Annotated in this window: 100 protein-coding genes, 5 pseudogenes and 2 riboswitches; of the genes and pseudogenes, 50 read left to right on the top strand and 55 right to left on the bottom strand. The window is 63.5% G+C overall.

Features of this window, described 5'->3' with window-relative positions:
• Positions 1 to 160: 160 nt before the first annotated feature.
• Entirely contained in the window at positions 161 to 511 is a 351-nt protein-coding gene (locus tag LFT44_RS21265; protein ID WP_236803080.1) for a helix-turn-helix domain-containing protein, read from the bottom strand.
• A gap of 4 nt (positions 512 to 515) precedes the next feature.
• Positions 516 to 1,607, bottom strand: coding sequence for a tyrosine-type recombinase/integrase (locus LFT44_RS21270; protein WP_236803081.1), 1,092 nt, complete (start codon positions 1,605 to 1,607; stop codon positions 516 to 518).
• A 194-nt stretch (positions 1,608 to 1,801) separates the two neighbouring features.
• Between LFT44_RS21270 and LFT44_RS21275 the strand changes: the two genes are divergently transcribed.
• The 5 genes from LFT44_RS21275 to LFT44_RS21295 all read left to right on the top strand — a co-directional run bounded on the left by LFT44_RS21275 (position 1,802) and on the right by LFT44_RS21295 (position 6,875).
• Complete coding sequence (locus LFT44_RS21275; protein WP_236803082.1) at positions 1,802 to 3,574, top strand: type IV secretory system conjugative DNA transfer family protein; 1,773 nt, start codon at positions 1,802 to 1,804, stop codon at positions 3,572 to 3,574.
• On the top strand, positions 3,567 to 3,989 hold the full coding sequence (locus LFT44_RS21280) for a DUF4913 domain-containing protein (protein ID WP_236803083.1): 423 nt from the start codon (positions 3,567 to 3,569) through the stop codon (positions 3,987 to 3,989). Before LFT44_RS21275 ends, LFT44_RS21280 begins: the two co-directional genes overlap by 8 nt.
• Positions 3,990 to 4,320: 331 nt before the next feature.
• Positions 4,321 to 5,208 (top strand): sce7726 family protein, encoded by an 888-nt coding sequence (locus tag LFT44_RS21285; protein WP_236803084.1) that lies wholly within the window; start codon positions 4,321 to 4,323, stop codon positions 5,206 to 5,208.
• 7 nt (positions 5,209 to 5,215) lie between these two features.
• Positions 5,216 to 5,686: a sce7725 family protein gene (locus LFT44_RS21290; RefSeq protein ID WP_236803085.1), complete on the top strand. Its 471-nt coding sequence runs from the start codon at positions 5,216 to 5,218 to the stop codon at positions 5,684 to 5,686.
• A 26-nt stretch (positions 5,687 to 5,712) separates the two neighbouring features.
• Positions 5,713 to 6,875 (top strand): IS3 family transposase gene (locus tag LFT44_RS21295; RefSeq protein ID WP_236800145.1). Its coding sequence is split into 2 segments (ribosomal slippage): positions 5,713 to 5,991 and positions 5,994 to 6,875, totalling 1,161 coding nucleotides; the frame shifts between segments, so codons are not numbered across the junction.
• A 225-nt stretch (positions 6,876 to 7,100) separates the two neighbouring features.
• Here the strand turns inward: LFT44_RS21295 and LFT44_RS21300 are convergent.
• A pseudogene (locus tag LFT44_RS21300) lies at positions 7,101 to 7,319 on the bottom strand (response regulator); the annotation flags it as partial.
• Between the two features lie 156 nt (positions 7,320 to 7,475).
• Between LFT44_RS21300 and istA (LFT44_RS21305) the strand changes: the two are divergent.
• The 4 genes from istA (LFT44_RS21305) to LFT44_RS21320 all read left to right on the top strand — a co-directional run bounded on the left by istA (LFT44_RS21305) (position 7,476) and on the right by LFT44_RS21320 (position 10,939).
• A complete protein-coding gene (istA, locus tag LFT44_RS21305; protein WP_236803009.1) occupies positions 7,476 to 9,152 on the top strand; it encodes an IS21 family transposase in 1,677 nt (558 codons plus the stop codon).
• The gene (gene istB, locus LFT44_RS21310; protein ID WP_236803010.1) at positions 9,149 to 10,051 is read left to right on the top strand and encodes an IS21-like element helper ATPase IstB; all 903 of its coding nucleotides are present in this window, start codon (positions 9,149 to 9,151) and stop codon (positions 10,049 to 10,051) included. Before istA (LFT44_RS21305) ends, istB (LFT44_RS21310) begins: the two co-directional genes overlap by 4 nt.
• Positions 10,052 to 10,114: 63 nt before the next feature.
• On the top strand, positions 10,115 to 10,522 hold the full coding sequence (gene mscL, locus LFT44_RS21315; protein ID WP_090584173.1) for a large conductance mechanosensitive channel protein MscL: 408 nt from the start codon (positions 10,115 to 10,117) through the stop codon (positions 10,520 to 10,522).
• 195 nt (positions 10,523 to 10,717) lie between these two features.
• Positions 10,718 to 10,939 (top strand): hypothetical protein, encoded by a 222-nt coding sequence (locus LFT44_RS21320; protein WP_056741113.1) that lies wholly within the window; start codon positions 10,718 to 10,720, stop codon positions 10,937 to 10,939.
• Between the two features lie 712 nt (positions 10,940 to 11,651).
• Here LFT44_RS21320 and LFT44_RS21325 read toward each other — a convergent pair.
• From LFT44_RS21325 to LFT44_RS21380, 12 genes and pseudogenes are all read right to left on the bottom strand, one after another.
• Positions 11,652 to 12,152 carry a tetratricopeptide repeat protein gene (locus LFT44_RS21325; protein WP_236803087.1) on the bottom strand — a complete coding sequence of 167 codons (501 nt, stop codon included), beginning with the start codon at positions 12,150 to 12,152 and terminating at the stop codon, positions 11,652 to 11,654.
• A gap of 110 nt (positions 12,153 to 12,262) precedes the next feature.
• Positions 12,263 to 12,958: a potassium channel family protein gene (locus LFT44_RS21330; RefSeq protein ID WP_236803088.1), complete on the bottom strand. Its 696-nt coding sequence runs from the start codon at positions 12,956 to 12,958 to the stop codon at positions 12,263 to 12,265.
• Positions 12,951 to 14,381, bottom strand: coding sequence for a TrkH family potassium uptake protein (locus LFT44_RS21335; protein ID WP_236803089.1), 1,431 nt, complete (start codon positions 14,379 to 14,381; stop codon positions 12,951 to 12,953). The genes LFT44_RS21330 and LFT44_RS21335 overlap by 8 nt, the downstream gene beginning before the upstream one ends.
• Positions 14,382 to 14,413: 32 nt before the next feature.
• Positions 14,414 to 14,572, bottom strand: coding sequence for a hypothetical protein (locus LFT44_RS21340; protein ID WP_236803090.1), 159 nt, complete (start codon positions 14,570 to 14,572; stop codon positions 14,414 to 14,416).
• Positions 14,573 to 14,799: 227 nt separating this feature from the next.
• On the bottom strand, positions 14,800 to 15,123 hold the full coding sequence (locus tag LFT44_RS21345) for a histone-like nucleoid-structuring protein Lsr2 (protein WP_236803091.1): 324 nt from the start codon (positions 15,121 to 15,123) through the stop codon (positions 14,800 to 14,802).
• A gap of 102 nt (positions 15,124 to 15,225) precedes the next feature.
• Positions 15,226 to 16,241 (bottom strand): annotated as a pseudogene (locus tag LFT44_RS21350) (magnesium and cobalt transport protein CorA).
• Between the two features lie 348 nt (positions 16,242 to 16,589).
• Positions 16,590 to 16,763: a hypothetical protein gene (locus LFT44_RS21355; RefSeq protein WP_236803092.1), complete on the bottom strand. Its 174-nt coding sequence runs from the start codon at positions 16,761 to 16,763 to the stop codon at positions 16,590 to 16,592.
• A gap of 432 nt (positions 16,764 to 17,195) precedes the next feature.
• Positions 17,196 to 17,672 carry an Hsp20/alpha crystallin family protein gene (locus LFT44_RS21360; RefSeq protein ID WP_236803093.1) on the bottom strand — a complete coding sequence of 159 codons (477 nt, stop codon included), beginning with the start codon at positions 17,670 to 17,672 and terminating at the stop codon, positions 17,196 to 17,198.
• Positions 17,673 to 17,791: 119 nt separating this feature from the next.
• Positions 17,792 to 18,061, bottom strand: a complete 270-nt coding sequence (locus LFT44_RS21365) for a hypothetical protein (protein ID WP_236803094.1) — start codon at positions 18,059 to 18,061, stop codon at positions 17,792 to 17,794.
• A gap of 44 nt (positions 18,062 to 18,105) precedes the next feature.
• On the bottom strand, positions 18,106 to 18,714 hold the full coding sequence (locus LFT44_RS21370) for an NADPH-dependent FMN reductase (protein ID WP_236803095.1): 609 nt from the start codon (positions 18,712 to 18,714) through the stop codon (positions 18,106 to 18,108).
• A gap of 306 nt (positions 18,715 to 19,020) precedes the next feature.
• Positions 19,021 to 19,446 carry an Hsp20/alpha crystallin family protein gene (locus LFT44_RS21375; protein WP_236803096.1) on the bottom strand — a complete coding sequence of 142 codons (426 nt, stop codon included), beginning with the start codon at positions 19,444 to 19,446 and terminating at the stop codon, positions 19,021 to 19,023.
• A gap of 945 nt (positions 19,447 to 20,391) precedes the next feature.
• Positions 20,392 to 20,682, bottom strand: coding sequence for a hypothetical protein (locus LFT44_RS21380; protein WP_236803097.1), 291 nt, complete (start codon positions 20,680 to 20,682; stop codon positions 20,392 to 20,394).
• Positions 20,683 to 21,223: 541 nt separating this feature from the next.
• Between LFT44_RS21380 and glgX the strand changes: the two genes are divergently transcribed.
• The 5 genes from glgX to LFT44_RS21405 all read left to right on the top strand — a co-directional run bounded on the left by glgX (position 21,224) and on the right by LFT44_RS21405 (position 28,457).
• Positions 21,224 to 23,437, top strand: a complete 2,214-nt coding sequence (gene glgX / locus LFT44_RS21385) for a glycogen debranching protein GlgX (protein WP_236803098.1) — start codon at positions 21,224 to 21,226, stop codon at positions 23,435 to 23,437.
• Positions 23,438 to 24,108: 671 nt separating this feature from the next.
• Positions 24,109 to 24,912 (top strand): hypothetical protein, encoded by an 804-nt coding sequence (locus LFT44_RS21390; RefSeq protein WP_236803099.1) that lies wholly within the window; start codon positions 24,109 to 24,111, stop codon positions 24,910 to 24,912.
• A gap of 235 nt (positions 24,913 to 25,147) precedes the next feature.
• Positions 25,148 to 25,447 carry a DUF4193 domain-containing protein gene (locus LFT44_RS21395; RefSeq protein WP_236803100.1) on the top strand — a complete coding sequence of 100 codons (300 nt, stop codon included), beginning with the start codon at positions 25,148 to 25,150 and terminating at the stop codon, positions 25,445 to 25,447.
• Between the two features lie 71 nt (positions 25,448 to 25,518).
• Positions 25,519 to 27,495: an ATP-dependent zinc metalloprotease FtsH gene (ftsH, locus tag LFT44_RS21400; RefSeq protein ID WP_236803101.1), complete on the top strand. Its 1,977-nt coding sequence runs from the start codon at positions 25,519 to 25,521 to the stop codon at positions 27,493 to 27,495.
• Between the two features lie 335 nt (positions 27,496 to 27,830).
• Complete coding sequence (locus tag LFT44_RS21405) at positions 27,831 to 28,457, top strand: mechanosensitive ion channel family protein (RefSeq protein WP_236803102.1); 627 nt, start codon at positions 27,831 to 27,833, stop codon at positions 28,455 to 28,457.
• Positions 28,458 to 28,667: 210 nt separating this feature from the next.
• Here LFT44_RS21405 and LFT44_RS21410 read toward each other — a convergent pair whose 3' ends face one another.
• A complete protein-coding gene (locus LFT44_RS21410) occupies positions 28,668 to 28,901 on the bottom strand; it encodes a hypothetical protein (RefSeq protein ID WP_236803103.1) in 234 nt (77 codons plus the stop codon).
• A 1,156-nt stretch (positions 28,902 to 30,057) separates the two neighbouring features.
• Here LFT44_RS21410 and LFT44_RS21415 point away from each other — a divergent pair.
• Both LFT44_RS21415 and LFT44_RS21420 read left to right on the top strand, forming a co-directional pair.
• Positions 30,058 to 30,479: pseudogene (locus LFT44_RS21415) on the top strand (Hsp20/alpha crystallin family protein).
• A 96-nt stretch (positions 30,480 to 30,575) separates the two neighbouring features.
• Positions 30,576 to 31,064: a general stress protein gene (locus tag LFT44_RS21420; protein WP_236803104.1), complete on the top strand. Its 489-nt coding sequence runs from the start codon at positions 30,576 to 30,578 to the stop codon at positions 31,062 to 31,064.
• A 306-nt stretch (positions 31,065 to 31,370) separates the two neighbouring features.
• Here LFT44_RS21420 and LFT44_RS21425 read toward each other — a convergent pair whose 3' ends face one another.
• From LFT44_RS21425 to dnaK, 7 genes are all read right to left on the bottom strand, one after another.
• Positions 31,371 to 32,462, bottom strand: coding sequence for a hypothetical protein (locus LFT44_RS21425; RefSeq protein ID WP_236803105.1), 1,092 nt, complete (start codon positions 32,460 to 32,462; stop codon positions 31,371 to 31,373).
• 509 nt (positions 32,463 to 32,971) lie between these two features.
• A complete protein-coding gene (locus LFT44_RS21430; protein WP_336885650.1) occupies positions 32,972 to 33,823 on the bottom strand; it encodes a S1C family serine protease in 852 nt (283 codons plus the stop codon).
• Between the two features lie 551 nt (positions 33,824 to 34,374).
• The gene (gene clpB, locus LFT44_RS21435; protein ID WP_236803107.1) at positions 34,375 to 37,011 is read right to left on the bottom strand and encodes an ATP-dependent chaperone ClpB; all 2,637 of its coding nucleotides are present in this window, start codon (positions 37,009 to 37,011) and stop codon (positions 34,375 to 34,377) included.
• Positions 37,008 to 37,322 carry a chaperone modulator CbpM gene (locus tag LFT44_RS21440; protein WP_236803108.1) on the bottom strand — a complete coding sequence of 105 codons (315 nt, stop codon included), beginning with the start codon at positions 37,320 to 37,322 and terminating at the stop codon, positions 37,008 to 37,010. Before LFT44_RS21440 ends, clpB begins: the two co-directional genes overlap by 4 nt.
• Positions 37,319 to 38,242 carry a DnaJ C-terminal domain-containing protein gene (locus tag LFT44_RS21445; protein ID WP_236803109.1) on the bottom strand — a complete coding sequence of 308 codons (924 nt, stop codon included), beginning with the start codon at positions 38,240 to 38,242 and terminating at the stop codon, positions 37,319 to 37,321. Before LFT44_RS21445 ends, LFT44_RS21440 begins: the two co-directional genes overlap by 4 nt.
• Positions 38,235 to 38,774, bottom strand: coding sequence for a nucleotide exchange factor GrpE (locus tag LFT44_RS21450; protein WP_272910892.1), 540 nt, complete (start codon positions 38,772 to 38,774; stop codon positions 38,235 to 38,237). Before LFT44_RS21450 ends, LFT44_RS21445 begins: the two co-directional genes overlap by 8 nt.
• 8 nt (positions 38,775 to 38,782) lie before the next feature.
• Entirely contained in the window at positions 38,783 to 40,669 is a 1,887-nt protein-coding gene (gene dnaK, locus LFT44_RS21455) for a molecular chaperone DnaK (RefSeq protein ID WP_236803111.1), read from the bottom strand.
• A 315-nt stretch (positions 40,670 to 40,984) separates the two neighbouring features.
• On the opposite strand from dnaK, the gene LFT44_RS21460 reads away from it, so the two are divergent.
• Positions 40,985 to 42,661: a PucR family transcriptional regulator gene (locus tag LFT44_RS21460; protein WP_236803112.1), complete on the top strand. Its 1,677-nt coding sequence runs from the start codon at positions 40,985 to 40,987 to the stop codon at positions 42,659 to 42,661.
• A gap of 236 nt (positions 42,662 to 42,897) precedes the next feature.
• On the opposite strand, the gene LFT44_RS21465 is transcribed toward LFT44_RS21460, so the two are convergent.
• Together LFT44_RS21465 and LFT44_RS22050 are read right to left on the bottom strand one after the other, a co-directional pair.
• Positions 42,898 to 43,170: a hypothetical protein gene (locus LFT44_RS21465; protein ID WP_236803113.1), complete on the bottom strand. Its 273-nt coding sequence runs from the start codon at positions 43,168 to 43,170 to the stop codon at positions 42,898 to 42,900.
• Between the two features lie 1,007 nt (positions 43,171 to 44,177).
• Positions 44,178 to 44,291, bottom strand: coding sequence for a DUF2905 family protein (locus LFT44_RS22050; RefSeq protein ID WP_272910893.1), 114 nt, complete (start codon positions 44,289 to 44,291; stop codon positions 44,178 to 44,180).
• A gap of 211 nt (positions 44,292 to 44,502) precedes the next feature.
• Here LFT44_RS22050 and istA (LFT44_RS21470) point away from each other — a divergent pair, with 211 nt between their 5' ends.
• Positions 44,503 to 46,056, top strand: coding sequence for an IS21 family transposase (gene istA / locus LFT44_RS21470; protein WP_236801303.1), 1,554 nt, complete (start codon positions 44,503 to 44,505; stop codon positions 46,054 to 46,056).
• On the top strand, positions 46,053 to 46,841 hold the full coding sequence (gene istB, locus LFT44_RS21475; protein ID WP_236801304.1) for an IS21-like element helper ATPase IstB: 789 nt from the start codon (positions 46,053 to 46,055) through the stop codon (positions 46,839 to 46,841). Before istA (LFT44_RS21470) ends, istB (LFT44_RS21475) begins: the two co-directional genes overlap by 4 nt.
• Positions 46,842 to 47,480: 639 nt before the next feature.
• Here the strand turns inward: istB (LFT44_RS21475) and ftsH (LFT44_RS21480) are convergent.
• From ftsH (LFT44_RS21480) to LFT44_RS21490, 3 genes are all read right to left on the bottom strand, one after another.
• Complete coding sequence (gene ftsH / locus LFT44_RS21480) at positions 47,481 to 49,478, bottom strand: ATP-dependent zinc metalloprotease FtsH (protein ID WP_442863790.1); 1,998 nt, start codon at positions 49,476 to 49,478, stop codon at positions 47,481 to 47,483.
• 64 nt (positions 49,479 to 49,542) lie between these two features.
• Complete coding sequence (locus LFT44_RS21485) at positions 49,543 to 49,842, bottom strand: DUF4193 domain-containing protein (protein WP_066431719.1); 300 nt, start codon at positions 49,840 to 49,842, stop codon at positions 49,543 to 49,545.
• A 135-nt stretch (positions 49,843 to 49,977) separates the two neighbouring features.
• Positions 49,978 to 50,472: an Hsp20/alpha crystallin family protein gene (locus LFT44_RS21490; RefSeq protein ID WP_082699141.1), complete on the bottom strand. Its 495-nt coding sequence runs from the start codon at positions 50,470 to 50,472 to the stop codon at positions 49,978 to 49,980.
• A gap of 313 nt (positions 50,473 to 50,785) precedes the next feature.
• On the opposite strand from LFT44_RS21490, the gene LFT44_RS21495 reads away from it, so the two are divergent.
• The 12 genes and pseudogenes from LFT44_RS21495 to LFT44_RS21550 all read left to right on the top strand — a co-directional run bounded on the left by LFT44_RS21495 (position 50,786) and on the right by LFT44_RS21550 (position 60,470).
• Positions 50,786 to 51,211 (top strand): Hsp20/alpha crystallin family protein, encoded by a 426-nt coding sequence (locus LFT44_RS21495; protein ID WP_236803115.1) that lies wholly within the window; start codon positions 50,786 to 50,788, stop codon positions 51,209 to 51,211.
• Positions 51,212 to 51,421: 210 nt separating this feature from the next.
• Positions 51,422 to 51,742: a hypothetical protein gene (locus LFT44_RS21500; protein WP_157360897.1), complete on the top strand. Its 321-nt coding sequence runs from the start codon at positions 51,422 to 51,424 to the stop codon at positions 51,740 to 51,742.
• Between the two features lie 41 nt (positions 51,743 to 51,783).
• The gene (locus LFT44_RS21505; protein ID WP_066431710.1) at positions 51,784 to 52,062 is read left to right on the top strand and encodes a hypothetical protein; all 279 of its coding nucleotides are present in this window, start codon (positions 51,784 to 51,786) and stop codon (positions 52,060 to 52,062) included.
• A gap of 165 nt (positions 52,063 to 52,227) precedes the next feature.
• Positions 52,228 to 52,772: pseudogene (locus LFT44_RS21510) on the top strand (YceI family protein).
• Between the two features lie 417 nt (positions 52,773 to 53,189).
• Positions 53,190 to 54,866 carry an IS21 family transposase gene (istA, locus tag LFT44_RS21515; protein ID WP_236803116.1) on the top strand — a complete coding sequence of 559 codons (1,677 nt, stop codon included), beginning with the start codon at positions 53,190 to 53,192 and terminating at the stop codon, positions 54,864 to 54,866.
• Complete coding sequence (gene istB, locus LFT44_RS21520) at positions 54,863 to 55,681, top strand: IS21-like element helper ATPase IstB (protein ID WP_015062048.1); 819 nt, start codon at positions 54,863 to 54,865, stop codon at positions 55,679 to 55,681. The genes istA (LFT44_RS21515) and istB (LFT44_RS21520) overlap by 4 nt, the downstream gene beginning before the upstream one ends.
• A 922-nt stretch (positions 55,682 to 56,603) precedes the next feature.
• Positions 56,604 to 56,744 (top strand): annotated as a pseudogene (locus LFT44_RS22055) (hypothetical protein); the annotation flags it as partial.
• 185 nt (positions 56,745 to 56,929) lie between these two features.
• Positions 56,930 to 57,358, top strand: a complete 429-nt coding sequence (locus LFT44_RS21530; RefSeq protein ID WP_174180878.1) for a DUF4913 domain-containing protein — start codon at positions 56,930 to 56,932, stop codon at positions 57,356 to 57,358.
• Between the two features lie 260 nt (positions 57,359 to 57,618).
• The gene (locus LFT44_RS21535) at positions 57,619 to 57,879 is read left to right on the top strand and encodes a ribbon-helix-helix domain-containing protein (RefSeq protein WP_174180906.1); all 261 of its coding nucleotides are present in this window, start codon (positions 57,619 to 57,621) and stop codon (positions 57,877 to 57,879) included.
• A complete protein-coding gene (locus tag LFT44_RS21540; protein ID WP_236803117.1) occupies positions 57,879 to 58,118 on the top strand; it encodes a toxin in 240 nt (79 codons plus the stop codon). The genes LFT44_RS21535 and LFT44_RS21540 overlap by 1 nt, the downstream gene beginning before the upstream one ends.
• 116 nt (positions 58,119 to 58,234) lie before the next feature.
• Positions 58,235 to 59,476 (top strand): UPF0158 family protein, encoded by a 1,242-nt coding sequence (locus tag LFT44_RS21545; RefSeq protein ID WP_236803118.1) that lies wholly within the window; start codon positions 58,235 to 58,237, stop codon positions 59,474 to 59,476.
• A 172-nt stretch (positions 59,477 to 59,648) separates the two neighbouring features.
• Entirely contained in the window at positions 59,649 to 60,470 is an 822-nt protein-coding gene (locus LFT44_RS21550) for a hypothetical protein (protein ID WP_236803119.1), read from the top strand.
• A gap of 623 nt (positions 60,471 to 61,093) precedes the next feature.
• On the opposite strand, the gene LFT44_RS21555 is transcribed toward LFT44_RS21550, so the two are convergent.
• The 5 genes from LFT44_RS21555 to LFT44_RS21575 form a co-directional block, all read right to left on the bottom strand.
• Entirely contained in the window at positions 61,094 to 61,432 is a 339-nt protein-coding gene (locus tag LFT44_RS21555; RefSeq protein ID WP_236803120.1) for a YnfA family protein, read from the bottom strand.
• 33 nt (positions 61,433 to 61,465) lie between these two features.
• Positions 61,466 to 61,996 (bottom strand): DinB family protein, encoded by a 531-nt coding sequence (locus LFT44_RS21560; protein WP_236803121.1) that lies wholly within the window; start codon positions 61,994 to 61,996, stop codon positions 61,466 to 61,468.
• Positions 61,993 to 62,511 (bottom strand): GNAT family N-acetyltransferase, encoded by a 519-nt coding sequence (locus LFT44_RS21565; protein ID WP_236803122.1) that lies wholly within the window; start codon positions 62,509 to 62,511, stop codon positions 61,993 to 61,995. The genes LFT44_RS21560 and LFT44_RS21565 overlap by 4 nt, the downstream gene beginning before the upstream one ends.
• 35 nt (positions 62,512 to 62,546) lie before the next feature.
• Positions 62,547 to 62,894, bottom strand: coding sequence for an ArsR/SmtB family transcription factor (locus LFT44_RS21570; RefSeq protein ID WP_236803123.1), 348 nt, complete (start codon positions 62,892 to 62,894; stop codon positions 62,547 to 62,549).
• Positions 62,895 to 62,966: 72 nt separating this feature from the next.
• A complete protein-coding gene (locus LFT44_RS21575; protein ID WP_236803124.1) occupies positions 62,967 to 63,707 on the bottom strand; it encodes an aquaporin in 741 nt (246 codons plus the stop codon).
• Between the two features lie 45 nt (positions 63,708 to 63,752).
• Between LFT44_RS21575 and LFT44_RS21580 the strand changes: the two genes are divergently transcribed.
• The 5 genes from LFT44_RS21580 (at position 63,753) to LFT44_RS21600 (ending at position 68,033) form a co-directional block, all read left to right on the top strand.
• Complete coding sequence (locus tag LFT44_RS21580; protein WP_236803125.1) at positions 63,753 to 64,427, top strand: metalloregulator ArsR/SmtB family transcription factor; 675 nt, start codon at positions 63,753 to 63,755, stop codon at positions 64,425 to 64,427.
• 143 nt (positions 64,428 to 64,570) lie between these two features.
• Positions 64,571 to 64,993, top strand: coding sequence for an arsenate reductase ArsC (locus LFT44_RS21585; protein WP_236803126.1), 423 nt, complete (start codon positions 64,571 to 64,573; stop codon positions 64,991 to 64,993).
• A 27-nt stretch (positions 64,994 to 65,020) separates the two neighbouring features.
• Positions 65,021 to 65,998, top strand: coding sequence for a thioredoxin-disulfide reductase (trxB, locus tag LFT44_RS21590; protein ID WP_236803127.1), 978 nt, complete (start codon positions 65,021 to 65,023; stop codon positions 65,996 to 65,998).
• 170 nt (positions 65,999 to 66,168) lie between these two features.
• Entirely contained in the window at positions 66,169 to 67,563 is a 1,395-nt protein-coding gene (locus LFT44_RS21595; RefSeq protein ID WP_236803128.1) for an NAD(P)-binding domain-containing protein, read from the top strand.
• Between the two features lie 50 nt (positions 67,564 to 67,613).
• The gene (locus tag LFT44_RS21600) at positions 67,614 to 68,033 is read left to right on the top strand and encodes an arsenate-mycothiol transferase ArsC (protein WP_236803129.1); all 420 of its coding nucleotides are present in this window, start codon (positions 67,614 to 67,616) and stop codon (positions 68,031 to 68,033) included.
• Between the two features lie 259 nt (positions 68,034 to 68,292).
• Here LFT44_RS21600 and LFT44_RS21605 read toward each other — a convergent pair whose 3' ends face one another.
• From LFT44_RS21605 to LFT44_RS21620, 4 genes are all read right to left on the bottom strand, one after another.
• Positions 68,293 to 70,824, bottom strand: a complete 2,532-nt coding sequence (locus LFT44_RS21605) for a heavy metal translocating P-type ATPase (protein ID WP_236803130.1) — start codon at positions 70,822 to 70,824, stop codon at positions 68,293 to 68,295.
• A gap of 64 nt (positions 70,825 to 70,888) precedes the next feature.
• Positions 70,889 to 71,221: a TFIIB-type zinc ribbon-containing protein gene (locus tag LFT44_RS21610; RefSeq protein ID WP_236803131.1), complete on the bottom strand. Its 333-nt coding sequence runs from the start codon at positions 71,219 to 71,221 to the stop codon at positions 70,889 to 70,891.
• Positions 71,218 to 71,661, bottom strand: coding sequence for an ArsR/SmtB family transcription factor (locus LFT44_RS21615; RefSeq protein ID WP_236803132.1), 444 nt, complete (start codon positions 71,659 to 71,661; stop codon positions 71,218 to 71,220). The genes LFT44_RS21610 and LFT44_RS21615 overlap by 4 nt, the downstream gene beginning before the upstream one ends.
• A 266-nt stretch (positions 71,662 to 71,927) precedes the next feature.
• Complete coding sequence (locus LFT44_RS21620; protein WP_236803133.1) at positions 71,928 to 72,647, bottom strand: ZIP family metal transporter; 720 nt, start codon at positions 72,645 to 72,647, stop codon at positions 71,928 to 71,930.
• Between the two features lie 254 nt (positions 72,648 to 72,901).
• On the opposite strand from LFT44_RS21620, the gene LFT44_RS21625 reads away from it, so the two are divergent.
• From LFT44_RS21625 to LFT44_RS21655, 7 genes are all read left to right on the top strand, one after another.
• The gene (locus LFT44_RS21625) at positions 72,902 to 73,303 is read left to right on the top strand and encodes an ArsR/SmtB family transcription factor (RefSeq protein ID WP_236803134.1); all 402 of its coding nucleotides are present in this window, start codon (positions 72,902 to 72,904) and stop codon (positions 73,301 to 73,303) included.
• A complete protein-coding gene (locus LFT44_RS21630) occupies positions 73,300 to 75,255 on the top strand; it encodes a heavy metal translocating P-type ATPase (protein WP_236803135.1) in 1,956 nt (651 codons plus the stop codon). The genes LFT44_RS21625 and LFT44_RS21630 overlap by 4 nt, the downstream gene beginning before the upstream one ends.
• Complete coding sequence (gene lspA / locus LFT44_RS21635) at positions 75,252 to 75,779, top strand: signal peptidase II (protein ID WP_272910894.1); 528 nt, start codon at positions 75,252 to 75,254, stop codon at positions 75,777 to 75,779. The genes LFT44_RS21630 and lspA overlap by 4 nt, the downstream gene beginning before the upstream one ends.
• 340 nt (positions 75,780 to 76,119) lie before the next feature.
• A riboswitch (cyclic di-AMP (ydaO/yuaA leader) is annotated at positions 76,120 to 76,317 on the top strand.
• Positions 76,318 to 76,320: 3 nt separating this feature from the next.
• Positions 76,321 to 77,100 (top strand): NlpC/P60 family protein, encoded by a 780-nt coding sequence (locus LFT44_RS21640; RefSeq protein ID WP_236803136.1) that lies wholly within the window; start codon positions 76,321 to 76,323, stop codon positions 77,098 to 77,100.
• A 393-nt stretch (positions 77,101 to 77,493) separates the two neighbouring features.
• Positions 77,494 to 77,733, top strand: coding sequence for a DUF3188 domain-containing protein (locus LFT44_RS21645; protein WP_236803137.1), 240 nt, complete (start codon positions 77,494 to 77,496; stop codon positions 77,731 to 77,733).
• Positions 77,734 to 77,866: 133 nt separating this feature from the next.
• Complete coding sequence (locus tag LFT44_RS21650) at positions 77,867 to 78,040, top strand: hypothetical protein (RefSeq protein ID WP_236803172.1); 174 nt, start codon at positions 77,867 to 77,869, stop codon at positions 78,038 to 78,040.
• 571 nt (positions 78,041 to 78,611) lie between these two features.
• The gene (locus LFT44_RS21655) at positions 78,612 to 78,989 is read left to right on the top strand and encodes a hypothetical protein (protein WP_236803138.1); all 378 of its coding nucleotides are present in this window, start codon (positions 78,612 to 78,614) and stop codon (positions 78,987 to 78,989) included.
• Between the two features lie 58 nt (positions 78,990 to 79,047).
• On the opposite strand, the gene LFT44_RS21660 is transcribed toward LFT44_RS21655, so the two are convergent.
• From LFT44_RS21660 to LFT44_RS21680, 5 genes are all read right to left on the bottom strand, one after another.
• The gene (locus tag LFT44_RS21660) at positions 79,048 to 79,662 is read right to left on the bottom strand and encodes a copper resistance CopC family protein (RefSeq protein ID WP_236803139.1); all 615 of its coding nucleotides are present in this window, start codon (positions 79,660 to 79,662) and stop codon (positions 79,048 to 79,050) included.
• 102 nt (positions 79,663 to 79,764) lie between these two features.
• Positions 79,765 to 80,379 (bottom strand): hypothetical protein, encoded by a 615-nt coding sequence (locus LFT44_RS21665; RefSeq protein ID WP_236803140.1) that lies wholly within the window; start codon positions 80,377 to 80,379, stop codon positions 79,765 to 79,767.
• A 59-nt stretch (positions 80,380 to 80,438) separates the two neighbouring features.
• Entirely contained in the window at positions 80,439 to 81,131 is a 693-nt protein-coding gene (locus LFT44_RS21670) for a DsbA family protein (protein ID WP_236803141.1), read from the bottom strand.
• Positions 81,131 to 82,048 carry a cation diffusion facilitator family transporter gene (locus tag LFT44_RS21675; RefSeq protein ID WP_236803142.1) on the bottom strand — a complete coding sequence of 306 codons (918 nt, stop codon included), beginning with the start codon at positions 82,046 to 82,048 and terminating at the stop codon, positions 81,131 to 81,133. Before LFT44_RS21675 ends, LFT44_RS21670 begins: the two co-directional genes overlap by 1 nt.
• Positions 82,049 to 82,333: 285 nt before the next feature.
• Positions 82,334 to 84,424 (bottom strand): cytochrome c oxidase assembly protein, encoded by a 2,091-nt coding sequence (locus LFT44_RS21680; protein ID WP_236803143.1) that lies wholly within the window; start codon positions 84,422 to 84,424, stop codon positions 82,334 to 82,336.
• Positions 84,425 to 84,614: 190 nt separating this feature from the next.
• Between LFT44_RS21680 and LFT44_RS21685 the strand changes: the two genes are divergently transcribed.
• Entirely contained in the window at positions 84,615 to 85,031 is a 417-nt protein-coding gene (locus tag LFT44_RS21685) for an ArsR/SmtB family transcription factor (protein WP_272910895.1), read from the top strand.
• 39 nt (positions 85,032 to 85,070) lie between these two features.
• Complete coding sequence (locus LFT44_RS21690) at positions 85,071 to 86,045, top strand: cytochrome c oxidase assembly protein (protein WP_236803144.1); 975 nt, start codon at positions 85,071 to 85,073, stop codon at positions 86,043 to 86,045.
• Between the two features lie 42 nt (positions 86,046 to 86,087).
• Here the strand turns inward: LFT44_RS21690 and LFT44_RS21695 are convergent, their stop codons facing one another.
• Positions 86,088 to 86,708: a TlpA family protein disulfide reductase gene (locus LFT44_RS21695; protein ID WP_236803145.1), complete on the bottom strand. Its 621-nt coding sequence runs from the start codon at positions 86,706 to 86,708 to the stop codon at positions 86,088 to 86,090.
• 160 nt (positions 86,709 to 86,868) lie between these two features.
• A riboswitch (cyclic di-AMP (ydaO/yuaA leader) is annotated at positions 86,869 to 87,043 on the top strand.
• Positions 87,044 to 87,080: 37 nt separating this feature from the next.
• Between LFT44_RS21695 and LFT44_RS21700 the strand changes: the two genes are divergently transcribed.
• Genes LFT44_RS21700 through LFT44_RS21710 form a run of 3 tightly spaced genes read left to right on the top strand, consistent with a single transcriptional unit; the run spans position 87,081 to position 89,211 of the window.
• Positions 87,081 to 87,848 carry a M23 family metallopeptidase gene (locus LFT44_RS21700; RefSeq protein WP_236803146.1) on the top strand — a complete coding sequence of 256 codons (768 nt, stop codon included), beginning with the start codon at positions 87,081 to 87,083 and terminating at the stop codon, positions 87,846 to 87,848.
• Positions 87,845 to 88,525 carry a DUF305 domain-containing protein gene (locus LFT44_RS21705; protein ID WP_236803147.1) on the top strand — a complete coding sequence of 227 codons (681 nt, stop codon included), beginning with the start codon at positions 87,845 to 87,847 and terminating at the stop codon, positions 88,523 to 88,525. Before LFT44_RS21700 ends, LFT44_RS21705 begins: the two co-directional genes overlap by 4 nt.
• A gap of 50 nt (positions 88,526 to 88,575) precedes the next feature.
• Positions 88,576 to 89,211 carry a DUF3105 domain-containing protein gene (locus LFT44_RS21710; RefSeq protein ID WP_236803148.1) on the top strand — a complete coding sequence of 212 codons (636 nt, stop codon included), beginning with the start codon at positions 88,576 to 88,578 and terminating at the stop codon, positions 89,209 to 89,211.
• A 54-nt stretch (positions 89,212 to 89,265) separates the two neighbouring features.
• Here LFT44_RS21710 and LFT44_RS21715 read toward each other — a convergent pair whose 3' ends face one another.
• From LFT44_RS21715 to LFT44_RS21740, 6 genes are all read right to left on the bottom strand, one after another.
• The gene (locus LFT44_RS21715) at positions 89,266 to 90,015 is read right to left on the bottom strand and encodes a cytochrome c biogenesis CcdA family protein (RefSeq protein ID WP_236803149.1); all 750 of its coding nucleotides are present in this window, start codon (positions 90,013 to 90,015) and stop codon (positions 89,266 to 89,268) included.
• Positions 90,016 to 90,504, bottom strand: a complete 489-nt coding sequence (locus LFT44_RS21720; RefSeq protein ID WP_236803150.1) for a signal peptidase II — start codon at positions 90,502 to 90,504, stop codon at positions 90,016 to 90,018.
• Positions 90,501 to 90,818, bottom strand: a complete 318-nt coding sequence (locus LFT44_RS21725) for a hypothetical protein (RefSeq protein WP_236803151.1) — start codon at positions 90,816 to 90,818, stop codon at positions 90,501 to 90,503. Before LFT44_RS21725 ends, LFT44_RS21720 begins: the two co-directional genes overlap by 4 nt.
• Positions 90,819 to 90,821: 3 nt before the next feature.
• A complete protein-coding gene (locus LFT44_RS21730) occupies positions 90,822 to 91,670 on the bottom strand; it encodes a cation diffusion facilitator family transporter (RefSeq protein WP_236803152.1) in 849 nt (282 codons plus the stop codon).
• Positions 91,667 to 91,993 carry an ArsR/SmtB family transcription factor gene (locus tag LFT44_RS21735; RefSeq protein ID WP_236803153.1) on the bottom strand — a complete coding sequence of 109 codons (327 nt, stop codon included), beginning with the start codon at positions 91,991 to 91,993 and terminating at the stop codon, positions 91,667 to 91,669. Before LFT44_RS21735 ends, LFT44_RS21730 begins: the two co-directional genes overlap by 4 nt.
• 78 nt (positions 91,994 to 92,071) lie before the next feature.
• The gene (locus LFT44_RS21740; protein WP_236803154.1) at positions 92,072 to 92,935 is read right to left on the bottom strand and encodes an SURF1 family cytochrome oxidase biogenesis protein; all 864 of its coding nucleotides are present in this window, start codon (positions 92,933 to 92,935) and stop codon (positions 92,072 to 92,074) included.
• A 386-nt stretch (positions 92,936 to 93,321) separates the two neighbouring features.
• On the opposite strand from LFT44_RS21740, the gene LFT44_RS21745 reads away from it, so the two are divergent.
• Positions 93,322 to 96,009 (top strand): AMP-binding protein, encoded by a 2,688-nt coding sequence (locus LFT44_RS21745; protein WP_236803155.1) that lies wholly within the window; start codon positions 93,322 to 93,324, stop codon positions 96,007 to 96,009.
• A gap of 221 nt (positions 96,010 to 96,230) precedes the next feature.
• Here the strand turns inward: LFT44_RS21745 and LFT44_RS21750 are convergent, their stop codons facing one another.
• From LFT44_RS21750 to LFT44_RS21760, 3 genes are all read right to left on the bottom strand, one after another.
• The gene (locus tag LFT44_RS21750; RefSeq protein ID WP_236803156.1) at positions 96,231 to 96,776 is read right to left on the bottom strand and encodes a hypothetical protein; all 546 of its coding nucleotides are present in this window, start codon (positions 96,774 to 96,776) and stop codon (positions 96,231 to 96,233) included.
• Positions 96,777 to 96,842: 66 nt separating this feature from the next.
• Positions 96,843 to 98,345 (bottom strand): alkaline phosphatase, encoded by a 1,503-nt coding sequence (locus LFT44_RS21755; RefSeq protein WP_236803157.1) that lies wholly within the window; start codon positions 98,343 to 98,345, stop codon positions 96,843 to 96,845.
• A gap of 477 nt (positions 98,346 to 98,822) precedes the next feature.
• Positions 98,823 to 99,032, bottom strand: coding sequence for a hypothetical protein (locus tag LFT44_RS21760; protein ID WP_236803158.1), 210 nt, complete (start codon positions 99,030 to 99,032; stop codon positions 98,823 to 98,825).
• A gap of 264 nt (positions 99,033 to 99,296) precedes the next feature.
• Here LFT44_RS21760 and LFT44_RS21765 point away from each other — a divergent pair, with 264 nt between their 5' ends.
• Complete coding sequence (locus LFT44_RS21765; protein WP_236803159.1) at positions 99,297 to 99,551, top strand: hypothetical protein; 255 nt, start codon at positions 99,297 to 99,299, stop codon at positions 99,549 to 99,551.
• Between the two features lie 51 nt (positions 99,552 to 99,602).
• On the opposite strand, the gene LFT44_RS21770 is transcribed toward LFT44_RS21765, so the two are convergent.
• From LFT44_RS21770 to LFT44_RS21780, 3 genes are all read right to left on the bottom strand, one after another.
• On the bottom strand, positions 99,603 to 100,730 hold the full coding sequence (locus LFT44_RS21770) for a Fis family transcriptional regulator (protein ID WP_336885651.1): 1,128 nt from the start codon (positions 100,728 to 100,730) through the stop codon (positions 99,603 to 99,605).
• Positions 100,731 to 101,082: 352 nt separating this feature from the next.
• Positions 101,083 to 101,436, bottom strand: coding sequence for a helix-turn-helix domain-containing protein (locus LFT44_RS21775; RefSeq protein WP_236803161.1), 354 nt, complete (start codon positions 101,434 to 101,436; stop codon positions 101,083 to 101,085).
• Positions 101,429 to 101,684: tyrosine-type recombinase/integrase (locus LFT44_RS21780; protein ID WP_236803162.1), on the bottom strand; the 256-nt coding region annotated here is incomplete at its 5' end. The genes LFT44_RS21775 and LFT44_RS21780, both read right to left, overlap by 8 nt.

A 101,684-nucleotide genomic window follows, 5' to 3' on the forward strand; every position in this document is an offset into this window, starting at 1 on the left:
GAGCACGAGGGCGGGATGAACGGGCCGCCCGGCAGGCAGTCATAGCAATAGTCCACCCGAGGGTGGGTCCACGCGACCCTGTTGGTCTGGCATCCAGAGCACATCGGTGGCGGCCGCAACGGCGCTGCCGGGCCCGGGGCAGGACTCACAACAGCCTTCCCTATAAGGGCGGCTCGGACCGTGGCTTGCCGAATCTTGGTGTGACGACCGGCGATGTCGCGCCATGGCCGGCGCCGTCGCCCTGGTCATCCCCGTTGGCAGTTCCTGCAACGCGGGGACGCCGTGCTGTGACCTTTTCCGGTTCGGGGCTCATGAGGTCCGTTGGGGCGCATTTCAGCACCGAGCAAAGCACGTCGAGCTCTTCGAGTTTCATCGTCGCGGGTGTTCCGGCCCACCACGAGGACATCTTCCCGGCGCTGATCTCCAGCCCGGCCTCGGCGAGCATCCGGCGCATCTGCGCTGATTTCCAGATTCCGCGTTCGGCGGCTCTGATCCGCAGGTTCCACTTCACGGCTTCATCCTTCCTTTTGTGTGGTCGTGAAGCGGGACTCGACCCGCTCGTTGGCGTTTATCCAGGCTTGCTCCACGTGTTCGCTGCGCACGTGGATGTAGCCCGAGGTAGTCGCGAGCCATTGATGCCCAAGCAGTTCCTGAAGTGCCTTGATGTCCATCCCGGCACCGTAGAGAGAGGAGGCACAGTAATGCCGCAGAACGTGTGGAGTCATTCGTCCCGACCATGCCGGCAACCACTGCTCGACCTGCAACCCGAGGCTGCGTCGCAGGGCGTTGCCACCAACCCGGCCACACCGTCCCAGCTCGTGGTCGAATCGCTCCGACGGGAGCAAAGGCGCATCGGGATCCGCCCAGTCCTCACCGTACTGGTGTCGGATGTCGCCCAGCCACCAGTCAATCAGCTCGGCCGCTCCGTTGATCGCCGGGACCAGGCGGGGCTTCGGACCACGGCCATGCGCTCCCTTTCCGAACCGGACATGGAGCTTGCCGAACCCACCCAGGTCCGGGCGCCAGTCACGGATATCGAGCATCACTGTCTCGTTGATTCTCAATCCCAGCCGACGCCACAACGAGGCAGCGAAGTAATCGCGCGCCGCCGGCAGATACTTGCGGGCCTGCGGGATCGAACGCCGCCAAGCAGTAAAGAACGCTTCGATCTCGGCGTCCGAGGGCGGAACTCTGACCTTGCCAAGCGATGCTCCGGATTGACGATTGAACTCGTCGATGGGCTGCTCAACCAACACCCCGGTCAGCCGGTGGACTCGACCCTGATAGCGGCTGATCATGAACTCGTAAAACAACGCCAGCGTCCCCGCCTTGCCGGCCCTGGTGCTCACACTACGACCCAGCCGCCTCTGCTCAGCCAGGAACCGGTCTGCGTCCTGACACGTGACCTCCCACAGCGGGCCCGTCACCGAGCGGGCGAACTCAATAATCGTCGCCCGGGTGCTGCGAATATGCGCATCGCTCAGACCAGCCGCTGCCATGGCCAGCGCATGCTGGTCGACGATCTCCTGCTCGAAGTCCTCGGCCTCCTGCGGGCTCCAGTACGCCGGATCCAGGCCGCCGCCACCGGGCAGCGCCACCAGAGCCATCAGCCACCAACTTCAGAAGGAGCGAGCATGCGTCGACATTACGCCCAAACCGTCACTCTCGTCGACGGTTCTTCGGTTCGAATCCTTGGTCACGCCGAAGCGACTCCACCTGCTCAAACGCGAATTCAAGCCCTAAGGCAGCCCAACGAACCTGAGCGAATAGAGATAATCCGGAGTGGGGACGGGGAGAACTGATGGGTGCACCAAGCAGCGGCAAGCGCTCCCGGATGGATGGCGAAACCATCCTGCTCTGGGTCTTCATCACCGTCGTGGTGCTCGGTGTCGGCTCGGTGGCCGGCGCCGTGCACTTGGGCTCGATATTGTCCGGTGATGGCCAGACACTGCCCGCCAACCCCTTTGAACTGGTCTTCGGCCTACTCTCGCAAAAGATCGCATGGCCTGCAGCCGCCACCTGGGTACTGATTGGCTTCGGCGTCCTCATCATCCTCGTGGCCGTTCTGGTGGTCCGTGTAGTGCTGCGCAAACGGTCCAAGCGTTCCCGCGTGGACGCCGCGGCCCAGCACATGGCCAAGGCTAAGGACCTGCGCGCCCTGAGCCTGCGCGGTGCCACGGCCACCGCCGAACGTCTTGGAGTGAAAGGCTCACCCGGCGTCCCGGTCGGCAAGACCGTCCTCGGCGGGCAGATGGTCTACGGATCCTGGGAAGACATGCACATCGACATCTGGGGACCCAGGACGGGCAAGACGACCTCCCGGGCGATCCCGGCAATCCTCGCCGCCCCGGGAGCAGCGTTGGTGACATCGAACAAGCGGGACATCGTTGATGGAACCCGCGACGTCCGGGCCGCCGAGGGCCCGGTCTGGGTCTTCGACCCGCAGTCCGTCGCACTCGAGGAACCTTCTTGGTGGTGGAACCCGCTGTCCTACGTCACTGATGAAGTGAAAGCGGCACGCCTGGCCGACCACTTCGCGGCCGGTTCCCGCGGCCCGGACGCCAAAACGGACGCTTACTTCGACCCCGCCGGCCAGGATCTCCTTGCCGGTCTCTTGCTCGCCGCGGCCCTCGACGGCCGCCCGATCACGCAGGTCCACACCTGGTTGACCCGTCCCGCTGACGACGAAGCGGTGGACATCCTTAAAGCCCACGGCTTCACCCAGACCTCCAACGCCGTCGGCGGCGTCATCAACGCACCCGAGAAACAGCGCGGCGGCGTGTACGGCACGGCGCTGCAGATGGCCTCCTGCCTCACAAACCGCCAAGTCGCCCGCTGGGTGACACCTCAAGGCGACGACGATCGTCGGCCCCAGTTCGATCCGGCAGCATTCGTCCGCTCCAAGGGCACGCTGTACAGCCTGTCCAAGGAAGGCAAAGGCACCGCCGGGCCACTGGTGACTGCGCTGACCGTGGCCACGGTCGAGGCCGCCGAAGAACTCGCCGTCCACTCGCCCGGTGGCCGGCTGGCCACACCCATGGTCGGTGTCCTGGACGAAGCAGCCAACGTCTGCCGGTGGCGTGAACTGCCGAACCTCTACAGCCACTACGGTTCCCGGGGCATCGTCCTGATGACCATCCTTCAGTCCTGGTCCCAAGGCGTGGAGGTGTGGGGCCGCGACGGGATGCGCAAGCTCTGGAGCGCCTCCAACATCAAGGTCTACGGCGGCGGTGTCGCCGAAGCCGAGTTCCTGAACGAGCTCGCACAGCTCGTAGGGGAGTACCGGTACTCCAACATGACCAGAAGCCGCTCTAAGCAGGGCACTTCCTACAGCCACGACGACGACCGCAAAGAACGCACCCTTGACGTGTCCGACCTGGCCGCCTTCCCTCGCGGCCGCGCCATCATGTTCGCCTCCGGTGCCCCTGCGGCGCTACTGGAGACAGTGCCGTGGATGAGCGGTCCGCAGGCCGATGCGGTACGGGCCTCCATCGCCGCACACGACCCCGCGAACAAGCCCACGGCCGCAACTGCCGGGAACCGGTGGATAGCCGCGGGTGCCTCTAATGAGTGAAGACCTGGGGGAGTGGGACGACGAGCTGGAGGACACAGCAGCAGCCACCGAGCCGGCCGAGGAGGACTCGGACGCCCCTGAGCTGTTCTACCCGAACGTCGCCGAATTCGTCAGCAACAAGCTGGCCACCAGCTACCGCCGGCAGCTCAACGTCCAAGGCGGTGTGACCTGGTGCCCGCAGTGGTGGAAGCACGCCGAAGCGATCAGCCGCCTCGAAGCGCTCTGGCGTGCCTGGGAGTTCCTGCGTCTGGACGGAACCACGGGCATGAGCGTGTGGTGGCGCGACCACGCAGACCACCACATGTCCGTACTGCTCTCAACAGACGGGCCGTTCAAGGGCTGCACCCCGGACGACGGCCACCGCGCCAAACTCGCCCCTCTGCCCTGCGAGGAGCCGCCCCCAGGACTGTTTTAACGGGTTCCGTTAGCCAACGCCCAAGGTGACCACGCGGCTGTCCATAGTTGGGGTCAATCCGGGTTATCCACGGCTGGAATCGGGAGCCACCGGGAAAGCTCCCTCAGCAGCAGTAGCGGTGGATAACCCATCAGGATTGTCCCCGGCTGTGGACAGCGAAGGCGCATCCATAGGAGTTGATCCAAAGTGCGAAAAGTCATGTTTCGGCAGCCACTCCAAAGATGGCGCAAGATCACCCTCCGCGCTGGGTGGGCAGGGAAACCGGGCAAGGATACGCGCGGTAGTCTGGACTGGATTCTCAGCGGTCGACCAAACAGCGGAAGGAGAAGAGGTGGACTACAACAAGAGTGAAGTCTCGGCCCTAAGCCGTCTCTTCTCGGCTACTGTGTTTCGGGATTTTGGGCGACACGGACGTTCCCTGCTCTTTTCACGGTTGGTGATGCAGTCCCAGATTGCTGTGGGTATGCCGATGCAGTCAACTGTCGGATCCGTGTTTGATGCGGCCTTCCGGGTCTTGAAGCAGTCAGGAATGCGTGACGAGTATGTGTACCGTAACGCCATCACGCAAAAGATTCTGCTTGGGCGACACTCACTGAACACTGCGACGATGCTCAGTGAAGTTCGCGCAGGACTTTGCAAGGCTGATGTTGTCGTCCTCAACGGGACAGCCACGGCATACGAGATCAAGTCCGAGCGGGACTCCCTCGCACGTCTGCAGAACCAGCTGAGAAACTACACCGGCGTTTTTGCCTCCGTCAACGTGGTCGTAAGTCCCTTACATGTTCGTGAGGTCCTAGCAGCAGTTCCCGAGGACATAGGCGTTCTATCACTTTCCCAGCGATTTACTTTGCAAACAGAGCAGGAGGCTCAGAATCGACCGGAGCGAACGTCTCCTCTCATGATTCTTGAGTTGCTCCGAGCGGATGAGGCTGTCTCGGTTCTAGATGCCTTGAATATCGAGTCACCGAAAGTGCCAAATACTCAATTACGATCTGAGCTGGGGAAAATTTTCGCATGCCTCGACCCGACAGTTGTGCATGATCAGATGGTAAAGACACTTCGCAGTAGCCGATCTCAGGCTGCCCTATCAGATTTCGTTGAATCGATCCCGTCGTCCCTCAAGGGCGTGTCGCTTGCCAAGAAAGTTGATGCAAGAGGCAGGATGCGCATCAAAGAAGCTATTGAAACGCCGCTAGTTGAGGCACTCTCTTGGAAATGAGTCATGCATGTACCACCCGTACTTTCGCGGCAAGCAGTTTGAGCTAATCGCTATCCGTGAGTCGGCAGATCTGATCGCCTCATCAAGCTTTATTCCGATCATCGAACCCGTTCGAGAGTCATTAGGTGGCCTTGAAAAGGCCCTCAGGTCGATAAGCGACGCGGGGGCGCAGGCCATTGTCGTCGTTAACCCTCGACATGGCGACCACAAGGAGAACGGCGAAAGTATTGCGGCTCTTCTTGATCGGGAGTATCGGGAGAACGACGCCATACAGGCAGGAATCCTCCTCACCAGCGAGACTTCTACAGAGGCAGCAATGGCTCATCTCGCTCTGCACCCCGCACAAGGGACGGCCCTCGTACATGCTGGGTACACTGAGCCGCGCGCTCTGGCAGATCAACTAGCAGAGCAACTTCCGGACAAGGTGGAGGCTGGGACTGCTGAAGGTTTGATTGACACTTTGCCTGTGAGGATTTGATCCTCGCGGGTGGAAGGATGTTCATCATGCCCAAAGCCTTTCCCGAAGAGTTCCGCCGCGATGTCGTCGCGGTTGCCCGCAAGGGCGAAGCACCCATCACCCAGATCGCCAAGGACTTCGGTGTCTCGCCCGCTGCCCTGCACCGCTGGATGAAGATCGCCGATAGAGAAGATGGCGTGAAGTCCGGGGCGGTGTCCGATGACGCCGCGAAGCTGCGGGAGGCCAACAAACGCATCCGGCTCCTGGAACAGGAAGCCGAAGTCATGCGCCGTGCCGTGGCCTATCTGTCCCGGGACATCAATCCAAAAAAATGATGTACCCGCTGGTCCGCGAGCTGGCTGCCAGGGACGCCCCGATCAGGGTTCCCGTGGCAGTGTCCTGCCGGGTACTGAATTTCTCCAGACAGGCCTACTACCAGTGGGCCGCCAATCCCGTCCCCGCCCGGGACTGGGAAGAAGCCCACTTGATCAACGCGGCCATCGACCACCACCGCGACGATCCTGCCTTCGGATACCGGTTCATCGCCGATGAGATCAACGCCGGTCCCGGCCCGGCCGCCAGCGAACGCCGGATCTGGCGGTTGTGCTCGGAGAACGGCATCCTCTCGGTGATCCACCGGCGGCGCCGCTCAGGGCTCAAGGCCGGCCCTCCGGTCCACGATGACCTCGTCGAACGGGACTTCAGCGCCACGGCACCGAACCGGAAATGGCTCACGGACATCACCGAGCACCACACCGGGGAGGGCAAGCTGTACCTGTGCGCGATCAAGGACCTTCACTCAAACCGGATCGTCGGATACTCGATGGACGGGCGGATGAAAGCGTCCCTGGCCGTCGCCGCCCTGGACCACGCCGTGGCCCTCAGGAAACCGGCGGGCACGGTGGTCCACTCGGACAGAGGGTCCCAGTTCAGATCCAGAAAGTTCGTCCTGGCCCTGAACACCTATGGGCTGAGCGGATCGATGGGCCGGGTCGGGGCCTGCGGTGACAACGCGGCGATGGAATCGTTCTTCTCCCTGCTTCAAAAGAACGTCCTGAACCGGAAACGATGGGAGACCCGGGCCGAGCTCCGGCTGGCCATCACGACCTGGATCGAGCGCAGCTACCACCGCAAACGCCGTCAACGCGCCCTCGGGCGGCTGACACCCATCGAGTTTGAGACAATAAAAAACGCGGCCTCAGCCGCGTAAGAAATTATCAACCACAGCTGTCAACTAAACCTTCAGCAGTCCCTAAGGAACCAACCAGGGTGAACGCCTCGCTCTGATCACCACTCGAACGGTGTGAACCAGGTTCAAGGGGTTACGCATCGTGGCTGGTCAGTGACACGAAGGGATACTTTGCCCCCGGATCGTGTTCAGCCGGTACGGGGATTTGAGTAAGGAGGGCGCGGCGTCAACGCCGTGGTTTCTTTATTACGTTGCGGCTTCCGGAGCCGGTGAACCTGCCTGAAGGCGGCTCAGACTGAGGGCAGTTTCCCTCAGCCGGCTTGGGCGGAAGGGTTTGGTGAGGTAGGCGGCGGCTCCGGCCGCCAGCCCTGAAAGGATGTCGTCTTCCCCTGCTCTGGCTGTGAGGAACAGTAGTGGTGCCGAACTCAGGGCCCGCAACGCTTGCGCGACGTCGTGTCCGTCGTTGTCCGGTAAGTGGCTGTGACAGGTTTATATGGCCCCGGCAGGACGGTTATTTCTGGCCCCACTTCATGACTCGCCGGGCACCTGTGGCGGTTATTTGTGGCCCCACCTTCAACGTTGGATTCATCACTGGATGGATGCGGCGGAAGGCTGGTCTGGATGGAGTCGAGAGTGGAGTTGTTCGCGCGGATTCGAAGGGACGCCCGGGTTGAGGGCCTGTCGGTTCGTGCGTTGGCGGTCCGGTACGGGGTTCACAGGCGAACGGTAAGGCAGGCGCTGGATTCGGCTGCCCCTCCGGAGCGTAAACAGAGGCAAGGCGTGTCCTGGAGGCTGGAGCCTTTTAAGGGCGCGATCGATGCGATGCTGATCGAGGACACGACGGCGCCGCGGAAGCAGCGCCATACTGCACGCAGGATTTTGGCCCGGCTCATTGAAGAGCACGGTGCGCAGGAGCTGTCGTATTCGACGGTGCGTGATTACGTAAGGGTCCGTCGGGCCCAGATTGATGTGGAGGCTGGCCGCCGGGTTGAGGTGTTCGTTCCTCAGGAACACGCTCCGGGTGCTGAGGCTGAGGTGGACTTCGGCGAGGTCTATGTCGTGCTGAACGGGGTGAAGACGAAGTGTCACCTGTTCATTTTCCGGTTATCGCATTCGGGCAGGGCCATCCATCGGATCTACCCGACCCAGGCCCAGGAGGCCTTCCTTGAAGGGCACATCGAGGCCTTCAAGGTTCTGGGCGGCATCCCGACTAAACACATCCGCTATGACAATCTCAGCAGTGCTGTCACCGCTGTGGTGTTCGGTCAGGGCCGGCAGCGCCGGGAGAACGACAGATGGGTGTTGTTCCGTTCGTTCTACGGCTTCGATCCCTTCTATTGCCAGCCTGGTATCGCCGGGGCCCACGAAAAGGGCGGGGTTGAGGGTGAGGTGGGCTGGTTCCGCCGCAACCGGCTTTCACCGATGCCGGTTGCTGACTCCCTGGACGAGCTCAACGACCGGATACGGGCGTGGGAGGCCCAGGACGAGGACAGGAGGATCAATGACAGGATCCGCACGATAGGCCAGGACTTCGAGATCGAACGGCCGTTCCTGGCCCCCTTGCCGCCTGAGGAATTCGATCCGGGTCTGGCGCTGAACCCGAGGGTCGACAGGTCCTCGATGGTCACCGTCCGGATGGTGAAGTATTCCGTCCCGGCCCGGTTCATCGGCCGGAGGGTCCGGGTGTCATTGCGGGCGTCCGAGGTCGTGGTGTTCGATGGCCGCACCGTGGTCGCCAGGCATCAGCGGCTCGCCGCCCGGTCCGGGCAGTCGGTCCAGCTGGACCACTATCTCGAGGTCCTCAAAACCAAGCCCGGCGCCCTTCCAGGCTCCACCGCTTTGGCCCGGGCGCGAGAGTCCGGGACGTTCAGCAGCGCGCACGAGGCATTCTGGGCCGCCTCCCGCCGGGTCAACGGCGACGCCGACGGGACCCGTGAACTCATCGACGTCCTGCTCCTCCACCGGTCCATGGACGCCTGCGACATCCACGCAGGCATCACCGCGGCCCTCGTAGTGGGCGCGGTCAGCGCCGACGTCGTCGCGGTCGAAGCCCGCAGACACGCCACGACATCTTGCCGGGGTGGGGCCAGTTCGGACCGTCATCCCGGTGTTCATGCTGAAGAGAAGGTGCAACGGGTTGTCAGTCTCACCCAGCGCCGCCTCATGGACCCCGTCGCCGTCATCGCCGGGCTGCCACCTGATAGCCGGCCCCTGCCATCGGTCCGCGCCTATGACGAGCTGCTGGCCAAACGTTCGGAACACCCCGCAGGAACCGCGTCAAAGGAGAACATCTCATGAGCCCCACCGCACCGGCGACCACCATCACCCCGGCCCTGCGCCGGCGGCGAGGCCTGACCGAACAGGCAGCGGTTGCCGCCGTGGACCAGGCCTGCCGCCGGCTGCGCCTGCCCACCATCCGGGCAGTCCTCGATGAAGCCCTCGCCGTCGCGGGGAAGGAACAACTCTCCTACCAAGGCTTCCTGGCCGAGCTGCTGCTGGCCGAGTGCGACGACAGGGACCGGCGCTCCTCGATCCGCCGTGTGAAAGCCGCAAACTTTCCCCGGGACAAGTGGCTCGGGGACTTTGACTTCGACGCGAACCCGAACATCAACCCCGCCACCATCCACACCCTGGCCACCGGGGAATGGATCCGCAAAGGACAACCCCTCTGCCTGATTGGGGACTCCGGGACCGGCAAATCCCACCTGCTCATCGGACTCGGCACCGCCGCCGCAGAGAAGGGCTACCGAGTAAAATACACCCTCGCCACCCGGCTCGTAAACGAACTTGTCGAAGCCGCCGACGAGAAGGTCCTGGCCAAGACCATCGCCCGGTACGGCCGGGTGGACCTGCTCTGCATCGACGAGCTTGGTTACATGGAACTGGACCGGCGGGGCGCCGAACTACTGTTCCAGGTCCTCACCGAACGCGAGGAAAAGAATTCCATCGCGATCGCCTCGAACGAGTCATTCTCCGGCTGGACCAAAACCTTCACCGACCCGCGCCTCTGTGCAGCCATCGTGGACCGCCTCACCTTCAAGGGCACCATCATCGAAACCGGCACCGACTCCTATCGCCTGGCCCATGGCATCGCGCGTAAAAGTTCGGAACAGGCGAACAACCCCGCTGCAGGAACCCAAGGTCCCCGCAGAGGTGAATCCGACCTCATGCCACGGGCGCCTGCAGGCACTGGATAACTCACCACGAAACTTTCCCCAAAAGTATCCGATACGGCGTCCGCGTGGGGTAGTTTGATCGCTATGTTGACCGGATTCAAGAATTTCATCATGAAGGGCAACGTCGTAGACCTTGCCGTCGCCGTCGTGATTGGTGCCGCCTTTGGTGCCGTAGTCACGGCCCTAGTCCAAAGCGTTCTCATGCCGTTCATCGCGGCCTTGGTCGGATCTCCGAACTTCGATAGCTTCGCCGTCGTGACCCTCAACGGAAACGACATTAAATTCGGTGTCCTGCTCACAGCAATTGTTAACTTCGTGCTCGTGGCGGCAGCCATTTACTTCGTCATCGTCGTGCCCATGAACCACATGATCGAGCGCCGCAACCGGCGCCTCGGCATCAACCCGGACGTCAAGGAAGAAGCGGCCGAAGACCCCCAGATTGCCCTGCTCACGGAAATCCGGGATTCCCTCCGGCAAGACCGCAGGGCCTAATCAAGTCGGCGGACCCAAACCCACCAAAATCCGCTTTCAGGGCTAAACCGCCGCCCAATCGCTTCGGCACGCTTACGTTCCGCAGAGCGATGCTCCGATAGCGTGTCTCTCAGCGGCGCAGGGATAAATCCCGGCGTTCGTGCAGCCGCAGGCTGGCTGTGCTTGTTTTCCGTCATCGATGAAAGGACATGAAAAGTGGCTGTTTCGATTGAATTGGGCAAGGCATTGGACAAGGGCTACGAGAACTCGACTCTGGACGAGGTCCTTTCGGCCCCGCCCTCGGCTCTTGCCGGACTGACCGAAAAGCACGACGAACTGCTTGCCGGTATGGGAATCAAAACCATCCGCGATCTGGGAAGCAATAAATACTTCGCTACGGCAGGGGTACTGGTCGCACTCTCCGGCAAGGTCGGGTAGTGGGTCTGGACTGTTAGCGCGTCTCACTGAAAAGGTCCGGCCCGGCGCACGCCAGGTCGGACCTTTTCCATTCCAGAATGGATTTCTCCCACTCAAGAGATCTGACATGCTAGCAACGACGGCGCCCCGACTCCATACCCCCGACCGGCATCTGCCGTTCCCACGGGCGATACAGGAACCCTTAGCCAACCGGTGCGAAAACCGTCCCGCGAGCCCGAGACCCACAACAACGTTCCGTGAACCTGGGGCCACTTTCAATCGCCCCTCTGGGGCCAAAAATACTTGACACAATCAGGTAAGCCCAAGTCGAGGGTGATCAGCGACAACGCGGGGCCCGCGGCAGCGCACGCGGCTATGCCCTCAGCCCCGCTCCCGGCAGTCAGCACTGCGAAGCCGGCGCCGGCCAGCACGGCTGTGATCAGTCCACGGATGTCGGGGTCATCCTCGATGACCAAGCAGACGCGCTCTTCTTCCACAAAGCCCCCTGGCTCCCTTTAGTTGTGGCAAGCTTACGGCCGGCAGGACAGCCGCCGCGGAAACAGTCGCCACATCTTCCATGAGTTCCCGGTCATGTGCGGCCTTGGAAGGAAGCTCCCCGCTTGGCATGGGAGGTGGAGAAAGCCCACCGATTGGGGGAACGGCGGGCTTTCAGTTGCTGACGCTACACGCCTCAAATTTAGTCAGCGACTGGATCATTCCGGCCAGGAAAGGGCTAGGTAGTGAGAGTGGACCATGCTGTCTTTGAGTGCACTTGTTGGGATCGTCGCATGGCTTGTCTGGATCTCTCCGCGAGCTGGTGCTCGCCGGAGACCCGGTAAAGATCTGACGCCCACTGAAATTCGGCCACAGCGTCCCGGTAGCGGGCTTCGTCAAAGAGCCGCCGCCCGATGTGGTGTCGTACGTTGGCTTCTTCCACCCTGGTGGAGGCCAGCTGCAGTGCTTCCTCCTGCAGCTGTGCGGCTTCGTACCAGCGGTACTGCCGCTGGAAGACCTGGGCGAGGACCAGCACCAAATCGCTCCGGTCCGGGAAACCAGGCAGCAGCCGGAAGCCTTCTCGGAGAGCCTCGCTCTCGCGGTTGAGCAGCGCCAGGAACCGGACACGATCCAAGGGCGGGCAGCCGTTTGCGAGGGCGTTCTCGAGCGCCGTGCGGTCAACTGCCACGTCGCGGAGCGTGGCAGGGTCAGTACGCCAGAACCCTGAACTATCGTTCACCGTTGCGTGCCCTCCGTAGAACTCGTCACGGAACCAGCAATTAACAGTACGACCTCGACGGTCGACCGTAATTCCTCATGCTCTCATGACGCCCCGGAGGAGGATCAGTGTCAGGGGAGGGTGCTGAATTTTTCGGCGTCGGTTTTGCTGCCTTGGACGATGATTTGGTCATCGTTGTAGAGGACGGTTTGGGCTGTGGTGTGGCCCCAGGTCCCGCCGAGGCGTTTGAACGCGACGATGGTGATGCCGTACTTGTCCCGAAGCCCGAGGATTCCCAGGGGCCTGTCCTGCGCCTCGGCCGGGGGAGTGGTGCGGACCATGACGAAGTCGTCTTCGAACTCGACGTAGTCAAGGATCCCGCCGCGGACCAGGTGCGCGACGCGTTTGCCCATGTCGTGTTCGGGCCTGATGACATGGTCCACGCCGAGCTGGCCGAGGATTTCGGCATGTGGTTCGGAGATGGCTTTGGCCCAGATCTGTGGGCCTTGGAATTTCAGGAGCCGGGAGGTGGTGAGGATGCTGGCCTCGATGTCGGTGCCGATGCCCACCACGGCGCGGTCGAACTCGTGGACGGAGAGTTGCCGGAGGACTTCTTCCTGGGTGGAATCGGCCCTCACGACGTGGGTGAGGCGGCCGTTGAAGGACTGGACGATGCTCTCGTCCGCGTCGATTCCCAACACCTCGGTTCCTTGGGCTTCCAGCTCCAGTGCCAGGGACCCGCCGAAGCGGCCCAGCCCGATCACGGCGACCGAATCTGCTTTGGCGAGCCGTTCGGGGGCGCGGGAGAAGATGATTTTTCTAGCCAATGAGGGGCCTTTCCTTGGGGTATTCGTAAAGAACCGGGCGGGTACGGACCGCGAGGGCCACGCCGAGGGTGACGGGGCCGAGCCGGCCGATGAACATCAGCAGGATCAGCACGATCTGTCCCGCTGGGGGCATGCCCGCGGTGATGCCGGTGGACAGGCCGACGGTCGCGAAAGCGGAGATGACTTCGAACAGGATCTTTTCCTGTCCGAAGTCTGTGATCAGCATCAGGAACATCGTGGAGCTCACGATCAGGGCCAGGGCGAGCAGGACGACCGTGATGGCCTGGCGGTGGACGGCGCGGGAGAGGCGTTTGCCGAAAATGTTTACGGCGGTGTCGCCGCGCAGTTCAGTAGTGAGTATGAAGAGCAGAACAGCGAACGTGGTGATTTTCAGGCCACCAGCGGTGCCTGCGGGCCCGCCGCCGATGAGCATGAGGATGTCCATCCCCAGCCAGGACACGGGGTGCATCTGGCCAATGTCGATACTGTTGAACCCGGCCGTGCGGGTAATGACCGATTGGAAGAACCCCGCCAGAACGCGCTCGGCCGGGTGAAGGGCTCCCAAGGTAGCGGGGTTGGCCCATTCAACGGCTGTCAGGAACACTGTTCCGCTGGTCAAGAGGAAGGCAGTGCCGGCCAGGACGAGTTTGGTGTTCATGCTCCAGTGCACAGGGGTACGGTAACGGCGGCGCAGCTCGAACAGCACGGGAAAGCCCAAGCCGCCGATGATGACCGCGAACGCGATCGGCAGGCAGATCCAGGGGTCCCCGGCGAAGCCGATGAGATTGTCCGAATACAGGGCGAAACCTGCGTTATTGAACGAGGACACGGAGTGGAAGAACCCATGCCAGAGAGCTTTCCCCAAGGGGTAGTCGTAGCCGGCCATGAAGCGGACGGTGAGGATCGCGGTGAGCAGGAGTTCCACTATTGCTGTAATCGTCAGGACGCCGAGCAGAACTCTTGTGATGTCGCCGAAACCGGTGCTTTTGGTTTCGGTCGCTGTCGTCATACGGGAGCGCAGCCCCAACCGGCGGGCCATCAGGACACCCAATAGCGTGCCGAAGGACATCACACCGAACCCACCTATCTGAATCAATGCCAGGATCACGACGTGCCCAAACCCGGACCAGAACACAAGTGTGTCAACGGTGATCAGCCCCGTCACGCACACCGACGAGGTCGCAGTGAACAATGCCTCCAGAATCCCCGCACCACCGGGGCCCTCTTTCGCCACCGGGAGCATCAGCAGACCAGTCCCGGCAGCCACTGCAGCCGCGAAGCCCAACACGATGACCTGCGCCGGATGCTTGGGGGAGAGGCCCTGCGCTGCATCGTTCGCTACCGACGACAAAGTTCGCAGTGTTACTGAAACGATCCCGGACAGAGCGGAAATTCTTCGCCTCACAGCGGGCACGAAACGCATAGCGGTCACGCTACCACCGGCCACAGGTCAGTTCAGGACAGGCATCCTTGAAAGCCGTACTCGGGGCTGCGCAGCATCGCCCCGATGCGGGCCCGGCTCATGCTGCCGAAGGGTTTGCCCAAATAGTCGTCAGCACCGGCAGCGAGGCCCACGAGAACGTCCTCCACAGACGCAAGTTTGGTGATTACCATCAGGTACGCATCGCTGAAAGTACACGGATCCGTCGTGCAGCTTCAATGCCATCGAAGCCGGGCAGATCGAGGTCGAAAAGGCGCCTTCTGTTCTCACCACGGCTGTGCGGGAATGGGGAAAGTGAAGGAGTTACCTGGACTGTCGTTGCCCACACTGCACGCCGGTACGTAACGGCTTGCTGAATAAAGGTAAGGACAAGCAGACACACAGCTGGCGGTACTGCAGGTTAGTGGGCCGCTTCATACTGGGCCAGAAGATCTGCTCCTACCCGGCCGCGGTTGTTGACGTTAATCCCTTGTTCCTGCGCCCACGCCCGGACCTGGGCTGTGGTGGGGCCGCTGGTCCGGGCTGGTGTTCGCTTGGCCGTGCCGCTGTTGCGCTGCTTCCTGCCGGCCATGATGTAGGGCTCCAGGATGGACCTTAGCTCAGCTGCGTGGATGGCGTTGAGGTCGATCTCGTACGTGGTGTCGTCGAGCTGGAAGCTCACGGTCTCCACAGCCTCTGTGCCGTCAAGGTCGTCTTCAAGGACTGTGATCAGTTTTGTAGCCATCCGAAGGAGACTACCAGCGCTAGAGCGGAGAGCAGGAAGAGGAGCTCCCACGTCGGGAATCGCCCGTGACAGAGTGCAGTTTTACTGGCGGCCAAGAGTGCCCTACAGCCACTTACGGTGCTTGAAGGACAGGTAAAGGACAATGCCCATCACCAGCATGAGTGCCAGTGCAAAGGGGTAGCCAAGGACCCAGTCTAATTCGGGCATGTAATTGAAGTTCATGCCGTAAACGGTGCCGACGAGGGTGGGGGCGAACAGGATCGCGGCCCAAGAGGAGATCTTTTTGACTTCCTCGTTCTGGGCGAGGCTGGACTCTGTGAGGTGGCGCATCTCTTCGTTTTGCCGCTGGCCCACCAGCGCTGCATTAACGGTCAGGGCATTCTGCAGTAGGGCCCGGAACCCGTCGACTCGTTCCACCAGTCGCAGGACGTGGTCGTGAACGTCCCGGAGTCGTCGCTGCAGCTCTAAGTCCAGGGCGTACTTGTCGATCCGCGGAGCAGGGCTTCGAGCATTCCGCGCAGCGGGTGGGTGGCCCGCTGGAATTCTATGACTTCACGGGACAGTTCATAGATGCGGCGGGTGACGTCGGGGTTTGAGCCGAACAGCTCGTCCTCAATCTCGTCTATGTCGTTCTCCAGGCCGGCCACGACGGGTTCGTACTGGTCCACGACTTCGTCCAGGATCGCGTACAACACTGCCTGAGGTCCCAGGGTCAGGAGCTCCGGATCAGTCTCGAGCCGCTGACGGACGCGCTTCAGGTCCGGAGACTCGGCATGGCGGATGGTCACGGCAAAGTCAGGGCCAATGAAGACGTGCAGTTCACCGAATTCGACCTTTTCAACCTCATCGAGGTACCTCGCTGGCCGCAGGACAGTGAAAAGGGTTTCACCATAGCGTTCCAGCTTGGACCGCTGGTGCCCGTGCAGGGCGTCCTCGACAGCAAGCTCATGAAGGCTGAACTCTGCGGCGACTGACTGAATTTCCGCTGGCTCCGGCCGGTACAAACCGATCCACGCCATACCGCGCCGTTCACGCATCACCTCATACGTCTCGTCCAGGTTCCGCGGGTTATCAGTCCTGTGTCCGTTGACGTAAACGGCGTTATCCACCATCGTCATGATTGAAGCCTTCCTCGGGGGAATCTGCGGGTGGTCCATTGCCGAACCGCTGGCAGCAGCCGACCACCGGTGAAAATACCCGTAACGCACAAAGTTGCCCGTTCACTGTACCGGGCGGGGGATGGCGCTGCCCCGATGATGAGCCGTTCCTCAGGCAGACGGTAGAGGCCGAGCCCGGCTGAGAGGGTGAGGGCTGAGGGCTGAGGCGACTGTGTGGGTGCCGATGCGGCCGCTGAACATAAGCAGCAGCAGCATGATGCCGGAAACGACTGCGGCAATGCCCAGCAGTGCAACTGTCCTCATCCTGCCATCGCGGCCCTGCTGCCCGGCGAGGTCAGAAGCTTCGAGTCACTTGTCTCCTCGCCGGATCAGCGTGCAGACGGGAAGGGTCAGAATCCAGACAATCCCGGCCAACGTCAGAAGGATGGTGAAGGCGGCGAGCTGCCCAATAAACATCAAAGCAGCCACTGCCAACGTTCCCGCGTATGTCAGCGCGAAGGAAAGCGTTGCAGGATCAAACATCAAAAGCCGTCTCCGGAAATAGTTGGGGAGGTAAGGAGGTGCCGGGAGGGGGAAACACATTCCCGGTCCCGGCAATTATCTCCTGGGACAAGCGGAGGCAGTCGCCGGTGGACTCGCGTAACGGCCGTACCGGCGCAGCTGCCTCCGTACCTCCGGCTAATGACGGTCCTTCAGGAGGTCCTGATCTTATGCGGTTGAACGTGCTCAGCCGCCGGGGCCAAGGGGTGGCTGCCCGGCCTAATAACAACTGCAAGCTAAGACGCTTCAGGCCCGTCCAGCGGCGAGCATCCCCTTTATCCTGATCGACGACAGGTTTGCGTCAGCCGTAAGGCTCAGCACGTGGCGCTCTCGACCCCTCGATCCGTCGGCGTGTATCTTTCCTCAGTCCGGCTGGTTGTGGTTGCACTGTTACCGACCGGCGGCGGGACGGCGTTAGGACTGGGACCCGCCTGTACCGGCTGGACCAGCAGCGGCACCGGTGCCAGTTCCGGCTGCTGCGTCTCCTCTGCTGACCAGTATTTTCCGGGACGCCGTCCCTGCGTTTTCCGGCAGCGGGATGCGGACCTCGAGGATCCCGTCATCGTAGGTCGCACGGATGTCACTCTCGTTGACGGGTCCTGGCAGGCCTACGGTGCGGGAGAAGGTGCCGTACCTGAACTCAGAGCGGTATCCGTCCTTGTCCTTGTGTTCGGACTTCTCCTCATTGCGTACGTTGATCCGCAGGTCGTTGCCGACAAGCTCAATGTCGACGTCGTTCTGAGGATCGATTCCCGGGACCTCGGCCCTGACCACCATGGACCCGGCGTCACGGTATTCCTCAACCCGAAGCCAGGAAGCCATGTCCCCTTCCAGGAACCGGCGAAAGGGTTCAGTGATGTCAGCGCCACCCCAGCGCATTATGTTGGCCATCGCGGCCACCTCCTTCTCTTCTGCCCGGTCCCACGGCAACCGTACAACCGGCGCCGGGACCCCATTTGACACCAGTATGCCCATGAAGCCCCTGATGATCAGGGCTTCCTGCGGACCTGCTAGAGTTCCGCGGCAGGTCCGTCCAAGCCGCGCGGACCCTCACGGAACATGTGCTCGAAAGCCATTTCATCGGCCGTCAGGACCAGCAGATCCAGGAGCTCGGCCTCACACAGCCCTGAGGCCTCGCTGACTTCCGCCAGGGACGAGGTCCCGCTGGCGAGCAAAGCCGAGGCCGATCCCCGCAACGCCGCATACGCGGCGTCCAGGGTAGCCTCCGCGGTCCCGATCACTGTTGCCAGAGACCGCAGCAGGTCAAGTTCTGCGCTCATTGCTGCTCCTCCCGCGCGTTCAGGAATTGCTGCCCGTCCTGGATCTACTCCCTGGCTCGGCCGGCGAGAGCGTAGGAACGACTTTCCTCGTCCTTGCCCGTGCGCAGGACCTTCAGCGCACCGGCCCACGCGATGACCTGGTCAAGCAGGGTCTGCAGGTTCTTCTCGGCACCCTCTGACGGCGTGAAGGTCCGGTAGTTTTCAAACTCAGTGGCCAGGGGCAGGGCGACCTGGGCGCGGACGTCCGCCAGGTGCAGCTCCCCGGCAATGGCCCGCAGGTGCTCTGCCGCGCGGGTACCGCCGGCGCTGCCGTAGCTGACGAAGCCGGCGGACTTGTTGTTCCATTCCCTGTATAGGTAGTCAAGGGCGTTCTTCAACGCCCCGGGAATCGAATGGTTGTACTCACCGGTGACAAAGATGTAGCCATCGAAAGCGGCGACCGCGTCGGACCAGGCCTTGGTGTGCCCATGGCTGTTCATCCCGGTGGAGGGCGGCAGCGGCTCATCCAGCAGCGGCAGATTGAAGTCGGCCACGTCCAGGACCTCGAACGCCGCGTCCCCGCGCTCCTGCGCCCGTGCCTGCACCCAATCGGCCACAGCCCTTCCCAGCCGCCCCGGTCGCGTGCTCCCCAGCACGATGGCTATACGAATCATGACGGAACTCCTTTCCGATGCCTCCTTGGTCCGCCAAATAAACAATCCCGACCCCGAAAATCTTCCAGCCTTCCATCACGATTTTCCAGGTATAACAGGGCAATCGCAGGGTATAAGGCGCGGCGTTGCCAGGTCTCGTTGACTTTATGGAAGTTCAGGATGGTGTCGAGTCGAACACGGACCACTGCTTAAGGGAAGGATGCCTGAGCCCTGATCCCGCCTGCACGCCGTTAGGCGCAGTGGCGCTTTTGATTGAACCCAACCGCCCACGAGGCAAGGCTACAGCTAAGGCATCCTTCCCGGCTGTTAGGCACTAATTTGCTGCTGTGCGCCTGCTCCGGACGTGACTTCAATCTTCCGCGGCTGGGCCTTCTCCGCCACCGGAATGCGGACCGTGAGGACGCCACTATCGTAAGCTGCCTTCACCTTGCCTGTATCGAGCGCTTCGCCCAGAATCAGCTGTCGGCTAAAGACACCGCGCGGGCGCTCAGCAGCGAGCAATTCGGCACCTTCACCAAGATTGTCCTTTCGCTCGGCCCGGATGGTCAGAACGTTTTGCTCAACCTTCACATCCAGCGATCCCGTATCGACGCCGGGCAAATCCACCGCGACCACGAACTCCTTGCCGTCGCGCCAGGCATCCAATGCCATCGCCGCTGGGCGCGCCGCAGTGCCGAGCACCTGCTGCGTCAACCGGTCGAACTGGCGGAACGGATCACTCATCATCAACATGACATACCTCCTTTGATCAATAAATGACCGGACATATCTATGTCGGCTGATATAGATTTTCTATCACTGAGGTTTGAGACTTGCAAGACCGGTTCGTCAGTAAAAGCACCACATGCAAGCCGCCTCCTGAAATGTGGCGTTAGTTCCGGAATCCTTCCGTCCCATCGTCGACCGCGAGCCGGACGTGCTGGGCCGAAAGACCCAATGGGGTAAAGGCGGCCTCATCACGCTCTGCCATGTCACTGGAATACGACCCGTTCCCCTGGATGTTTCCTCATGTATAAGACCGGGGCGCCTTCACCGGCCGGCAGCCTTCGTTCGGCGCGGCAGCCTGAGGACAAAGCGCGGCCTGCGCCGGACAGCGGGAGGCAAGGTACCCACTTCGTTGTCGCTGATGCTGCATTGGACCTGGGTTGTTGTCATCCTCACAATGGAATCCCTGGCCACAAATCGGCGCCCCTCCTTAGTTGTCACAACGATGCCGTGCAGAATACTCCCCGTTGCGTCGTCCAAAACCTTGTCCACTGCTCCGAAACGCAGCCCGGAGGCGGAGAGGACCGGCGTTCCTTTTCTCAATGCCGTATAGGCAATCGGTGTTCCTTCCCCACTCACCATGCACTCCCTTACCTGACGGAGCCACCCACGGCGGCGCCCTTACTGCGAACTTGCACCAATAGGAGGTTCGCCACGACAAGGCATAGCCCTGCCCATGACTTGCCCGACGGACGACCTAGAAAAGACCGGGCGGTCACCGGAAGGAAGTTTTCCTGCCAGCAGCTGTAGAACAGGCGCCTTACTGCCTTTGGAAGCGGAAGCGGCAACTCAACGCACTTTTGGCCGCCCAAACCCATGCCCAGCGCTCCGTCTGCCCAGTGGGCCGGGCTTACCCGGCAGATCCTGGTCATCAGGGCATAGGCCCTGCATGTGCCGCCCCGCGCCCGAGTTTTAGAACGGTTCCTCGCGTGCGTCCGGGTAATCCTCTTCGTCATAGAAGGGAGGCGCCGCGGCCTGTTCGATCAGATCTGCTTCCGAGGCCTCAAGTCCTGCATCCTCTGCAGTCACCCTGCGGCCCGTCCCGTAGGGCAGCACGTCTGTACGCTGCTCGATGACATCCGCTTCCGGGGCCTCGGCGGGCAGCGAGCCCACGTCGATTTCTTCGGTGCCTTCAGGCAGAACAGGTATCTGCTGCTCGAACGCGTCAGCTTCCGGCGCTTCTGGCCGTGATCCACGGTTCATTTCTTCCTCCTGTCACCTCCAGTGCTGATTCCCCGGTCCAAGGACGTGCACCGGGAGATCCGGACTTCGCACCTCCTTGCATTAGTTTGGCACCGGCACCCAAAAAAATCAGCGGCCACCTGGGAACACTTTTGCTGGTGGCACCCAAGGCACCGGCGGCACCGGAAACAACGTCCCAACCTGGTGAACGGGAAGGTGCCCAGCGACACCGCCCCGGGGGCGCCGTAGTCTGCCACCGCCCAAGATTCCGTTCAGGACTGACAAGCCCGGGACGTTCCGGTTTCAGAAGCCGAACGGAGAGGCCCAAAATGCGGCAAAGCCCTCGTCCCATCTGGTTATCTTCGTGATGATGGGTGCCACCTATGACGGCAGTAAAGTGGGGCAGCCTGAATTTCAGGTCCATCCAATGTTTCCCTGGCCAGCAGGCTCCCCAACCGAAATGAACATACTAAAGACGGGCCGGCCGCGGCCTGATGGTAGATGGCGTCCGCCGTGGCCCTTGGTGTGGTTGGATGGGAGCACTTTCGATAGGGAGGTGAACGTGGAGGTCTGGACGGGTAGTTCTTATCCGCTGGGTGCCACCTATGACGGCAGCGGGACAAACTTTGCTCTTTTCAGCGAGGTGGCAGCAGAGGTGTATCTGTGCTTGTTTGATGACTCCGGGCTGGAGCAGCGGATCCGGCTCGAGGCTGTGGATGGGTTCGTGTGGCACTGCTACCTTCCGCACGTCCTGCCCGGGCAGCTCTACGGTTACCGGGTGGACGGCCCCTACGACCCGGCCCTGGGCCTGCGCTGTAACGTGAACAAGCTCCTGATGGACCCCTACGCCAAAGCCATGAGTGGAACCATCAACTGGGGCCAGACAATGTTCTCCTACAACTTCGGAGATCCTCATTCCTTCAACGCCCAGGATTCGGCACCTGACGCGATGCGGTCAGTGGTGATCAGCCCCTTTTTCGACTGGCAGCATGACCGGCCGCCGAAGGTCCCCTACAACGACACGGTGATTTATGAGGCCCACGTGAAGGGTCTGACCATGACCCATCCCGAGGTCCCGGAGAAGGAACGGGGAACCTACGCCGGCATCGCGCACCCCGCCGTGATCGAGCACCTGCAGAAGCTGGGCGTCACGGCCATTGAGCTGATGCCTGTACACCAATTTGTCCAGGACAGCGTGCTCCAGGAAAAGGGGTTAAGCAATTACTGGGGATACAGCACCATCGGGTTTTTCGCCCCGCACGAAAGCTACAGCTCCAGCACCCGCCCGGGGCAGCAGGTGCAGGAGTTCAAGGCGATGGTCCGTTCCCTGCATAGTGCCGGCATCGAAGTGATCCTCGACGTCGTCTACAACCACACAGCCGAGGGCAACCACCTTGGCCCCACACTGTCCTTCAAGGGCATCGACAACAGGGCCTACTACCGGCTCATGGACCAGGACCAGCAGCACTACCTCGACTACACAGGGACCGGAAACACCCTGAACGTCCGACACCCCCACGCCCTGCAATTACTGATGGATTCGCTGCGGTACTGGGTGCTGGAAATGCACGTGGACGGTTTCCGTTTCGACCTCGCCGCCGCCCTCGCCCGCGAATTCTACGAAGTAGACCGGCTCTCCAGCTTCTTCGACCTCGTGCAGCAAGATCCCGTGGTCTCCCAGGTCAAGCTCATCGCCGAACCATGGGATGTCGGACCCGGTGGCTACCAGGTAGGCAACTTTCCTCCGCTGTGGACGGAGTGGAACGGGAAGTACAGAGATGCCGTCCGCGACTTCTGGCGCGGGGCGCCGGCCACCCTTGGGGAATTCGCATCCCGGCTGGCCGGTTCCGCCGACCTCTACGAAAGCTCCGGCCGCCTGCCCGTGGCCTCCATCAACTTCATCACCGCCCACGACGGATTCACCCTTCGCGACCTCGTCACCTACAACGAAAAACACAACGAGGCCAACGGGGAAAACAACAATGACGGCGAATCCCACAACAGGTCCTGGAACTGCGGGGTGGAGGGCTCCACAACAAACCCCGAGATCCTCGCCCTGCGGGCCAAACAGCAGCGTAATTTCCTTGCCACGCTATTCCTCTCCCAGGGCGTTCCCATGGTCGTGCACGGCGACGAGCTGGGAAGAAGCCAGCAGGGCAACAACAATGCCTACTGCCACGACTCACCCCTGTCATGGATCGACTGGGAAACACCGGATCAACCACTCATCGAGTTTCTCGCAGCCGCCAGCGCCCTCCGCCGCGAACATCCCACGTTCCGCCGCAACCGCTTTTTCAACGGACGTCCCACCCGGCGAACCCTGAACCAGCCCCTGCCGGACATCGTCTGGCTCAACACCGACGCCTCCGAAATGGTCCCCGAAGACTGGGACAACCCCCTCGCACGTGCACTAGGGGTGTTCTACAACGGCGACGCCGTAGGCCGCGACCACCGCAACCGACCGATCCGTGACCACCACTTCCTGCTCTACTGCAACTCCGGGGACAGTCCCGTGGTCTTCAAACTGCCTGGCCCCGACTATTCAAAAGCATGGGAACCACTGATCGACACCGCCGGAGAACGAGCCGGCCAAGGCTTTATAGGGGCCAACGGAACCGTGGAACTGGAGGGAAAATCACTCCTGGTCCTCCGCGCCTACACACAACCAGCAAAGAACCCCGACAACTCGGTGGCAGCATCGGTGGCGTCGCTGACAAACCCCACAAAGGACAGCACCAAAAATCTAAAAACGCCGCTACAACCCGAGCGCAGCTAGGGCCGATCACCCAACTCAGGCCGTGAATAGGGCGAGCCGACACGAACCTCCGCACACTCGTCGACAGCCTTCCGCAAGACGCCGATAGCGCCTGCCGGATGGACGGTTACGTGATCGAAAACGGTTAAGTGGCAACTGGGTGAGGGATCCCTACCAGCACGCGAACCGGTCGGACGCACTGGTTCTCTGCAGGGCAGATTTCCCAGTCGTCCGCGCCGCCTGTGCAGTGCCCACTAAGGCTGTGCTCATAGAATTCGGACGGGTGCCAGGAGGCCCCCGTCCTGAGAGCCTTCAGCTTGTCCCTGCAGGGCAAAACCAGAGCACTGGGCCGCGGCCGCAAAGAACGTCAGGTGCCCGAAAAGGGGACCCTGACTGCTGCCGGAGGTACTTTACTAGCGCCGGTTCCGCGGCGTTCCTGAATCGTGCGGGAGGATCTGCGTGAAGAACTGTCACCTTTCGGAGACCGTCGGCCCACACTGCTTGTCGCCAGTGCCGATCCCGGATACTCATTGCTCACCTTCCGGAGATAGTTGAGGAAAAGCCACCTCGGGCGTAGGAATTTAAACTCGCCGGGCGAGGTATTTTAAGATGCTTCGCCGATGGGATGAACACCTTTTGTGGATACCGACCGACCATCCCCGTAGAACCACTGAACGGAGATAGTTGAAAAAATGACCAATACTGCAAAGGACGAGACCGAAGAGAGAGTCAAGGAAGCTGCTGTGACCGGGAACGCCCTCGGCCTGAGTGCCAGCCAGGTCATTGCCGGCGGCGCCGCCGCCGCAGTGGCTTCCATCATTGGCGGGCACCTCGGTCTGACAGGAACCGTCGTCGGTGCCTTCATTTTCAGCGTTATATCGGCCGTTGCGCTGCCGCTGTTCCGCGCCTCTCTGGAAAAGAGCCACGCCCAGCTCAAACGCGTCATGCCCAGACGCGGGACCGGGGCAGTCCGGACAACGCCACCGCAAAGTGTCCCCAGGACCGTGCGGGCAACATCTGGCAAGGTCTCCGCTGCGCAGCTGCTGCCGGATCGGGCCTTGGGAACTCTTGCCGGTGTGCAGCATGCGCCCGGCAAGTCACCCAGAGTCCCAAAGGCCCGGAGTGCTGTCGGTGGAACAGCCCTCATCTTCCTTGTTGGTCTGGGGTCAATTCTTGGCTTCCAGTCAGCCACGGGCCTGGCCCTCTCGGAGGGGACCGGTGCCCTCCAGTCGGGTGTTTCCATGGTCGTCTCAGACGCTACTGAGAACAAAGTCGCTCCACCCTCGGACCCGACACCAAACGCGCCGACAGAAGAATCGGGCACTGTGCCACTGGATTCAGCCACCGAGCCCGCTGAACAGCCAACACCGACACCCACCCGCACAAGCCACCCCGATCCAAGCGCGAAGCCCACGGCACCGGTAAGCACGAACGCCCCGGCACCTCCGAGTCTGCCCCGCCCGCTGGTGACGTCCAGTACCGTGCCTACCAGATAGATTTCCTTGGCTGCAGGCTGGAGTGCCGCCTGTTGCTACCGGGAATCTTCCACGACTCCTCTACGGGCAGAGAAGCGCGGGCCCAAGGAGTTGTACGGGCTTCTCCTCTGGCCGTGCGGGGTCGCAGTGCAATTTTGTGGGTTCGTCAGCCAGGGCAGGAGGGCATGGAATATGGCGCCGCCTGGCCGGGTTTAGCAGTGGTCCCTTGATTGATTGGAAGTGAAGGAGAATCCGAATGTCCGTTGACTACGACGCGCCCCGGGTAACGGCCGAAGACGAGGCCACCGAATCCCTCCAGGAGCTTAAGACAGAGGCTGCCACCCCTAAAGGGGCTGTCATCGACGTCGATGAGGCCGATCTTGCCGAGGCTTTCGAGCTGCCTGGCGCCGATCTTTCCGGTGAGGAACTCCTGGTTCAGGTCATCCCGGTCCAGGCGGATGAATTCACCTGCATGTCCTGTTTCCTTGTCCACCACCGCAGCCAACTCGCCAAGGAAAGGGACGGAAACAAGTACTGCTGCGAATGCGAGGACTGAAGCCTTGACGGCGGGCAGGGACGGTAGCTAGAAACGTGAACACCGAAAGTTGTGGATATCGGAGGTGAATCGTGAACGAACCGGCGGGCCATCAAAACAGGCTGGGCCAGAACGCGCATGGGTCCCGCTCTGGTTCCTGGCCCAGGGTGCCGTGGCGGACCGAGGGCCTGCCCGCGGCCCGGCACGATCGTGGCAAACGAGGCCAGTGGTGGCGGACTCTGCTGATTGTTCTGCTGTACGTGGCTGTGTTCGCTGTCCTGACGGTCCAGGACCAGCAAAACCAGCCTCAATCCGTTTCCTACACCGAATTTAAGGCGCAGGTGCGGGCGAACAACATTGCGGAGATCTTCGCGAAGGGCCAGAGCATTGAGGGTACCCTGCGCAGCGGAAGGCCCCTGCCCGGCAGCGACGGCAGGAACTACAGCCAGTTCACGACCGAGCGCCCTCTCTTCGCCGATGACAACCTTCTCAGTGCACTCGAACAAAACAACGTCACGGTCCGCGCCACCCCGCTCGTTGAGGAACGCGGTGTTCTGACAAACCTGCTGATTTCGGTGGCTCCCATCGCGCTTCTGGTCCTCTTCTACCTGTGGCTGTTCAAAAAGCAGTCAGGCATGCTCGGAACAGGCGGATTAGGTGCGGGGAAAAAGTTTCGACCCGTGGACCCCGACAAGGTCCGGGTGACGTTCAAGGACGTAGCCGGTATCGATGAGGTCGAAGCGGAAATTTCTGAAGTCGTTGATTTCCTCAAAGACCCCAAAAGATACCAGGCCATCGGCGCCAAACCGCCCAAAGGCGTCCTGCTCAGCGGGCCGCCGGGGACCGGAAAGACCTTGCTGGCACGGGCCACCGCCGGTGAGGCCGGGGTACCGTTCTTCCACGCAAGTTCCTCCGAATTCATCGAAATGGTCGTCGGCGTCGGAGCCAGCCGGGTGCGGGAGCTTTTCCAGGCCGCCCGCAATGCTGCCCCTTCCATCATTTTCATCGATGAAATCGACGCGATCGGGCGCAAGCGAAGCGGCTCCCTGACCGTAAGCGGACATGATGAACGCGAACAAACGCTGAACCAGATCCTCACCGAAATGGACGGATTCTCCTCGTCCGAAGGAATCGTTGTCCTGGCAGCAACAAACAGGCCCGACGTCCTGGACCCCGCCCTGCTGCGCCCGGGCCGGTTCGACCGCTCCATCACCGTCCACGCACCAGATCAGCCCGGCCGTGCCCAGATCCTGCGCGTCCACGCCGGAAACGTCAAGCTAGCCGCGGATGTGGACCTTGACGCGATCAGCCGCATCACCCCCGGGATGACCGGGGCCGAACTGGCCAACCTCGTCAACGAGGCAGCACTGCTGGCCGTCAAACGCTCCCGCCCCGCGGTCACCCAGCGCGACCTGCTTGACGCGCTGGAAAAGGTCCAGCTCGGCACCGTCAGGAACGTGGTCATGCCCGCCGAGGAACGCAGGCGCACCGCCTACCACGAGTCCGGGCACGCTCTGCTGGGAATGCTCGAGCCCGGCGCCGACCCTGTCCGGAAGATCTCGATCATCCCGCGCGGCCGTGCACTCGGTGTCACCCTTTCCACGCCCGACACAGACCGGTACGGGTACGACGAAAACTACCTCAAGGGCAGAATCGTCGGCGCACTGGGCGGCATGGCGGCAGAAGAGCTCGTCTTCGGGGTCGTCACCACCGGAGCCGAAAGCGACCTGCAGACCAGCACCCACCTGGCCCGGATGATGGTCGGACGGTGGGGCATGTCTAAACGCATCGGGCCCGTCCAGGTCCTCCCCGAGGAAGGGGACCCCCGCGCCGCCGGCGTCTCCGAAGGCATGCTGGACCTCGTCGCCGAAGAAGTCCGTGCCCTGGTCGAGCAATGCCATCAGCGCGCACTGGCCCTCCTGCAGGAAAACCGCTGGCGCCTGGACAAACTCGCCGAACGACTCCTGGAACAAGAAACCCTCGAAGAACAGGAAATATACGAAATCGCAGGCCTTCACCGCATCCCGGCAACCGCCTCCACCACACCCCAGATAACAACCGCGCTATGAGGGAACGCCGATAGCCCGCTGGTCATAGTTCTTCGGGGTGGCTGCTATTAAAGTCGATCTAGTGGGAATCTGCCGTCGAGGGCAAACTTCACCGGCGGGTACAGGCCGTCGGCGCAGGTTCAGCTATCCAGTGACCCGGCCCGCCAGCACCACGCTGCTGCCGGACCCGTTGTGGAGGGCGGTACTGATGTGCTCCGCGCACCCGGCCCTGAAGGGCCAATCTGTGCACTCAAGCCAGCGTCGAAATCAGTACTGCGGCTTGCTGCCGATACGCTAGAAGCCCAATTCTTCAACCGCGGATGTTTCCGCCAGACAAAAGGCAGGTGTGCGACAGAATGTTTTTCACAGGCGATAAATGGATCGCCGTCGTTCTCCAGATCGGGATCACCATAGGTCTGGGGGCCGTGGCTTGGGGTGTGGCCCGCTGGGTTATTTCCCGCATCGTGCGGCGGGTCAGCAACGGTTACGCGATGCTGAGGAAGCCCCACTTTCGCTGGGCGCAGCCCGTACTGCGGACACTGGATCACGAACGCAGGGTCCAGCGGGCAGAAACCATTGGATCACTACTGACTAGCACTGTTGCGGTCCTTATCGTGGTGACTGTGATCATTTACACACTCGGCGCTCTGGATGTAAACATCGCACCGCTACTCACGAGCGTCGGGATCTTAGGCGTCGCGATCGGCTTCGGCGCTCAGCAGCTTATCCGTGACTTCCTGGCAGGGATCTTCATTACCCTGGAAGACCAGTACGCCATCGGTGACGTAATCGAGACCAGCGAAGTTGTCGGAACCGTGGAGTCGGTGGGTCTCCGTATTACCCGTGTCCGGACCGAGGACGGAGCCGTCTGGTACTTGCGGAACGGAGAGATACTGCGGGTCGGAAACCACTCACAAGGCACCTACACGCCCTCCACGGACGGCATGTCACCAGAAAAGGTTTCGGCCCAGGCGGGAAGCTAAGGCCACAGAAAAATGGGACACCTGTCAGGTTGGGGTGTGCACCAACTGGGCGAACTCGCGTCCAACGGCGCTCCAAGGGTGCAGGACGCTGCCCGCACATGGGGCGCATGAGCGCTGGCGGCCCGGGCAGGAAGGTAGCCGGTGGGCTGCGTCAGACCGTTCCCGGTACGGATTCTTGCCGGTTCGTGGGTTGCCGGTTTGGCTGGGACGTCAGGCGGTGACCATGGCGAAGGCCAGGATCAGTTCGGTGATGTCTCCGGCGTAGTACATCAGTTCTCCCGCCTGGCGCAGTTCGGCGGCAGTGGCGGTGACCGTGACGTACAGGCCGGCGTAGAGCAGCTGGGAGATGATGGCGTGCGCGGCGATCGCCACGCCCAGGATGACGAGTCTGGCCGGGACTGTGTCCGTGGACAGCGCTGCCAAGGGCAGCGGCTCGGCCTTCACCGGTTCCGTCTTTCCTGCTAGCGGCAAGGAGAACTTGAGCTTTTACGGCTTCAATTCCTCCGTCACACGGTTGAGGATCGACACGAACCCTTCCTGCGTGGGGACCGTGCTGACCTCTGTTAACGGTGAACCCTCCATTATCATCCTTGATTCGGACGCGCGTACGGACGGGAAGGTGCCCGTCCTCACGGTGGCAACAGCATTCGCCGTGGATGACGGTAAAAAAGTTTGGGTCCTACAGAAGTGCCAGGTCCCTCCACCGGCGGCCTGATCTCGCCAACACTTTCAAAGGACTCACCGCCGAGAAAGCGCCCGGCACAGTGCTCGTTGCCGATACCGGTGCAGTGCGCCCGGCCGGGAACAACGCTGTACGAGCATCACGGCACCGTTCTGCTCGGCAACGGTCCGGCCCTGTCCGCCGTCGACGCGGCTCCGGCCAGGTGTTGTGGAGCTCCAGCGACCTCCACCGGCCGCCTGGGGCGGACCGTGGGGAGAGGATTGAGCAACCAACAGATCAACCAGGAGATGGTGCTGGCAGAACCATCACAGAAACCAACTCAGCGCGGCCGCGATGGGACAACTTGCGGGGGCCGAACCTCTCCCACAGTTGCCGGTTGGGCTTTGGCCCGGTGAGGTAACCGACGGAATAAGCCCTTGACGATTGGCCCCGACACTCTCCAGACTCACTTCTAAGGGGTTGATCGGATTGACCTTCTTTTCAGTCCCTTTTTATCGGGGCCTTCTGGGGCTATTGCCGCCAGAGGGACCACTATCGCCGGTTGCAATCCGTTTTGAGGGGTTGCGAACGGGGTAGGAACCAGGCTGCTCCTACCCCTCTCGGTTGCCCTCGCCATCGCGCATCTAATTCTGTCCTTCGCAGGCTGGCCGCACCGGCCCCCTCCACCCCCACCGCTGACCGTTTCGGGGCTGCCTGCAGAACCATCAACAGGGCCTTGTGGGGCTTTTGGTAAGTGTGCTTAGCTTATTTCACCGCCGGTTCCTCCGTAACCCCTGATATGGGCCCGGCTGGTTGGTTGCACATAGGACGTGCCTAAGCAGACGGACGTCTCGTCAAGGGAACTCCCTGGCGCCCCGTCGAGGGAATCCCGCACCTTTCCCCAAAACAAAGAACGATACTTTTCAGGAGCACACCCGAATGCTGATCCGTACAGACCCTTTCCGTGAACTGGACCGGCTCGCACAGCAGGTCATCGGAACTCATGCCCGCCCTGCCGCCATGCCCATGGACGCGTGGCGTGACGGCAACGAGTTCGTTGTCGAGTTTGACTTGCCCGGCGTGGACCCGGGGTCCATCAATGTGGACGTTGAACGGAACGTCCTGACCGTGCACGCCGAACGCAAATCCAGGTCAGGGGAGAACACCGAGATGATTGCCTCCGAACGCCCCTGGGCACGTTCAGCAGGCAGGTGATCCTAGGCGACAGCCTCGATGCCGACAACGTCAAAGCAAGTTATGACGCCGGTGTGCTAACTATGCGCATCCCGGTGGCCGAGAAGGCCAAGCCCCGCAAGATCGAAATCAGCCAAGGCTCCCAGGCACCGCAGATCGCCGCCTAAAGGGACTGGAGGTTTCTCGGCAGCGCTTTTGGAGCTGCCGAGAAACCCCGCTCCGGTCCAGTACTTCTTCAGGACATAAAAGACGAGTGTGAGGGAATGAGAAAAGTTACCACGGGATCCGAAAGTTCCCTGGCCGGTTCCTCGACCGGCCGTAGTACCAAGTCAGTGCTTCGCGAGTTCAGCAATTATGCCGAGGCCCAGCAATTGGTGGACCGGCTCTCCGATGCCGGTTTTCCCGTCGAACACGTACAGATCGTAGGAACCGGGATCCGCAGCGTCGAGCAAGTCACCGGCCGCCTGACCAAGGGCAAGGCCGCTCTCTATGGCGCCGGCAGCGGGGCCTGGTTGGGCCTGCTGATCGGGCTGATCTTCGGGCTGCTCACCGTGGGGCCGGTATGGATTATGATCCTGCTAATCAGTCTGGTCCTGGGCGCCTTTTGGGGAGCTGCCTTTGGATTCATCGCACACGGGGCAACCAGAGGACAGCGTGATTTCAGCAGCATCCATGCCCTCGAAGCAGAGCAGTATGCAGTACTGGTCAGCGACCAGCACTTGAACGAAGCGTCCCGGCTGGCTACAGCCTGACAAAAGCCAGACAGGAAACCAGGCACACTGCGAGGGACTCATGGGAAACGTACAGGGCCCTTGTTCCTCATCGGCGATGCATGACCGAAACCTTGAATCCCGTTCAAAAACCCTGACTGTCATTGATGGGGTCGCACGGATCTACCTGATCCGCTCTCCATTAGCCATTGGCGCCTCCACCGTCAACCCTTTGGCCCCGGCAGGACGGCGGTCGTACTGCCGCCCAAGTCTGTCACAGCCGGTCCTGCTCGCTGACAATGGAAAAGAACAGGGCATCCGGAAGTGGCCTTAGGAGCCAATTGTGTGTCAGGAGCTGGATCGGGTGTAGGCGGCGGCGCGGACGACGTCCTCGTCTTCGAGTCCGGCTCCCAGTGCTCCGCCGATGGTGGCCAGGCTCGCAGTGAGCCAGCTGAGCTTCGCGTAGTCCAGGACATCTACCGGGCGCCCTGCGACACCGGTCAGCACCCCCTCGTCAACGAGCAGGAACGCCCCGACCAAGGACAGAATGAACAGGGCCAGATAGAACACCAAGACGCCGATGACCACGGTCGCGGCGGTAGCCAGATTGAACAGGGTTACCTGCTCGCGCTGGGCCCGCCGCCGGGGACGCTCCCACAACCCGCCCCCCAGGATCAGGGTTGCACTCACCGTTACGATTGCCATGACCGCCAGCAATGCCAGACGGACTGGTCCGTAGGCCAGGGCAAGGAGCCACAAGTCGGAGGCCACGAGCGTCAAAACCCCGGTGGCCGCTGCCACGACCAGCGCCCGTGACAGCCTCGCGATGAAGGCCCAGGGGCGGTTGGCGCGGATCATGCCCAGCAGCAACCGCACGTTGCCGCTCAGCACCCTGGCCGTGAACTGCACGACATTGTCTTCCGGGCGCTCTTCCAGGTCAGTGGATAACTGGTGTGCTCTGCGGGCGAGGTTCTGCTGGGCATCGACGTCGGCGACGTTGTAGTCCAACAGTTGCCCAACGACCTTCACGGTGGTGTCCTGCGCTTTTTGCCGCAGGTGCCTGGCTCCCAGGGCGGGGACGGCAACCAGTCCTACCCCATGCACGGGGCTCAGCTGGGTGAGCACCGGGCGCCGGCCATCCTTCAGCGGTATCTCGGTGAGCACCACGGCCAGATCCCAGCCTTCCTCCAGCACCCGGTCCCGGGCTGCCTCGAGCAGGTTCAGGGTCGCGGTCGGTGGACTTACCAGCCTGTCCTCGCCGACCGTTACCTCCCAGCGCACCCCGGGATGATGCTGTGTCAGGGCCTCGTGTACCGCGGTGCTGATGTCCGGGCCGAGCACCTCCGTCAAAGGTGGCGAGACCAACAGGCCGATGAGCAGTTCAGAGTCTTGCTGCAGATCGGCAGGTTCGGAGGAGGATTGGAAAGGCTTGCTATTCACCCATCTATGGTGACGCAACAACTGCCCGACCGCCATCAGCGGCGGTCGATACCCGATGGTAGAGGAGCAGCAACCGTGTCATGCTCCAGGTGGTGGCGTTCATGCTCCCTGCGATGATGCTATTGCTGCACGGTAGGATCTGTGGAAAGCCCGAGGGCCCCCAGGCGGCGGGTTTTCTTACACACCGCTGGGGGCGCTGAAGGGTTCGTTGCGCTGCGTTTGTTCAGAACCATGCGCAGGTATTCAGCACCAGAGCGGCGATGCTCTGGTGGCCCGGCGGGGACCGATGGATCCGGTCAGGGTCCCGAATCCTGGGGCCGGCAAACTGCTGAAAACGATAGCAAAAGCATACGACCCTTGCCTCCCAGGCCACGGCCGAAAAACCGCCGTCTGCCACGCCATGCACGGTCGTTGGACCCCTCCGGAACCGGGAAACAGCGGAGCCCGGTGCCGTACTGCAAACTGGCCAGCGGACTATAGCCGCTGCCGCAGCCTGATTGCGCCCCGTCTTAGGAGGCGGGGCGCGCGACCAGCTGGATTTTTACCTCCTGCGTTTCAGCTCCCCTGCGGAATTCAACGGCTACGGTTTGCCCGGGACTCCTGGTCCTCAGTGCGGCGAGGAAGTCCTCAGGCGTGGCGAGATCATCCCCGTCGAGTTTGGTGAGCACGTCCCCGGGCCGGATGCCGGCCTGGTATGCCGGCCCGGCCTCCGGCACCGAGAGTGCAAGCACCCCGCGTGTGTCGGACAGGCCCAGCTGGTCGGCGATCTGCTGCGTGATTTCCGCCAGCCCCAGGCCGATGAAGGCGTGATCGGCAGTGCCGTCCTCCCTGAGCTGGTCGGCCACTTTCACTGCGGTGGCGGCGGGGATGGCAAACCCAAGGGCCACAGCACCTGACTGCGGCGCAATATAGGCCTCGCTGATGCCGATCACTTCACCCCTGCTGTTCACCAGGGCGCCGCCGGAGTTGCCGGGACTGATCGCGGCATCGGTCTGGATTAGGTCGACAAGTGACTGGCTGCTCGATGCCGATCCCGGGATCTGGCGGTTGAGGCCCGAGATGATGCCCGCCGTCGCTGTATTTTCGAATCCCAGCGGCGAGCCAATAACGATCGCAAGTTCGCCGATCCGGGGCAGGACGGTTTGGAATTTAGCGGCGGGCAGACCTGTCCGTTGGGCTTCCACCAATGCAAGATCAGAGACGGCGTCGGTGGCCCGCACGGTGCCGGCCACCCGCTGGCCGTCGGCAAAGCCGACCTCAACCTGGCCGTTGCCGCGCACCACGTGCTCATTGGTCAGAATCAGGCCATCCTCCGAATACACGACGCCGCTTCCCAGGCCGCCGTTGGTGAAGATCGTCACCACGGATGGCTGAAGGTTGCTGATGATGGCAGGAATGTCCGCAACACCTTGCGGAAAACTCTGCCCGCTCCCGCCCCCCGGACCGGTTTGTCCGGCGGGCGCGCCGCCGGTTGTGCTCCCGGGGGACTGCGAGGTCACCGACGCCTCCGGACTCTGCCCTGGGCCGGTGCAGCCGGACATCAAGGTTGCGAGGACGGCTGCCGCTGCGAGGAGTCCGGGGAGACGGGACGTGCGTTTTGCTGTCGCTGGCCGATGGTTCATTGAACGTCCTCTCGTGACCGGGCTGTCCGGATGCTGCTTAAAAGCTAGTCCCGCGAAGGCCGGCGGCCATAGCCGATTCCTTGCAGGGCTACGAGCCAGGAGCACTGGCTCGTGTGGCTGCCTTCCTTACGGTCAGGCCCAGGGTGTTGCCTCCAGGGCTAGCCCAAACAGGACGTCACGTTCCGCGCCGGCATGCACCTTTGCGGCGTCGACGTCCATGACCTGTGGTTCCGGATGACCGGACCTGGGGCAGCGGACTATATCCTGACCAGCTGTCCTTTCTTGCTGATTTATGCCGTTCCGGCCCCTTCAAGCTCCTTGGTGCTGTAGTCAACCATGAGCTCACCCCCTTCGGCTGTCACTGTCACCGCTCCCCCCTCCGCGATGCTGCCGCGCAGCAGGGCGCGGCCGACCTGCGTTTCCACGACACGGGAAATATAGCGGCGCAGGGGTCGGGCTCCGTAGACCGGATCAAAACCCTGCTCGGCTATTAGCAGGCGCGCCTCCTCGGTCAGGTGCAGCTCAATTTGCTGCTCGGCCAGCCGTTGCCGCAGCTGTTGGAACTGCAGATCCACGATACGTTCGATCTGGGGCAGGCCAAGGGGTGCGAACAGCACGGTGTCGTCCACCCGGTTCAGAAACTCGGGACGGAAATGTGCCCGGAGTTCGCCCATCACCAGCCCACGCGCCTCCTCGGTGATCGCCCCACCCTCGGTGGAGCCCTCCAGGAGATATTGGGAACCGATATTGGAGGTCATGATGATGACGGTGTTGCGGAAATCAATGGTGCGGCCCTGCGAATCCGTGATCCGTCCGTCATCAAGGACCTGCAGGAGTGTGTTGAAAATATCAGGGTGGGCCTTTTCCACCTCATCGAAAAGCACTACCGAGTAGGGTTTCCGGCGTACGGCTTCGGTGAGCTGGCCGCCTTCGTCATACCCGATGTAGCCCGGAGGCGCCCCCAGGAGCCGGCTGACGGTGTGGCGTTCCTGGTACTCGCTCATGTCCAGCCGGATCATCGCGTTCTCACTGTCGAACAGGGCAGCCGCCAGCGCCTTGGCGAGTTCGGTTTTCCCGACGCCGGTCGGTCCCAGGAAGATGAACGATCCGATGGGCCGGCGGGGGTCGCGGATGCCGGAGCGGGCGCGGATGATCGCGTCGGTGACGGCCGCGATGGCGTCTTCCTGGCCTATGACGCGTTCGTGCAGGATGTCGTCGAGGTGGAGGACTTTTTCACGTTCGCCCTGCTTCAGGCGTGCGACGGGGATACCTGTCCAGGCCGCTACGATCTCGGCGATCTCGTCTTCCGTCACGACCTCGCGGAGCAGCCGTTGTTCACCCTGTTTTGCGGCCAGTCGTTCCTCCTCAGCGGGCAACCGCCGTTCGAGGTCGGCAATTCGGCCGTAGCGTAGCTCCGCCGCCCGGTTGAGGTCGTAGTTCCGCTCGGCTTCTTCCGCCTCCTGCCGCAGCTGCTCCAGTTCGCTGCGAATTTCCTGCAGTTTGTGGATCGCCTGGCGCTCGGCCTCCCATTGGGCCCGCTTCGCGTCGGCTTCGGCACGCAGGTCGGCCAGTTCACGCCTCAGTTCCTCCAGCCGGGTCTTGCTGGCGGGGTCGGTTTCCTTGGACAATGCCGCGTCTTCGATCTCGAGCCGCGTGACCTTACGCGTCAGCTCATCGAGTTCCGCAGGCATCGAATCAATTTCCGTCCGCAGCCGGGCACAGGCCTCATCCACCAGGTCAATGGCCTTGTCAGGAAGGAACCGGTCCGTAATGTACCGGTGGGACAGGGTGGCGGCGGCCACCAGGGCGCTGTCCTGGATCCTGACGCCGTGGAAGACCTCCAGCCGTTCGCGGAGCCCACGAAGAATGGAAATGGCGTCCTCGACGTCGGGCTCCTCAACCAGGACCGGCTGAAAGCGGCGTTCCAGGGCCGCGTCCGATTCGATGTGTTTACGGTATTCGTCAAGGGTGGTCGCCCCGATCATATGGAGCTCCCCGCGGGCCAGCATGGGCTTGAGCATGTTCCCGGCGTCCATGGACCCTTCGCTCGCTCCTGCCCCTACGACAGTGTGCAGCTCGTCGATGAAGAGCAGGATCCTGCCCTCCGCAGCCAGCACCTCGGCAAGCACCGCCTTCAGCCGCTCCTCAAACTCGCCGCGGTATTTGGCGCCGGCCACGAGCGAACTCATGTCGAGCGAGAAGATGGTCTTGTTCTTCAGCCCTTCCGGCACGTCCTGCCGGACGATGCGTTGTGCCAGGCCCTCCACGATGGCGGTTTTCCCGACCCCCGGCTCACCGATCAGCACCGGGTTGTTCTTGGTCTTGCGGGAAAGAATCTGAACGACTCTCCGGATCTCCGCGTCGCGGCCAATGACCGGATCCAGCTTTCCGCTGCGCGCGTCCGCCACCAGATCGCGGCCGTACTTCTCCAGCGCCTCGTAGGTCTGTTCCGGCGTCGCGGAGGTGACACGCTGGTTTCCCCGGACCTGGGTCAGGACAGACAGGAACGCCTCGCGGGTGATCCCGTGATCAGCAAGCACTCTCCCGGCCGCCGTGGACCGTCCTTCCTCCGCCAGCGCAACCAGCAGGTGTTCCACCGAGACATACTCATCCTTCAGCCGCTTGGCTTCACGGTCAGCCGTATCAAGGAGTGCGCCAAGCCGGCGGCTGACGTACACCTGTCCCGGCGCCGCCCCGGGACCCGTGACCTTCGGCTTGCGCCGCAATTCAACCTCGACTGCCGACTTCAGCTCGTCGACGTCGATCTGCATGCCCGCGAGCAGTCGCGGAACCAGGCCCCCCTCCTGCTGCAGCAGGGCCGCGAGCAGGTGTTCACCGTCGGTCTCCGTATGCCCGGAGCGCTGCGCTATGCGTTGAGCCTCCGCCAAGGCCTCCTGCGACTTCTGTGTCAAACTCTCCATATTCATCGCGAAGCAGTTCCTTCCACCTGGGAGATTTCTACCAAACGTCGTTCAAGCGAGTCGACGCGCACCAACAGATCCAGTACCAACGGAATGGCCGCGTAATTCAGCGCCAGCTCCGAATGCAGTCTCATGACGCGCGCTATCAGTTCCGGGGTACGGGGGCTGAACCAGGGCCCGCCCGGGGCGTCGCCCAGCGGCCGGATGAGATCCAGGTCCACGAACCGCATGACGACGTCGGGGTGGACACCGCTGCTGCGCGCCACCGCCTCGAGACTCAGGCGCCATGGATAGGCCAGCGGATAGGCCTGGCTCATAGCCCCTCCCTCGGGTTGAAGTCGGATGCCGTAGCGAGTTTCTCGTACAGCTCACGCTCCTGCCTGTTGGGATGACGGGGCACCATGATGCGGATCTCCGCGAAGAGGTTCCCCGGCTGGCCCTTCGAATCGGGCATCCCCTGGCCGCGCAGCCGCAGCCTGTGCCCGCTGGAGGAGCCTTCAGGCACGGTGATCGTGACCGGGCCCGCAGGTGCGTTGACCTTGATCCTGGCCCCGAGGGCGGCTTCGGCCGGCGTGACGGGAAGGTCGAAGTGAATGTCCCGGCCCTCAAGCCGGTACCTGGTGTCGTGCTTGATCCGCACGGTCAGGAACAGATCACCTGGCGGACCCCCTTCCCGGCCCAGGGCACCCTGACCGGCGAGACGGATACGTTGCCCGTCCAGCACGCCGGGGGGCACGGTGACGTCATAGTCCCGGGTTTCACCGCCGGGCTGGGCCAGCCTGACGGTGCGCCGTCCCCCACGGATCGCCTCTTCGAGGGTCAGCCGGAGCTCGGCCTCGTGGTCCGCCCCCGGGGCCGGGCCCGCTGTCTGCTGCCGGAACCAGCCGCCCAGCAGATCCTCCCAATCGACGTCCCCCACGTTCACGTCCACGTTGCCGTACCCTCCGCGTCCTGGCCGCGGGCCTCCGGAACCCCGTCGCCGTCCGGCCCCCGCCGGACCGGCGCCGCTGCCGGCGTATTGCCGGAAGTCAGAGCCGAACCGGTCGTACTGCGCCCTGGTTTCAGGATCCGAGAGGGTGCTGTAGGCCTCGCCGATTTCCTTGAACTGGTCAGCCGCGTCCGGCTCGCGGTTGACGTCCGGATGGTACTTTCTTGCGAGTTTGCGGTAGGCGCGCTGGATCTCCTCGGCGTCCGCTGTCCGCGGGACGCCAAGAACCGAATAGGGATCCTTAGCCACGGTCGGCCTTCACCGCCCGGCTCACCACAACAGCGGCTGGCCGGAGCGTGCTCTCGATGCTTCCATACCCTGGGCGTAACACGCTGAGTACGGTCCCGGGCGGAACCTCCTCGGTTTCCACTACGCTGACGACCTCGTGCACCCGCGGATCGAAGGGGACGTTCTCGGCTTCGATGCGGGGGTAGCCCAGGCGGGCCAGGGTGTCGATGGCCTGGGTCCGGATGGAGGCTATGCCTTCAACGAGCGGGTCCTCCGTACGGTCAGCATGGGTCAAGGCAAGCTCCAGGTTGTCGAGGATGGGCAGCCACGCCAAGGCAACCAAGGCGCGCTCCTGCGCCCGTTGCTGTGCGATGTCCCGAACTGCCCGCTTCCGCGCGTTATCGACCTCGGCCAGCGCACGGCGCCACTGATCTTCCATCTTCACCAAGGCTTCATCCTGCACCGCGGCCGGCATTTTCCTTTCATTGGGTTCGGTGGCCTCCGCTTGGTCACTTCCTTGGTGAGGCTGTCCAGCCTCTGCCTGCTCGCTCATTGCTGCCCTTAACCGCGGTCAAATTCTGCGTCGACGATGTCGTCATCATCTGCGCCAGCGGTCACTCCGGGCTCCCGGTCCGATCCCGGTCCAGCCGCGGAAGTGGCCGAGGCGCTAAGCGCCGCCTGCAGCTGCTGGAGCTCGGAGATCAGCTCCCTCGCCGTGGCCACGTCCGCCTGGTTGCTGACGGCGTCGCGTGCTTGCCCAATCAGCAGTTCCGCCCTGGCCTTGTCGTGGGCAGGAGCAGTGTCGCCCAAGTCGTTGACGGACCGCTCAACCCTGTACGCCACCGCATCGAGCTCGTTGAGGGTATCGATACGCTCCCGGTTCTGCAGATCCTCACTCCTGTGGGACTGAGCCTCGGCAATCATCCGCTCGACTTCCTTGGAGTCAAGGTTGGAACCTTCGCTGATGGTGATTCCCTGTTCCTTGCCCGTGTCCTTGTCACGCGCCGTGACGTTCACGATGCCGTTGGCGTCGACGTCGAATGTGACCTCGACCTGAGGTTCCCCGCGGGGCGCGGGACGGATATCCGTCAGCTGGAAGCGCCCCAGCACGCGGTTGTCCGCGGCCAGTTCCCGCTCCCCCTGCAGGACCACCACGTCCACGGCCGGCTGGTTGTCCTCCGCGGTGGAGAACACTTCACTGGGCCTTGCCGGGATAGTTGTGTTGCGTTCGATGATCTTAGTCATGACACCGCCACGGGTTTCAACACCCAGGGAAAGCGGTACGACGTCCAGCAGCAGGACATCCGAGACCTCGCCTTTGAGCACGCCGGCCTGGATCGCGGCACCGACCGCGACGACTTCGTCGGGATTGACGCTCATATTCGGATCTTTCCCGCCGGTCAGGCGCCGCACGACGTTCTGTACGGCGGGAATACGGGTGGAGCCGCCGACCAGAATCACTTCGTCGATGTCATTGGCAGTGACTTTCGCGTCGGTCATCGCCTGCTTTACCGGCCCCATGGTGCGCTCCACCAGGTCATGGGTGATCTCATCAAAGACGGAGCGGCGCACGGTCGCCGCCAGGTGCTTGGGACCGGTGGCATCAGCCGTGATAAAGGGAAGGTTGACCTGGGTCTGGGTGACGGAACTGAGCTCAACTTTGGCTTTCTCGGCCGCTTCAAACAGGCGTTGCAACGCTTGGGCGTCCGAGCGGAGGTCAATTCCCGCCTCCTTCTGGAAATCATCAGCCAGGTAATCGACCAGACGGCGGTCAAAATCGTCTCCGCCGAGGTGCGCGTCCCCCGCCGTGGACCTGACCTCCACGACTCCGTCCCCCACGTCCAGCAGACTCACATCGAAAGTTCCGCCGCCAAGGTCAAAAACCAGTACCGTCTCATGCTGTCGTTTGTCAATGCCGTAGGCCAGGGCAGCCGCGGTCGGTTCGTTAATGATGCGCAGGACTTCCAGCCCGGCAATCCTACCCGCGTCCTTGGTCGCGGTGCGCTGTGCGTCATTAAAGTACGCGGGGACCGTAATGACAGCCTCCGTCACCTTCTCGCCCAGCTGCTTGGCGGCGTCGTCCACGAGCTTGCGGAGAACGAGCGCGCTAACCTCTTCGGGTGCAACTTTCTTGCCCTGAACCTCGAACCGGGCCAAGCCGTTCTCGTCTCCTACGACGTCGAAACTCACCGCCTTTGCCTCATCCGTGATCTCGTCATAGCGGCGCCCGATAAAACGTTTCGCCGACGTGATGGTTCCCTTAGGGTTGAGAATGGATTGCCTGCGGGCCAACTGGCCCACAAGCCGTTCGCCATTGTCGGTGTAGGCCACCACCGAGGGGGTGGTCCTGGCTCCTTCCGCATTGGGGATGACGCGGGCTTCCCCGCCTTCCCATACCGCGATCACCGAGTTGGTCGTTCCCAGATCAATTCCTACTGCCTTGGACATGATGATCCACTCCGGTAAGAGAGGTGCAACCGGTCCTCTGTACGGTGTCCGCCCTAATAACACCGCATGACAGATCCGCAGAATCAGACCTGCCATTTTGGAACCGAAGGCTTGCCACGGGCGTCCTACATCCGAGTCTGCTCTCAACCGGATCGGCTGCATGGCCCCCCCATGCCTAAATCAGCCGACTCTTTTGGACCTAGCAGGTCCATAAGCCACAGAGGTATTCTCGATGCACAGAGAGCAGCCGAAGGTCACGCGCGGACTTCACGCTACGATGAGGCCCAAGTTATGGACGGAGACGAGGGATCCAAAATGTTCGATCGGCTTATCGCCGAGGAAATCCTCAGCACGGCAGCACAGAGGGCTTCAGCGCTGCCGTTCTGTGAAGTGGAGGACCTTTACCTTGCGGTGAACGGCCAATTGCGACCCACCCCCGACCGCACAGCAAAAGCCCAGGATCAGGATGTCCTTCGCCTCCATGGCAGGGATGCGGTGCTCCCGGAGTCCGGACGAGAATGGCGATACGCGCTGTTCACCTTCGGGGACAGCGGCGAGCTGAACGGGTGTCTGGTGCTATCCGCCCCCAGCGCCCCGGGGCCGCCTCAGCTGATGCAGCTCCGGAACCTGGGAGGGCCCAGGCCGGCGGCGTCCCCCGGAGACCCAACCGCAGGACACCCACCGGAGGCAACCGGCCAGCTGCGCTACCCTGACGGCAGCGAGGACACTGAGGAGCGTCTCCTGTCCCTATCGGCAACGGTCCTGAAGCTTGAGGCGCGTGCCAGGGTCCAAAATGCCCTGGACCGCACAATGATTGCCGACCTCGGGCAAAGGGAATCCAGGGAAGCCTACGTGGCGGAGGTTCTTTCAGAACTGACGGGCCGTCCGATTTGTATCGAGGACACATTTGGCAACATCCGCGCTGCAGCCGGCATTGGTCCAGGCCGCCCCTACGCCCAGCCAGGGCCTGGCGCGCGGGCACGGATCGCCCAACTCTGGCTTGCCTCCGGATCCCCGGTGCGGGAACCTCGAAGGCTGGTGGCTTTGGTGCTGCCGGACAAGGATGTCCTGGGGGCAATCTGCATGCTGGAAACGGACAAGCCGTTTACTGACGAAGACGTCTTCGCTTTGGAGTATGCCAGGCGGATCCTGCACGTCGAGTTGGCGCATCGGCGCAGCCTTGCCCAGGTGGAACTGCGGCTTGGCCGAGATCTCGTGGATGAGCTCATTGCCGGGATGGATCAGAGGGCCGCAGTTTCGCGTGCGCAAGCACTCGGGTATGACCTCGGAGCCCCCCAGCATGTCATTGTGGCACAGTGGCAGCCGATGACGGGGGGCGATTCTGCGGTGGTCGCCCTGCGGAAAGCCCTCGGGGAACTCCGCACGGCCTCGCTCGTTTCGCAGGGCTCCGACATGACCATTGCCGTGGCCACCGGCGCCCCGACCGGCGCCGAGCTCTTTAAAGTCATGTCAAGGCTGCTGCACGGCGCCTCCGGGGCGGTAGGCGTCGGCGGCCCCTGCCAGGAGGTCACGCAGATTCCGCGTTCATTCGCGGAAGCCCAGCGTGCGCTGCACATTCGGACCCATTCAATCGAGCCCTCCGGCCTCACCCGCTTTGATCAGCTGGGCATCTACCGCATCCTCGACACAGCAGGCGGCCAACCGGATCTGGCTGGCTATATCGATGAGTGGCTGGGCGCCCTCCAACACACCGATGACAGCCGCGGTTCTGATCTGGTGCATACCCTGGCCCAATACCTGGACCACGGTGGCAATTATGACAGTACCGCCCAGAGCCTGACCATCCATCGCAGCACCCTGCGGTACCGGCTGAAGTCCATCCGGCAAATCACGGGCTTCGACCTGGCAGACCCGGAGATAAGGCTCAACCTCCACGTCGCCACCCGGGCCTGGCGTCTTCGCCCGCAAACTTCGGCCGGGACGCGGCCCAGGGCCGGTATGAGTTCGACGGACAGAAGATCTCCAGCGTGACGGATCTCCTGGCCGCTATCCGGAAGAAAGAGCCAGGGCAACAATCCGACGTCACGCTCCAGCGCGGACAAAACACCAACACCAACACGGTGAAAGTTACCTTGTGACGCACGGCTGCCGAATAGGCCCGCCTGGCACAACAATTCCTCAAGGGATCCGGGACGGCGTTACTCGGCCGGGGCATTGCGGCCGTTCCTTTCGGCATTGGCAGGAAGTAGTACCGGGCAGAAACCGCTTCACTGTGGCGCCGTCCGCCCAAGCAGCAGGATCCGTTCCGGCGGCTGGCTGTTTGTCGGGTTCAGGATCCATGAGTTGTCCGGGATCGGCCGCGGCTTTGTTCGGCGCAGCTTGCGTATCAAGATGGCGAACGGCAGTAACAGCAGCTGCAGGATGCCGGCCGCTATTAGCAGTGTCACCAAGAGGACGAGGTACGGCAGGTAGAGGAGGAAGATGCCGACAAGGGCGGTAAGGTATCCGGTGCTGAATCCGAGGATCGTTCCGGGATCCACGTTTGCTCCCCAAGGGTTATCTGGAGTGGTGGGTGGAGCCCCTGCCTCGTGCTCGTCGGAGGCTTACCCTTCTCGGGCGTATAGCGGCGTGGTTTCGGTGAAGGCGGGCTCGCCATGGCCTCAGGCGGTGGCGGTTCGTTCCTGGGGAGGCCGAGGCGACCAACGTTGACCCGTTCCGCCTGCGGCGAAGATGAAAGACGACGGTGGTGGTCAGGCCGGTCCAGGCGAATGCTGCGCCGATGACAAGGAGCACTGCTGGAAGCGTGTCCACTGCGGCACTTCTCCTAAATACTGAAGGAGTCTGCGGGCGATCCCTGGTAGGTGCTGATCATTAACGTGGTGTTGGCTTTAACCCAGGCTGAGCCGCTTGGGCCGCAGGCGCATGGGTGAGGCGCGCGCCTGCTCCTGCAGGCAGAAATCTGTGGGGGAGTAGGGGGAGTTGGGGGATCTCACAGCGGCCTCCGCCTGAGCTGATGCGGGGCTTGCTGCAGGACTTAGTTGAGTTATAGCGCGGGTTTCTTCCCTAGTCAATAGATCAAACGCAGCCTCCTTTCTGGGGTGTCCCCAGAGCAATTCACAGAGTCAATAATTGATTTTCCGTCAACCTGCCTCGGCCGGACAACCTGTGCCTGCTGACCACGCAGCCCGAAATGGTGCCGACTTTGATCCGTCCATCGCTGGGGTCAATTCGGGTTATCCACGGCTGAAATTGGGAGCGAGCGGGGGTAGCTCCCTGGCAGCAGTAGCGGTGGATAACCTAAGAGAATTTTCCCGGTTGCGGGCGGTACGGCGGGGGCTTCCACACTGAAGCCTGCAACCTATCCCTATTGTTAGCGGTTGTGAGTACCATACCTCCCGTCGGCAGTTTGGGGCGTGCCCCAAAGCCTTGGTCTATATGCCAGGTCTCACTCGCCGATATTGGAGATTCCTTCAACCTGATTAGGCTCTGACGAACTGGCAGTGGTGACTCTATTCCGTCCACGGTAAAGTGTGGCCGTTTGGCCGCTTCATTGGCGGATCAGAGCAATTAGCAGACTGACCACCACCGAAACGACGATCATCGAGACCCAAGGGAAGTAGACCCGAACGTTCCCGCTGTCGATGCGGACATCCCCAGGCAAATGCCCGAACCACGACTGTTAGCGGCCATGAAAAACTGCCCATAGGCGGCCACGAAAGTGCCCACTGACGGCCAGTAAAACTGCCCGATGGTGGCCATGAGATCTGCCCACTTCTTTTACTGAACCGACCGCGCCTTAAGCGGCGGGAGCCTCTCCCTGGGGTTTGATGACGGTGTCTAAGCGCACCAAGCGAACCAGGAAGAGGCCCTGTATGAAGTCTGACGGAGAAATCATGGAAATTCTTGCTGCCTACGATCTGACCGGATCGTTGCGCGCCACCGCGGAGCTCACGGGCTGCTCGCACCACACCGTTGCCAAACACGTCGCCGCCCGGGACGCCGGCCGGCCGATCGGGGAACCAACGGCCCGGGGCCGGGTCACCGACCCGTACCTGCCTAAGATCGAAGAATGGGTGGAGGCCTCCAAGGGCCGGATCCGGGCCGATAAGGCCCACGCAAAGCTCCTCGCGCTGGGCTATACGGGTTCGGAACGCTCCACCCGACGGGCGATCGCTCAGGTCAAGGCGGCATGGCGGCTGGGTCACACCCGCGTCCACCGGCCCTGGATCACCGAACCGGGCATGTGGCTGCAGTACGACTTCGGCGACGGGCCACGGATCGGCGGGGTGAAGACCATCCTTTTCGTGGCGTGGCTGGCGTTCTCCCGCTTCCGCATCGTGATCCCGCTCAAAGACCGGACGGCGCCGAGCGTCTTCGCGGCCCTGGACCGGTGCTTCCGAATCCTCGGCGGAGCACCAACGTATGTACTCACGGACAACGAGAAGACCGTCACCACCGCCCATGTTGCCGGGGTCCCGGTGCGGAACCAGCAGACCCTGGACTTCGCCCGGCACTACGGGGTGACCGTGCTGACCTGCCAGCCCGCGGACCCGGCAACCAAAGGCGGAGTCGAAGCGTCCGTGAAACTCGCCAAGGCCGACCTCGTGCCCAAAGACACCAATCTCCGCGACGAATACGCCACGTTCGCCGAAGTCGAGGCCGCCTGCCAGGCGTTCATGGACGAGGTCAATCACCGTGAGCACCGGACGACGCGGCGGAAGCCCGCGGCCATGCTCGCCGAGGAAGCCCCGCGGTTGCACCGGATCCCGGATACTGCTCACACGGTCGCGTTCGGTCTGGCCCGCATGGTTCCGGAGAACACCCCGATGGTCACCTTCGAAAACGCCCAGTACTCTGTCCCGGCCCACCTGCTCGGGGCCCGGGTGTTCGTCCGAACCCACGGGACCGGGCCCGGCGAGCAGGTCATCATCGTCCACCACGGCGCCGGTGGTCCGGTCGAAGTCGCCCGCCACGACCGGGCCCGGCCCGGCAGCCCCGCCATCAACGACGAACACTTCCCCGGAACCCGGACCAGGGTCCCCGGCGATTACGAGGTCAGGGCCCGCAGCGCGGACGAGGCCGCGTTCCTGGCCATCGGCGAAGGCGCCAGAACCTGGCTGATCGAGGCCGCCGCGGCCGGAACGGCACGGATGAACGTGAAAATGGCCGAAGCCGTCACGCTGGCCAAAATCGCCGGCACCAACCAGGTCGACCGCGCCCTCGGCGACGCCGCCCTGCATGGCCGGTTCGCGCACCAGGACCTCGCCTCGATCCTGAACGCCAACATCCGCCGCACCACCACTCACGCGGCCAACGAAGCGAGCTCGCTGACCCAGGGAACAGGTGCGTGGGCCGCGATCGGTAACCCCGCTCTGAACACCGCAACCAACACCACGACCAAGATCACCCCGGAGGAGGCCCGATGAGCCCCGTCACCACGCCCAACACCGCCGCCCCTCCGCTACCGGCAGACCTGGAAACGTTGATGCGGTCCCTGAAAATGCCCCATGCCCGGGCGCTGGCACCGGACCTGATCGCGACCGCCCGCGCCCAGCGCTGGGAACCGGCCGAGGTCATCAGAGCCCTCTTCACCGAGGAAGCCGCTGGCCGGGCCCGGTCCATGCTCGCTTCCCGCCGCAAAGCAGCTGGGTTCCCGACCGGAAAAACCTTCGAGGCGTGGGACCAGGCAGCGTCCTCCATCCCCGCCCCGACCCAGCAAGCCCTCCGGACCTTGGAATGGATCAGCCGGCGGGAAAACCTGGTCGTCTGCGGGCCCTCGGGGACGGGGAAGACGTTCTTCCTCGAAGCCCTCGGCCAGCAGGCCGTCGAAGCCGGGATGCGGGTCGCGTGGTTCAGGCTCGAGGACCTCGGTGTCCTTATCCGCGCCCACCGCACCGATGACAGTGTCACCCGGGCCGTCGCCCGGATCCTCCGCGCCGAACTCGTGGTCATCGACGACATTGGCCTGCTGCCCGTGGCCACCGACGCCGCCGAAGGCCTCTACCGGGTCGTGGACGCCGCCTACGAAAAACGGTCCGTCGCGATCAGCTCCAACCTCCACCCCGCCGGGTTCGACGAGCTCATGCCCAAAACCCTCGCCACCGCCACCGTTGACCGGCTGCTGCACCACGCCCACGTCTGCCAAACCAGCGGCGATTCCATCCGCCTCACCCAAGCCCTCGCCGGAAAAGGAGTCACCCGACTGAACTGACCAACCCAACGATGGCCAATCCCGCCGAACCAATCAGTGGGCAGATCTATTGGCCATAACCGGGCAGTTTTACTGGCCACCAGTGGGCACTTTTAGTGGCCGTCCGTGGGCAGAAACAACTGGCCATTGACACACGACAACCAACCGTTCCAAGCCAGTACCCCAACCAGGACTACCAGCACCCCAACAACTACGAGCAGGGGACCAAAGTCACGGTTCATTAGCTGACCTCCTTGCCATGCAGTTGTGTTCGCAGAACCTGGTTTCCGGTCCTTTTCCTGAAGAGGTGTCGGGTTGGGTGTAAATTTCGGCGGCTCATGGGCGCTTATTGCTCCGCTACGCCGTCAACCTGATCCTTCAGGAGTTCCCAGAAGTCCCAGGCCCCGAACATTGTCATCATCTCCTGTCACGTCCGCCCATACCCATCAGCCCCCGCAGGAAACAAAAGGCAGGTTTGTGCCGGTTCCAGCGACCTTCTTTGTGATGCCGTGTTCACTGGTCCGGTATGGAACGGGAGAAAGGCTCCATCAGGTTTCCCCCAGTTCCAAGGGAACCGGGATCCGGCTTCTGCGCCCTCGTACAACGGCGAGAAGTGCTCTTTGTTCGTGCTTCACGAGCCGGTTGCCAGAAAGGATTGATTTACCCTTTGGTACTCATCTCTGCCGGTGCGGCGGGGGAGCGGTGAAGTCCTGCGGCTTCGTAAATTTCCTGCTCGTCGAGGGTTTCTTTTTCCAGGACGCGCTGGGCAAGGGAGTCCAGGCGCCAGCGGTTTTCCTGCAGAAGCGTGAGGGCGCGTTGGTGACATTGTTCCACCAGGGTGCGTACTTCTTCGGCCACGGTGTCGAGCATGCCTTCGGAGACGCCCGCGGCGCGGGGGTCTCCTTCTTCGGGGAGGATCTGGACGGGGCCGATGCGTTTGGACATGCCCCATCGTCCTACCATCATCCTGGCCAGGTGGGTGCTGGTCTGCAGGTCGCTTTCGGCGCCTGTGGTGACGACGCCGAAGACGAGGTCTTCGGCGGCCATGCCGCCCAGTGCCCCGACGATCCTGCCTCGGAGGTAGTTTTCGTCGTACCCGTACCGGTCGGTGTCGGGGGTGGAGAGGGTGACGCCGAGGGCGCGTCCGCGGGGGATGATGGAGATTTTCCGGACCGGATCGGCGCCGGGTTCGAGCATGCCCAGGAGGGCGTGGCCGGACTCATGGTAGGCGGTGCGCCTGCGTTCATCCTCGGGCATAACAACGTTCCGCGCGGTACCGAGCTGGATTTTCTCGAGAGCGTCGAGCAGGTCGCGTTGGGTGACTGCGGGGTGGGATCGTTTCACCGCCAGCAGTGCGGCCTCGTTGACGAGATTGGCCAGCTCCGCTCCTGTCATGCCGGGGGTGATACGGCTGACAGCGTCCAATTCAGCGTCGGGGGCGAGCCGCACGTTTTCTGCGTGGACGCGCAGGATCTGCAGCCGGCCCGCCTGGTCTGGGGCGTGCACGGTGATGGAGCGGTCAAACCTGCCGGGCCGCAGCAGGGCCGGGTCCAGGACATCGGGCCGGTTTGTTGCTGCCAGGACCACGATCCCTTCGGATGAGGAGAACCCGTCCATCTCGGTCAGGATCTGGTTCAGTGTTTGTTCCCGCTCATCGTGCCCGCCCACTGTCAGGGAACCGCTTCTCTTGCGGCCGATCGCGTCGATTTCATCGATGAAGATGATGGAGGGTGCGGCATTGCGGGCGGCCTGGAAGAGTTCCCGGACCCGGCTGGCGCCGACGCCGACCACCATTTCAACGAATTCGGAGGAACTGGCGTGGAAGAACGGGACCCCGGCTTCACCGGCAGTGGCGCGGGCGAGCAGGGTTTTGCCGGTCCCGGGCGGGCCGCTGAGCAGGACGCCTTTGGGTGGTTTGGCTCCGATCGCCTGGTACTTTTGGGGGTCTTTGAGGTAATCAACCACTTCGGAGATTTCCGCTTCAACCTCATCGATGCCGGCGACATCCTTGAAGGTCACCCGGACCTTGTCGGGGTCCACGGGCTGGAACTTTTTCCCTGCCCCGAAGCCGCCCATGCCGAGCATGCCTGACTGCTTTTTGAACAGCCACAGGTAAAACAGGACCAGGAGCACGATGGGGGCGACGGAGATCAGCAGGTTGGCCAGGACACCGCGTTCGCTCACAAGCGGGGTAGCGCGGACGGTGGCGTTGTTTTGTTCCAGTTCGCTCAGCAGGCTGTCGTCAGCGAAAAGGGGACGTTCGGTCGTGAACCGGATATAACTGTTCCCATTGCTGCCGGGCAGGGGCTTTTCGGTCCGGAGGGTCCCGTCGATGGTCTGGCCCTTGGCGAAGACTTCCGCGATGTTGTTCTCCCGGACCTGCGCCTTGAACTCGGTGTAGGACACGGACACGGGTTTGCCCAACTGGTCCTGCACGGACAAGGCAGAGAACACTGCCAGATACAGCACCACGATCAGCAGGGTGCGCCACCACCGGCCTTTTTTCTTCCCCTGCCCGGGTTCGTCGGGCAGGCCTTCGGTCCGCCACGGTACTTTAGGCCAGGACCCCAGCGGTGTTCCTGCCCCGTTACGAGGGCTGTCCTGGCGGGTGGCTGAATCGCTCACTATCCACCTCCCGAATGTCTGAGCTGTGTTCATGTTTAGCCACTGGTTCCGCTTACGTCAACCAATCCGTCTCAATCAGGGAAGCGTCACAGGCTGCTCAGCTTTCGCATTCGATGCAGTACTTGTTTCCGTCCGTTTCCCTGGCGAGTTGGCTGCGGTGATGGACCAGGAAGCAGGACCTGCACGTGAACTCGTCCGGCTGGATCGGCACGATATGGACCAGTAATTCTTCACTGGAAAGGTCAGCGCCGGGAAGTTCGAAACTGTCGGCCAGGTCGCCTTCATCCACGTCAAGGATCGCCGCTGCGGGTGAGGCTTTGTCAGTCTTGAGCTCATCCAGTGGCTGCGCCGCCTCATCTTCGGCCTTTGTACGGGGCTCGTCATAGTCAATGGCCACTGGTCCTCCTCCATGTGGTAACCAGGAGACATCCCGGGAGCAACATCAGCGGTAAGGGCCCGTCCAGCGTGCGTGCGGACTGGACTTTCCGGTGCCAGCAGCGGGACGGACCCTCAGCCACTGGGTACCTTGGGTTTAGATGTTGGCTCCGGCATCTGTTCCGCTGCCACCGGCATTACTTTCGCCGGTGCTGGTTCCGCGGTTTGTTCCGGCTGCTTCGCCGCTGCGGGTGATGGGAATTTTCCGGGACGGGCTTTCCTGCTGCTCCGGCACCGGGATCCGGACTTCGAGGATCCCGTCGTTGTAGGAGGCGCGGATGTCTTCTTCCTTGACTGCCCCTGGCAGGGCCACATTTCGGGAGAACGTGCCGTACCGGAACTCGGAGCGGTATCCGCGCTTGTCCTTGTGCTCGGTCTTTTCCTCGTGCCGGACGTTGATGCGTAGATCGTCCCCGCTCAGGGTGATGTCTACGTCCTTGCCGGGATCGATGCCAGGCACCTCCGCTTTGACGACCATGGAATCGCCGTCACGGTATTCCTCTACCCTCAGCCAGGATCCTGTTTCCCCTTCGAGGAACCGCCGGATGGGATCTGCGATGTCGACGCCGGACCACCGCATGAGATTGCTCATCGTGTGCCTCCTGTCTGCTGCCCAGCCCGCACAGCCGACACGGCCCCAGGCCAGGATCGGATCGAACAGCTTTAAGATACGCGCGCTGCCGTTGGTTGTTAAGCCCCAGCCAGGAGGGCGTTACGGCCCAAGTTTGAGCCATTTACTGTTTTTGAAGGACGGGTAGAGGACGATGCCAACGAGAGGAATCAGTGCCAGAAGCCGGGGTCTTCCGCTTACCAAAGACTCTTTCCAATCTCAGGTGTCAGTGCTAAAAATCTATGTCAGCGGATATAGATCTATCCTGTCGGTTGCTGATCAGAGGAGGCATGTCATGTTGATGATGAGCGATCCGTTCCGGCAGCTCGACAGGTTGACGCAGCAGGCGCTGGGCACGGCTGCCCGCCCCACCGCGATGGCCATGGACGCCTGGCGTGACGGCAAGGAGTTCGTGGTCGCGCTTGATTTACCCGGTGTTGAACCTGAGTCGATCGATGTGAATGTCGAGCAGAACGTTCTGACCATCCGTGCCGAGCGTAAGGACACCGTTGGAGAGGGCATCGAACTGATTGCTTCCGAGCGCCCGCGCGGTGTCTTCAGCCGACAACTGCTTTTGGGTGAAGCACTGGATACAGAGAAGGTGAAGGCAAGCTACGACGGCGGTGTCCTCACGGTCCGGATTCCGGTGGCGGAGAAGGCCCGGCCCCGGAAGATCGAAGGTTCGTCCGGAGCCGGCGAGCAGCAGCAAATCAGCGCTTAACTGACCGGGAAGGAGGCTGCAGCCCACGGCTGCCTCTCCGGCGGTATCTCCTACAGGAGCACCACTGCGCCTCTTGGCGCACAGGCAGGATCAGGGCAGAGGCATCCTTCCTCCGAAGCGGTGGTGGGCTTGGTGCCACCCGGCGTCCGCAAGGCATCGCTTCCCATGACACAGGTTGTCCTGAGGCCAGGCGGCCTGAAGGTGACGACAATGACTATCCAATATATGAACGACGGTTTTGCCCCGCATGTGGACCGGGGATTCCAGACGGCAAAGACACGCCTTGAACCGAGCAGGCTCGATTGGGACCAGGACGGGGAGTCTGCAAAGCACTCCCGGGCCCTGGTGGAACATATCCTCGCCCTTGAACCTGAACGTGTCCCTGCCGTCACAGCCGAACTTTTTGCTGAGGCGATTGCCGTGGCGAACGCCGTGCGGCAAGCCCAGGGAAGAGGGCCCGTTACGTCGTTCCGCGCCCGGGACTTTTGGGAGATCCTCAAGGATCTGATCGACAGCGTCCTCGAACAATAGCCGCTCACCCTTAATTGCCGGAACGACAGGGGAGGATCAGCATGGATGCAGAACTTGAACAGCTGCGGACTCTCGCTCACGTGATCCTGACCGCCGAGACCGCGCTCGATACCGCCTACGCGGCGTTGCAGGCCTCCGCGTCGGCACTGCTCGCAAGCGGGTCCTGGTCCCTTACCGATGTCAGTGAAGCATCAGGACTAAGTGAAGGCGAACTGCTGGACCTGCTCACCTTGGGGGCCAACAACAGGGCCCTCGAACAGATGTTTCCCGAGGAATCGCCCGATCACGAGGGACCGGGTCCCCGTGGCGCTGTCGAATGAAGAAAGCAGGCCGGCTTCACGCTGATCGTCGCAGGAATCCAAAACCACTGTCATTGGCGCCATCGGCTTCCTGCTGATGGGCGCAGGCAATGGACAAAAAATCCCGGGTGCAGCAGTGTGGGGGTTGGTCATCCTGACCGATTTCCACTGCTAAGGAGATGCAAAATGACTCTGCCACACGGAATAACTTCAGGGGTCTGGGTTCTTGACATGTCGCACAGTGAGATTGCATTCACGGTCCGGCACGCAGGCATCAGCAAGGTACGGGGCCGCTTCCTCGAGGCTTCCGCCGAGGCCAGGATCGGAGAGTCCCTGGCCGACGCGTCACTGCATGCCACGATCAAAACTTCCAGTTTCGATTCCGGTGACGCCAACCGGGACGCCCACGTGAAAGGACCGGAATTCTTCGATGTGGAAAAATATCCGGAGATGACATTCCGAGCCACATCCATAGAAGGCGACGGCGAGGACTATACGCTGACCGGCGATCTCACCATCAAGGGAGTCACCAGACCGGTGGAACTGGAAGTGGAGTTCAGCGGTGTGGCCGTGGACCCTTTCGGTGCCACGCGCGCAGGCGCCTCGGCCGAAGCCGAGATTAGCCGTAAGGACTTCGGCCTGACGTGGAACGCGGTACTGGAAGCCGGCGGCGTGCTGGTCAGCACAAGGTAAGGATCAATATCGAAGCGGCGCTGGTCAAGCAGTCCTGACGCCCGCTCTGCAAAGTTTGCCCCTTTTCGCCTTTTTGTGGGTACTCCCCCGCCTAATTTGAACTGGCATGCACGGTTATTCGTAGGCCGGGAGTAGTAGTCTCGGGCGCATGGCGCTGTAAGGTGTTCAGATTCAGAGGGTCGGCAAGAAACTCATCGAGCCCGTTGTGCAGTTCAGGACCTGGGTTTAGCGTCGGGGCTGGAGGTACTTGATGGTGCAGAAAGATCCGGAAATGGGTCATCCCGTGATTCCGCCCGGGACGCCTGAATGTGGCTGTGACAGGTTTAGATGGCCCCGGTAGGACGGTTATATCTGGCCCCTCTTCATGACTCGCCGGGCGCTTGTGACGGTTATTTGTGGCCCCACCTTCAACGTTGGATTCATCAGTGGATGGATGCGGCGGAAGGTTGGTCTGGATGGAGTCGAGAGTGGAGTTGTTCGCGCGGATCCGAAGGGACGCCCGGGTTGAGGGCCTGTCGGTTCGTGCGTTGTCGGTCCGGTACGGAGTTCATCGACGAACTGTGAGGCAGGCAATGGATTCGGCCGCCCCTCCGGAGCGCAAACAGAGACAGGGTGTGTCCTGGAGGCTCGACCCGTTCAAGGGTGCGATCGACGCGATGCTGATCGAGGACACGATGGCTCCGCGGAAGCAGCGTCATACCGCACGAAGGATTTTGGCCCGGCTCATCGAAGAGCACGGTGCGCAGGAGCTGTCGTATTCCACGGTGCGTGATTACGTAAGGGTCCGTCGGGCCCAGGTTGATGTGGAGGCCGGACGCCGCGTTGAGGTGTTTGTTCCTCAGGAACACGCTCCGGGCGCGGAGGCCGAGGTGGACTTCGGCGAGGTCTATGTCGTGCTGAACGGGGTGAAGACGAAGTGCCACATGTTCATCTTCCGGCTATCGCATTCGGGCAGAGCAATCCACCGGATCTACCCAACCCAGGCCCAGGAAGCCTTCCTCGAAGGGCACATCGAGGCCTTCAAGGTTCTGGGAGGCATCCCCACTAAACACATCCGCTACGACAATCTCACCAGCGCTGTCACCGCTGTGGTGTTCGGGCAAGGCCGGCACCGCAAGGAGAACGACCGGTGGGTGCTGTTCCGATCGTTCTACGGCTTCGATCCCTTCTATTGCCAGCCCGGCATCGCAGGGGCCCATGAAAAGGGCGGCGTCGAGGGTGAGGTGGGCTGGTTCCGCCGCAACCGGCTTTCACCGATGCCGGTCGCTGGCTCCCTGGACGAGCTCAACGACCGGATACGGGCTTGGGAAGCCCAGGACGACGCCCGGCGGATCAACGACAGGATCCGCACCATAGGCCAGGACTTCGAGATCGAACGGCCATTCCTGGCCCCGTTGCCAGCCGAGGAATTTGATCCTGGCCTGGTGCTGAACCCGAGGGTCGATAGGTCCTCGATGATCACGGTCAGAATGGTGAAATATTCCGTCCCGGCCCGGTTCATCGGTCGGAGGCTCCGGGTCTCATTGCGGGCGTCCGAGGTCGTGGTGTTCGACGGCCGCACCGTAGTCGCCAGGCATCAGAGGGTCGCCGCCCGGTCCGGGCAATCAGTCCAGCTGGACCACTATCTCGAAGTCCTCAAGAACAAACCCGGAGCCCTCCCCGGCTCCACCGCTTTGGCCAGAGCGCGGGAGTCCGGGGCGTTCACGTCCGCCCACGAAGCCTTCTGGGCCGCGTCCCGCCGGGTCAACGGCGACGCCGACGGGACCCGGGAACTGATCGACGTCCTGCTCCTCCACCGGTCCATGAATGCCACAGACATTCATGCAGGGATCAGCGCGGCGCTGGGAGTGGGCGCGGTCAGCGCCGACGTCGTCGCGGTCGAAGCCCGCAGACACGCCACGACCTCTTCCGTGGGTGGGGCCAGCTCCGACCGTCATCCCGGTGCTCATGTTGAAGAGAAAGTGCAACGGGTTGTCAGTCTCACCCAGCGCCGACTCATGGACCCCGCCGCCGTCATTGCCGGGCTCCCGCCTGACATCCGTCCCCTTCCCTCGGTCAATGCCTATGACGAGCTGCTGGCCAAACGCTCCGAATACCCCGCAGGAACCGCGTCAAAGGAGAACATCTCATGAGCCCCACCGCACCGGCCACCGCCATCACCCCGACCCTGCGCCGGCGGCGCGGCCTGACTGAGCAGGCAGCGGTCGCCGCCGTGGACCAGGCCTGCCGCCGCCTGCGCCTACCCACCATCCGCGGGGTCCTCGATGAAGCCCTCACCGTTGCGGGAAAGGAACAACTCTCCTACCAAGGCTTTCTGGCCGAATTGCTACTGGCCGAGTGCGACGACCGGGACCGGCGCTCCTCGATTCGCCGCGTCAAAGCTGCGAACTTTCCCCGGGACAAGTGGCTCGGGGACTTTGATTTCGATGCGAACCCGAACATCAACCCCGCCACCATCCACACCCTGGCCACCGGGGACTGGATCCGCAAAGGACAACCCCTCTGCCTTATCGGAGACTCGGGAACCGGCAAATCCCACCTGCTCATCGGACTCGGCACCGCAGCCGCAGAAAAGGGCTACCGGGTCAAATACACCCTTGCCACCCGGCTCGTAAACGAACTTGTCGAAGCCGCCGATGAGAAAGTCCTGGCCAAGACCATCGCCCGGTACGGTCGCGTCGATCTGCTTTGCATCGACGAGTTGGGCTATATGGAACTGGACCGCCGAGGGGCCGAGCTCCTCTTCCAGGTCCTCACCGAACGGGAGGAGAAGAACTCCATCGCCATCGCGTCCAATGAATCCTTCTCCGGCTGGACGAAAACCTTCAGCGACCCGCGTCTCTGCGCCGCCATCGTGGACCGTTTGACCTTCAACGGCACGATCATCGAAACGGGCACCGACTCTTACCGCCTTGCTCACACGCTCCACCAACAAGCAGCGAGCTAAATCGCTGGACCCCTGCCGGTTGCCCGGTTGCTGGCGCCTCCGCGCTCTCTTGGTGGCCAGCTTTGAGGACAAGCGTTCCCTGAGGGATCGGCTTACGGACGTGTTGAGGATGGGCAGCGATCCATATTCAGTCGAGCCATGGGAAGCCCAGCGGGTTGGAAGATGCGCGACGAGACACGGTTTCGAAGTCGTGGAGCGCTGGCGTGAGTGGCAGGTTTTGGGGCTTTACCGATATTTCGCCCAGGACAGGAACGGGCTCGGTGCTGATGAACTGGCACTCAGTTATTGGGCCGACAACAGGGTCCGTATAGCTGGGCATCCTTGTGAAACTCTTGCTCGGAAGAACATACACCGACCCTGCATTCGTAGGCGCCTGGCCGTCCTCAGTTGAAGCGAATGAGAGAAAGATGCGGCGTTCCGCCCAGTGCCCGGCGGCTGCTCCCGGATAGAAGCACGCATTCAAGAATCGGCGGCATGACGATGACCGGATGGCGTAAGCAATAGCCCAGGTGGGGTCTTCGGTCGCGTAGATAGCGGTCGTTTTTGAGAACTCGTCCAGGCTGAAATCGAGGGGCTGCCTAGGGGTAAGCATCGACAGTCCTGCTGTCTGTGAACCGTGCAGCAGGAACTCATTAGTTGCGACAAGTTCGGCAAGACGAGTCCAAGTCTCGTCGCCGTGAGCTGGAGCGGGTGAATGCCATGTAGATCTATCCACGCTACAAACGCTAGCAGCGCCGCATCCGGACCCCTTGGAACCATGGGGTCGGCGCAGGACAATCATCGACCCTTTCGCAGGGCCGCGTATGAAGACCCTGACCATAGGACACCCGCGGGATCGGGGCAACTAAATTTCCTCAGTGGGGCCAGGAATAACCGTCATGCTGGGGCCAAAAAGGGTTGACATAGTCACGGCGGCGTCTCCGAAGTCGGTTACCTCGACGAGCTCTCACGCCTCATCGGCCAATACAGCTACATCAACGTCTCCCGCAGCCACAGCAAGAACGGGTCCTCCTCCTCACGCCAGGAAAGCAAGGACGAAATCCTGTCCGTCGCCGACCTGACAGCGCTGCCACGGTTCCGGGCCATCCTGCTCGCATCCGGGGCCCCGGCCACCATGATCGAAACGATTCCCTGGATGAACGGACCGCACGCCCAGAAGGTTAGGGACTCCCTCGCAGCCAAGGAAACAACTGAGCACGAGCCGGTGGCCGTTGCCGCCCACAACCCGTGGACGGACGGGGACAAGGCGTGAGTGAAGAGTTCGGGGACGCCTTCGGGGACGAAGAGGAGCAGTCCCCGCCCGGCGGGCACAGCCACGCTGAGCCCGAACCGGAACTGGTGTACTCCAGCGCCGTGGAATTCTTCGCTGACCTCCTGGCCCAGTCCTACGTCCGCGAAGTCAACGAAGGCGCAGCCAACGCGTGGTGCCCCGAGTGGTACAAACACCCCGAAGCCCTCATCCGGATGGAAGCCATCTGGCGGGCGTGGGAACACCTACGGCTCGAACCTGCCCTCGGCGTCAGCACCTGGTGGCTGAACCACGCAGACCCACACATGCGCATCCTCATGGACAAAGAAGGCCCCTTCAAAAAATGCGCCTACGACGGACACAAAACCCCCACCCCGGACAGAACTGCCCTTCCCCACAAGACCCCCGAAGCAGGAATCTTTGACTAGCAGCGACTGCCCTCCACTGCGCGCCTGGAAGCACTGCTTCGTTCAGGCAGGCGACCATGCTTTGCAGATCCTTGGAAGTGAGCTGCCTGTCAGAGCTGACACGCCACAGGTCTACCTGATGAGGAAGCCCACATGGGCGGGTCCATGAAGCCGTCCGTTGGCTGTTATGAGGACACGCTAAAGGGCGTTCACAGGGACGGCGAACATCGAGTTTTCTTTTGGACCTTCCACCAATGTCAATTTCGTATTACGATTTGAATGTGAGTGATGAGAAGATCAACGGAGTGCCGGTCACTGACGAGGTGATCCAAGCGTGGGCCGATGAGGCTGAGCGGGGCTATCCCGTCGAGCAACTGCGCAAGCGGGGCCGCCGTCCGGTCGGTGAGGGCCCCGGCGAAGTGGTACCGGTGCGCATGGATGCCTCCCTGTTGCAGGAGCTCTCTGCTCGAGCCGAGCATGATCACCTGAGCCGTTCGGAAGCTATCCGCGCGGCTGTCCGGGCGTGGATCAGCGCCGCGTAGTGCAGGCGCATTCATCTGCTCTTAAACATGGGATCAGCGCGGAGGATGGGATCTACGCGGCAGATCACGCGGTGTACGTTGCGGACCTCGACGAGGACAGCCCGGCCCGGCAGCTGAGGCTCGGATTCGACCCCGCAGGCCGGCTGATCGAACTCGTCGTCCTTCGGTTCGACAGCGGCAATGAGCTGCTGATCCATGCAATGAAAGCGCGAACCCAGTACCTGGACCTGCTCGCCTGAAATCGCTTCCCGTGCCTTCCCTCCTCGCGGCACCGCCGTCCTTCGGGATGCTGGTGTCCGGCGCCGTGCAGTAACGCGACGAAGGCGCCGCCGCGGTTCGTGCCATCCTTGGGGGTATGGCGCGAACCTGGTTATCGGTGACGGTGGAACTGCTCGGTGGTCGTGGTGAGGAGCTGTGGCCTTGGCCGGGGCGCATCTTCGCGGTCGGACCCTCGCACACCTTCTTGGATCTCGCCAACGCCATCAACGATGCCTTCGCCCGTTGGGACCGGGCGCACCTGTCAATGTTCACCCTGGGCGACGGCCGGGTAATCACGGATGAAGAGACGGGAGCCGAGTTGGCCGGATCCGGCGGTGGGCCGGTCATCACAGCTATCGACATCGCAGTTACCAAGGTCGCCCGGACCTTGGGGCCGGGGTCTGAGTTCCAGTTCATGTTTGACCTTGGTGACGCGTGGACGCACCGGTGCGTGGTTGGGGAGGCAAAGGTCGACCCGCTGGAGGTATTGGGTATCCGCCCTGATTTCCCCCTGGCCTACTGGGGCTGGGGCAGCATCCCGGACCAGTACGGGCGCCGGTGGGCCACTGATGACGGGGAGAGCCGGGTCCCGGCGAAACCGGGCGAACCGCATCCGATGCTGCTGCACGCGTGGCCCGCACAGGTCTCGGTGCCGATGCTCGACCTGTCCGAGATGCGTGAAGCCATCGCGGCAGCAGACGCGGCCCGCTTCCTCGCAGCCCTGACCGGACGCGACATCAATGACACCCTCCAGCAGGTGGGGGCCGGCATACCGATCGCCCTGAAGCACAGGCGCCAGGAAGCCGAACCCGTGGCACTGTCGGTCATCAACCGGCTGACCCGGCGCGGCTGCGCCGGTGACCAGGTGCTCGCCGAGGACCTGCTGGCATCCCTGCGCCGCTTGCCGCTGCCAGGCCGGGTTGTTCCCGTGGACCTCGACATGCTCAGCATCATCCTGGAAGGGGACCCCGATCTGTCCACCGGCGGCTACCTCGACCTTCACACCGGGCAGGCGTACGACGAGGCCGCCACTGACCCGATGATCGTAGGGCAGGACACCGCGATCGACGTAGAGGATGAACCGGACCGATGGCTTCGGCTGAACCGCACAAGTTCCGGGAACGGCTGGCAGGACATGGCAGCTTTCGCCGCACGGCAGCACGATGAAGCCCTCCGAGAGCGCCTGGAGCGGGCGATCGAGGGAAAAGGCGCCTTCTCCCGGTTCCGGGAAATCGTCCACAACGAGAACCTCAGCGAACACTGGTACGCCTTCTCGACCGACCGGCAGATGGGCCGCGCCCGCGAATACCTCGCCGACAACGGCATCCACGTGGGCTGACCCGGGCTCGGCCGGCTGATCCCTTCGACGTGCGGACCTACCCCGCCTGAATGGCCACTGGAAATTCGGGAGAGGTTTACTGTCACGCCAGGGCCAGTGTCGGGTACGGTGAACCCGGCACACTGGACAACATTCAGAGCACCCCTTGGTCGGGGAGCGGGCAAGGAATCTCATGGCCGGTAACGAGCACACCCGCGGCAAAGAAGTGGATGGTGGCACGCGGCCAGAGGAGCACGACGAGATCAGCGACGCCCTTGAGTGGATGCGCCTGACGTATGCCCTCGATTACGCCGCCCGCCCCGACTCCTGGGAACGGCCCGAAGACTACCCGCAGTCATGGAGCATTCGCGCCTACATCGACGCTGACATCCTCGAACCCGACTACGACACCTTCGACGCCGACGCCCAAGGCCGGGTCACCGTCGCCGAAGCCAGCGTCCACCTCGTCCCGGACGTTGGCAGCGTCAATCTCTTCGACACCTTGGACGCCCACAGCGCTGACCTGTCCCGATTCGCCGAAGCGTTCATCGTCGCCGGATCCGAACCCAGTCAGCTCAGCGTCGAGGGCGAACCGGTCCTAGAAGGCGATCTGATGATCGTGTCCTGGGTGAGCGTCCAGCCGCGGTTCCGTGGGCACCGGGCCGGGCACCAAATATTTAAGGCTATCCTCGGAGCAATCGGCCGCGGTACCGTCGTCACCGTCCTGCACGCGGCACCCGGGCTCAAGGACGATACGGATGAAGGATCCCTGAAACACCGGAGAGAATGCCGCGCCCTTGCCACGTACTGGGGCGAACTCGGATTCCGGCCACTGGACGGCAACATAATGGTCCTGACCTACGAGGACATGCTCGCCATGCTCGAGGACGAGGACCGGGAGGACACCGATTTCAACCTCGACGAGCTGCGTGATGTGCCGCTAATGCAGCTCTCCCAAGAGCAGCGCGACGCAGTGTTTAGGAACCTCCGAACCAAACTCGACGAATTGCCCTGACGCCAGGAGTCCAAGGCACAAAGGTGGGACTAGAAGCTGTCCATAGTTGTGGTCAATCCGGGTTATCCACAGCTGGAATTGGGAGCCCTGAGGATAGCTCCCTTCGCAGCAGTAGCGGTTGATAACCCATCAGGATTGTCCCCGAGTGTGGGCAGCGGAACCAATTGTCCAGACGGTTTCTGGACAATTGGGCAACAGGCTGTTGCCCAATTGCGTCCCTGCCCCGCGCAAGCTCCTCAGCGGGGCTGGCTGTCAGATTTGAATCTAAGACAGAAGAGTGGGGAGTGTAAGAACCGCCCTGAAGACCCTATTCTGACGCCCTTTTTCCTTGCTGCGGACGTCAGGTTGGGGTGTAATTCAGCTTTATGGCCAAGGGAGTTGGCGCAATAATGCAGCGTTTGAGGGGTGCGGATCGGCTAACCGCGGGACGAGACGTGCGAAGCATTGACCATCTCCGATTTGGGTGCGATATGCCTCTTCGCGGTGCGAAGGTCTTGAGCCCGCGTAGGAGCCGCCTGGCCTAGAGAATTGTGCGGAGGTCGAGGGTGTGAGCACTGTGGCCGCGTTTCGATGCCGGAGACCTGGCGTTGGAGGCGGAGAGATGCACGCCAAGCGCCAGTATCTCAACCTGCGTTGCGCGGTGCGAACATGATGACGGCGACCCCGAGCAGGCAGATCGCCGAGCCTGTGATGTCCCACCTGTCGGGCCGGAAACCGTCAAAGGCCATGCCCCACAGCAGCGACCCGGCGACGAACACGCCCCCGTAGGCGGCAAGGATCCGGCCGAAGTGGGCGTCCGGCTGCAATGTCGCAGCGAAACCGTAAATTCCGAGGGCGATGACGCCCAGTCCGGCCCACCACCAGGCTTTGCCTTCCCTGACGGATTGCCAGACCAGCCACGCGCCGCCGATTTCCGCGGCAGCGGCAAGAACGAACAGCAGGATTGTCTTCGCGATAGTCACAGGGCCATCCTTGCAGGCGTGCGGCCAGGCGGATTACCGGTGCGGGCGGTCCAGGCTGAGTTGTCCTGCATGGAAGTCGAAGTGTTTTGTCGGGTACGCGTAGACGTCGTTAAGTGTCATTGTGGGCGTGAAGAATGGATCCCACCGGTCCGGGAAGGGCATCGATCTGGACAGGGATGCTGTGCTCTCGCGCTCCAGCCGGCGGGTGATGACGTTGATGGTTTTGTCGGATTTCCGGGCCATCCGCCGCTGGTTGAAGTAGACCGCCGCCATACGGGAGCCCCAGTAATTGATGACGTCGAACGGGAGTGTGCCCGCGTTCAGCGCTGAGGCGAAGGCCTTGCCGATAGGTGAGGGGAGCCGGGTGATGAGGTGGACGAGTGGAAGCAGTGCGCGGACCACCATGTAGCCGAAAACCATGTGGAAGAGCAGTTCTTCGTTGGTCCACTTCGTGCCGTTGCTCTTGTGGCGAAGCTCCTCAGCGGTTGCACCGGCCAGCCACCTATTGAGCTCGGCCAGTGCCCGGCTGTAGCCGGCCAGAATGTCTTCCTTGGTCGGATTCACGTTGCCCTCCACGACCTTGGTGGGTTGGTTAGAATGCTGGGTGAGCGGTGTTCAATCAGGAGGGTGTCACGCCATTGGCCGTTCAGTGGGCCGTGGTTCATGCGGGCGATGCGCCGGCGGCGGCCGACTATGACGAAGCTCTTACTCAGATGAAGTTTGAGGCTGGACTCGTTCTCGGGGAAAACGCTGGCCTGGACAGTCCAGATGCCGTCGCGCTCGGTGGACCTGATAAGCGCTTCAAGGAGCGCTTTGCCGATACCCAGACCCCGGGCAGTAGAGGCTACGTACACAGAGTGTTCGACCACACCGGAGTAGACGGGGCGGGCGGACACCGGCGAGACGGCAGCCCAGCCGACGATCGCGCCGTGCGCGGTTGCGGCGACGAGCCGGTGTTGGGGAAGCCGGGAAGTGTCGAACCGGTCCCAGTCGGGTGCCACGGATTCGAAGGTGGCGTGGCCGGTGTCGATTCCCTCCTGGAAGATATCCCGAACCTCCGGCCAATGCTCCTGACGCATCGAACGAATCGTCAGACCTGGCGGCGCCTCTGTCGTCACAGGCTCTCCAGCAGTCCTGCGGTGCGTTCCAGGGCGCCGGGGACGAGCGAGAAGTAGGCCCAGGTACCGCGTTTTTCGCGGTGCAGCAGACCGGCGTCAACGAGGATCTTCAGGTGGTGGGACACGGTCGGCTGGGTGAGATCCAGCGGATCGGTCAGGTCGCAGACGCAGGCTTCGCCACCTTGGGCGCTCTTGACGATGGACAGCAGCCGCAGCCGATTCGGGTCGGCAAGGGCCTTGAAGACCGCCGCCCTGTCGTTCGCCTCGGCAGCGCCCAGGCTGGGCGCTGCCGGCGGGCAGCAACCGGTGTCCGTGGCTGATTCAAGCAGCGGCAGTGAGGTCATCTATCCATTATGCCCCGATATTGACGTTCATCAATGTGTCGCCAAGTGAGTGGTTTTTTGCCTGCGGGAAGACTATGGCTTTGTTGCCTTGGCGCTGTGCGGGATAACGACGTCATCGGCAGCGCGGGAGGCGGCCGGGAACAGCAGGAGCACCAGGCCCAGACCGATGGCCGCGCCGATCAGTTGAGCGATCACGAAGGGTGCCACCGATCCCGGCGCGATACCGGCGAAGGTTTCGCTAAAGACCCGGCCGATAGTCACTGCGGGGTTTGCGAACGAGGTCGAGGACGTGAACCAGTACGCAGCGCCGATATAGGCACCGACAGCGGGTGCTGCGAGGGCGCCGCGGTTGGTAGCTGCAAGGGTGAAGATCAGCAGGATCAGCCCCGCCGTGGCGACAACCTCACCAAGCACGTGCCCGGTGGTGGCACGGTCCTTGACGGAGATGGACGTTCCGACCTCAAACATGGCATTGGCCAGGACGCTGCCGCCGATCGCCCCGGCCACCTGCGCCGCCAGGTAGGCGCCCACGTCCGGCAGGGAGAGTCCTGAGCCGCTGCGCCGGCCCAGGAACCAGTCGGCCAGGGACACGACGGGGTTGAAATGCGCGCCGCTGACCGGACCGAAGACCAGGATCAGCACCGTCAGCCCCAGAACGGTCGCTGTGCTGTTCTCGAGCAGCTGCAGGCCCACGTCATTGGGTGAGAGCTGCTGGGCGGCGATCCCGGAACCAACGACGATGGCAACGAGCAGTGCGGTCCCGAGTAATTCAGCAAGGGCGCGGCGCCAGAACGGCGGCTGGTGTGAAGTCATGAAACCAGCTTGACCGAAAGAATTAACTCAGTCAAAATTGAATCAATGAAAACTGAGGCAGATGAATCTTTCCAGGCGAGGGTGGCCAGGCATGCGGCTCTTGCCGATCCGGCACGCCTGCGCATCGTGGACCTCCTGACACTCGGGGACCTGTCTCCCACCGAGCTGCAGTCGGAGCTGGGCATGCCCTCAAACCTGCTGTCGCACCACCTCCGAACCCTGGAAGACGCCGGCCTGGCGACCCGGCACCGGTCCGAAGCGGACAAGCGCCGCAGTTACTTCCGGCTTGCGGCCGGGGCCCTGGATGGACTGGTGCCCGGAGTGGTCCAGAACGCCGGCCGCGTCCTGTTCGTCTGCACCCGCAACAGCGCCCGCTCCCAGCTGGCCGCCGCCCTGTGGCGCCAGGTCAGCAGCATCCCGTCGGCCTCTGCCGGAACACACCCCGCGGACCGCATCGCGCCCGGCGCGGTCGACGCCGCCCGCCGCCACGGCCTGGACCTGCCCGACATCGCCCCGCGGTCCCTGGATGAGGTGGCCGCAGCGGCAGACTTCGTCGTTACCGTCTGCGACAACGCCCACGAGGAACTGCCCGGGATCCGCTCCGTCCACTGGTCCGTTCCCGACCCCCTACGCCTGGGAACAAAGGAGGCCTTTGACCGAGCCTTTGATGACATCGCCCACCGCATCACCGACATCGCGCCCCGCCTCAACGCCGCCTAACCAAGAGGGCACCACCGCACATATTGACATTCATCAATGTATAGCCCGATACTCGCTATATCGATCATCATCAATGTTCGGTTGGGGAGCGTTACCGGCACCATGCAGTCCACACGTCACCAATCGATTCCAGGAGAAATACCGTGAGCACCGAAACCGCCAAGAAGCCCTCCGTCCTGTTCGTCTGCGTCCACAACGCCGGGCGTTCCCAGATGGCCGCCGCTTTCCTCACCACGCTGGGCAAGGGCCAGATCGAGGTCCGCTCCGCCGGGTCCCAGCCGGCTGACAAGATCAACCCCGCCGCCGTCGAAGCCATGGCCGAGGTCGGCATCGACATGTCAACCGAGGTCCCCAAGGTCCTCACCACCGAAGCGGTCAAGGAATCCGACGTGGTAATCACCATGGGCTGCGGCGACGAATGCCCCTACTTCCCGGGCAAGCGCTACGAGGACTGGGTCCTGGAAGACCCGGCGGGCAAGGGCGTCGAGTCCGTCCGCCCCATCCGTGACGAGATCAAGACCCGCATCGAGGGCCTGATCGACTCCCTGATCCCGGCCGCCAAGTAAACCCCGAAACTTGCGAGGAATACGCCCATGAGCAACGAACAGCTGATCATTATCGGGTCCGGCCCCGCCGGTTACACCGCCGCCATCTACGCCGCCCGCGCCGGGCTGGAACCGCTCGTGCTGGCCGGCTCGGTCACCGCGGGAGGTGCGCTGATGAACACCACCGAGGTGGAAAACTTTCCCGGCTTCCCCGGCGGCATCCAGGGCCCTGAGCTGATGGACGGGCTGCAGGAACAGGCCGAGAAATTCGGCGCCAAGGTCGTGTTCGACGACGTCACCGAAGTCCAGCTGTCCGGTCACCTGAAGACCGTCGTCACCGGAGCCGGCGAAACCCACCAGGCCCCGGCGATCATCCTCGCCACCGGCTCCGCGTACAGGGAACTCGGCCTCCCTGAAGAGAAGAAGCTCAGCGGCCACGGGGTGTCCTGGTGCGCCACCTGCGACGGGTTCTTCTTCCGCGAACAGGACATCATCGTCGTCGGCGGCGGCGACTCCGCCATGGAGGAAGCGACCTTCCTGACCCGGTTCGCGAGGTCCGTCACCGTCGTCGTACGCAAGGATGAACTGCGGGCCTCCCGGATCATGGCGCAGCGCGCCAAGGACAACCCCAAGATCAGCTTCGCGTGGAACTCCGCGATCACCGCGATCCACGGCGACCGCAGGGTCACCGGCGTCACCCTGACGGATACTGTCACCGGTGAAACCCGCGAGCAGGCCGCCACCGGCATCTTCGTCGCCATCGGCCACCTGCCGCGCACCGAACTGGTGGCAGGCCAGGTGGATCTGGACGAGGAAGGCTACATCAAGGTCGATGCCCCCACCACGGTCACCAACCTCTCCGGCGTCTTCGCCTGCGGGGACGCGGTGGACCACCGCTACCGGCAGGCCATCACCGCTGCGGGAACCGGCTGCGCGGCCGCCCTGGATGCCGAACGCTATCTCGCCGCCCTCGATGATGCAGACAGCATCGCCACCGCGTTAGTCGAAGAACCCAGCCACGCCTAAACCGGGAACAGGGAGGGGGTGAGCGCGATGACCAACGGATGCTGCGGCGACTCAGGTTGCTGCGGCGAGGACTGCTGCTGACCCACTCTCCAGGGTCCTGCCGGCCCCACAGGGCTGGCAGGACCCTACCTGATGCGACCGCACCACCACTACGGATGAAAGAGGACACCATGGAATCAGCGCAGAATCTCCGGGTCGCCGTGATCGGCGCAGGCCCGGTCGGCCTGGCCGCCGCGGCCCACCTGCTCGAACGGGGCCTGGAACCGCTGATCTTTGAAGCCGGCACCTCGCCCGGGGCCGCCATTGAACAATGGCGCCACATCCGTCTATTCTCCCCCTGGCGGTTCAACACCGACGCCGCAGCCGAACGCCTCCTCGAAGCCACCGGCTGGGAAGCGCCCCGACCCACCGCACTGCCCTACGGCGGGGAACTGATCGACAACTACCTCACCCCGCTGGCCGCACTGCCCCAGATCGCGTCCCGCCTGCAGACCGGCGCGCGCGTCACTGCCGTCACCCGGCAAGGAATGGACAAAACCCACATCAAGGGCCGCGACACCACACCCTTCACCGTCCGGGTCGAACACAGCGACGGCGAAACCCGCGACCACACCGTCGCCGCCGTCATCGACGCCTCCGGCACCTGGTCCACCCGCAACCCCCTGGGCACCTCAGGACTTCCCGCCATCGGCGAACACACAGCACAGGACCGGATCTCAGCCCCGCTGCCCGACGTCACCGGCCGCGAACGTGCAGCCTTTGCCGGCCGCCGCGTCCTCGTCGTTGGTGCCGGGCACTCCGCCGCCAACACCCTCATCAACCTTGCCGACCTCGCCAAAGACGAGCCGGACACCCGGATCCTCTGGGCCGTCCGCGGCGACTCGGCCGCGAAAGTCTACGGCGGCGGGGACCTGGACGGGCTGCCCGCCCGCGGCCAGCTCGGCGGCCGCGTCCGCCGGCTCGTGGAGGCCGGAAAGATTGAACTGCACACCAGCTTCGGCATCAGCTCCCTCAAATCCCTCGACTCCGGGGTCACCGTGGGCGCGGTGGACGGCCGGACCATCGAGGCCGACGTACTGGTGCCCTGCACCGGATTCCGGCCCGACCTGGACATCCTGCGCGAGCTCCGCCTCAACCTGGACCCCGCCGTGGAAGCACCTACCGAGCTTGGTCCGCTCATCGACCCGGAATTCCACTCCTGCGGCACCGTCCCGCCTCACGGCGCCAAACTCCTGGCCCACGCGTACAAAGACTTCTACATTGTCGGGATGAAGTCCTACGGCCGGGCTCCCACCTTCCTGCTGGCCACCGGGTACGAACAGGTCCGCTCCGTCGCCGCAGCCCTCGCCGGCGACCAGGAATCGGCCGACACCGTCCACCTCGAGCTCCCCGACACCGGGGTCTGCTCCACCGACACCGGCACCAGCTGCGATGTCCCGGCCGCTACATCGGCAGCAGTCGGAGCAGCTCCTGCAGAGGCCGGTTGCTGCGCGGCGCCGGAACCTGTGCTGGTCCGCTTTCCCACCGGTCTTGCCCATGGCCGCTCCGGCACCAGCAACGCCTAACCCTCGCCGCCTCGCATCCCGCCGTCTCACTCAAAAGGAACAATCCGCTCATGACCCACGAAAAGACACCGTCCGTATTGTTCGTCTGCAGCAAGAACGGCGGCAAATCCCAGCTCGCTGCCGGACTCATGCGCGACCTTGCAGGAGATGCCATTGGCGTCTATTCCGCTGGCACCAAGCCGGCTACGAGCCTGAACCCGCAGGCGGTGGAGTCCCTGACCGAGCTGGGCATCAATGTGACCGGCGAATACCCCAAACCTGTCACCGGCGAAGTCCTGGGCGCAGTGGACGCCGTTATTGTCCTGGGTACCGAGGCCAAGCTTGAACCGGTCGAGGGTAAGCGCTTCGAGGTCTGGGAAACGGACGAGCCCTCCGAACGCGGGATCGAGGGCATGGAGCGGATGCGCCTGGTCCGGGACGACATCAAAGCCCGGGTTCAGACGCTCTACACGGAGCTCACCGGAAACTAGCCATGCCCGCCCCGGCGCCGTCACTGACACTGACCACCGAGGGTGCACCGCGCGGCAGACTCATGCGGCATCTCTGGACGGCAGGGCCCGAGATCGCGGGTGGGTTTATTGACCCCTCCCATAAGAGGTAGGTGGGGCTAATGCCTGCATCTAGCTTGGCTAAACAGTACCGAGGTTTGGGGCGGGACCCGGGCGCAGCCTGTCAGGGCTTAAGGGCCCGATCTATCGCTATCCATCGACTCCCGTGCTAAGGCCTATGTCAGGGGTCGGTGATGGTGAGGGCTTCTATTGGGTTTTTGGGTTCGCGGTAGGCCAGGAGGCGGAGGGCGTTGGCGACGACGAGCAGGGTTGATCCTTCGTGGATTACGACGGCGAGGCCAATGCCGATGGCCCCGGTGATGGTTGCCGGTATGAGAATCGCGACGACACCGAGGCTGGCCCAGAGGTTCTGCCGGATGATTCGGCTGGATTGCCGGCTCAGGTTCACGGCGAAGGGGAGCCGTTGCAGGTCATCTCCCATGAGCGCGACGTCGGCGGTTTCCATGGCGACGTCGGAGCCGGCAGCGCCCATCGCGATCCCGACGGTGGCGTTGGCCATGGCCGGTGCGTCGTTGACGCCGTCACCGACCATCGCGACCTTATTTTCCCGGCCGCGCAGCTCGACTACGGCTTTGACTTTGTCCTCGGGGAGCAGGTCTCCGCGGGCCTCATCGAGCCCGAGCTTTCCGGCCACAGCATCCGCGACGTTCTGGTTGTCACCCGAGAGCATGATCATGTGCCGGATACCGGCGCGGCGCAGCTGTGTGATAACGGTTGCTGCGGAGTTCCGGGGAGTGTCCATCAGGCCCAGGACGCCCAGATACTTGGACCCCCGGCGCACGACCATGGTGGTCCGTCCCGCGGCTTCGAGCCGTGCAGTGGAGTCCCGGATGTCCTTGGTCAACGGTGTCCCGTCGGTCTCGGTGAAGAGCTGCTGCTTGCCGATGTGGATCTGTTCGCCGTCGATCAGGGCGCTGACCCCACGGCCGGTGATGCTGGTGACCGCGCCGGCGGTAAGGGGCGGTGTGCCGTCCAGTCGGGCGCGTGCCGCCGTCACGATGGCCGAGGCCAGCGGGTGGTCGCTTTGGGATTCGACGGCGAGTGCGACGGCAAGCAGTTCGGTTTCCTTCACGCCCGCCGCTGGTTCGACGTCGGTCATTTCGGGTTTGCCCTCCGTGAGGGTTCCGGTCTTGTCGAAGGCGATCGCGCTCAGCGTGCCGAGGTTCTCCAAAGGTCCGCCGCCTTTGATGAGCAGGCCGCCGCGGGCTGCCCGGGCGAGCCCGGACAGGACGGCGCTGGGGGTGGAGATTGCCAGCGCGCAGGGGCTGGCCGCGACGAGGACGGCCATGGCCCGATAGAGCGTGGCGGAGAACGGTTCGTCGATGACGAGGCCGGCGAAGAGCAGGGCGAGGACGAGGATCAGCACGGCGGGGACGAATACGCGCTGAAAGCGGTCCGTGAAGCGTTGCGTGGGCGAAATTTGGGCCTGGGCTTCGCTGACCATCCGCACCACGCGGGCGAGCGTTGAGTCCTTGGACAGCCGTGTCACCTCGATCTCCAGCACGCCGGGACCATTGACCGTGCCCGCGTAGATCCGGCTTTCGGCCGGGATGTCCGTCTCCTTCCGGGACGCCTCTTGCCCGATGGGGGTCTTGTCAACTGGGATGCTTTCCCCGGTCACGGCTGACTGGTCCACGCTGCTCTGCCCGACGGTGACGTGACCGTCCGAGGGGATGCGGGTGTTGGGTTTAATGATGACGGTGTCGCCGATCCGCAGTTCCCCGACCGGGATCTCCTGTTCAGCGCCGGCGCGTCTGACGAGTGCGGTGTCCGGGGCGAGTTCGGCCAGGGCCTGGATGGCGCGCCGGGCCCGGCCCATGGCGTAGCTTTCCAGGGCGTGGCCGATACTGAACAGAGCCAGCAGCAGGGCGCCTTCGGCCAGGTCCCCGAGCACCGCGGCCCCGGCGGCTGCGACCAGCATCAGGAAATCGATCTCGAACCGTTTGGCCATCACCGTCTGGATGGCTTCCTTCAGGGTGTAGTAGCCGCCGAAGAAATAGGCGGCGATATACAGCGCGGTGGAAACCACGTCCGGAACGGCAGAGCTGAGCCCCAGGAGGAACCCCGTCGCCAGGGTCAGGGCACACAGCACCGCGAAGATCAGCTCGCTTCGCTCACCAAAGATCCCGCCATGTTTGTGATCATGCTCTTCATGCTTTTCGTGCTTGTGGTCATGCGCGTCCGCTTCTGGCAGGCCGGTTTCAACGGCACCTGCCACAGGGGTTTGGGCGGGACCGGTCCGGTCTGCGCGCGGTGGTGTTCCAAAGCGCGTCAGAAGGTGCAAAACCGCCTTCTCCGAGGTCCTGTCCTTGAGGTATTCAACCGTAACGGAGCCGGTGGCGGAGACGTGGGCCTCCGCCACCCCGTCCAACTCGCGCAGCCGCTGTTCGAGCAGTTGCGCCCGGGCGGACCTGGAGATGCCGTCCACATCAAGGCTGAGGTGGCCAAAGTCGCTGTCCACCCGGGCACCCAGAGACACGGCCAGTTCGCGGATCCGGCGCAGGCTGATGAGACCGGGTTCGAAATGCACACACAGCTGCGCCGCTTCGGCGCCGTCCGGGCGCTTGACATGGGCGTCGATCACGCCCTGCCGGGCCTGCAGGCCCTCGGTCAGACTGCGCACGCAGGCGTCCTGTTCATCCAGCGCCTCGGGCAGAACAGTCTTCAGGTCAAGCTGGGTGTCGATCGCCACGCGTGCTCACTTCTCATAGTCAGGGCCGGTCAGGTTGAGGGGTGCTGGTGCAGGGCTTCGGGGTTCAGTCGAACAGATCTCCGAGGAACCCCCCGCGCTTGCGGCGGTCGTGCCGGTCACCATGACCGCTGTGGTGACCGTCCCGCCGGTCCGGGTAGGGAGACTGGCCGTAAAGGGGCTGCGGAGTCTGGGCATAGGGTGGCTGTGTCATTCCGGATGCCGCGTTCCGGGCAGCGTAGAACGCGGCTTCAGCATCCATCAGGGACTCCAGTTCGCCGCGGTCCAGGAAGATTCCGCGGCACCCTGTGCATTGGTCGATGATGACCCCGTTGCGTTCGTAGGGGCGCATCTCCGATTCGCATTTAGGGCAGGTAAGAGGGGCAGGTGAGGCGTTCATGTCGGCTCCTGACGAGTGGGGTCGGTTAGGGAAGGGGCTGCGGTGACTGCGGGGGAGTGCCCGGCGTGGGTGATCGCCAGGTCCAGCAACATCCGAACGTGGTTGTCGCCGAGACGGTAAAACACGACCCGGCCAGCGCGGCGGGTTTCCACGACTCGGTGCGCGCGCATGAGTCGAAGAGCTTGGCTCACCGAGGATTCGCTGAGACCGGCCACCGAGGCGAGGTCGTGCACGCACACCTCGCCGGCCTCCAGCAGCGTGGCGAGGATCCGCACCCGGCCGGGATCTCCCATCAACCGGAACACCGCGGCGACCCGCTCAACATCCTCGCCTGAGGGCAGTGCCCCCCGAAGAAACTCAACGCGGGAAGGGGCACGGTCGTTGTCCCGATGCCCGGGCGGGGAATCCGGATCAGTAATGGACTGCAGTCGACGACTCATCTGAACAGATTATCATTTGTTCAGATGACGTGGTCATTCATTCACCGGTTTTCACTCCGTCATACTTTCTGTTGTGTGTGACGGCTGGTGTGATGGGGGCGCCTTCAACGTCCCTCGAGCCCCTGTTTCTGTCGAAGCATCTACGCCCTCGACCGTGAGCTCCCTCCCGGATGTCAGTGAGGGGTGGGCGAGATGGACCGAGGAGCGTTTCTCGATGGCGTCAAGGAATGCAGGCTGCACCCACAAACCTGCAGGTCTGGCAGCTCTTACAGGGCGCCCAGGATGTAGATCACGAGGAACCCGAGGAAGAACATGGCACCCAAAAACACCGTTTCTTCCTGTTCATGCGCTTCAGTCAGCAGTTCCTCGACCGTGAGATACAAAAGAGCGGCAGCACCAAAAGCGAGAACAAGGGCCAGGACGGGGGCGCCGGCACCGCCGAGGAAGACAGCGCCACCTATCGCACCGACGGCCGTCAGGAGTCCAAGTCCGCTGCTGGTTGCCGCTGCACGGACGTTGGATATGCCAATTTCCTTGAGCTCTACTGTCAAAGACAGTGCCAGGAACAGGATTTCGATGGTGAGGGCGATGGTGAGGATAAGCGCCTCTCTGGCACCCAGAACAGTCCCCAGCCCCACCAGTAAACCGTCCAGCAGCAGATCGATTCCGACGGCTGCCAGCAGGCCTGTCGGCAATGTCCCGGACGCCGGGGACTGTCTGTCCATTTTTCGGCCCAGGGCGCCCAACAACAGCATGACAGCTGCGCCTGCGGCAAAACCGGCGGCCGCGAACCCGAGGTTTCCTTCTGCCCGCAGGTCCGGGAGTACTTCTCCGGCCAATGCTGCCAGGACCACGCCCGCCGCGAAGTGTTGAATCGCACTGGAGAGTTTTGGCCCCGGGGGCCTTAGGACAGCGATGACCGACCCCAGAGCCGCCGCGGCGACCGGGAACGCGACCAGCACCAGCGTTTGGGCGGAAAGACTCACACTGCCAACACCTTTCAAACCATGCCTTGCTTTAGGCAACCCAGAGGACATGTGCCCTACCCGCCCAGTGCAGGCGGGCTTTTGCTGCCTCACGCTACCGCCAGCGCCCTACCGGAGTCACGGCAAATGTTTGGATATTTGAACCTCACCCCGCTCGGGACTCCGGACGGCATGCCCGAAGCCCTCTGTCAGGTTCCGAAGGACGAGAAAACCCATCGCCAGTTCCCATCGTTTTAATCGGATATCATCGCTGTATGACGATACAAATGGCTGGTTGGGGGGATGCTTGCGGTGGGCTTGCACCCGCAGCGGCTTTGTTTCATTCCTTGAGCGACCCAACGCGGTTGAACATCGTGAAGCGAATGGCCGCCGGCGAGATCCGGGTGGGGGATCTGGCCGGGGAGCTGGGGCTTGCCCAGTCCACCGTGTCCGCCCATGTGGCGTGTCTGCGCGATTGTGGCCTGGTCCAGGGCCGCGCGCAGGGCCGCAGCGTCTATTACTCGCTGTCCCGTCCGGAACTGATGGACATGCTTGCCCAGGCCGAAGTCCTGCTTGCCGCCACCGGCAACGCGGTCAGCCTGTGCCCGAACTACGGCACCGGAAGCACCGGCGCCGTACCGACAAACGTGGAACTGACGAAGGAGAACGCCCGATGAGCGACGCCTGCGGCTGCAGCGACGACAAGCCCGAAACCGTGGCCGAAGAGGCTGAGGAGGCGGTCGGCTTCTGGCAGATCAACGAGATCCGGGCCGCGGCAATCTCGGGTGTGCTGCTCCTGACCGCCTGGATCCTGTCCTTGACCGGGGGCCCGGACTGGCTACGCCTGGTCCTGGAAATCGGGGCGCTGCTGGTCGCGGCGTGGACCTTTGTTCCCTCCACACTGCGGCGTCTGGCCAAAGGCAGGATCGGCGTCGGGACCTTGATGACGATCGCCGCCGTCGGCGCCGTCGCCCTGGGCGAGTTCGAGGAAGCCGCGATGCTCGCTTTCCTTTACTCCATTTCCGAGGGGTTGGAGGAATACTCGCTGGCGAAAACCCGGCGCGGCCTGCGCGCCTTGCTGGATCTGGTCCCGGCCGAAGCGACAGTCCTTCGCGGCGGGACGGAAGTCACCGTTGACCCGGCCGAGCTCGTTCCGGGGGACCGGATGGTCGTCCGCCCGGGCGAACGGTTGGCCACCGACGGCCGGATCATCACCGGCCGCACCTCCCTGGACACCTCGGCCCTGACCGGTGAATCCGTGCCGGTTGAGGCCGGTCCCGGCAGTGATGTCTACGCCGGGTCCATCAACGGCACCGGGCCGCTGGAAGTCGAAGTCACCAGCGCCGCGGAGAACAACTCCCTGGCCCGGATCGTGCACATCGTCGAGGCCGAACAGTCCCGCAAGGGACCCGGGCAGCGCCTGGCGGACAACATCGCCAAGAAACTGGTCCCCGGCATCCTCATCGCCGCGGCCCTGATCATCGCCTTCGGCTTCATCATGGGAGAACCCCTGGTGTGGTTCGAACGCGCCCTGGTCGTCCTCGTAGCCGCATCGCCTTGCGCTTTGGCGATCTCCGTCCCGGTCACCGTTGTCGCCTCCGTCGGCGCCGCCAGCCGCATCGGTGTGCTGATCAAGGGCGGCGGCGCACTGGAAACCCTCGGCAAGATCCGCACCATCGCCCTGGACAAGACCGGCACCCTGACCCGGAACAAGCCTGAAGTCATCGATGTCGCCGCGGCTGGGACCGTCACCCGCGAAGACGTTCTGGCCCTCGCAGCCGGGCTGGAGGCCCGCAGCGAACACCCCCTGGCCCGCGCCATCCTCGCCGCATCCCCCGCCCAGGCCGACGTGACCGACGTCGACACCGTCCCCGGCGCCGGCCTGCAAGGCACCTTTGAGGGCAAGACCGTCCGGCTGGGCCGCCCCGGCTGGATCAACCCCGGCTCCCTCGCCGCGGATGTCGAGCGGATGCAGAAGGCCGGTGCCACCGCCGTCCTGATCGAATCCGCCGGCGAAGTCATTGGTGCCGTCGCTGTCCGTGACGAACTGCGCCCCGAAGCCCGGGACGTCATCGCCCGGCTGACCGCCTCCGGGTACACCACGGCCATGCTCACCGGGGATAACGCGATCACCGCCGCGGCCCTGGGCAAGGACGCCGGGATCACCGAAGTCCACGCCGACCTTCGCCCGGAGGACAAGGCCGAAATCATCCGGACCCTGAAGTCCCGCCAGCCCACCGCCATGGTCGGTGACGGCGTCAACGACGCCCCGGCCCTGGCCACCGCCGACACCGGTGTTGCCATGGGTGCCATGGGCACCGACGTGGCCATTGAAACCGCCGACATCGCCCTGATGGGCGAGGACCTGAACCACCTGCCCCAGGTCCTGGACCACGCCCGCCGGACCCGGTCCATCATGCTGCAGAACGTGGGCCTGTCCCTGCTGCTGATCGCGATCCTGATCCCGCTGGCACTGGTCGGCGCCCTGGGGCTGGCCGCGGTCGTCCTGATCCACGAACTCGCCGAAATCGTGGTGATCGGCAACGGCGTCCGCGCCGGCCGCATCAGCGGCAAAATAATGGCGCTCCGGACGGCCAAACCCGCGCCGGCGCTGGAACCTGCCGCGTGAGCGTCCCGTCCCCGGCAGATCCGGCAGATCCGGCAGGGACACCACCAGTTGCCACCAAAGCATGGCGGGTAAAAATTGGCCTGCTCGCCGCGGCCGCCGTGCTCGCGGTGGCCGACCTGGTCATCAAGGCCTTGGCCGAGGAACTGCTCTCCAACGGTGCCACGGTCGATCTGGGCCTGGTGAACCTGAAGCTGGTGTACAACACCGGGGTGGCTTTCAGCCTCGGGGCTAACCTCGCCCCGTGGCTGGTCATTGCCGCGACCGCCGTCATCGTCCTGGCCATGTCCTGGTACGCAGTGTCCACCGCCCCCGCCATGCCGGCGCTCTCCCGGGCGGGTGCGGCGATGGTGGTTGGCGGCGGTGCCGGGAACCTTGTGGACCGGATGGACGGGCGCGGCGTCGTGGACTACCTGCACAGCGGCTGGTTTCCCACCTTCAACCTCGCCGACGTGTTCGTCACCGTCGGCGTAGGGCTGTATGTGCTGGGCAGCCTGCTGGGATCCCGGGACCAGGAAAAGGCGTAACCAGCTGCAGTCCGGGCACGGGCCTCCTGACGCTGGAAGGACTTGCTCATGCTTGCCAGCATCCTGGCCACGACGGCCGCGTTAGCAGCGACCAAAATCGATGACATTGCTCCCATGCTTTTCCGTTCCTTGAACATGAAGGATCGATGGGCGCTGGGATTGAACGGCTGCGGAAGGCGGTGCAGGCACCGGCGGGTCTGACCAGGTCACTGACGACATCCCGGAAATACCCCGGGTATCAAGCAGGTGGGTGCCAGTCAGGGCGTTATGCAAATGTGACAAATGAGGCTTGTGTGACGTAGGGTCTGAACCGTGCCGGTTTCTCCGAATGCGGCACTCCCGAGCAGACTTGCCTAACTCTGCCGCTGCCAGGGATCCGTTCGTAAAATTCGTCCGGCAGAGACGGGGAACCCAGAGTTGGCCCGCTTCGAGCAGGCCTTGGGGTGAAGCCGTGCCTGGTGCCTTTCGTGTACCATCACGGCCGGGTGCCTCCCATCCGAATCCGACAGCTAACCTCGCAGGCAGTGGGAGAGGCCCTTTCATGCCCATGCGCAAAACTCACGGCCGCCACCGCGCGGTCTCCGTCCAGACCAGCGCCATCGCCGTGCTGTCCAAATCCGTCACCGCAAACGCCGGCACCGCAGGCCGTCAGGCAGCCGTCCTCGCAGCAGCCTCCGGCCTCGTCCTGACTGGCGGCATCACCGCCGCCCAGGCAGCAGACGCCCCGGCCCAGCGCGACGCCGAGCCGGCATCCACCCTCGAAGTCGCAGGCCAGGCCCAGACCCCGCTGACCGCCGACGCCACGATCCAGATCACCTTCGAGCGTCCGGAGGTGGAAACCACGCCGGCACCCGTCGTGGAAGCAGCCAAGCCAGTCGCCGCCGAAGCGCCCAAAGCCGCGGTCCCCGTGGGCGCTGCGACGGTGAAGGCAGCCGCTGCGCCCGCCAAGGCCCAGGTCACCGTCACCCCTGCCGCGCCGGCGCCCGCGCCAGCCGCGGGCGGGATCAACGGCATCATGCTGTCCTCCGCCTACGCCCAGATCGGTATGATCCAGGACTGCACACGGCTAGTCGAAAACGCCCTCAACGCTGCCGGCATCCCCGTCGGCGACCTCGGGCCGATGCAGTTCATGAACTACGGCACCGTCGTCACCGACCCGCAGCCCGGCGACATGGTCATGCAGCCCGGCCACGTAGGAATCTACGTCGGCAACGGCCAAGTCCTCAGCTCCGGCCTGAACGGCAAGAACGAAACAGCGGTCCACCCCCTGACCTGGATGACCTCCAAAGGCGCCGTGACCTTCGTGCGCGCAGGCAAATAAAACCACTGAAGGCCGGTGATTCAATGCCTTGGGGGCAATGAATCACCGGCCTTCAGCATGCCCTCGCACGCTGGACCCTCTGTCGAGGGTGGAGTGCCCTGCCTCTTACTCCGGTCCGGTGCCTCGGAACCTCTGCACCCTCAAACCAAGGGACCGGAGACGCCGGAAGTCCCGCCGGAGCCTGTGGTGCTGAGGTGCTGAGGTGCTGAGGTGCTGAGGTGCTGAGGTGCAACCGTACAGCCGCAGTCTCGCTCGTTTCCGCGGATACGCGCCTTGGCTGTTGAGCTCTCCAGAGGAGTTCCGGCGATCGCGGCGAGAAGTACTGCGGGCGCCAATCCCATGCGTGTGCGGCACGTGAAAAGGTGGGCAGGGCTTTCCGCATATGCTGGATGGGTGCTAAACGAGTTTTGGGCCACCGCACCTGCATCGTACAAAGCGGTTGTTTTCAGTGCCATGGCCCTGATTGCGCTGGGAATCGCGATTAACATTTTTGGCCAGACCGCCAAAAATGAGGCCCTGTCGTTTGCATCGCTGGCTGTCATAGGCGCGGGACTGCTGCTTCACGCTGCAGGGGTTGTCATCCGCGGACATCAGGTCCAGAAACGCCTTCGGAATTCTTCAAGAAAAGGATGACCCAGTGCAGAACGCTTTCGTTGCGGCTGGCCTTCACGCCCTAAGCACGATGCCTACTCCCGGTCCCGGAACTGACGGGCTGAGGCCCGGTTTGAGTCCCGATCAGGTGTCACCGGGATTTCTCGGGTTTCTGATGACGGCGTTTATGGTCATAGCCGTCGTGATGCTCATGGTGTCCATGACCCGGCGGATCCGCCGCGTGCGCTACCAGGCGCAGATCCGTCTGCCAGGGCAGGACAGCCCGGACGGAGCGGATACGAACCTTGCCGTCGCCGGTGAGCCGCAAGCCAGAAAGCACACAACCTAGCGAAACTTCCGGGGCCCGGTCTAGTGGTTCGCCAATTTGTTCCAGCATGTCACCCGGCCGTTATCCTTCCCTCAGGGGATCGCGACCCTCTTGCCCGGCGAGATGACGCCGTAGCCCAGGCGGCGGTTGTGCCAGCAGCGTACCGAGCGCCTGGGAGAAATTGATTGGGCCGGCCGGCAGCCCGCACCGCTAGGCGGAACCTTGCCGCTTTCCAGGTCTTGGCCAGGCCGGCGAGGTAGCGGGGGCCGCCCTCCGTTTCCATCCAGATCAGCTTCAATGCCACGGGCAGCGGCGGTACGATTCACCACGGTCATGGTCCTGATACCAGCCATGGCATTGACGCTGGGGCTGACCAGCCGGGACCTGGTGGACGCGCGAGTCCATTCATCCATTCCTGTACAGTCGTTAGGGGCTTCATAGCGCCCCACGGATGCTGTCCCGCGCCCGGGCCAGTCCTGACGATGATTCAAGGAACCGTATGACCGCTGAAAATATGATGGCTGAGGGTCCTCATCGGCCGGCCGCGCCGTCCCGGGCATCGGGTATGCCGCTTGGTTGCCGGCGTTTGTTGATGGTTGGCGGTATCTGCGTTCCGATCGGCCTCGTTGCCGGACCATTTTTGCTGCCTGCTCAACTGTTGGCCGTCGCGGGAATTGTCCTGCTGGCTGTTGCGTTGTCCCACGGGCCCGGTGAACGCTGGTTTTGGCGCTGGTCGTTGGCTGTCGCCGCGGCTGGTGGCCTGTGGCTGGCCGCTACGGCGGCGTACTACATCACGATCATGGTCGCCGCTGAGGCGTCTGCCCCGTTGCCGGTTTTCGCGCAGGGACTCTTTACTGCCGGGGCGGTGTCCGTTGCGGTCATGGCGGTCGCAGCCCTGACCGCTGCGCTGCTGAGGATGCTGGCGAATCGCCGGAAAGCCCGGGAAGCGGGGGCGTCTGTCCGGTCCTAGGCCGTTCCTTGGTTCTTTCCGGTGTTCCCGTGCGACGGGAACACCGGAAAGACGTAGGTCAGGAGCGTTGTCCGGCGTTTCTGCGGCGCAGCCACCAGGTCACGGCCAGCGCCGCTGCCAGGATCCCGAAGGCGATTCCCACGGCCAGCGGCGCGTTATCGTCGTTGGGCCTCGGGGCCGTCGGCGGCATGGCGTTGGCGGTGTTTTGCGGGGCCTGCGAGGAGGCGGCAGCTGAAGGGCTTGCGGATGCCGACGGCTGGGACGATGCGGCGGTCGCGGGCGCTTGGACGGTGAAGGCGTAATTGCCTTCGATGGGGTGCCCGTCCGAGGACACGGCCCGCCAAAGCACCTTGTAGCTGCCCGGGGTCCCTGGGGCGATTTTGGTTGACAAGGTCGCCCCGTCGACGCTTACGGTGCCGTCGCTGACGGTGTTCCCGGCGCCGTCGGTGACGGTGATGACACTCAGGTTCAGGGACGCTGAATCCGTGGGAGGCTCGGTGAGGGTCAGTGACACTGTTTCGGGCGCGGTGGCCACGACTGCGTCGCGGGCCGGAGCCGTGGAGGACAGGGCGTCATGGGCGACGGCAGGGGAGGCCACCGCGGCGGCGGGCAGCAGCAGAGCTGCGACGGCTGCGAGGCGCAGGCGGGTACTAATTCTGGGGCGCGGTTTCATGGTTGGTTTCCTTTGGGAATGATTTTGGGTGCACGACGTTTCCGCTGAAACGTGCTTGCAGGGTGCAGGCGCGGCGGTGGCTGCAGGCCTGCGAAAAGGGCTTCAGGCGGTAGCGGGGGGCCCGCGCCGGGAATGGGTGTGGAGTATTATCCGGCGCAGAACCGGGGCCCGGGGCGGGGCCGGAACCAGCGGTGCCAGGGCCGGAATGAAGGGGACCGGCGCGAGGAAAAGTACGGGTCGGAGCCAGGTTGCCAGCGCCCAGAGGGCTGATTCGCCTTTGGCCAGCAGCAGCGCGGTCAGCACCGTCGCGCCGAGGTGGGCGGTGATCATGGCAGGTCCCAGGTCCCACACCAGCTGCGGATGCATGTCCTGCCCTGCGGGCAGCAGCGCCCCGGAGCCAATCAGGGGGTGGTGGTGTGTCCCCGGCGCGACAGGCGGGAGGGCAGAGCCGACGGCAGCTGTCGGAGGGAACGCGGACATCACTGAGTGCAGCAGGCCCTGACCGCCGGCCAGGACCATACCAAGAACCGGCGCCTTCAGCTTCCATCTGGTCAGGATGATGACGGCCAGGACCAGCAGGGACATGCAGGCCGCCAGTACCGGTGCCGGGGGCAGGAGGCCGCCGGCGGAGACGTGCGCCGCCGCGGCCAGTGACAGGGTTGATCCTGCCAGGGCGGCGGTCCGCAGCAACCGGAACGGCGCGCGCTGAACTCTCATCCCGGTCCTTCCTGTGGGGCTGGGTCTTGCGGGACTCTGCTGGAGGCGGCGGGCAACCGCTACTGGGCGGCGTCCGTCAGTTTCTGGCGGAATTCCTCCATCGTGTTCGGCGTCAATTTTTCACCGTTGAGGAAGAACGTCGGCGTCCCGGTCACGCCCAGCGCCTTACCGTCCGCGATGTCCTGACGGATCCGGTCTTTAGTGGCTTCGTTGGCCACAGCGGCGTCGTAGGCGGTCAGGTCCAGTCCGAGTTCTTCGGCGAAAGTGCGGAACAGGGGTGCCTGGGAGTCCTGCTTTTCACCCCACTGCGGCTGGGTCTCGAACATTTTCGCGGCCATCTGTTCGTATTTTCCCTGCTGGGCTGCGGCTTCGACAGCCAGCGCCGCCTGCCCGGAATTTCGGTGGGCCGGGAGGGGAAAGTAACGGTGGACGACCGTGATCCGGTCACCGAATTCTGCCTTCAGCTCGGCCACGACGGGTTCAGCAGCCTTGCAGGCTTCGCACTCGAAGTCCAAAAACTCTACCAGTTGGGCCTTCTCGGTTGCCGGAGCGGTGACCCGGTGGCTGTCCTCGCGGACGAGCTGGGCATCGGCTACGGGCTGGACGGCCACCGGCGCGGGTTTGTTGAGCGTAAACACGGCGTACCAGATGGCTCCTGCGGCCAGGATGACTCCGAGCAGGATCCAGATGACGGTTCTGGCGCGTTTGGCAGGGTCTGCCGGGGCGGCAGAAGTGGCTTTTCGTTGTGACATCAGTGATGAATGCTTTCCTGGTCGCGGTGGGCTGCTGCTTCAATCTGGAAGGTGGAGTGTTCGACGCTGACGTCGAAATGTTCGGCGACGCAGCGCTGCAGGTCAGCCAGGATGGTGGAGGCGTGCCCGTCGGTCAGGCAGCCGTCTTCGACGGTGACGTGGGCCGAGAGTACCGGGGTTCCGGAACCGACGAGGGACGCGTGCAGGTCGTGGACGTCTATGACGTGGGGAAGGGCGAGGATGTGCTCCCGGACCTGGCCCAGATCCAGCCCGGCGGGCGCGTTTTCCATCAGCACATTCACCGTGTCGCGGAGCAGTCTCAGTGTGCGGGGGATGATCAGGACCCCGATGAGCAGGGACACCACGGCATCGGCCTGCACCCAGCCGGTCAGGGCGATGATGATCGCCGCAACGATGACGGCCACGGATCCCAGGGCATCGTTCAGGACTTCAAGGAAGGCGGCCTTCATGTTGAAGTTATGATTCCGGCCTGATGCCAAAACAATCAGCCCGATGGCATTGCCGGCCAGACCGATGACGCCGAACCACAGCATTGTCGGTCCGGCGATTTCCGGCGGTTCGAAAAACCTGCGGATGCCCTCGATAATCACGAACGCGCCAACGCCCAGCAGAAGGGCAGCCTGGAAGGCCGCTGCGATGATTTCGGCGCGCTTGTAACCCCAGGTGCGTTTCAGCGTCGGCGGTTTCAGGGCCAGCGAGGCTGCGATCAGCGCGATCAGCAGACCGGTGGAGTCGGTGAACATGTGCCCGGCATCGGCCAGCAGCGCGAGGCTTCCGGTCAGCACGGCACCGATGATTTCCGCGGCCATGACGCTGAACGTAACAGCGAAAACGATGATGAGTTTTCCGCGGTGGCCGGCACCTGCCGCAGCGTGGTCGTGGTCATGTCCGCTCATGAGGGATCCTTCACAGTGGTTGGCGGGGCAGGGGTGGGGGCTTCTTGTCCTGGCCGCAGCCGGATTCTTTGCAGGTACCGGGCGGATCTACGCTGCGGATCATCGGGGGCAGGCGCGGGGCGGGGGCCGGAGAGTTCGGGGCGAGCCCGCTCTTCCGGCTGGACTGACCGGACCGTGGCCCCGCAGACAGGCCCAGGGGTTGGACCGGACCGGCTGGTTCATCCTGGTGTTCGAATTCATGAACGTCTGCACCGGGTGCGGCCGGGATCGGCGGAATTTCCGTCGTCACCGGCGCGGCCCGCCGCTGCCGCCGGGGCCCGGGTGGGTGCGTTCGCCCAGTTGGGCGAGCATGGCGTTGTAGGCCTCCAGGTCGGCATCATGGTTTCTGTCCGCTGCCCGGTCGGTCCTGCGGGTTTCCCGGGCATCGGAGCGGGACCACATGACGGCGACTCCGATCGCGATCAGCAGGGTCGGGACCTCCCCGATTCCCCAGGTGATGGCCCCGGCCATCTGCTGGTCAGCCAGCGGGGAAAGACCCCAGTCCCGGCCCAGCCCGGTAAACCATTCCGGCTGCAGGAGGGTGGTGGCGCCCATCAGGGCGACGCCGAAAAATGCGTGGAAAGCCATTGTGGCCAGCAGCAGCAGCAGCCGCAGCGGATACGGCGCCCGGCGGGGCACTGGATCGGTGCCGATCATGGACAGGACGAACAGGTAGCCGGTGATGACGAAGTGGACGGTCATCAGTTCATGGCCGGCATGTTCACGCAGGGCAAACCCGAAGGCGTCGGAGTAGTAGAACAGCACGATCGAGCCGGCGAAGTTCGCGGCGACAAAAAGCGGATGGGTCACAACGGCGGCCGGCCGGGAGTGCACCAGGATCATGATCCATTCCCGCGGTCCGCGTGTCCCGTCATGCCGGGGAGCCAGGGTCCGCAGGGCCAGGGTTACGGGGGCACCGAGAACGAGGAACACCGGAACGATCATGGTCAGCGCCATGTGGTCGAGCATGTGGGCACTGAACAGGACCCGCCCGTAGACCGAGGGGCCGCCGGAGGTGAAGAAGACCAGGGCAGCCAGGCCCACCAGCCACATCAGGCCCCGGGGCCAGGGCCACCTGTCCCCTCGCCGCTTCAGCAGCCGGGCGGCCCGAAGGTACAGGTACGCGGCCACCAGTGCCACAGCAATCCAGAGCCAGTCCGGGCGCCAGACCGTGAACCAGCGTTCGGGGGTCAGTTCCGGCGGCAGCAGGTAGCCCGTGAGGATTTGTGCCGGCGTCAGAGCCGGTTCGATGTCCTCGCCCAGAGGAGGGGGAGTGCGGCTCAGTGCGGCGGCCAGTCCGCTGACCGCTCCCATGATAAGCACCTCAACAACGATCAGCCGCCAGAACAGCCCAGTGGCCCGCGTCGCTCCTGCGGCGGCTGACAGAGCCGGAATGAGCCGCCTGCGGTGCAGGAGCCCGAGGCCGCCCAGGACGATGGCACCGGCCGTTTTCCCCATCAGCAGCACCCCATAGGGTGAGGTGAGGCCGGCGGGGGAATCGATGCGGATGGCCGCGTTGATCACCCCGGAGGCCACAACGAGGATGAAGGCGAACCCGGCGAGGGTTGAAAACCGTTTCACGACCGCGGCGGTGTCGCTGCCCAGCGCGGTGCCCGCTGCCGCCAGGGCGACCAGCCCGCCGAACCAGAGGCAGACGCCAACAAGGTGCAGGCCCAGTGAGTTGATGGCCTGTTCATGATCGCTGCCACCGGCGGCGTGTCCGATCAGGATCATCGGCACCAACCCGCCCATAGCCAGCCCGGCGGTCGCGGCCAGCCCGGCCGGGGAGCGGAGGCCGAAGGTCGCCGTCGCCACCGTCGCGGAGATGATCACCACCCACAGCCAGGCCGTCCCGGTAGGGAGCTCTGTAATGTAGGACGCCAGCTGCGAGGCGAATTGCCGGCTGCCGGAGATCGGTACCCCGGCGATATCGGCGAAGCTGAACACGATGACCGCCACCGCCGACAGCATCCACAGAATGCTCGCCGCACAGGCCAGGTTCATGATGCGCCCAAATGCAGGATGCTCCGGGACTGGAGCCCCGGAGCTGCCGCCGGCCTGCTTGTTTTTCCGCATCCGTGACATGGACGGCGGAACAATGAAGGCCGCGAAAACCAACGCCCCGATGGTGGCCGCCGCAGAGACGTTATGGACCGTCTGAACTATGCCAAAACCCCACCGGACCAGGGACCCCGGGTCCCGGGTTTCAGCCGGCAACGTCCCCCTGCCATACGCGGTCGCGACAAGCACCGCAGCGATGGCGAGAAGCCCTGCAACGGCCAACCACCAAGGCCTTGGCACTGCTGCCGGCCGCCCGGTTGGAAGCTTCACAGCCACAAGAAATCCTTCGCAGTAGACCTGCCGCACGGCAGGACACCGGGGCACATGCCGTCAGGACCGGCACCAAACCAGATTATCTGTAAGGTTGTTCAGACGATAATTCGGCTGGTTTCTGATCCTGCGTCAGTGGCCAGGCCCGGTCCTGAAGCGAATGTGAAGCATTAGCAGTCGAAGGTAATCTTGATGAATGACCACCTCTCCGATGCCCGCAGCGGCAGCCCGCGGCAGCGACTGTGCCGTCCGGCTGGTGGACGCCGACCGGGTCCGCTCCGTCCGGGACAGGATGCCGCAGGAGTCCGACGTCGCCGATCTTGCCGTGATTTTCGGTCTCCTGGCCGATCCCGGACGCGTACGGATCCTCATCGCCCTGCTCGAGGGGGAGATGTGTGTCTGCGACCTGGCCGCGACAACGGGTCTGAGCGAATCCGGTGTTTCGCACGCCCTGCGCCTGCTGCGCGGGCCCAAGGTCGTCACGGTCCGGCGTTCGGGCCGGATGGCCTACTACTCGCTGGCCGATTCGCACGTCCGTTTACTCCTGGATCTTGGCCTGACCCACGTCGGGCACACGGGCCAGGACCGTCTGCAGTCAGCAGCCAGCAGCTGACACCGATGCGGCGGGGGAAGTGCGCAGGGGGGTTCGAGAATGAACGGTGATTACCGTATCGACGGCCCGGTCTGGCTGCCGATCCTGCCCCCGTCATTGGGCGAGTATCTGGCCCCGAACCTGCAGCCCGTTCCGCTCATTCCGGCACTGGCGCTGGCCGCTGCCGTCCTCTACCTGGCCGGGGCCATCACTCTCTGGCGCCGGGGCCGGGCCTGGTCGCCGATACGCACCATCTCGTTCCTCACCGGCTGCGCCGCCATCGCCGTGGTCATGGGCGCCGGGATCGAAGGCTACGGGCTGCGCATGTTCTCCATTTTCATGTTCCAGCAACTGACGCTGATGATGGCCGTTCCGCCGCTACTGGTTGTCGGCTCACCCGGCACCCTGCTGCTGCGCACGACACCACACAACCGGCTGGGCCGGCCCGTGCTTCAGGCCGCGATCTGGGGCCTGCGCTCCAGATGGGGACGCCTGGCCATCCACCCGGGGTTCATGGTCCCCCTGTTCCTGCTGAGCTTTTACGGCGTGTACTTCTCTGGGCTCGCCGATCTGCTGCTGCCCAGCTGGTACGGGCACGTCGGGCTGGAGTTGCTGTTCCTGCTCGCCGGGATCCTCTTCACCGTGCCGCTAATCTCGGCCGACCCATTGCCCACCCGGCAGACCCATTTTGGGCGGTTGATCGATATTTTCGCGGAAATGCCACTGCATGCCTTTTTCGGGGTGGTCATCATGATGGCAACGGATCCGATGGTCGAATTCTTTGCCGTCCCGCCCGAAAGCTGGAATATCAATCCACTGCAGGACCAGGGAGTTGCCGGCGGGCTGGCATGGTCCTACGGGGAGCTGCCGGGGGTACTGCTGCTGATGTTCATCCTGGTCCGGTGGCAGCGGGACGAAGCCAGCGGGTGGGCCCGGTCAGAACGGGCAGTAGCCAGCGCCGGCGGCGATGCGGACATGGATGCCTACAACCAGTACCTGCAGCAGCTGGCCAACCGGCCCGAACGGCACCGCTGAACCGGCCTGGCCTGCCGCGTCGTTACCTTCCGAACACTTCCCTTACTGTCCGGCAAGCGCCGATACGATGAGCGCCTTCAGGGTCCCTTTCTCGGAGATCCCGAGGATCCTCGCGCTGACCCGGGCCTCCCGGTCCAGGACAAGGGTGGTGGGAACGGCGCGCGGCGGCACGTAGGTCGTCATGGCCAGCAGGATCCCGCCGTTGCTGTCATCAAAACTGGGATAACCCACCCCGAACGTGCGTTCAAAGGCAGCCGCAGTCGGCGCATCGTCCCGGACGTTCACGCCATAGAACAGCACTCCCTGGTCCCGGAATTCATTGTTCAGCGCGACCAGGTCCGGCGCTTCCTTCCGGCAGGGAGCACAGCCCGCGTACCAGAAATTCAGGACCACCACGTTGCCCGCCCAGTCGTCCGAGGAGACGGTTTCCCCGCTGAACAGCGTCCCGGTCAGGGAAACCTTCGAACCGCGCGCGTCGGGACGGTACTCGTTGACTGAACCATCACCTGCGATGTAGTTCTTGTCGTCCCCTGCGCGTGCCTGCGCGGCGAGGGAATCCTCCTGCGCCCCGCAACCGGACAGGGCCAGCGCCGCAGCACCGAGCCCCAGAACAGCCCGCCGGGGCGGGCACTTGCCTTCTCCTGCACGCTTGAACAGATCCACAGTCGTTGATTCTATCCCGTGTAGAAAAGGGAGCGGCGGGCGGTTTGCAGGCGACTATCAGGTAAATCACAGGATTATAACGATTTCAGGACCTGCCTGTAATGTTGATACAGGCATTTGTGTATCAGTGCCTTCGAGGCCGAAAGCCAACCCCGCCCGGGCCTCGCAAACGACGAGCTTCACAGGCGGGGGCGGAGAACCCATCTTCCGGCAGCTGCGCTGCCTTGGGGTGAAGCCGGAGCTGAAGACTGCATCGAGCGGTTCGAGTCCCCGGCCGGGCTTGATCCTTGGCCCGAACCCGACAGCTAACTTCGCAGGCGCTGAAAGGACCCCATGCCGTCTTCCCCTGCCCGCGGCCGGCACCGTAGCCCGGTGCCCGCCCGAGCCTGGCGCGTCGATTCTGCCGCTCCCCGGCACAGTCGGCGCCAGCCCACCAGCCGGGACTTCGCCGTCCTTCGACGCAACCTTCCGGCAGCGGCCACCATCACCGCAGCAATGCTGGTCGGCGCAGCCATCACTGCGGCCAATGCCGGCACGGGCACTGACCGGCCCGCTGCGGCAGGCGCGGAACAGGTGGCCGCAATCGAGGTTCCGGCGCAGGCTTCGCCGGGCGCCAGCATCTCCTTCGACCGGTCCCCGGTGGCCACTGTCCCGGCCCCGGCCGTACCCGAGTCCCCGGCGGCCGGGTCTGCCGGGGCTTCGGCGCAGCTGGTCCCCGCGGCAGCTGTTCCCGCCAGCCCGGCGGCTTTGTCGGGGCTCACCGCACCGTTGGCGAGCATGTCCGTAGCGTCGCCGTTCGGTTTCCGCACCAGTCCGATAACCGGGGGATCCGGGGAGCTTCACACCGGCCTTGACCTGGTGGCGTCCTGCCAGACAGCCGTGTTCGCGGCCGGAACCGGAACGGTGGTCGAGGCAGGATGGTCCGCGTACGGCGGGGGAAACCGGATCGTGGTCGACCACGGCAACGGCCTGAAAAGCACCTACAACCACCTGGCCTCGATCGAGACGAGCGTCGGTGCCCCCGTCGCCGCGGGGCAGCGGCTGGCCGCTGCCGGAACAACGGGAAACTCCACCGGCTGCCACCTGCATTTCGAGGTGCTCTTCAACGGCCAGACCGTTGATCCCCAGGGCTGGCTGTGACCGCAGCGAACCCCAGGGCGGGCGCGGCAGGCCGCGCACCACGGCCGGTTCAGCGTCGCGGCCTGCTGTGGGCCGTCTTCGTCACCGTGGTTATCCTCACCGCGCTGGCTTTCTTCGCCATCGGCCGGCTCTCCGGCGCGCCGCAGCAGATCTCCGATGACGGACCGGATGCCGGATTTGCCCGTGACATGCAGGTCCACCACGCCCAGGCCGTGGAGATGGCCCTGATCATCAGGGATACGTCCACGAACGAAGAAATCCGCGCGGTCGCCTATGACATCGCGACCACCCAGCAGCACCAGAAGGGTCAGATGTTCGCCTGGCTGCAGGGATGGGGCCTGTCCCAGGCAGGCAAAGGGAAGCCCATGGCCTGGATGGGGGCCGGGAGCGGGGACCACGGACAGTCCCACGGGGCCTCTGCTGCCGCGGCACCGCAGACAGAGATGGAGGGCATGGCGACGCCCGAACAGATGCAGGCCCTCCGGGCCGCTTCCGGGACAGAGGCGGACCGGCTTTTCACTGATCTGATGATCCGCCACCACCAGGGCGGGGTGGCGATGGCCACTGCGGCCGTGAACCTCGCCGAGACCGCCCGCGTCCGCGACTTCGCCGCCGGCCTGATGGAAGCGCAAAGCGCTGAAATACTGGCTTTGCAGGACCTGCGCGCCCGACTTTGACCACCCGCAGCCCATTCCGGCCGCACCAGCGACGAAAGCGAGCCCACCTGATGCCCCAGCCCCGGCCCTCCCACGCGGAACGACAGGCGATCCTGAAGGCCCTGCAGGCAAAACAGCGGGCCAAGGCGCGCCGTAAAGCCTGGCTGCTCTACGGTGCGGCGGCGGTCGTCGTCGCCGCGATCATCGGAGCCGTGGCGTTTGTTGTAGTCGGCGAGGTGCGCCAGCGCGAGGAAGCCGCCGCGGCGGCTTCCCGGCCGATAGAGGGTGAGCAGGACTTCCCGGACCAGTCCAGGAACCATACGAGGGAACCGGTCAGCTACCCCAGGGCCCCTGCCACCGGAGGGGACCACGCCCCGGTCTGGACGAACTGCGGGATCTACACCGCCCCCGTGCAGCAGACCCAGGCGGTGCATTCCCTGGAGCACGGCGCCGTGTGGCTCACCTACCGTCCCGACCTGGCTGCGGACCAGATTGCCGAACTGACCGCTGCCGCCGACGGGCAGCCGTATCTCCTGCTCAGTCCCGTCCCCGACCAGGAGGCTCCCATCGTGGCCACGGCATGGGGCAAGCAGCTGGCCTTGCAGACCAGCAGCGATGAACGCCTTGCTCCGTTCATTAAGAAGTACCGCCAGGGCCCGCAGACGCCTGAGCCGGGAGCCGTCTGCACCGGCGGTATCCAGGGCTGACAAGCAGCCGCAGGGCTGTCCTCAATGTCGGCTGACAGGTCACTGGCCAAATACTTAGACGGGCATGAGGAAGGTCCCTGCCAGGTTCTGCAGCTGATAAATCCACTTCACCCACAGCCCGGAGACCATCAGAACACCAAGGATGATCAACATCGCCGCCCCGGCGATGTTGACCGCACGGATATGGGCCCTGACAACCGCCAGGACCCGGGAAACCCAGTTCAGGCCGAAAGCGACCAGCACAAAAGGGATCCCCAGGCCCAGACAATAGACGAACGCCAGCAGCGCACCGCGCCAGGCGCTGGCGGCCGTGACGCTCAGGCTGAGCACTGCACTGAGGGTCGGACCCATGCACGGGGTCCAGCCGAGCCCAAACACCACGCCCAGCACCGGGGCGCCGGCCAATCCTTTCCTGCCCGGAGCACGGAATTTCCTGGTCTGCTGCAGCCAGGAGAAACCGCCCAGCAGGACCAGCCCCATCAGGATGACGACGACGCCCAGGACCCGCATCAGTGGATCCTGCCACCGCACCAGCCATGAGCCGATGGCACCGAAGGCTGCACCGTAGAGGGTAAATACCGCCCCGAAGCCGAGAATGAACAAGGCCACCCCGGTCAGGACACGGCGCCGGTTCCCGGGCTGGCCGGGATCGGTCAGCCCGGAGACGAACCCCAGATACCCCGGGACCAGCGGAAGAATACACGGCGAGAGGAACGAAACCAGGCCCGCGACCGCTGCGAGCGGCAGTGCCAGCACCAGCGCACCGGACGTCACGCTTGAAGCAAAAAATTCTCCGATGTCCACTTACTGCCCTTCCCCTACCGCGCCGCGTACCGTTCCCAGAACCAGCAGCCCTGCCCCGGCCACCACGAAAACCCCGGCAAGATTCGAACTCGGCAACCACCCGGTATGCAGGTAATCCACAACCCCGTCCCCATCCAGCAGGTCCACAAGATTCCCCAGGGCACCACCGAGCAGGAGCGCCGCACCGGACAGCGAAAGTTTCCTCAACCGCGGGGCGGCCCGGACCAGGACGGCGGCCAGCACAGCAACAAGCGCCACAGCACCCAGCACCAGTGCCCCCGGGGGAAGCCAGGACAGGGGACCGAAACCGGCGCCGGTGTCGTAGGCCACCCGCACAGTAAACAATCCGAAATCCGTGTCGTGGCTGTCGTGGCCGAGGGTCTGCACCAGGGCGGCCTTGACCGAGAGATCGGTCACCGCCAGGGCCGCGGCAGAAAGGACCAGGACAGATCTGGCGGCAGTGGAGTGCTCAGAGTCCAGTACACTCACGTGCTCGAGGCGGCAGTGCCGCGCACCGCGGCCCGCAGGGATTCAGCGGAGGGCAGCCCGGAAAGACCGGTATTGGCAGGATAGAGCCGGCAGCTTAATCCGGCGTCCGCTGTGGAAGGAAACAGGTCCTTCCCTCCGGCCAGGAATGACGGGGAGCCGCGGAACAGCACAGCGGCGGCCTCGGATTCGGAGCTGATCTCACGAACTGTCAGCAGTTCGGGTTCAAGTCCCTCAGCGTGCAGTACGTTCTTGAAGAGCTCCACTGCGGGTCCGGAGTTGGGGCAGCCAGGTATGGTGCGCACTTCGTAGGACATGCCTTACTCTCCCCGGCGTGCCAGCGGCAGGGAAAGGCTGCGGGGTTCAGGTTGCGGTGCAGCCGCCGTTCCGCAGCCCTCGCAGCATGGTCCCGCTGCAGGGGCGGCAGAACTGGCGGGGTGGGGGAGGGCGGAGGTGGCGCCATCTTCGGAGCCCTTGTCCGGTGCGGCAGGTGCGCAGCAGGCGTCCTCCGCCGCCTCGCCGTGCTCCGCGGTGGCGTGCGGGACCGCACAGCAGACATCGCCCTTCCAGGCGTTGACGCCTTCCCGGACGGCGATCGCAGCGATGACCAGGGCCGCCCCTGCATCTGCCCACCACCAGCCCAAGGTGCTGTTCAACACCAAGCCCACCAGCAGAACAGCCGAAAGATACGTGCACAACAGGGTCTGTTTGGAATCAGCGACAGCCGTGCGGGAACCCAATTCCCGGCCCGCGCGGCGCTGCAGCCAGGACAGGACCGGCATGATCGCCAGGGACAGCGCGGCGATCACGATGCCCGCCGTGGAGTGCTGCGCCTCACCGCCGCCGGCCAGGGAACGGACCGAATCCACGGTAACGAACAGGGCCAGGGCGAAAAAGGACACCGCGATGATCCGCAGCGTCACGTGTTCGCGCCGTGCCGGGTCCTGTGCGGAGAACTGCCAGGACAGAGCAACCGCCGATGCCACCTCGATCACCGAATCCAGGCCGAAGCCGATGAGCGCAGAGGAGTCCGCCAGATTGCCGGCCCAAAGCGCGATGACGGCTTCGATGACGTTATACGTGATGGTCGCGGCCGCGAAAAAACGGATCCGGCGGCTCAATACTGCACGGCGTCCCGTATCCGCAGTGAGCAGGAGGGCCCCGCTCATGCCACGCACGTCCCGTCAGCGGCGCAGCAGGCCGGATCAACGGCCAGCACCACACCCAGCAGATCCCTGATCGCGTGCCCCAGCCGGGCGTCAGTAAGCTCATACCGGGTCCGCCGGCCATCCGGAACGGCCACCACCAGACCGCAGCCACGCAGGCAGGTCAGGTGATTGGACATGCTCTGCCGCGAAACACCGAGGGATTCGGCGAGTTCGGACGGGTACCCGGGCCCCTCAGCCAAGGCCAGCAAAACCTTGGCCCTGGTCGGATCCGAGACCGCATACCCAAACCGTGCCAGAACCGGAGCGTTCGTGAGCGTTTCCATAACCCCAGAGTACATTTAGGAATGTATCAATGTAAAAGTCTCGGCTCCGGCCCGCCCTGGCATTACGCATGGGATCCTTCAGAGACCCATCCGGTCCAGCAGGGCGTCCTCTTCGTCGTCCGATGTGTTGCGCTTGCGGGCCTTTTCTTCGAGTCGAATTTTCGGGGCCGGGTCCTGCGGGTCACCCTGCGCCTGGTCTTCGCGTTCCTCCCGGGCGATACGGGCCTGCTGCCGGGCCGTGTATCCGAAACCCACGAAGGCAAGTATTCCAAAGGTCAGCCACTGCATCGCGTAGGACAGATTCGATCCTTCCTGAACAGCGGGCATGGCGAGCTGTTCAGGCGCTACGTCCGGAGCGGGCGATTCGGAGGCCATCAGTCCATAGCTTCCGGTCAACAGCGGGTACTCCAGCTGCCGGGCATAGTCGGGCAGGGCGATGCTTGGCAACTGGCCCTCGGGCGCGGTCCTGCCATCCAGCGTCTGTTCGGACGCTTTGATCCGGACCACCACCTCAACGTTTCCCGCTGGTGGTGACGGGACAGCATCCGGGTACCCCGGCTTCACGTTGCCAATTGGCAGCCACCCCCGGTTCACGACCACGGTCTCGCCGGAGCGGAGCCGAAAGGGAACAAGAACCTCATAACCGGGCGCGGAATTGTTTGGCCTGTTCCTGACAATCCGTTGGTCCTGCACCAGATAGTGACCAGCCAGCGACACTGTTGTCCATTTCATGTCCGGGTCAGCAACGGAGAAATACTGCTTCACCTGCTCGAACGGCACAGGGGATTTTTCGTAGTTTTGCTGGACGCGCCGGATCTCAGTCACCGCCTGATTGCGGCGATCCATCTGCCATTTGCTGAGTCCGGCACAGGCGGCCGCAACTACAGCGGCAAGGATCAGAAAACCCAGCCAGCGCCTCGTCAGGAGGAACCGGTAGGTCATGGCCGCAACCGCCGGGAGTTGGAATCCTTCAAATATCCTGACGCGGCTGGATAGCTGATAAACGACAGGCGCTGTAGCAGCGGTGGCCGGTCTGGGATGGGGCGCGGGAAACGTTGGAGCACCCGTCCAGCGTAACCGCGGGATGTGCAGTCCTCTTCCTTGCCATCAGCACAATCGGCCCTGCGCCCGCGAAGTGAATTCCTTAACCGCGGGCTGGTCCTCTCCGGGGCTGGCAGTGGGATGCTGTCGGTGTGGGACCGACTTAATGTTGCCTTTGCTAAGTGCGGCATACCTAAGGACGCCGGGGTCATCGGGACACCACGGGGAAGCGCGAGCTCAGCCCAACTCCATTTGAGTTAGGTAAGGCTATCCTTTACAGTTCAGGCGTGACTGTACAGCCGGAACTGGCAGGAGTCTCGTTCGCCGCCAAACTGGCCGGCTTCGGAGATCGTCCCGCCATCACGACCAAAGACCAATCCGTGAGCTACGGGGAACTTGCGCGCCGTGTGGAGGATATGGGCCGGGCCTTCGGGCCAGGCCGCCGGCTCGTTGCCCTTGAGGCTGAGAATTCCCTGCCGTCCCTGGTGGCCTACCTGGCGGCCCTGTCCTCCGGCAACCCATTGCTAATCCTGCCCGCAGGCGGCGGGACGGCAGCCGAGACACTCGTTGCCGTGTACGATCCCGATACTGTGGTCCGCGCGTGCCGGGGTGAGGTGGTCCTGGATGTGCGTCGGGACGAAACGCACCATGAACTGCACCCGGAGCTGGCGCTGCTGCTGAGTACCTCCGGATCCACTGGTTCACCCAAACTTGTGCGCCTGTCCGCAGAGTCCTTGCAGGCAAATGCCTCAGCCATAGCCGATTACCTGCACCTGCGCCCCACTGATACTGCGGCCACCACCCTTCCCCTGTCCTACTGCTACGGGATGAGCGTAGTGAACAGCCACCTGCTGGTGGGCGCGTCCCTCGCGCTGACCGACCTCTCAGTGGTGGACCCGTGTTTCTGGGAACTGGCCAGAGCCGAAAACGTCACATCCTTCGCCGCCGTACCCTACACGTTCGAGCTCCTTGAACGGGTGGGCTTTGAGGACATGGATCTGCCCAGCCTGCGCTACATCACCCAGGCCGGCGGGCGACTCGATCCAGACCGAGTGCGTTCCTACGCACACATGGGCCGACGGCAGGGCTGGGACCTCTTTGTCATGTATGGCCAGACCGAGGCCACGGCCCGCATGGCCTACCTGCCCCCTGACCTGGCAGCCGAGTACCCGCAATCCATCGGCGTGGCCGTGCCCGGCGGCTCCTTCCGGCTGGAGCCCGTCCCCGACCTGGAAGCTTCCGAACTCGTTTTTTCAGGCCCCAACGTCATGCTGGGGTACGCCGAACGGCCGGAAGACCTGGCCTTAGGACGTGTCACCACAGAGCTTCACACGGGCGACCTGGCCCGTTGCGGTACCAATGGCCTCTACGAAATCGTTGGCCGACGGACCCGCTTCGTCAAAATCGTTGGCCTGCGGGTGGACCTGGGCCAAGTGGAACGGCTGCTGGCCGATCTTGGCCTGACCTCCGCGGCAGCCGGCTCGGACCAGGCAGTGGTCGCCGTCGTGGAGGCCAGCCAAGATCTTGCCCTGGTGGCCAAGACACTTGCCCAGGATTTGGGCCTGCCCCGTTCAGCAGTCCAGCTTCATGGCGTGGAGTCCATACCGCGCCTCGCCAACGGCAAACCGGACTACCCCGCGGTCCTGGCCCTGGCGTCCAGGAATGATGACAACGACGGCACCGGCGGTGCTGCCCCGGAATCGGCAGGACACCCGACCGACGCGCGAAGGATCTTCGCGGAGGTCCTCGAACAGGAAAACATCGCCGACTCGGACACTTTTGTTTCCCTGGGCGGTGACTCGCTGTCCTACGTGGCAGCCTCCGTCCGGCTGGAGCGTGCCCTCGGATACATCCCGCAGGGCTGGCACCTGATCCCGGTCTGTGATCTTGTGCCTGCCGCCCATAACGCACCAAACACGTCGGCCGTAGATACGGATGAGCACTCAGACCAGCGGACGGGGGGAGCTGCACGAACTTCCCGGAGCTGGCATCGGCGGTTGCTTGCCCCCATGGAAACCGGAATTGTGCTTCGCGCTATTGCCATCATCTTTATCGTCTCCACGCACATCGGTTTCTTCCACTGGGAAGGGACCGCCCACGTACTCATCGCCGTCGCCGGCTATAACTTTGCGCGCTTCCAGCTAAGCGGTACCCGCCGTTCCCGGCTCCGGCGGCAACTGCGCAGCATTGCCCGGATCGTCGTGCCCAGCGTTGCGGTCATCGGCTTCGCCTTTGCCGTAACCGATACCTACACCTGGGCCAACGTCTTCCTGCTGAACAACCTGCTGGGCCCGCCAGGATGGACCGACTATTCAAGGTTCTGGTTCATCGAGATCCTGGTCCAGATCCTGCTGGTCATCGCCGCCCTGCTGGCGATACCAGCCGTTGCCCGCGCCCAGCGCCGGTGGCCATGGGCGTTCCCCCTGGCATTAGTAGTCATTGACCTGCCGATGCTCTTCGACCTTGTGGACAGCCGGTATCCGGGGCAGGGGCCAGTCCTGTGGCTGTTCGGGCTCGGCTGGGCCGCCGCCGCGTCACGGACACAATGGCAGCGGGCAGCCGTGACCGCCATCGCCCTGCTCACCATCCCCCAATCGTTCGAGGATCAGTACCGGAGTACAACCATCCTGGTGGGCTTCCTCATCCTGCTCTGGCTGCCCACCCTGGCCGTCCCGCGCGGGCTGCACCGACTCACGGCCCTGCTGGCCAGCGCCTCGCTATACATTTACGTCACCCACTGGCTGGTGTACCCGCTTGTTGATCCGGAGTACAAGGCACTGGCGGTCCTCGTTTCCCTGGCGGCAGGCATCCTTTACTGGGCCGCCGCCACCCAGGCAATGACCACCACAGAACGGTGGCTGCGGCGACGAAACAGGCAACACCCGAGAACAAAGACCCCCGGAAATCGCCAGCCATTACGCATCCTCGACGGCAGCCCAACACACGGCGCCGAAGCCACGCCTATAAACGACTGACCGCCGTCCCCACGACGGCGGCGGACAGTAAACCTGCCCTTAGCCCTGTCGACCGCACTGCGGCGTCATCCATTCCTGCAACCGGAGCGGTCTGTGGTCTGTGGTTTGGAGAATGTTTATGGCCCATACGAACGGACGGGCTGACAGGACAAGGGACAGAATCGTGGCTGCACTTCAATACTTTCGGCGCTTCCCACCACTCCACCCATTACCTTGAAGGGCTATTCGTTCACCAGGACGGGAACTCCGACAGCGGCGGACACTGCTTTGCCTTGAAATTCCGGAGGTACGCGGATGATGAACTCTTCACGTTCCTCCGCGGACCCGGGATGGTTCTGACCTTCGCTGCCCATGTCACGGATAATCCGGTCCGTGACGAGGAGGGCGCCTTTTTCGTCGTAGAACCCTGCCAGCACCTGCATCTCAAGAAGATCGCTGACGTCATTGGTTACCGTGACCGTACCCATAGCTGCTGATCCGTCGAAGGCCAGGTCTTTCAAGACGAATCTGTCATCAAACGGCCCGGCGACCTGGACGGTCCGGCCTTTGATCGGGGCAGTGGTGTGGAGACCAGCCAAATCCGGTTCATCTTCGGTGGCGGCCGCAAGTCCAGGGAAGGATGTCTTTGCGGCGGCGGCCATCGGAACGCTTTCAGCCGCGGAAACCTGGGTGGGTCCCGCAGGGTTCTGCAGAACGACAGCGGCAACCACGGCCAGGGCCGCAGCGAGCAGACCGGCGAGCAGGAGAAGTTGTGGTTTGCGGGTCATGCTGTTCCTTCAGTGTGGCCGGGGCCCGGGCATCCTTTGATCCCCGGGCCCCAGAGTCATAACAGGTCAGCGGAGGACGCGCAGGGCGCCGCCGACGACGTCGAACAGGTCTGTGTTGTCTACACTGCCCTGAAGCTTCTCAGAGCCTGAACCGTAGGCGTAAACGGGAACGTCCGCGCCGGTGTGGTTGCCAGAGAGGTAGCTCAGCCACAGGCTGGCCTCCTTGGAACCGTCCTTGACGTCGGCCGGGTCATTGGGGGTGCGGAAGGTGGCCGGACCGAAGTTGCGCGGATCGGCTGCGCCGGTTCCGTTGATGATGCCGGTGGAGCGCGCAGGGTCTTTGGTGTTTCCGCCGGGCCGTGAGGGGGTGGAGTTGTTGGCGGTGTTCCCGCTGTCGACGTTGGCAGGAGGTGCTGCCGCTTCAGCGTTGGTGAAGGAACCTTTCTCGATGATGTTCATGCCGGCAGTTTCGTGGTCGGCGGTCACGATTACGAGTGTGTTGCCGTCCTTTTTGGCGAAGTCCAGGGCGGCGGCCACGGCATCATCAAAGGCCTTGACCTCCTCGAGCGCCTGGCCGGCGTCATTGGCGTGGGAACGCTTATCGATCAGGGCCCCTTCAACCTGCAGATAGAAACCGTTGCCGTTCGCGCCCTTTTTGCTCTCCAGCAGTTCAATGGCCTTTTTGGTCATTTCCGGCAGGGAAGGCTCCTGGGCCTGGGGGGCGGAAGGATTGTCCTGCTTGGCCTTTTCCACCGTGAGGTTGCCCTTGTTGAACAGGCCGAAGACCTTGTCCCCGGAGGCTGCGTTCAGGTCGGTGCGGGTGGCAGGAATCTGGCTTGCCGCCGACCCCAGGACCGAATAGCCCTGTTCCTTCAGGGCGGTTTCGTCAGCGGCGTCAAAGCGTCCCAGCCCGCCGCCGAAGATGACGTCGGCGGTGCCGTTGCGGGCAATCTGGTCAGCGACAGGGGTGACCCTGACATCACTCGTGGGCAGCACATCGCCGGTCACGGCCGTGTCCTGGCACGCCGAGGCAGAATAGACCGGACCCTGACAGCCGCGGGCCAGGACGTGGCTCATCTGGGCCGCTGGCGTCGCGTCCGTGATCTCTGCGGTGGACACATTACCGGTGCGGTAACCGGCTTGCTTGGCCAGTTCCATAGCGGTCGGCACCACGGCGCCCTTGGCATCCACGCCCAGCGCTGCATTGTAGGTCTTCACCCCTGAAGCCCAAGCCGTGGCAGCGGACGCGGAGTCGGTGACGAGGTTGGGCTTGAAGTCCGCTTCGCCCGGCTGACCGGACTTCTTCTCCACAGAATAGGTACTGACGTAGCCCTGGGCCGGGAGGGTCTCCATGGCCAGTTTGCCCTCGGCGCCGTAGAAGCGTTCCCGGGCGGCGGTAACGTGGGTCCGGCCCATGCCGTCACCGAGCAGATAGATCACGTTCTTGGTCCGGCCGTTGTTCCCCTCCGGGGCCGCCGAGGCAGGACCCGCCGGAGCGGTGAAGGTGACGGCCGCCACGACGGCGGCAAGGGCCGCCGAAGAGGTAAGCACAAAGGAAGTGCGACGCATCAGGGTATCTCCAAAAAAGTAAGGGATGGCTCCGAGCGGAGCGTCAACAGTGTGTCGCCTGAAGATTCCGTAGATACGAACTTCAAATAGCCGCAAAACAAAGTGGTGATTAACGCTCGGAGCTTCGCAAGCTCAAGACCGTGATCGCCGTTAAGCGAGGTCAGCCGCAGCGAATCCATCGATACCTTGGGCGACAAGCTTTACTGGTCATCGGCAAGCACATTACCGCTCGCGGACAAGCCGGGAGTCAGCGGCCAGCTTGCCGCCGATCCGGTTTCCCTTCCCGACGTGAAGGTCTGTCGTAACGAAATCTGCAGTACCTGTACCTGCCTCCGCTGGTCCGGGCCTGGGATGCGAACGAGAATGTGCCACAGATCGTGGGCACATTTGACCGGCGAAGGCGACATGCTGCTCCGACCAGCAGGCCGTGGAGAAGCAGGTATCTAACAGCAGCACGACCGAAGGGTGCGGGTAGCGTCAATGTGGGGAGTCTGCTTCCAGGTCGTCCATAGCCCAGGCGAGAAAAGCAAGTTCGAGTTGCGGAGGTTCCTGGATCTCGTAGAGGAATGCGTCAAAGTCGAGGGCACCGGCGCTCCCGCCCTGACCCCAGTACCTCAGCCACACACCTTCGAGGCTGATGATGTTCAGTTCTATGAGACTTCGCGCTGCATACCGTGGATCACTCATCACCCCGCAGTGAACTGGGCGCCGGCTGGGCAGTTGTAAGTCCGAGGGGCAGGGGAATCGCCATATCCGATGCCGGGAATAGCTCCATTTGCAGCCACTCCCCCTGCCCTTTTAACTGGCATGCACGGTTATTCGTAGGCCGGGAGTAGTAGTCTCGGGCGCATGGCGCTGTAAGGTGTTCAGATTCAGAGGGTCGGCAAGAAACTCATCGAGCCCGTTGTGCAGTTCAGGACCTGGGTTTAGCGTCGGGGCTGGAGGTACTTGATGGTGCAGAAAGATCCGGAAATGGGTCATCCCGTGATTCCGCCCGGGACGCCTGAATGGCTGATTCCCGTCCTTGGCGTGGTTTTTGCTGCTGTTGCGCTTATCCTGCTGATCATTGCGGGGACTATCGCGGGCGGCGCCGGCGCTACCGTTTTTTTCCTAGTGTCCGGGCTGGTGTCGCTGGTGCTGGCCGTGAACATGGCGCGAGTATGGCGGCGGAGCAGGCGGGAACCAAGGGATCACACCGGACAGTAAAGGCGCAGGCGCAACTTGTCGGTCTGAGGCGGCATAAGCTGCCAGCGCCCGTTAGCGGTAGGCGTTTTCTAAGCTGCCAAGCGACTTTTTCGCTGCTGCGACGTATTGGGCGTAGGCCGCGGCGGAGTCGGTGGCGTGGCGTTCGATGGTTGTGGGGGAGTAGCCGAGGGTTTCAGCGATGATGGCCACGGGTGCGAGTTTGGTCAGCTCGTGGAGGGTTCCGAGTCGCGCGGCTCGGGTGCTGAACAGTTTGCTGAGACGGGTCGTGAGGTGTCCTGGGTGGATGTGGCGGCCGGGTGAGGTTCCGCGGAATACCCAGTCGGTGTTTGGGTGCGAGGCGGTTAGGTTGTGGCCGGGGTTTGCAGCGAGCTCCCGCCATGGCGCATCTAAGGGGTCAGGCAGTGCGATCTGAATCGTTCCCAGCTGGATGGTGACGAGTTCTTCGGTGACGGTCACGTCTCCCCACGTTAGGCGGGCAATGCGTTCTGCCTGTTGCCCGAAAACGAGGATGAGGATCGCGGCGGCCTGGTCTCGTGCTTCGATTTGTTCATTGGCGTTGAGCACGCGGCTGAGTGCTTCATCTTGTCCTGTCTTGTCGAGTTTGGCGCTCGTTCCCCGACGATGCGAGAGGATGGTCAGCCCCGCAGGAGCGGCCTTGGCCTTGATGGCCCATTTCAGGAAGTGTTCAGCGATCCGCCTGGTGGTGGGTCCGTCTGCCTGCCAGAGGTCGAGATGAGCCTGGGTCAGGCCAGCGAGGCTGGTGCCGCGGTCGGCGAGCCAGTTGAGCAGTTCGATGGCGACGGTCACTTGCTGCTTGGCTCGCAGGAAGGTGCCGCGACTGACTTCGTCCATCTGGTTCATCCGTCGTTGGTGGTGCCAGCGGATGTAGCGACGGATGATGTCGCGGTCCTCAGCTTTGTTGACCCGGTCTAGGGCTTGTGCTGACCAGCTCTCGTAACGGGTGCGGAGTTCGTCGCGACGGGGGAGCACGCCGTGTTCAGTGAGAAGGCCGCGGACGTATTCGCGGGTCCGCGAGTCCGGCAATTCATCGAAGACTTCATGCGTGATCGTTGGTACGACGGCAAGGTCTCGGAGGAAGGCGGTGACGTGCTTTTGCTGGATCCAGGTGATGCCGCTGTTGGCGCGTTTCATCGACTTCAACGCCGCGGCGAGCGGCATCAGCTCCGGGGCCAGGATTCCCCGCGCTGGGTCTGTGAGCAGGTCATCAACAATCGCGGCGAGGACGCAGCTCCAGCAACGGCCGCCGCTGTGAAGCTCGTCCTCTGCCCCGCAGGCCTCGCAATCGACGTTGAGCCGAACTCCCGAGCACTGGCGGCAGGCAGGTTGGTCATCGATGAGGCCGGGCAGGACGCCTTCATGTCCGCAGGCGCAGGCGCCTTTGGTCCGTTTTGCCTGTTGGTAGCAGTAGCCGCAGATTCCGCCGTCGGGCCATCTCGCAACGGTTTTGTGGTGCTGGTGGCAGCGGGCGCAGGGGATTGGCCAACGGATGGGATCCTCTGGCTTGCGCGGCCTAGTCACGGTCCTCGGGACTGACGAGCCGGATACGTTTAGCGATCGGGTTACCGGGCTGGATGCCGAGGTCCTCGCTTCGTTGGGGTGCGTTGGCTGTCGCCGCGGCACGCATTTCCACGAACGGTTCGAACAGGTCATTCGGGGTGCAGTCCAGGATGTCGCAGAGTGCCGCGAAGGTCCTGGCCGGGATGCGTTCCGGCGCCGCGGTGACCAGCCGGTAAACCTGGCTTTCGGAGAGGTTGATGCCCCGGGAGCGCAGAAGGGGCATCAGTTCGGTGGTCTTCCAGAGGTTGCGTTTGGCCATGAGGGCTCGCAGGTTCCAGCGGTAGCCGATCCGGCGCTGTTCAGGCATCTGGGTCCTCCAAGTTGGTGATGCGGCGTGCGATCATCTGCTGCACGGTTTTCTGCTTGAAGTCCGACGATACCGAGGTATATAGGCCGGTGGTCGAGGCGTACGAGTGGCCGACCTGGGTTTGCACGAATGCCGGGTCATAGCCGGCCTCGATCAGGTGGGTCACATAGGAATGCCTGAGGCAGTGCAGCCCCAATTCCTTGGGCAATCCAACGGCGTCGCGGGCAGCCGCGAAGGCATCCCCGAAC

Source organism: Arthrobacter sp. FW306-05-C (genome assembly GCF_021801725.1).
In the GTDB taxonomy this organism is placed as follows: Bacteria; Actinomycetota; Actinomycetes; order Actinomycetales; family Micrococcaceae; genus Arthrobacter.

Excerpts from the sequence above, each read along its gene's own strand:
- LFT44_RS21270 (WP_236803081.1), bottom strand. The coding sequence starts at position 1,607 with ATGGCTCTGGTGGCGCTGCCCGGTGGCGGCGGCCTGGATCCGGCGTAC.
- LFT44_RS21275 (WP_236803082.1), top strand. The coding sequence starts at position 1,802 with ATGGGTGCACCAAGCAGCGGCAAGCGCTCCCGGATGGATGGCGAAACC.
- LFT44_RS21280 (WP_236803083.1), top strand. The coding sequence starts at position 3,567 with ATGAGTGAAGACCTGGGGGAGTGGGACGACGAGCTGGAGGACACAGCA.
- LFT44_RS21290 (WP_236803085.1), top strand. The coding sequence starts at position 5,216 with ATGTACCACCCGTACTTTCGCGGCAAGCAGTTTGAGCTAATCGCTATC.
- istA (WP_236803009.1), top strand. The coding sequence starts at position 7,476 with ATGGAGTCGAGAGTGGAGTTGTTCGCGCGGATTCGAAGGGACGCCCGG.
- istB (WP_236803010.1), top strand. The coding sequence starts at position 9,149 with ATGAGCCCCACCGCACCGGCGACCACCATCACCCCGGCCCTGCGCCGG.
- mscL (WP_090584173.1), top strand. The coding sequence starts at position 10,115 with ATGTTGACCGGATTCAAGAATTTCATCATGAAGGGCAACGTCGTAGAC.
- LFT44_RS21335 (WP_236803089.1), bottom strand. The coding sequence starts at position 14,381 with ATGCGTTTCGTGCCCGCTGTGAGGCGAAGAATTTCCGCTCTGTCCGGG.
- LFT44_RS21340 (WP_236803090.1), bottom strand. The coding sequence starts at position 14,572 with ATGGTAATCACCAAACTTGCGTCTGTGGAGGACGTTCTCGTGGGCCTC.
- LFT44_RS21345 (WP_236803091.1), bottom strand. The coding sequence starts at position 15,123 with ATGGCTACAAAACTGATCACAGTCCTTGAAGACGACCTTGACGGCACA.
- LFT44_RS21355 (WP_236803092.1), bottom strand. The coding sequence starts at position 16,763 with ATGTTTGATCCTGCAACGCTTTCCTTCGCGCTGACATACGCGGGAACG.
- LFT44_RS21360 (WP_236803093.1), bottom strand. The coding sequence starts at position 17,672 with ATGGCCAACATAATGCGCTGGGGTGGCGCTGACATCACTGAACCCTTT.
- LFT44_RS21365 (WP_236803094.1), bottom strand. The coding sequence starts at position 18,061 with ATGAGCGCAGAACTTGACCTGCTGCGGTCTCTGGCAACAGTGATCGGG.
- LFT44_RS21370 (WP_236803095.1), bottom strand. The coding sequence starts at position 18,714 with ATGATTCGTATAGCCATCGTGCTGGGGAGCACGCGACCGGGGCGGCTG.
- LFT44_RS21375 (WP_236803096.1), bottom strand. The coding sequence starts at position 19,446 with ATGTTGATGATGAGTGATCCGTTCCGCCAGTTCGACCGGTTGACGCAG.
- LFT44_RS21380 (WP_236803097.1), bottom strand. The coding sequence starts at position 20,682 with ATGAACCGTGGATCACGGCCAGAAGCGCCGGAAGCTGACGCGTTCGAG.
- LFT44_RS21390 (WP_236803099.1), top strand. The coding sequence starts at position 24,109 with ATGACCAATACTGCAAAGGACGAGACCGAAGAGAGAGTCAAGGAAGCT.
- LFT44_RS21395 (WP_236803100.1), top strand. The coding sequence starts at position 25,148 with ATGTCCGTTGACTACGACGCGCCCCGGGTAACGGCCGAAGACGAGGCC.
- LFT44_RS21405 (WP_236803102.1), top strand. The coding sequence starts at position 27,831 with ATGTTTTTCACAGGCGATAAATGGATCGCCGTCGTTCTCCAGATCGGG.
- LFT44_RS21420 (WP_236803104.1), top strand. The coding sequence starts at position 30,576 with ATGAGAAAAGTTACCACGGGATCCGAAAGTTCCCTGGCCGGTTCCTCG.
- clpB (WP_236803107.1), bottom strand. The coding sequence starts at position 37,011 with ATGAATATGGAGAGTTTGACACAGAAGTCGCAGGAGGCCTTGGCGGAG.
- LFT44_RS21440 (WP_236803108.1), bottom strand. The coding sequence starts at position 37,322 with ATGAGCCAGGCCTATCCGCTGGCCTATCCATGGCGCCTGAGTCTCGAG.
- LFT44_RS21450 (WP_272910892.1), bottom strand. The coding sequence starts at position 38,774 with ATGAGCGAGCAGGCAGAGGCTGGACAGCCTCACCAAGGAAGTGACCAA.
- dnaK (WP_236803111.1), bottom strand. The coding sequence starts at position 40,669 with ATGTCCAAGGCAGTAGGAATTGATCTGGGAACGACCAACTCGGTGATC.
- LFT44_RS21460 (WP_236803112.1), top strand. The coding sequence starts at position 40,985 with ATGTTCGATCGGCTTATCGCCGAGGAAATCCTCAGCACGGCAGCACAG.
- istA (WP_236801303.1), top strand. The coding sequence starts at position 44,503 with ATGAAGTCTGACGGAGAAATCATGGAAATTCTTGCTGCCTACGATCTG.
- istB (WP_236801304.1), top strand. The coding sequence starts at position 46,053 with ATGAGCCCCGTCACCACGCCCAACACCGCCGCCCCTCCGCTACCGGCA.
- ftsH (WP_442863790.1), bottom strand. The coding sequence starts at position 49,478 with ATGAACACAGCTCAGACATTCGGGAGGTGGATAGTGAGCGATTCAGCC.
- LFT44_RS21490 (WP_082699141.1), bottom strand. The coding sequence starts at position 50,472 with ATGAGCAATCTCATGCGGTGGTCCGGCGTCGACATCGCAGATCCCATC.
- LFT44_RS21495 (WP_236803115.1), top strand. The coding sequence starts at position 50,786 with ATGTTGATGATGAGCGATCCGTTCCGGCAGCTCGACAGGTTGACGCAG.
- LFT44_RS21500 (WP_157360897.1), top strand. The coding sequence starts at position 51,422 with ATGACTATCCAATATATGAACGACGGTTTTGCCCCGCATGTGGACCGG.
- LFT44_RS21505 (WP_066431710.1), top strand. The coding sequence starts at position 51,784 with ATGGATGCAGAACTTGAACAGCTGCGGACTCTCGCTCACGTGATCCTG.
- istA (WP_236803116.1), top strand. The coding sequence starts at position 53,190 with ATGGAGTCGAGAGTGGAGTTGTTCGCGCGGATCCGAAGGGACGCCCGG.
- istB (WP_015062048.1), top strand. The coding sequence starts at position 54,863 with ATGAGCCCCACCGCACCGGCCACCGCCATCACCCCGACCCTGCGCCGG.
- LFT44_RS21545 (WP_236803118.1), top strand. The coding sequence starts at position 58,235 with ATGGCGCGAACCTGGTTATCGGTGACGGTGGAACTGCTCGGTGGTCGT.
- LFT44_RS21550 (WP_236803119.1), top strand. The coding sequence starts at position 59,649 with ATGGCCGGTAACGAGCACACCCGCGGCAAAGAAGTGGATGGTGGCACG.
- LFT44_RS21565 (WP_236803122.1), bottom strand. The coding sequence starts at position 62,511 with ATGCGTCAGGAGCATTGGCCGGAGGTTCGGGATATCTTCCAGGAGGGA.
- LFT44_RS21570 (WP_236803123.1), bottom strand. The coding sequence starts at position 62,894 with ATGACCTCACTGCCGCTGCTTGAATCAGCCACGGACACCGGTTGCTGC.
- LFT44_RS21575 (WP_236803124.1), bottom strand. The coding sequence starts at position 63,707 with ATGACTTCACACCAGCCGCCGTTCTGGCGCCGCGCCCTTGCTGAATTA.
- LFT44_RS21580 (WP_236803125.1), top strand. The coding sequence starts at position 63,753 with ATGAAAACTGAGGCAGATGAATCTTTCCAGGCGAGGGTGGCCAGGCAT.
- trxB (WP_236803127.1), top strand. The coding sequence starts at position 65,021 with ATGAGCAACGAACAGCTGATCATTATCGGGTCCGGCCCCGCCGGTTAC.
- LFT44_RS21595 (WP_236803128.1), top strand. The coding sequence starts at position 66,169 with ATGGAATCAGCGCAGAATCTCCGGGTCGCCGTGATCGGCGCAGGCCCG.
- LFT44_RS21600 (WP_236803129.1), top strand. The coding sequence starts at position 67,614 with ATGACCCACGAAAAGACACCGTCCGTATTGTTCGTCTGCAGCAAGAAC.
- LFT44_RS21610 (WP_236803131.1), bottom strand. The coding sequence starts at position 71,221 with ATGAACGCCTCACCTGCCCCTCTTACCTGCCCTAAATGCGAATCGGAG.
- LFT44_RS21615 (WP_236803132.1), bottom strand. The coding sequence starts at position 71,661 with ATGAGTCGTCGACTGCAGTCCATTACTGATCCGGATTCCCCGCCCGGG.
- LFT44_RS21625 (WP_236803134.1), top strand. The coding sequence starts at position 72,902 with ATGACGATACAAATGGCTGGTTGGGGGGATGCTTGCGGTGGGCTTGCA.
- LFT44_RS21630 (WP_236803135.1), top strand. The coding sequence starts at position 73,300 with ATGAGCGACGCCTGCGGCTGCAGCGACGACAAGCCCGAAACCGTGGCC.
- LFT44_RS21640 (WP_236803136.1), top strand. The coding sequence starts at position 76,321 with ATGCCCATGCGCAAAACTCACGGCCGCCACCGCGCGGTCTCCGTCCAG.
- LFT44_RS21650 (WP_236803172.1), top strand. The coding sequence starts at position 77,867 with ATGACGGCGTTTATGGTCATAGCCGTCGTGATGCTCATGGTGTCCATG.
- LFT44_RS21655 (WP_236803138.1), top strand. The coding sequence starts at position 78,612 with ATGGTTGGCGGTATCTGCGTTCCGATCGGCCTCGTTGCCGGACCATTT.
- LFT44_RS21660 (WP_236803139.1), bottom strand. The coding sequence starts at position 79,662 with ATGAAACCGCGCCCCAGAATTAGTACCCGCCTGCGCCTCGCAGCCGTC.
- LFT44_RS21665 (WP_236803140.1), bottom strand. The coding sequence starts at position 80,379 with ATGAGAGTTCAGCGCGCGCCGTTCCGGTTGCTGCGGACCGCCGCCCTG.
- LFT44_RS21670 (WP_236803141.1), bottom strand. The coding sequence starts at position 81,131 with ATGTCACAACGAAAAGCCACTTCTGCCGCCCCGGCAGACCCTGCCAAA.
- LFT44_RS21675 (WP_236803142.1), bottom strand. The coding sequence starts at position 82,048 with ATGAGCGGACATGACCACGACCACGCTGCGGCAGGTGCCGGCCACCGC.
- LFT44_RS21685 (WP_272910895.1), top strand. The coding sequence starts at position 84,615 with ATGACCACCTCTCCGATGCCCGCAGCGGCAGCCCGCGGCAGCGACTGT.
- LFT44_RS21690 (WP_236803144.1), top strand. The coding sequence starts at position 85,071 with ATGAACGGTGATTACCGTATCGACGGCCCGGTCTGGCTGCCGATCCTG.
- LFT44_RS21710 (WP_236803148.1), top strand. The coding sequence starts at position 88,576 with ATGCCCCAGCCCCGGCCCTCCCACGCGGAACGACAGGCGATCCTGAAG.
- LFT44_RS21725 (WP_236803151.1), bottom strand. The coding sequence starts at position 90,818 with ATGTCCTACGAAGTGCGCACCATACCTGGCTGCCCCAACTCCGGACCC.
- LFT44_RS21730 (WP_236803152.1), bottom strand. The coding sequence starts at position 91,670 with ATGAGCGGGGCCCTCCTGCTCACTGCGGATACGGGACGCCGTGCAGTA.
- LFT44_RS21735 (WP_236803153.1), bottom strand. The coding sequence starts at position 91,993 with ATGGAAACGCTCACGAACGCTCCGGTTCTGGCACGGTTTGGGTATGCG.
- LFT44_RS21740 (WP_236803154.1), bottom strand. The coding sequence starts at position 92,935 with ATGACCTACCGGTTCCTCCTGACGAGGCGCTGGCTGGGTTTTCTGATC.
- LFT44_RS21750 (WP_236803156.1), bottom strand. The coding sequence starts at position 96,776 with ATGACCCGCAAACCACAACTTCTCCTGCTCGCCGGTCTGCTCGCTGCG.
- LFT44_RS21755 (WP_236803157.1), bottom strand. The coding sequence starts at position 98,345 with ATGCGTCGCACTTCCTTTGTGCTTACCTCTTCGGCGGCCCTTGCCGCC.
- LFT44_RS21760 (WP_236803158.1), bottom strand. The coding sequence starts at position 99,032 with ATGAGTGATCCACGGTATGCAGCGCGAAGTCTCATAGAACTGAACATC.
- LFT44_RS21765 (WP_236803159.1), top strand. The coding sequence starts at position 99,297 with ATGGTGCAGAAAGATCCGGAAATGGGTCATCCCGTGATTCCGCCCGGG.
- LFT44_RS21770 (WP_336885651.1), bottom strand. The coding sequence starts at position 100,730 with ATGCCGCTCGCCGCGGCGTTGAAGTCGATGAAACGCGCCAACAGCGGC.
- LFT44_RS21775 (WP_236803161.1), bottom strand. The coding sequence starts at position 101,436 with ATGCCTGAACAGCGCCGGATCGGCTACCGCTGGAACCTGCGAGCCCTC.